This is a genomic window from Nocardia brasiliensis NBRC 14402 (assembly GCF_000308475.2).
Taxonomy (GTDB): Bacteria; Actinomycetota; Actinomycetes; order Mycobacteriales; family Mycobacteriaceae; genus Nocardia; species Nocardia brasiliensis.
In genome coordinates this window covers 1-115,343 of the sequence record NZ_BAFT02000065.1, presented here as the reverse complement: position 1 = coordinate 115,343, position 115,343 = coordinate 1, and the positions used below count along the sequence as shown (strand labels likewise).

Sequence of the window (115,343 nt, the reverse complement as noted above, 5' to 3'; positions counted from 1 at the left end):
CACGGCGAAACCCATGTCCGCCAGGAACGTGAAGATCGGATCCGCGCTGTGCAGCACGCCGAAGCCGGTGGCGCCGAAGATGATTCCCGCCACCACCTCGCCGAGCACCACCGGCAGGTGCCAGGCACTGCGCAGCGCGAGCAGCGGGCCGCACAGGCCGAGCGCGAGCACCAGCGCGAGGGTGGAGAAGGTCACGGCAGGGCGGCGATCTTCGCCGGTATGGCGATGTTCTCGTCGGCCCAGTGGATGGCGCACACCCGGTGGTAGCCGTCCGCGATCACCAACGGGGTGCCGGTGCGAAAGTCGCCCCGCACCAACAGGATCGGTGACAGCGACTTGCCGTTGTTGATCTTGATCAGATCCCGCCGCACGTGCGCATTCTCCGGCGGGAGCAGCTCCAACCGGGCGGCCCGCAGAATATCCTTGGCCTTCTTGTACGACAGGGGTGCGGCCCGCAGGTCGTCCACCACGGCGCGCACGATCTTCGGGCCGGCCAGCAACTCCAGGTAGTCGGCCGCGGCCGGATAGTCGTGCTCCTCGGGCTCGGCTTTCCACTGCACGGAAATCGTCTCGGTCGCCATGCCCTCATCTTGGCGGCCGGCGCCCCTGATCAGCGGGACCTCGGCGGTGTTTCGGCGCAGGTCAGATCATCGCGACGGGGTCGAGACGCCCGGCGAGGTAGCGCGCCCGGCACTCGCCGCGCCGCAGCTTGCCGCTGGTGGTCTTCGGTATGCGGCCCGGTTCGACCAGCAGCACCGCGCCCGGCAGCACCTCGTGCGCGGCCGCGACCGCCGCGCGGATCCGGCGGGCGAGCACCGAGAACTCGGTGGGTTCGACGGCTTCGACGGTGCTCAGCTCCGCGACCACCACGAGGTCCTCCCGGCGTCCGTCGTCGTGCCCGAACACCGTGACGTGTCCCGGCCTGACCTCCGGCGCGCACGCCTCCACCGTCGCCTCGATATCGGGCGGATAGTGATTGCGGCCGTCGACCACCACGACGTCCTTGCGGCGACCCGCGATATAGAGCTGGTCGTCGAACCAGAAACCCAGGTCGCCGGTGCGCAACCAGTGCACGTCGCTGCCGGCCAGGGCGGCGTGGAAGGTCTCGGCGGTGGCGTCGGGCCTGCCGAAGTAGCCGTCGCAGACGTTGGCGCCCGCCACCCAGATCTCCCCGACCCGGCCGGTCGGCAGCTCGACCTGGGTGAGCGGGTGCACGATCCGCACGTCCTGTCCTGCGGGCACACCGCAGCCGACCAGCGCCGCGCCGCCGAACGGTTCGTCCCCGGGCACCAGCGCGACCACCCGGCCCTCGGCCAGCGCGGCACGGTCGAAGCGCTGCGCCACCGGCTCTTCGTCCCGGGCGCAGACGGTGACCGTCAATGTGGCTTCGGCCAGCCCGAAGCCTGGCGTGTGCGCTTGCTGCCGAAAGCCGTAATCGAGGAAGGCCGTACTGAATTCGTCGAGCGCCTCGGCGCGCACCGGCTCGGAGCCGTTCAGCAGCAGATCGAGCCCGGACAGGTCCAAGCCCGCCCGCTCCTGCGGTGTCGTCGCCGAAACCGTCAGGGAAAGGCCGAAGTTCGGCCCGCCGGTGATGCCGACCCGATAATCGCTGACGGCGCGTAGCCAACGGATCGGGCGCTTCACGAATTCGGCGGGCGCCATCGTATAGCCGGGCACCCCGCAGTAGAGCGGTAGCGACAGCCCGAGGATCAGACCCATGTCGTGGAAGAACGGCAACCAGGTCAGGATGGGCTTGTCCGGTGTGGGAGCCAGCGCGTGGCACAGCTGCTCCAGGGCCGTGGCCATGTTGGCATGGGTGACCTGGACGCCGGTCGGCGCCTGCGTCGATCCGGAGGTGTACTGCAGATAGGCCAGCGTGCCGCGGACCGGGTCGATCACCGGCTCCGCCGAATTGCCCGGCGGCCCGGCGGGTGGCACGGACACGTCGGGTGGCAGCCGCACCACCTGGCCGAGCCCGGGTCCGAGCACCGCCGGACTGGTCACGTCGCTGTGCGAGAGCAGGGCGGCGGTGGGCCGTGCGTCGGCGAGGACGGCGTGCAATCGTTCCCGGTTCCGCGTGCCCGCGGCCGGAAACAGCGGTACCGCAATGCGATTGCTGTACAGGCAGGCGAGAAACGCGACGGCGTAGTCGAGTCCGTGCGCACAGAGGATGGCAACCCGATCCCCCGGCGCGCTCGCGCCGCGTAGTCGTGCGGCGAGTTCGCCTGCCGCGGTGTGCAAACGGGCGTAGGTGATCGAGTGCGGCAGGCGCTCGTGCATCCGGTACCGCAGTTCGGTGTACGCGATGACGTCCGGGTGCGACGCGGCCTGTTCGGCGACTCGCACGGCGAGACTGTTGCGCATCGGGTCGGTCGTCACGGGACCTCGCACGCCGGTACGGGAGCGACCTCGTCGGTCGTCAAAAGATAGGTGTCGCTGTAGCGCAGCACCTGGGTGAGCAGCCCCGCGCCGCGCCGGGCGGCACCGGTGCGGGGCAGCGCGGTGCCGCCCGGGTCCGCGATCGACCGGTCCCAGCCGATGCTGAGCACCCGGCGGCCGACGTGCACCGAGGCCAGCGCGTCCATCGCGGCGTTGGCCGCGGCGTCCGCCGCTCTGCCCGGCGCGCCGAGCGCACCGGTGGTGGTCGAGCACAGCAGGACGAAGTCGGTCGGGTCGGCGGCGGTCAGCTCGATCAGGTTGCGGGCCGCGTGCAGTTTGGGCGCGAACATCGTGGTCAGCTGGGCGGGGGTGACGGCCTCGAACGCCGCGTCGGTACCGTCGGCGGCCGCGTGCACGACGCCGCGGATGGTGGAACCGCACTCCCGGATGTCGTTGAGCGCGTTGGCGAGATCCGCACGGTCGGCGGCGTCGCAGCGCACGACCACGATCCGGTCCTCCCATCCGTCGAGCAGTGCGGGAATCGGGCGTGGCGCCCGGGTGAGCACCACGACATCGCGAGCACCGGAATCGAGCAGCCAGCGCACCGCGATCGAACCGAGTGTGCCCAAACCGCCGGTGACCACGTAGGTTCCGCCGATATCCACGGTGGCGGGCAGTGCGCGGCGGCGCGCGTGCGCGAACCGGCGCACGGCGAAAGTATCCGTGGACAACCGCAATTCGACCGGTACGCCCGGGGCATCGGTGACGAGCAGACGGCACAGCGCCGGCACGTCCGCGGTGTCGGTGTCGGCCCATACCAGCCGCACCGTCCGGTCGGACTCCCGTTGCAGCGACCGCACCAGCCCGGCGATCCCGAACGAGGTCGCGAGTTCGCCGAAACGCGGCCTTCCCGCGGCCGGGTCCCGCGGTGCCGGTAGCACGATCGTCACGATGCGCGGCTGCGGCGCCGCGAGTACCTGCTGGAGCAGCACCAGTACGTGGCCGACGGACGCTGCGCTGTCCGCCGCGCCGGTGTCGTCGAATTCCGCAGCGGCCGAATCGGTTTCGGGCCAGACCAGGACCAGTGCGGCCGGTCCGTGCGCGAGCGCCGCCGCGACCGGCGGCCGCGCCGCCTCGGGTCCGTGCGGCACTCGATCGGTGGGCACCACCGCGGCGAGTGCGGTGCTCAGCCGGTCGGCCAGAGCCGAGTCGCCGATGATCAAGGCGCGTTCGACGAGTGGGTCCTGGTCCAGGTCCGGGAGCTCCCCCGGCTGCCACGTCTCCTGCCGGAACGAGAACGGGCGCTCGACGGGCCGTGGTGCGTCGACGGCCGGGGTGTCCGGCGCCGCGAACCGGATCCGTACGCCGGAGAGGACCAGACACGGAACACCGTGCTGGTCGGTGCCGATCACGTCGCCGAGCAGGCCGGTCGTGCTCCGCGTGCGCAGGAACGCGTGCGCCTCCAGCACGGTCCGGCGGGGTTCGGCGGACAGCCAGGCCGATTCGATGCCGACCGGCAGCGGGATCGCGTCGGCCGGTGCGTCCTCGTACCCGGTCGCCGCGAGCAGTTGCAGACAGCCCTCGACCGTTGCGGTGCTGTGCAATTCGGCGGCGTCGAACAGGCCCACGGCCTGCTCCGAGCCGAGCGCGATGCCGCGCAGTACGCGCAGGCGCGGACCGTAAGCCAAACGCCGGCACTGCAACTCGTCGTAGAACGCCGCGGGCGCGACGACTCGCATCCGGTGCCGCCCGGCCCGGTTGGTATCGACCACCCGCATCCATGCGACGATATCCGCGGGTGTGGGGTCGCCGCCCGGCCGGGCCGAAGCCAGCGCTCCGCCGTCGGTGACCTCCGCCCGCAGACTTCCCTCGCTGTCGAGGACGCGGTAGCGGACCCGGGCCAGCATCGCGAACTCGGCCTGCTCGTGCACCACGAAATCGCTCAGCACGGTCGCCTCGGCGCCCGCGTGCCGGAGCAGGATCCGCAGCCAGAAGGACGCGGGCACGGTGGGCGTGCCGCACACCAGGTGATCGACGAGATCGTCCGCGGGCAGGGTCGGTTCGGCCGTCTGCGGGTCCGGCAGCGTGCGCGGCCTGCGCCAGATCCGGCGCGGCGCCGCGGCGAACGGACCCTGCGCGGACCACTCGATCGGCCGCCCGCCGAGGTGCAGCCGCGCCAGACAGGCGAGAAAATCACCGGCCTCGTCGGCGCGGGTCGCCACCGGGTACACCGCGTCGCGGAAATCGGGGTAGGCCCGGACCGCCGGGCTCAGCACGGGCTGCGGCGCGATCTCCACCACCGTGGTCACACCGTCCACCGCGGCGTGCGCCAGCGCGGCGGCGAGTTGTACGGTGCCCGAGGCGTTCTCGGCCCAATACCGGCCGTCCGCCGCCGGGCCGGTGAGCGCCGCGCCGTGCCGGACCGTCGAATACATGGGTGTATGCGGTGCGGCCGGACGCAGATCCGCGAGCGCGTCGAGAAAACCCGAGGGCACCGCACCGGTCCGGCCGTGCGGGTCGGCGTCGTCGGTGAGGCGCCGGGCGAACATGTTGCGGCGCTTGGCTCGTCGGATAACGGTCTCGATATAGCGGGCACTGCCCGTGACAAGCACCGCCCGCGGGCCGTTCACCGCCGCGAGGTGGACCTGTCCACGCAGCGGCTCGATCAACGTGGCCGCATCTTCCGGGGTGGCGGTCAGCAGGGCCGCCGCGGTACTACCCGGCGCGGGCAATCTGCTGTGCTGCACCACGACCCGCGCGGCGTCGGCGAGCGGCAGCGCACCACTGACCGCGGCCGCGGCCAGCTCACCGAGCCCGTGCCCGGCCACGGCATCGGGCCGAATCCCCCACGCCGACAGCAGTTCCGTCACCGCCACCTGGAAGGTGAACAGCGCGGGGACGACGAGCGCGCTCGGGTGCGCGCCGCTCGCGGCACTGCCGCCCGGCGCGGCGAGCGCGAAGCCGTGCTTCGGTGTCCAGCTGCGGGGGCCACCCGCCGCGACGATCGTCTCGGCGGTCTCGGCCAGCGCGGCGGCGAAGACACGGTGCCGGGCGGCGAGCGCGCGGCCCATCGCGACGTGGAGTGCGCTCTGCCCGGAGAACAAGAACAGCAGACGCCCCGGCCGTCGTGCCGAGGAGGGACCGAGTACCGCGGTGCTCGCCTCGCCGTGCGCCAGCGCGTGCAACTGCGTCATCGCGTCGTCCCGGTCCTGGGCCAGGACTACCGCACGCGTGCGCTCCGGTATCAATCGTGCTGTGGCCGCGGCGAACTCGCGCACCGTAGCGGCCGCGACGGCACCGGCGGCGCGCTCGAGGCGCATCGCGTAACGCTGCGCCTGCGCGCGGAGCTCGGCGTTGTCCCGGCCGGTCACCGGGATCAGCACCGGCGGCTCATAGCCGCGATCGGCACCGGTGGCCGGGCTGCGGTGCAACACCACCTCGGCGTAGGTGCTGCCGCCCGCGCGGACGCGCACCCGGACGAGTGCTGCGGCGGCCGTGGGTGTTTCGGCCGCATCGGGCTCTAGCGGGCGATCGCCGTGATAGACCCGGAGTGCGGCCTCGACCAGCTCGCCGACGGTCGCTGCCGCCGCGCTGCTCGCTCGCTCCGGCGCGGCTCCGACTCGGCCGTTCGAACCGAAGGCCACCTCGGTGATCTGCGCGTACTGCCGATTGCCGTCCCGGGCCGCGTCCGCGGTGCGTTGCAGGATCACCACCGCGCAGTGCTCGGGCTCGCTGCCGCTGGTTCGAACCTCGGTCGCCGACAAGGGATTCGGCGGCGACGCGATGACATCGCCGACGATGGCGAACGGTACCGCCGCGTCGTCGAGCAGCCGTACCGCCATGCCGAGGGCGGTCAGGAACGAGGCCTGCGCGCTGTCCAGCGTGAGGCTCGGCCCGCGCAGATCCAGCGCCGTGGACAACAGGTCGGCCGTGCCCGCGCCCGCTCCGAAGAGCACGGCGGCGCTGGAACCCGGTGCCCGGTAACCGATTCCGGCATCATCGAGCGCCTCGACCGCGACCGTCATGGCCAGCCGCTGCGCTGCGGCCATGGCCGCGTGCTCGCGCGCGGACAGGCCGAACCAGTCGTGGTCGAACGGCTCGATGCCCGCGACGGCGCCCGGTGGCCGGGCGTGCAGCATTCGCCAGTATTCGTCGGCGCTCGCGGCCCCGGAAATCCGGCAGCCGATGCCGACGATCGATACTCCCGCTGCCGTCATCGCATCGCGAGATACTCGACCAGTCGATCGATATCGGGGTGGTCGTAGATCGTCGCGAGCGAGACCTCGACCCCCATGGCGTCCTCTAATAGCGCCGTGAGCCGGGCCAGCTGGGTGGAGTTCAGACCGAGGTCGGCGAAGGGTGCGTCGGTGGCGACGGTGGTCGCGTCCACGCCGAGCAGTTCGGCCACCGCCGTGACCGCCGCGGTGGTGAGCGTCACACGCCGACTGTGCACCATTGAGCTCCGATCCATCCCAACACGCTCGACCCCCCGTTACGACGACTTCATGCCGGTCGCCCGGGCACCCCCAGCGATTATGCCGAGATATCGGACGGTGGAGAAGAGTCTTTTGCTCGACCTTCGCTCCGGACCCACGCATCGTCCGCACGACCCCGGCCGAGCGTGCGGTGCTCAGCCGGCGCGCAGTTCGATCCGCAGGCCGTCCTTGGTGCAGGCCGAGGGCGTGCGGGGGTCGGGTTGGGCGCGGCACTGCCAACCCTGGACGGTTTGCGCGTCGGTGTTGCTGACGGTCTGCGCGTATTCGGTTGCCACATTGATGGCTTCGGTGCAGCCGACCCGGCCGGCCGGCGTGCCCGGGGCGATGACGGTCCGGGTGCCGCCGCCGGCGTCGGTGACCGGGCCGCAGTTCACGTCCTCGACGATGGTGCCCGGGTCCGGGGTCACACTGGGATCGGCGGCATCCTTCGTCGTGGCCGCCGGTGTCGCGTGGGTGGCGGTGCGAGCCGGCGCGGCGGCAGCGGAGGTGGTGGCATGGGCGGAGTGGTCGGTGTCGTTCGTACCGCAGCCGGTCGCCGCGCCGACGACCGCGAACGCGGTGGCGGCGCAGGCCGCGAGGTGGGTGAGTTGCACAGTGCTGGCTCCTGATCTCGAGGCGACTACCGAGTTCCGTAGCCGTGGTGTTGCCGAGCCGGGCCAACGGTAAACCTGATGGTGCGGAGCCGCACAGGCCTCAGCGGCGCGCGAGCAACTCCAGCGCCCGCGCGGCGGTGAGCGAGCCCGCCGTGGTGAGTTCGAGGGCGGCCAGCGACGACTCGTGTGCCGCCGGGTCGGCCGCGGCCACACAGTCGACCACGGGATGCACGGTGAAGCCCAGATCGGTGCCGTGCCGTGCGGTTTGCTCCACGGTCAGGTTGGTCGCGACCCCGGTGAGGAACAACGTGTCGATGCCGCGATCGGCGCACCAGGCGGGCAGCTCGCTGCCGGCCAGTCCGGACAGCTTCTGATTGTCGAACACCGCGGACGGCTGCCCGGCCATTTCCGGGATGATCTGGCTACCAGGCGAATCCGGCCGGAATTCGGTCTGCGCCGCACCGACCGAACGCATGAAACCGGTGTTGCGCACCAGTTGACCCTCGCCCACCGGGACGGTGAAGCGGGTGAACAGCACCGGAACATCTTGGGCCGCAACCGCTTCGTGGAAGCGCACCGCCCGATCGAGGACGCCGGAGGCGGCCACCGGCGCGGCGAGCATCGGCCCGAAGAAGCCTTCGGGCTTGATCACGTTCACCTGCCAGTGCAGCGCGAGGACGGCCGCGCGGATACGAGGAATCGCCATCCGACCGACCGTACCTCAGCGCGGCGTGGTCAGGATGAATAATCCTTGCGCAGTTGTACTTTCACGACCTTGCCGCTGGCGTTGCGGGGCAGCTCCTGGACGACCACCAGATCCTTGGGGTGCTTGTACCGCGCGAGATTCTCGTTGAGGAAGCTCGTCAGTTCGTCGAGGGTGAGTTCGTCGTCGGGGCGGTGCAGCGCGACGACCGCGACCGGGACCTCGCCCCACTTCTCGTGCGTCCGGCCGATCACCGCGGCCTCGCGAATCTTGGGGTGGCCGAAGAGCACGTTCTCCACCTCGGCGCAGTAGATGTTCTCGCCGCCGGAGATGATCATGTCCTTCTTGCGGTCGACCACCCAGATGAAGCCCTCCTCGTCCTGGCGCACCAGGTCACCGGAGTGGAACCAGCCGCCCGCGAACGCCTCCGCCGTGGCTTCGGGCTTGTTCCAGTAGCCCTGCATGAGTGTCGGTCCGCGATAGACGATTTCGCCGATCTCGCCGGGGGCGACGTCGTTCATCTCGTCGTCGACGATGCGGGCCTGGATGGTCGGGATCGGCTTGCCCACCGAGCCGAGTTTGCGCAGCGCGTCCTTGCCCTCGAGCACGCAGGTGATCGGCGACATCTCGGTCTGCCCGAACACCGCGACGTTGAACGCGTTCGGAAAGCAGTCCGCCATCGCCCGCAGGACCGAGTCGGAGGCCGGAGCGGCGCCCCAGCTGAGCGATTCGAGCGCCAATTTTCGTTCGCGCACTGTCGGTTCGGCGCAGATCGCCTGCCACTGCGCGGGCACGCAGAACGCGCCGGTGGCCTGTTCGCGTTCCACGGCATCGAGGAATTCGGTGGCGTCGAAGGCGCCGAGCGGATGCAGCACGGTTTTCGCGCCGAGCACGAAATTGGCCGCGAGACTGCCGAGTCCGGCGATGTGGAACAGCGGCGAGGTGCAGAAGGCGATCGACTCGGAGGTGGCCGCCAGCGCCCGGATCACGGTGAACGCCTGCGCGTTCATGTTCGCGTAGGACAGGATCGCGCCCTTCGGGCTGCCGGTGGTGCCCGAGGTGTACATGATCAGCGCCGGAGTGTCCTCCGGGATGTCGAGCGGCTGGTGCGGCGCGCCGTCCTCGGCGAGCACGTCCTCGAAGCCCAGGACGCCGTCCGCGCTGGCGCCGCCGATCACGAAACATGTTTCCAGCGTGTCCGATTGGGCGAGCACCGCGCTGGCGAGCGGTTGCAGCAGGGTATCGGTGACGATCGCCTTCGCGCCGCTGTCGCTCACGATGTAGGCGACCTCGGGCGGGGTGAGCCGGAAATTGACCGGGACGGCGATCGCGCCGAGCGCGTTGATGCCGAACACGGTCTCGATGTACTCGGGGTAGTTCAACGCGAGGATCAGCACCCGGTCGCCGAAGCCGATGCCGCGGCGGGCCAGCGCGTCGGCGAATTTCGACGAGCGTTCGTGCAGCTGCCGCCAGGTGGTGTCGGCGCCGCGGAATCGCAGCGCGACCGCGTCGGGCCGCATCTGCGCGTGCCCGGCGATCTGGTTGTTCCAGTGATTGCGCCGCGACCGGAGGGGCTCGTCGAGCGCGGTGCTCACCCGCCCCGACTGCGATCCACCCTGCGCACCGATGGTCATGCCACGAACTCCTCTCGGACCGCCGGCCGCGTCCGCCACGATGGCCGACCGCGCCGACGGCTGAACGACCGCAGAATAGCAAGTAACTTATCGCACAGACAAGGCTTGCGGAGCGGAACCGCCGTTAATCCGGCAAAAGTGGTGCCGTATCGCAGAAAGTGCAACTGAGCTGGATATTTCCTGCTTAGCGGCTTGCTACGCGCCGCGCACGAGGGTTGCCGGAGATGGTGAGCAATGCGAATGACGGCTCACTTAGGAGTTGAATACGAGTGGATTCTCGTGTCACGATCGTCGCGTACGGGCGAACCGGACCGCCCGCGCGAGCAGAGGAGAGCGCAATGCTGCGGACCAGGTTCACCGAGACCTTCGGCGTGGAACACCCGATCGTGCAGGGCGGCATGATGTGGGTCGGCCGGGCCGAACTCGTCGCGGCCGTCGCGAACGCGGGCGGGCTCGGGTTCATCACCGCACTCACCCAGCCCACCCCCGAGGACCTGCGCCGCGAGATCGCGCGCACCCGGGAGCTGACCGATAAGCCGTTCGGCGTGAACGTCACGATTCTGCCCTCGATCAACCCGCCGCCGTACGCGGAATACGTGCAGGCGATCGTGGAAAGCGGCGTCAAGATCGTCGAGACGGCGGGCAGCAATCCCGAGCCGTTCCTGCCCTACTACAAGGACGCGGGCATCAAGGTGCTGCACAAGTGCACCAGCGTGCGGCATGCGCTCAAGGCGCAGCGGATCGGCGTGGACGGCGTCAGCATCGACGGGTTCGAATGCGCGGGTCACCCCGGCGAGGACGACGTCCCCGGCCTGATCCTGATCCCGGCCGCGGCCCGGGTGCTGGACATCCCGATGATCGCCTCGGGTGGTTTCGCCGATGCCAGCGGCCTGGTCGCGGCGCTGGCGCTCGGTGCGGACGGCATCAACATGGGCACCCGCTTCCTGTGCACCCAGGAGTCCGCCGTGCACCAGAAGGTGAAGGACCAGATCGTCGCGCACACCGAGCGGGACACCCAGCTGATCTTCCGCACCATGCACAACACCGCCCGCGTCGCGGACAACGAGATCAGCCGCAAGGTGGTCGAGATCGAAAAGGCGGGCGGCACTTTCGACGATGTTCGTGATCTCGTCGCGGGCGCCCGGGGCCGTCGCGTCTTCGAAGAGGGCGATCTGGACGCGGGCATCTGGAGCGCGGGACAGGTGCAGGGCCTGATCCACGACATCCCCACCTGCGCCGAGCTGATCACCCGGATCGTCGCCGAGGCCGAAGGGCTCATCACCGCCCGGCTCGCCGAAACCGTCGTGCGCGCTTGAGGTTTCGCCGTCAGGGCGTCAGAGCATGTCCTTCGCGGTCATCCAGCGCATGGTGAACCAGCCGCACAGCACCGGCAGCCAGCAGGTCAGCACGCGGTAGAGCAGCACCGAGGGCACCGCGACTTCCAGTGGCACGTCGAAGGTGCCGAGGCCGCCGATCAGCGCGGCCTCGACCGCGCCGACCCCGCCCGGGGTCGGCGCGGCGGAGGCCAGGGTGCCGCCGATCATCGTGACGATGGTGACGGTGACGAAGGTGGTGCCGCCGCCGAAGGCCTCCACGCTGGCCCACAGCGCGCCCGCCATGCCGAGGGTGATCGCGGCGCAGCCCAGGATGATCACCGAGAAACGTTTGGGATCGCGCGCCAGCTCGCCGAGTTCGCCGAGCACCTCCTGCAGCTGCGGGCGCACCGAATTGTTCAGCCAGCGGCGCAATTGCGGCACGAACATGAACGTGCCGATGATGCCGACGCCGACCCCGGCGATGAGGTACAGCACCGTGGCGTCCGGCACGAAGTGGGACAGGTCCGCCGAGGTGCCGGCCGCGATACTGAACACCACCAGCAAGCTGACATGCGTGATGACCTGCACCGCCTGCTGCAGCGCCACCGCCGCGGTGGCGCGCACCGCGCCGACCCCGCCCTTCGTCAGGAAGCGCACGCTGAGTGCGAGCCCGCCGACCCGGGCCGGGGTGGTGGTCGCCGCGAAGGTGTTCGCGATCTGCATGATCACCAGGTTCCGGAAACTCACCGCACCCGACGCGCAGGCCCACAGTGCCGCCGCCGCACCGATATACGTCAGGCACGAGACAGCGAGCCCGAGCAGCGCCCACCACCAGTTCGCGGTCTTCAACTGGGTGAAGAAGGTCGGCACCGCGCTGATGAACGGGTAGGCGACGTAGACGAGCCCGATCAGCAGCACCAGCTGGATGATCTGGTTGCGGGTGAACCGGGTGATCTGCTCGGCTTCGATCCGGTCCTGCCCGGTCTGCTTGCGCACCTCCTCGCGCGCCGCGGACAGCGCGCTCTTCCAGTCGGGCACCGACTTTCGCAGCCCGGCGGGCATGGCGGACTTGGTGAGCCGGCTCGCCGCCGCGAGCACCGACTGCCTGCCCAGCGAGTCCAGCGCCGTGCGTACCGCCGGTTCCTTGCCGAAGAGCGCGGTGGTCGAGACCAGCAGCTGCGCGATATCGGACTGCTGCTGTTTGGCCGAGGCGCCGAATTCGGAACTGGAGAAACCGCCGAACAGCGTGGTGCCGTCCTGGATCCGGATCTCGGTCGGGCGCAGGTCGCCGTGCGCGATCTGGCCGCCGTGCAGCGCGTCCAGCCCCTGCCACACGCTCGGTAACTGCTCGGCGGGCAGCTCGGTGATCGGCGCGCCCTTGGGCATAGTGTGCGCGTGCAGCATCCAGCCGCGATCGAGGGCCGCGACCGCGACCGGTGTGCTGCTGGCCAAGCCGAGTTCGTCGACCGCGATCGCCATCAGCGCCCGATGCTCGACGGCGCGATGCATCGAGCCGTGCATCGCCGCGGTTTCGCTGGCCCGGAAGGTGAGCCAGCGCCAGAGTTGGCGCAGCGCACCGAAACTGCGCTGATTCTTGCCGTACATCTCGACGACGAGTTCGCGTTCGGGCCCGTCGATCGCGGCGGCCAGCACCAGCGGGCCCCGCCCGGCCGGATGGACCACGGTGAATCCGGTGACCGTGTGCCCGCGTTTGGCCAGCACCCGCACCGCGGCGTCGAGGGGCACCTCGAGCGCGGGCGTGCCGACCACGAGCACGATGATCGCGCCGACCAGCCAGCCGACCGCGAGCCCGAACATCGCGCGGGCCGGCACGACGGTACTGACGACCAGGTGGATCGGCGCGAACGCGAGCAGCAGGAACCACAGGTAGCGGCGCGGCCGGGTGGGCAACCACGGACTCGACACCGTCAGCACGGCCGCGAGCATGGCGATCCAGCGCGGGTCGTCCAGGAACTGGGAGAGGAAGGTGTCGAGGCGGTCGGGTACCTGCAGATGCCATTTCGGCGCCGAGAGGCCGGTGCCGGTGATCGAGAGCAGCAGCCCGGCGGTCAGCCCCGCTGCCGCGTAGCCGGCCAGCAGCTTCCACTGCCTGCCGATGATCAGCTCGATCAGGATCGCGAACGGCAGCGCCAGAATGGCCATGCCGTAGACGAGGTACACCAGGTTGGACTGGTCGGGATTGAGGAAGCCGACGATATTGGAGACCGAGCGTTCCAGGGCGAGCCATTCCGGGCGGGTGATCACCGAGGCCGCGATCACGACCGCCACCCACAGCGCCGCGAGCACGACGCGGATGATGTCGCTGGTGCGCCGGATCATCGGCTGTAGCAGGTTGCCGGTGACCGGGATTTCCCGCCCGTCCACTCGCATGTGCTGGTCCGCCTCTCCGCGGCTCGTCCGCCTCTCCGTGCCTCAACGTACCGTCGCGGGCCTGCGGAGCACGGCATCGCCGAGTTCTGTGCGTCCCCGGCGAGTTACCGGGCCGCCCGCGACATCGGCTGTCGTGTCCGCCGGGCAAATGTACACACCGGGGCACGGTCGTCCGGGTAGGCAAAACCGTTCTGGGGCAGCGTAGGGCCCGGATTGTGCCCGATGTCACCCTTGTCGGAGTTGAAGCTGACATTGATGTCAGGTCCGACAATCGACGGCATGGACAACGACCTCTACGACTACAGCCCGATCGTCGACCGTGCCCCGATCCACTGGCCCGGCGGCGCGCGCGTCGCGTTCTACGTCGGCCTCAATATCGAGCACTACCAGGTGGATCGACCCTCGACGAGCATCTTTCCCGGCACCGCGAACCTGACGCCCGATCCGCTGAACTACGGCTGGCGCGACTACGGGCCCCGCGTGGGCTTCTGGCGGGTTGCCGCCGCGCTCGACCGGCACGGCGTCCGCGCCAGCGTGCTGCTGAATTCGGATGTGGTCGAACACAATCCGCAGCTCATCCGGGCGGGCGTGGACCGGGACTGGGTGTGGCTGGCACACGGGAAGAACAATTCGATCTTCCAGGCGGACATGACCGTCGACGAGGAGCGCGCCTATCTGACCGAGGTGGTCGAGACCATCGAACGCGGCACCGGTCGCAGGCCGCGCGGCTGGATGGGGCCCGCCCTCACCGAAACCTTCCATACCCCGGCACTATTGGCCGAACTCGGCCTGAACTATGTGCTGGACTGGACCAACGACGATCAGCCCTACCGGCTGAACGTCCCCGGGATGCTCAGCGTCCCTTATACGGTCGAGCTGAACGACAACTCGTTGTTCCTCGCCAAGGGCACCACCGGTCCCGACTTCGTGCGGATCGTCACCGATCAGCTCGACCAGCTCTACGCCGAATCCGCCGAGAGCGGCCGGGTGCTGGCGCTGGCGCTGCATCCCTTCGTGATCGGCCAGGCGTTCCGGGCCAAGTATCTGGACCAGGCGCTGGAGTACGTGGTGAACCATCCCGGCGTGTGGACGACCACCAGTGACGAGATCGCCGCGCACTATTCGAGCGCGTCGGCCCTTGCCGAATCCACCTAGGCCGAAGACGATCAGGTCGGACAACCGATGCCCAGGAGGCGGCTATGGCTGAAGCAGACCAGGATCTGACCGGCAAGACGGTGGTACTGACCGGCGCGAGTTCCGGCATCGGCGCCGTGGCGGCCGCGCGGCTGGCCGCCCGCGGCGCCACCGTCGCGGTGGTGGGCCGTTCCCCGGAACGGACGGCCGAGGTGGCGGCCGCGGCGGGCGCCGACCATTTCCTCGCCGATTTCGCCCGCTTCGACGAGGTGCGCAAACTCGCCGACCAACTGCTCGACCGATACCCGCGGATCGACGTGCTGGCCAACAACGCGGGCGGTTCATGGCCGAAGCGGACCGCTACCGCCGACGGCAACGAACTCACCTTCCAGGTCAATCATCTCTCGCCGTTCCTGTTGACCAGCCTGCTGCTCGACCGGCTGGTGCAGTCGTCGGCCAGGGTGATCAACACCTCCAGCGTGACCTACCGGATGGCCCGGCTGGATCTGGACAAGGTCAACGCCACCTCGGGCTCGTTCAACCAGATGGGCGCCTACGCCGCGTCCAAACTGGCGAATCTGCTGTTCACCCGGGAATTGGCGCGGCGCACCGAGGGCACCGGATTGCGTACCGCCGCTTTCCATCCCGGCGCGGTCGCCACCCATGTGTACGACAACGCCCCGCTCGGCCTCGGCGCGCTCATCCGCTCGCCGCTGTCGCGGCCGTTCTTCATCCGCCCGGAGCAGGGGGCGGAACCGTTGGAGCACTTGGCCACCACCGCCGAGTTCGGCAGCGGCGACTACTTCCACCGCTTCAAGCCGGAGCGGCCGAGCAACAAGCAGGCGGTGGATGCCGTACTCGCCCAGCAACTCTGGGAGCTGTCCGAGCGGGTCACCGGGACCGCCAAGGCCTAGGCTCCGTCACGGCAGGAGCTAGGCGTCGGCGAGCTCGGTGTTGATCCCGACCCCGAACACCCCGCCGGTGAGCGTGCTGCTTTGATCGAGTTCGATGATCGCCCGCGCCACCTGCTCGGTCGGTACCAGCGCCGGAAAGGTCGTGGGCGCAATGGCATTCGCGCGCACGCCGAATTCGGCGAACTCGGCCGCGATGTTGCGGGTGAGCTGGTTCAACGCTGCCTTCGACGCGGAATACAGCGTCTGCCCGGGATACACCTCCGAGCCGGAGATGCTGGAGACGTTGACGATATTGCGGTTGCGTGCGCGGTTCTCGGGCCCGGCGTGCATCCAGGCCCGCTGTCCGAGCCGGGCGCACAATCGAAGCGGCACCGCGACATTCAAGGTGAAGTGCGGCTCGAACTGTTCCAGCGCCGCCTCGCCGTCGACGATGCCGCGCGGCTGCAACTGCACGTGGGCGGCGTTGTTGACCAGCAGGTCGACCCCGTCGTACCGCGCCAGCGCGAGGTCGACCACCCGCTCCACCTCACCGGGCTGGGTGAGGTCGGCGCGGATCACGAACAGGCGCGAATCATTCTCCGGCACCGGCCTTTCCGGCTCCAGCGGATCGACGAACCACTCCAGCTGGGACGGGGCGGCCGGGGTGCGGGTGTGGCAGACCGCGACGATGTCGTAGTCGGTGTAGTAGGAGCGGCAGAACAGATCACCCAGGGTGCCGCTGGCCCCGGTGAGCAAGCAGACCCGGCGGTCACCAGTAGACAATGTTGTCTCCTCCCCAGCGCTGTATCGCGTCCTCCTTGGTGCGGTGCACCCACATGACCACGCTGCTGCGGTCGCGCCGGTTGTTGCCCGCGAAGGTGTGCCAGGTCCGCGGCGTGACCTCGAACAGGATCAGCGAATTGTCCAGCGGCGGAACCAGCGTCAGGTTCGGCATGGTCTCGCCCTCGGCGAGGTTGTCGTACAGCGCGGTCTCGCCGCCGTCGCCGGGCTGCCAGTCCGGGTTGCCGAAATAGAACAGCACGGCCACCGCCCGCACGTTCGCGCGCGCGGTCACGCCCGGCGGGTGTTCGCCGGTCTTGGTGTCCACCCCGTCGCCCGGCAGCCGCACCTCGTCCGGGCCGGGCGGATCGCCCGGGAACCAGGCGGGATTGAGGTCGTTGTGCGGCCAGCCGTACGGCGCGCCCGGGGCGTGGTGATGCACCGACCCCTCGACGTCGCCCGTCGCGGTGACGCCCGCGACCCCGGCGACCAGGTCGTGCCATTCCCGCGAGGTGAACACCCCGAACGGGCCGTCCCGCAGTTCGGCGAGCCCGAGCCCGTCCGCACTGTAGTTCGCGGCGACCTTGCCGAACCGGTCCACTTCCTCGCGCCGGACCCGGCTGAACTCCTCGGTGAGCCGCTGATAGAACTCCGGCACGAACACGTCCCGGGCGTACACGTGCGGAAACGGCTGGGTGCGGCGGATCCAGCGCCGATGGGCGAACAGGTCGGCGAACCACTGCGGCACCGCGGGCGCCGCCGCCGAGATCGACTCCGTTGTCACAGCACTCCCTCCCGAACGAACCTCTGGCGATCATATGCCCGGTTCCGGGCGGTGGTGCCGGGTGTTCGTTTTGTGCGGAGGGCCGAGACCGGTGCCTGCCGATACGGTTTCGGTTCCGGGAAACCCCTCGTGTTCCGGACGCCGCGACCGGGCGACTACGCGCTCGCGGCGACGGGCGTCCTGGTCTCCACCTGCGGGATGACCGCCGGCTGTCCCGTGGGACGCGCGCCCGCGAGCCGGGACGCGAGGAAGGCGAGATAGGCGATGAAGCCGACCGAGCCGATCGGCCTGCTCCGCCGGAAGGTGATCGCGAGACCGAGCGCCAACTCGGTGAACCCGTTGCGATATGTCCAGCGCCGGGTCGCGCGCGGGAACGCCCGCGCGGTCAGCGGGTCGAAGGCGCGCGGCGCAGTGAAGTGGGCCGCGCCCGTGCCGGCGAGACCGAGCCCGAAGGCGCGCGCCCGGACGCTGTCCGGTGGTCGCTGGATCCGTACCACCGGACGCGGTGCCGCTGTGCTCGCCGCGATCGCTGTGCGCCGTGTGCGACGGCCGAAGATTTTGCGGCGCATGTTTTCTCCTCTGGGTGCGAGCGCTGAGCCTGCGGGGTCTCTGTCGGTGTGCCGAGTACCGACCCTAACACTGTCCCAGACAGATTGACCAGGGCCTGCGCACGCCGAAAGGCCCGCCCCGAACCGGTGCGGGGCGTCCGAACGGAGAGTCAGCCGACCGACATCTGCCGGCCTGCCGCCTCGGCCCGGCGTGTACGGACGGCGGCCAGATCCACCGGCCGGTTCGGGTCGGGCGTCTCCATCGTCTCCAGCGCTTCGGCGAGCATCGGCAACCAGCGCAAGATCTCGTCGCGGAACGGTCCCTCGGTCTCCAGCTGACTCAGCACGCCGACGAGGGTGAGCATCGAGCGGGCGAACGGGGTGAAGTAGGCAGGCATCGTCATCTCGCGCACGACGTTCGTCAGCCGCGGATTCGTGGTGCGCAGCACCTGCTTGCGCAGCCACGGGGTGGTCATCCGGTAGGTCGAATGCTTGAGCGGTTCGCTGCACGGCGAGACCGCTTTGAACAGCGCCTCGCTGTCGAAGTTGCGTCCGGCGGCCACAAAGCCGTGGCGGCGGGTCGCGGCTTCCAGTTCCATCGGGCCACCATTGGCGAAGGCCTTGAAGTAGTCGATCGTGAGTTCCTCGAAACCCTCCGGTGGCCAGGCGCAGCAGGCGCCGAAATCGACCACGCCGAGTCTGCCGTCCGGCAGCACGCGGAAATTGCCGGGGTGCGGGTCGGCGTAGAGCAGCCCGTGCCGGCCCCAGCCGGAGGTGACGAAGCGCAGCATCAGCATGCCGACCCGGTCGCGCTCGGCCTGCGCGCCGGTGGCCACGATCCTGGTCACCGGGGTGCCCTCGACCCATTCGGTGATCAGCACGTCGCCGCGCTGGGCGACCACCTGCGGCACGTAGAAATCCGGATCGTCGGCGTAGGCGGCGGCGAAGGCGCGCTGGTATTCGGCCTCCGCCGCGTAGTCGAGTTCCTCGCGCACGCAATCGCAGATCGCCTCGGTGACCGCCTTGACGTCGGCGCCGGGCAGGAAGACGGTGGCCAGCAGCGAGATCCGCCGCAACTGTTCGAGGTCGCCCTCCACGGCCTGCCTGCCGCCGGGGTACATCACCTTGACCGCGACCGGTCTGCCGTCGTGCCAGACCGCCCGGTGCACCTGGCCGAGCGAGGCGGCCGCGGCCCGGCGATCGTCGAATTCCTGGAAATGCCACCGCCAGTTCTCGCCCATGCTCGCCGCGATGGCCGCGTGCACGGTCTTCGGGAGCATCGCGGGGGCCGAATCCTGCAGTTGGCTCAACGCGATCCGATACGGCTCGGCGATCTCCGGCGGCAGCGCCAGCTCGTAAATGGCAAGCAGCTGGCCGAGTTTCGCGGCACAGCCTTTCAGCTCCCCGAGCACCTCGAACATGTGTTGCGCGGTGCGCAATTGAATGTCTCGATTGACTTCTTCGGCCGATCTGCCGAGGGCGCGTTTGCCGACGCCGGCGGCCTGCCGCCCGGCGAAGGCCACCGGCAATGCGGCGAGCTTGGCATTGCGAACAGCGGCGCGAACTGGCGGTTTGCCATCGGACCTTGCTGTGAACAGGCGTGTACGCCGTTCCGTGGAACTCATGTCAGAACTGTCGCCGCTGCGCCGGATTGCCATGACTCACCTCACACTGTGCGCGGACCAGTGTCGCATACGTGCAGTCTGGCAGAGTAGGCCTTAGACTGTCTGGGACGTATTCGAACGTAGTCGAAAGGTGACTTCGATGGGAGCCCAGACGGTAGTCGCGGACGTTGCCGATGAGTTGGCACGCCGGGTTGCCGCGGGGGAGTATCAGCCGGGGGACCTGATGCCGTCGGTGCGGCAGGTGGCCGAGGAATTCGACATGAACCGGGCCACCGCGCAACTGACGCTGGGGCGGCTGGAGTCGAACGGCTTCGTCGAGGCGCGCCGTGGCAAGGGTTTCACCATCCGGGACGTCCGCGAGGCGGGCGGGGTGGATGTGTACCGGCAGCTGTTCCGTTTTTCCGTAGCCACGCCCGAGGTCGCGAGCGAGATGTTCCGCGACATCGTCGAGGTCGAGCGCGGCATCGTGATGGAGACGTTGCTGGCCTACACCGGCAGCGCTCAGGAGATCGATCCGGCACTGCTGAAGGCCGAGATCGACAAGCTCGAAACATTGGCCCGCCAGGACGTGCCGGACCTGCGCGAGATCCTCGCGATCGAGGTCGCCCTGGTGCGCAGGCTGCTCACCGCGCTCGGGCTGTCCATGCAGCGCGCGATCCTGAACTCGATCGGCGAGATGGTGCTCGAGGTGCCCGAAGCGGTCGAGGCGTTCTTCGCCGGCGCGCCGGACCTGCACGTGCTGGTCTGGCGGGCGCTCGCGGCGGTGTGGGATTCCGGGTCCGGACCGTCCGACGCGCAGGTCGCGTTGTTCGAGGACTTGTTCGGGATGTACCACGAGCGGGTGGTGCTGCGTTTCGACGAACTCGTCGGCGTGACCGACGGGCATTCCGGCGCGGACCACGCGGCCACCGCCTGAACAAACCTCGTTTCCGTGTGATTGACCCTCTGTCTCAGACAGAATAGGGTGAAGATCACGCAGCGAAGCGAGGTAACCATGGCAGGCAGCAGGCGTACGGGGTTGGCACGGTCGGCGAAACTGGCCAAGCTGCCCATGAGCATCATGGCCCGCCGGGTCACCGCGACCGGTCGCGCGATGATGACCGGCGCATCCCGTGGCGAACTCGACGACGAACTCATCGACAAAGCCGCCGATCAGGTGTTCGCTGTGCTCGGTGAACTCAAGGGCGGCGCGATGAAACTCGGTCAGGCGCTGAGCGTGGCCGAGGCCAGCATTCCGCCCCGGTTCGCCGATCGCTATCGCGAGGCGCTCACCCGGCTGCAATCACAAGCCCCGCCGATGCCGACGGCCGCGGTACACCGCATGCTCGCCGAGCAGCTCGGCACCCGTTGGCGGGAGCGATTCACCAGCTTCGACGACCAGCCGGTCGCGGCCGCCAGCATCGGGCAGGTGCACCGCGCGGTCTGGCGGGACGGACGCGACGTCGCGGTCAAGGTCCAGTACCCCGGCGCCGACACCGCCCTGCTGTCGGACCTCAAGATGCTCCAGATGTTCTCCGGCGCTTTCGGTCTCATGATGCCGGGTGCGGACACCAAAGCGCTGATCGCCGAGTTCATCGACCGCACGGCCGACGAACTCGACTACCGGATCGAGGCGGATCATCAGCGCCGCTTCGCCAAGGAGTTCGCCGACGACCCGCACTTCCGGGTGCCGCGGGTGATCGCGAGCGCGCCGAAAGTGCTCGTCTCGGAATGGCTGCAGGCCACCCCGCTGTCCGCGATCATCGCGAACGGCAGCAAGGCACAGCGTGATCGCGCGGGCGCACTGCTGGTGGAGTTCTCCCTCTCCGCGCCGGTGCGGGTCGGCTATCTGCACTGCGATCCCCATCCCGGCAACTTCCAGCTGCTCGACGACGGCCGCTTGGGCGTCATCGACTTCGGCGCGTCCATCGCGTTGCCCGCGGGCATCCCCGCGGTGATCGGCGAGCTGGGCCGCTGTGCCGTGCAGCAGGACTACGACCAGCTCGTACTGGTGATGCGGGACAACGGTTTCGTGCGTCCCGGGCACGAGCTCGAGCTCGGCCCGATCGAACGGCTGGTCGCGCCGATCGTCGCGCAGATCAACGGCGACAGCGTGCACATCAGCCGGGAGCTGTTGCAGGGGCACACCGCCCGCGCCCTCGACATGAAGAATGTGTCGCTGGTCAACACCCGGGCGGTGAAGGCGCCCACCGAGATTCCCGAACTGGCCATGCTGGGCCGGGTGTTCGCCGGGGTGGTAGGGGTCTGCGCGCAACTCGATGCCGAAGGGCCGTTCCTCGAGTCGGTCGCGCGCTGGTTGCCCGGTTTCGCGGCGGACGGTGCGGCGGCCTGACTGGTTCGGACGTGGTGGGGTACCCAGTTTTCCGGCGTGCGCCGGTGTTCCTCAGAGGTTCCGCGTGGAATTGTCTGGGACAATCAGTGCTAATTGGTCGATGTGATTCGGAGCCAGGTGAGTGTTCGCGCATTTCTGCGCGGACGTTGCGCTGGGCTGGTGGCAGTATTCTCCGTTGACTGCACGGTGTTTCGGTTGGTTGAAGTTGTGCGCGATCGAGGCGCGTTGCTCGAATAGTTGGTATCGAACATCTTTCGCGCGGCCGACCGCCACTGCCTGTGGATCGCGGTGGTGCAGCTCGGGACATCCATGACCGTCGGGTGCGTGGCCGACGGGCGGGAGATGTTGGCACTGAGCAAATCCGATGCTGTCGCGATGTCATCGAGTGCGATGGCACCGGCAGTCGTCGGTCGCGTTCGCGCGGACGAGATAGCGATCACCGAGAGCGAAACCGCGAGAAACTTCCAACCCAGACAGCATGCCGAGCCGGGCCCGCGGACCGCCGCAACCGACGCGCGGGCGGTCGGCGCAACGCTCAGCGATTGCCGACGGTGACCGCGGCGAGCACCAGCGCCGCCACGATCAAGACCGCGAGTACCGCCAGGATCAACAGGTTTCGGCCGGAGGGCGTGTCCGTGCGGACCAGGTTCGGGCATTCGATCGAGGGGTGTGCCGCATCGGCACAGCGACGATTGGCGCACGGGTACATGCCGAACCTCCGGAAGAAATCAGATCCGAGTGCTTAACCCACGCAGGCTCCAGCGCGCCACCGGACGGGCCAGTGGTACGAAGAGTTGCAGCGGCAACAGCGCGCCGAAGCGCGGCTGCACCGCGAGCGTCCACGTGAGAGTCGTGTCACCGGAACCGTTTCCGTGAAGCTCGTATTCCTCGGTGATCGACTTCATGACAAACGGTACCGAGGACTTCGTCGCGGTCAACGCGAGCCTATGGCCTTCCTCCCTGGCGATCACCTGCTCCTCCCCCGCGACCAGCAGCCCGTCGAACACGCGCGTGGTGCCGACGCCCCGGTTGTCGTCGCGATAGCGCATGCCGTTGACCAGCGGCAACCAGGAGAACAAGCCGTTGGTGTCCAGGGCCGCCCACACCCGGTCGCGCGGTGCGTCGAAGGTGTGCTCGGCGGTAACGACGAAAGCGGCTTTGTCATCGACGAAGCCGCGCAACGCCTTTGCGGACACCGGCTTGATCGGGTTGCCGCCGCCGGCGAGCAGCGCTTTGGTCCATCGGCGGGACACGATGAGCGCCACCAGCCCGGCGAGCGCGCCGACGACGAGCACGATGGCGACGATGGTGAAAAGCTTTGTCATCCGGACACTCCCAGTACTGTGCTGGCGAATACGGCGGACCGCCAGGCGCAAATCCCCTGCGCGCTTCGGCAGCGAGCGCGTGGCCCAGAGTATATACTGTCTCAGACAGTAGTGTGGCCGCAGCGTGAGCTGTCTGCTCCCATGTTGTGGCAACAGGCCCGGCGCGGTACTCGTACAGGCGTACCGTTTTTCTCATGACCGTCGCATTCGAGCCGCTGCCCGCGATCCCGCTGGAATCCTGGCGGCCGACCAAAGAGACCCTGCACCGGTTCGCCCAGGTCGTCGGCAAGGTGGCGCTGGCCGCGGGCATTCGGCGCAACCACTGGTGGCATATGACCTATCGGCTCACCGCGCGCGGCTGGACCACGGTGCCGCTGGGCTCCGCGCGCTCCGGGCCGGTGTTCACCTGCGCGTTCGACTTCTTCGATCACGTGCTGCGGATCGCGACCGATCAGGGCGCCGAAGCCGAGATCGACCTGGTCGACCAGTCCGTCGCCACCTTCTACGGCGCGGTGCGCCACGGCCTGCGCGACCTCGACGTGAACGTCGAACTGGCGCACCCCTACCCGTTCGACCTGCCGGACGCACGACGGCCGTTCGAGGACGACGACGAGCACCGCCACTACGACCCGGACAAGGTGCGGCACGCGTTCCGCGTGCAGAGTCAGGTGGGCCGGGTGCTGGAGGAGTTCAGCGCCACCTATTCGGGCAAGATCAGCCCGGTCCAGCTGTTCTGGCACACCTTCGACATCGCCGTGCAGCGGTTCTCGCCACGCCATGTCGAGCTGCCCGACTCGGTGGATTCGGTGACCCGCGAGGCGTATTCGCGCGAGGTGATCAGCTCCGGGTTCTGGTTCGGCGACGACAAGGTGCCCGAGCCGACCTTCTACAGCTACACCGCGCCCGAACCCGCCGGGCTGGCCGAGCGCTCGTTGACCCCGAACGGCGCCCGCTGGGTCGCCTCCGGTGCCGGGCACTCGGCCTACTACGCCTACGACGAAGCGCGCGCGGCCGCCGATCCGGTCGGCGCCGCGCTCGAGTTCTTCCAATCTGTCTACGCGAACGGGGCGGAGCTGGCCGGGTGGGACACCGACCAGCTCACCTGCTGGGGCGGCATCACCGACCCGGTGCTGCGCGAAAAGGGCTGGCCGGAATGGCCGGAATGATCAGCCGTTGAGTTTGCTGAGGCGATCGCACGCCTCGACGTACTCTTCGATCAGCCGGCCGACCACGTCGGCGGAGCGTTCGACCCGCTGCATCATGCCGACCACCTGGCCGACCGGATTGAAGTTCACGTCCTTGGCCGCCTCCGGGTAGCGGTGCCCGCGCTTGACGCCGTCCAGCGCCACCATCATCTGCAACGGCATGGGCAGCGGGTCGGGGGTGTCGGCCTGCTCCCAGGCGTCGGTCCAGTCGTTGCGCAGCATGCGGCACGGCTTGCCGGTCCACGACCGGGAACGCACGGTGTCGTGGCTGGTGGCGTCGATGTAGGTCTGCATCTGCGCGGGCGGCACATTGGCCTCCTCGACGGTGAGCCAGAGCGATCCGGTCCACGCGCCTTGCGCGCCCATCGCCAGCGCCGCCGCGACCTGGCGGCCGTTGCCGATGCCGCCCGCGGCCAGCACCGGCAGATCGCCGACGGCGTCGATCACCTGCGGCCACAACACCAGTGACGAGATCTCGCCGCAGTGCCCGCCGCCCTCGGTGCCCTGGCAGACCACGAAGTCCAGGCCCGCGTTCTTGTGGTTGAGCGCGTGCTTCACCGAGCCGCAGAGCGCCCCGATCAGCCTGCCCGAATCCTGCACCTGCTTGATCACGTCGTCCGGCGGTGTGCCGAGGGCGTTGGCGACCAGCTTGGCCTTCGGATGCCGCAGGATCACCTCCACCTGCGGGGCGGCGGTGGTCGCGGTCCAGCCGAGCAACTGGTTGTGCCGCTCGCCGTCGGGCAACTGCGGGACGCCGTGATCGGCGAGGATCTTCTCGGCGAAATCGCGATGACCGTGCGGCACCAACTCCGCGAGCTTGGCCTCGAGTTCCTCGGGGGTGAGGCCGTCGATGCCCTTGCCCTCGTATTTGCTCGGGATGACCAGGTCGACGCCGTACACGCCGTGCACGTGCTCGTCGAGCCAGGCCAGCTCGACCTCGAGTTCCTCGGCGGTGAAGCCGACCGCACCGAGCACGCCGAGCCCGCCGGCATTGCTGACCGCGGCCGCCACGTCGCGGCAGTGGGTGAACGCGAAGATCGGGAATTCGATCCCGAGCCGCTCGCAGATTTCGGTACGCATGGCGTGCTGGTCTCCCTCGCCGCGGCGTCGCGACGAACGACGCGCAGCTGTCCTAGAACGAGTTACATGATTGTCCGCAGTGGGTGCCGGTCCGTCGCCGGACTCCGACTCGCCGATTCGGCCGCGAGCCGCAGATATCGCCATGACGCGGCAGCGGCTTCCTCGACGGGTCGGTGCACCATCACTCGACAGTAACACGTTCTAGTTTTGCTCGGAATGGGTCTTTCAGACGGCGGCTTCCTCCAACTCGGTCAGCGCGTGCTCCAGGTGGTCGAGCAGGCGCGGGAGTTCCGGCACGGTGCGGCGGCAGCCCACCACGCCGAAGTCGAGGTGATCCGCGGTGGTGGTCAGGGTGAGGTTCACGGCCTGGCCGTCGAACGGGATCGACATCGGATAGGTCGCGTCCAGGCGCGCACCGTTCCAGTACATCGGTTCCCGCTGGCCGGGCACATTCGAGATCACGATGTTGAAGGCAGGCGTGGTCAGCGGAATGAGCCCGGGCAGCAGGCTGAGCGCGAGCGGGCTGAGCATCAGCGCGGACAGCGCCATGGTCTGCGTGCTGGACAGCGAACTGTAGACGTCCTTGCTTTTGCGCATGGATTCGCTCACCACGCGCAGTCGCTCCAGCGGGTCGGGGATATCGGTGGCGAGGTTGCACAGCACCGCGCCGACCTTCACGCCATTGGTCTCGGTGTCGTCGGCCGAGCGCAGCGACATCGGCACCATCGCGATCAACGGCTTGTCCGGCAACGCATCCCGCTCGGCGAGATAGGACCGCAGCGCGCCGGACGACATGGTCAGCACCACGTCGTTGACGGTCGACCCGGTCGCCTTCTTCACCTGTTTGATCCGTTCCAACGGCACCGACCGGACCGCGGTGCGGCGGGCGCCGCCGATCGGCACGTTGAACATCGTGCGGGGCGCCTCGAACGGCAACGTCAGCTGCTGCTGCACCAGGGCCTGCCGCGCCACCCGCACCATGGCGGCACCGGATCCCGCGGCGGACAACAGGTTTCGGGCCGCGCCGCGCAGTCCGCCGGCTGCACCGGTGCTCTCCCGCCGCGGACGCTGCGGCAGATTCCACGGCACCCGCGGCTGCGCGTCGGCCGGGTCGCTGGTCAGCGTGCGCTGCAGGACGCGCTGCGCGGAGACGCCATCGATCAAGGCGTGGTGCATCTTCGAGTACACCGCGAACCGGCCGTCCGCGAGACCCTCGATCAGATAGATCTCCCACAGCGGGCGATGCCGGTCGAGCAGCGTGCTGTGCAGCCCGGAGGCGAGTTCGACCAGTTGGTCGATCCGGCCCGGGCTCGGTAGCGCGAGCCTGCGCAGGTGGTATCCCAGTTCCACGTCCTCGGCCCGGCTCCAGGCCATTTGTGGCGCGCCGAACAGGGTGGCGGGGTGTTTGCGGAAGGTCGAGTCGATCTCCTTGGCCGCCAGCAACTTTTCGTGGGTGAGCCGGGCGAAATCGGGTCCGGCGTCCTCGGGCGCTTCGAAGAGCTGAAGCGAGCCGACGTGCATCGGGTGTTCCCGCGATTCGGCGAGCAAGAAGACGGCATCGACCGGTGCGATGAGTTCCATGGTTGGGTCGCCCCCTGACGACAGTGGTGTGGGTTGCAATCGAATCGACCACATTGTCGGGTGGGCCACGCGCAGCCATGAATCCTGCGCGACATCACCAAAATACCTGGTCCGGCTGATGCCTGCGCGGCTATTGGCGAAGCTTCACCGCCAGCAGGCAACCCTCCGGAAAGCGTTCGTCCGGATCCGGCTGCCGGATCAGCCGGGCGCGGACCTCGAACCCGGCATCGCGCAGCAACTCGGCCATCCGCTCGGGCGACCAGCGGTAGGCGCGAGCCACTTTGTGGTCGAACGCTGTTACGGCATCGGTTCCGTCGAACGCCTGGAAAGCCAACAGCGCGTGTCCTTCTGGTTCGAGTACCCGATAGAACTCGTTCAACACTCCCGGCACGCGTTCGGGTGGCACGTGGATGAGCGAATACCAGGCGAGGATGCCGCCGAGGGAGTCGTCGGCGAGCGCCAACCGCTCCATCGAGCCCACCTCGAAGGACAGCTGCGGGTATTGCCGCCGGGCGATGCGGATCATCTCCGGCGACAGATCGATGCCGCGGACGTCGACGCCGAGACCGGCCAGGTGCGTCGTCAATCGCCCTGGCCCGCAACCGATATCGGCGACGGGGCCGCGCACGAGTTCGGCGAAGACGCCCAGTATCGCGCGATCGAATGGTTTGCCCGCGAGATGGTTCCTGGCGAATTCGGTGTAGAGCTCGGCCATCTCGTCATAGGACGCGCGGGTGACGGCTACATCGGGTGCGTTCGGATGATCAACCACCGCCTCATCATTCACCCGCGCACCGACAGATCCGGCTGCTGATCCGGCGGGCGCTCCGGCAATTGCGCGGCGGCTTCGGGGGCGGCGGGCGAGCAGGTCAGCGCGTCCTCGTGGACTTCCCGGCTGCGCGCGGTACCGAGGATGGAGCCCAAGATCACCAGCGGGAAGCCGATCGCCATGCCCGCGGTCAGCGGTTCGCCGAGCGCGCTCACGCCGAGCACGATGGCCACCGCGGGGTTGATGTAGGTGATCACGGTCGCGCGGGCCGGGCCGACCTCCGAGATCAGCGCGAAGAACAGCAGGAACGCCGCGGCGGTGCACACCAGCGCGAGGCCGAGCACCGAGAGCGTGGCATCGGCGGGATAGCTTGCCGGCCTGCGCAATACCGCGAACGGCGCGTACACCACGGCGGCGATCAGCAGCGAGGCGGTCACCACGCCGAGCGGGGGCAGATCGGCCAGCGAGCGGTTGATCACGATCGGGCCGAGCGCATAACCGACGGTGGTCAGCGCGATCGCGCCGATGGCGGCCGGGTTGGACAGATCGATGTCGAGACCGACCAGCGCGGCCACGCCCGCGAATCCGACCATCAGCCCGGTGAGCCGGCGCCGGTCGAACCGGTCGTGGCCGAGCTTGGTCACGATCACCACCGCGATCAGCGGGACCGCGGCGATCAACAGGCCGACGGTCGAACTGTTCAGCGTGGTCTCGGCGAAGCCGATGAACAGCCACGGTCCGACGATCTCCACCACGGTGTACAGCAGCAGCGGGCGCCACCGCTTGAACACCGGGCCGAGGGCCTTGGTGTACCACGCGATCGGCAACAGGACCAGCGCGCCGATCAGGGTGCGGCCGAACGCCACCACCACCGGATCGAAATCGTCCACCGCGATCCGGATCATCGCGTACGGCACGCCCCAGATCACGCCCATCGCGAGGAACAGTGCCCACCCGCGCTGCGTCATCGCCCGGCCCCCGGTCGACACGGCACGTTCCGGCAGGTTCGAATTACTGGCATGCGGCACTCGCTTTCGATCGAACGCGAGCTTATACAGGAGATCGGATCATCCGACAGATCCACTTCGCGATGCGCAGACCAGGCCACTTGCCCCGAAATATCGGGGCATCGGCGTCTTTCGGCCACCCGTGTGCGGTGGTCCATGCCCGGTCGGCGCAGGCGGGGTCATAGTGGATTCCATTGCAGCACAGCGGTACCGGCTAAGGCGAACGGCGCCACCGGTGCTCCGGTGACGCCGTTCGCCTGGTGCGAGCCGAACTCAGTTGGCCGGTGCCACGGTGCTCGTGGTGGCCGGAGCCACGGTGCTCGTGGCGGTGGGCGCGGCGGATTCCGTGGTGCTGGTCGCCGACGGGGCCGACTTGGTGGTGTCGATCGGCGCGGCGATCTCGGACGGGGCCGAGGTGGTCGTCGTGACCGGCGGGGTCGTGGCCGGTGCCGGCGTGGTGGTCGGCGCCGTGGTGGACGGCGTCGTGCTGACCGTGGGCGCGGCGCTGGTACCGGTCGGCGCCGCGGTCGTGCTGGTCGGGGCGGCCTTGCTGGTGCTGGTGGCCGCGGCCGCCTTGTACACCGCTTCCACGTCCGCCTGTTCCGGCTTGGCGTTCTTGTCGATCTTCTTGCCCTCCTGCGCCTGTTTGGCCAGGTGGGTGATCCACGCCGCCGCGTATTCGGCGGAGGTCAGCGGCTTGCCGTTGGCGGGATCGGCGTCCTTCCAGTAGTCGAAGTGGTGGCCGGTGTGGTTCGGCCCGAGGGTGAGCTTGTACGGATCGCTCATCACCACCGGAATGGTGTTCTGGTTCGTCACGATGAGACCGATGATCTCGTTCAGGATCTTCTGCGGCAGGTACGCCAGCGGCGACATGTCGTCGGCCGCGATCGCATCGGCTTTCACCGGGGTCGTGGCCGGCGGCTGACCCGGCTTGTAGGCGGGATCGGACACCTTCAACAGCACCTGGAGGAAGGTCTCGTCGCTCTTCATCCAGTTCGGGTTGGCGGCGATATCGGCGAACGCGGTCATCGCGATCCGGCCGAGCACGACGGCGACATCCTGGCCGGTGGCCGGGGTCAGCCCGTCTCGTTCGAGCGCGTCGACATTGATCTGCCTGCCCACGTTGACCACCAGTTGCAACAGCGAAATGTTCTCCGGCGCAGAGCAAGTCAGGTCGCCGTCGGAGCAGAACGAGGCGATCTTGCCGTTCAATTTGCCGAAATCACCGCTGGTGCCGGGCAACGCGCCTTGGCCCGGTACGGGATTCTTGCCGTTCTGATACTTCTGGTCGAAGCCGTCGGGGTTGCCGAACGGATCCTTCGAGCCAGGGAAAGGTCCGTCGCCCGCGCTGCGTCCCGCGTCGGCGAGGATCACGACGCCGAGGACATCGTCGGGATCGACGATCCCGTACGCGCCGTCCTGGCCCGCCTCCTGATGGCCGATCTTCTGGGCGACGCGGCGCACGACATCGGCGCCCTCGCTGTAGCCCACGATCGAGAACTTGGTGTCCGGGCAGGCCTTCGAGATCTCGCGCATCACCTGTTCGGTGTTCGCGGCGCCGGCGTTGACCGCGTCCTCGTAGGTGGCCATGTTCGCCGGATAGGCGATGTAGACCGCGGCGTACGAGCCGGGCTCCACCTGTCCGTTCGGCGCGTTGACCACCGGATCGACCCACTCGCTGTTGTGGTCACCGGCCATCGCGGCGGGCAGTTCCTTGCCGTCCGCGCCGAGGAGCAGCTTCGTGGTTCCCGCCACCGGGGTGTCGTTGCGTCCGGCCACCGAGACCGTCACCATGTCATGACACTCGGTCACCGACGTCGTGAGCTGCGTATCCCTGGTCTGTGGTGACGACGTCAATGCGAACGTGGCGGCCACCGCCGCCGCCACGCCCAGCACCGCCGGCGCCGCGACCGCCGAGGCGATCCGATGTCGCGCGAAGAACTCGCGAAAAGCCATGTCCTTATCCCCAATCCATTACCGGCAAGGTGACGGACAAGGCCCCCCCGAGGGCCATGCGTCACCGAGGACGTCGTGGCCGGGGTGCCGAGTGTTACTGGGTGGAATGGTTGCGGGCAGTGTGGAATCGGACACGTCGGGCGCTATTCCCCTTGACAACCAATCTTGTTCGCTGGGGTCTAGCTGGCCTTATAGCCAATGGGCATGTCTGGTGGCCTGGTTCGTGATCTATCAATGCCCCTATAAATGAGGTATCCCCGGGTCGGTGCGGAATCATTTCTCGAAATGCGGCAGTAGTTCAGGTGTGGCTTCACTCGGTGCACCCGGAATTCGGCAGGCCGGATTTCGCGGACCGCATCAACTCTGCGCGCAGGTAATCGCGGTCAGTACCTCGCGGAGAGCCGATTCCGCGTCCGGCCGGGCCGCCCACCGGGCGCCGATATGCCCGTCGGGCCGGACGAGCAGCGCGCCGTCGGTTCCCAGCCCCCAGTGGTCGGCATGCGCCCCGGCAAGGGTCTCGATGCGCAGCGGCCATGGCAGCGCTGATTGCTTCCACTCGTCCGGCGCAGGCGTGAGCAGCGTGAACCAGGCGCCGAGCAGGTCCAGCGTGGACCGGCCGTTCGCGAGCCACAGATGCGGCATGCGATGGCCCGGCAGTGCGGTGGGCACGTACTCCGTGCCCATATCAGTGGATTCCGCCACGCTGTCGGTGGTGTGCACGGCGGCCGAGCGATAGCTGACGCCGAGTACCAGCCCCATCTGTGCGAAATACTGTTCGGACCAAGGCAGTTCGATCTTCGCCGGGGAGCTGTCGGGCCGCGGATCGGGGCGGCCGTGCTGCACCTGGAGCATGAGCCGGGTGTTCTCGACGGCCTGCCGCAGGGTCCGATGGGCCACCGGCAGGCGCTCGATCTCGTAGGTGTCCAACAGCTTCGGGCCCGCCCATCCGCGCAGTATCCCCGCCAGCTTCCAGCAGAGGTTGTGCACGTCGGCGACGCCGGTGTTCATGCCGAGGCCGCCGACGATCGGCAGTGCGTGCGCGGCGTCCCCGGCGAGCAGTATGCGCCCGGCCCGGAAGCGTTCGGCCACATGGGCGTTCATCTCCCAGTGCTGTACCCGAAGCACCTGGGCCGATACCTGCGGGCCGAGCGCGTGCGCGAGCAGGGCGGACCAGTCGGCGTCGGCCACGTCGTCGGGTGTCGGCACGAACCACAGCCAACCGCCCTCGGGGTAGAGCGGAGCGAACGATCCCTGCATGGTGAAGTAGACGCCCGCGGGCTGTTCGGCCCGCCAGCTCGGCAGGTCCGCGTCGAAGACCACCGAGGTGGCACGGCTCAGTACCCCGGGACCCGTGACGCCGATGGCAAGGCTTTGCCGGACACCGGAATTCGCGCCGTCGGCAGCGATCGCATAGCGGGCGCGGACCTCGGTCGTGGTCCCGTTGCTCCGATCGATCAGCGTCGCCACGACACCGTCGGCGGCTTCGGCCAGCTCGACGGCCTCGACCTCGAAGCGCACCGGGGTGCTCGCCGCCGCGAGCAGCGTCGGCTCCAATCGATCCTGCGAACTGACCACGCCGAGCACCGGACTCGCCGGGATCGGCGCGTCCACCCCGACCATCGCCGCCGAGGCGAAATCCTTGTCCAGCAACCGATCCCGGAAACGAATGCGCCCGTACTCCGGCGGGAAGGCCCGGGCGGTGATGGTCTCGGCGATGCCGAGCCCGCGAAAGATCTCCATCGTTCGGGCGTTGATCAACCGCGACCTGGGAAACGGGGAGAGTTCGCGGCGCTTCTCGACCACGAGTGTGCGCACTCCCCAGCGTTGCAGCAGAGCACGGGCCGTCAGCCCGACCGGCCCGCCGCCGACAATCAACACCTCGACCTCGAGCACTCCGCGCTCCTCCCGACTCGTCCGGCGTCTCCGCCACAGACCACTGTGCCGCAGTGCCGTCTCACGCCGGTTGCACCGAGGTTTCACCAGCTCGAGCGGGTGGTGACGGGCTGGTCGGACCGGCTTTCGCCGCAGGGGCCGCCCGGTGCCGAACTCGGCTGCGGTCGCCCTCGGCGGTGGTGTAGATTCGCACGGCCGACGGCATCCGATCTGCAGCGGATGCGCTTCGCCCCTGCCGGGGGCGTCGTCGGCTGCTCGCGCTTCAGGCGAAATTTGCCGGGTTTACGGAGTTACAAACGCGATACGCTCCAGTCACAGACAATAAGTATGGTCAGGTCATCACCTGACCGCGAACAGCGTTGTCCGAGTGCATGTTTAGTCGAGATAAGAAGACTGGGCGGTCGGCTTCTATTGCCGGGCGCTCCCTTGTGATGTGGTCCTCTGAGCGAGAGAGAAAGGCTGCGATCCATGAGAATCCAGCCACGGCGGCAGATTCTGAATGTATGGAGTTCCCTGCTGGCGGCCTGCTACCGAGACGATACCTGGGTGTGGGGCGGGCGGGACGGCTCGAACTCCATCAGTGACGCAGAACAACTGCTGTGCCTGCTCTACCCCGCCACCCAGATCGCCAGCTTCGCGCTGCACAATCCCGACCAGATCGCCGACGACGTGCGGGCCACGCTCAAACCGTTCGGCCGGGAACGCCGCATCGGTCTGAAGATCGTCGAGATCCTGGACGACTACCTGCGCCGCTACGAGCGCGACGAGGAGCCGGTCTTTTCCGCGGGCAGCTACCTGCGCGCGGGCGCGGGTGAGCAAGCATCCGAAAAGCAGCGAGAAGTCGACGTGGTCGACTCCTATTCCATGTCGCTGTCGCTCTGCCTGGCCGGACTGCAATACCTTCGCGCCCTGCGCGATCCGACCGGTGGCGGCGATCAGCCGCGGCTGGAGATCCTGATCAAGCCGGTCGAGGAACGGCTCAGGAAGCGGCTCACCGCCGCCATGATCGGCCTGGTGCGCAGTTTCGTCGTGCTGTCGGTGGATCCCGAGACCAAGCGTGGTCTCGCGATGCTCAGCATGTTCAATCAAACTGGCGCGGAACCGGATTCGGTGGTGAGCGGCGTCGCGAGGCGGCTCGAACGCGTCCGCGGCCGGCTGCTGCGCGATGTCACGCTGAACAAGACCCCGCAGGCCGACCTGGAAAGCCCCGCGCTGATGTTCGAGTGCGGCTGGAGCTGGGGCGTGGTCCAGGGCGCCGAGGTCATCGACTTCGTCGACGTACCGACCGCCAAATCGGACGGTTACGCGATCGGGCAGCCCTATCTCTACTTCACCATCACCGCCTTGGACGGCATCAACGACTTGACCCAGCCGCGCACCCGCGAGCTGGATCTGCTCGATGCCGACCAGCGGCGCCTGGCCGACGCGCTGCAACTGCGCTGGGATCTCGCGCAACGGTATTGGTCGGCCATGGCCCGGTACGGCGACGGCGACTGGCCGCTCGAGGACATTCCCTGGCGGACCTCCGACGGCGAGGAGTCCGACTACTTCAGTCTCTGCGTCTCCGGTCTGCTGATCCAGGACCTGATCGCCCGCGAGGCCGACGACGACGACCTCACCAGGGCCACCAAGATTTTCGACGAGCTGGCCCGCCGCGGCCGGATCACCCGCAGGCTCACCGAGCACGATCCCGCACGGGCCCTGCATATTCCGGGCGTGCTGCTGACCCTGCGGGGCATCGAGGCCATCGACAACGGACCGGTGCTGGCCTGGTCGGTCTCGGACTACGGCCCGATGCTGCTGAAGCGCATCCTGCAGGCGGCGCAGCTGTCGCGCACGCTGTCGACGCGCAGGCAACTGCTGGAACTGGCCCAGGCGACCATGGATCATCTGGAGCGGCGCGCTTTTCCGGCCGGGCCGGCCAAGGGCCTGTGGGACGACGCGGCGCGCGTGTTCGCCGAGCCGTCGCCGACCGGCGAGCCGGTCGAGCCCATCGCGGACCGGGTACAGGAACCCTCCTGGTACTTCACCGAACGCATCATCGAGTGCCTGGTCGTCGCCGAGGCGTCGTACCAGAATCCGCCGTTCCGGTCCCCCACCTCGGTGACGCGGGCGCTGGAACTGCTCGACGAAGCCGATCACCTGCTCAACCAGCGATTCCTCGACCTCAGCGAAAAGGACAACACGCCGAATCGCCGGGCACTGGAGAACATCGAGAAAAACCTTTTGCGCGCAAGCGTTTTGATCGACGAGCGGCCCGCGACGGCGTTCAGTCTCTGCGATCAGGCGTTGCGTGAGCTGGACGCGCTGGAAGTGGCCAGCCTCGATGCCAGGAGAGGTGAGTAGCTTGAGCGATTCCATCCTGGTTTTCTCGACCTCGGACAAAGGCGGCACCGGACGCTCGGTGACCAGCTGTAATCTCGCCTATCGGCTGAGCGCGAAGGATTACCGAGTCGCCTATCTCGATTTCGATTTCGGCTCGCCCACCTCGGGCGCGCTGTTCGAAATCGAGAAGATGGATCGCGGCGTGGTCGAGGGTAACGGCCTGCACCAGTATTTCACGGGCGCGGTGAACCCGCCGGTCCGCTACGATATCCGGTCGCAGACCAATCGTGAGAACCTGCGTGCCATAAGGCATCCGTACGAGCTCACGCTGTTTCCCGGTGACCGCGGGGGCGGTGAATTCGCGGTCACCGAGCAGGTGGTGAAGAAATGCATCGAGTTGATGGTGATCTGTCAGCAAGAATTCGATGTGATATTCGTGGACCTCAGCGCGGGCCGATCGGCGGCCCTGGAGATCGTGTTGCGCGCCACGGCCGCCGATCCGCTGCAGGCGGTCGAGTCGCGCTGGCTGGTCTTCCACCGGTGGACGCGCCAGCATATTCTGGCCGCGAACGGGCTGGTGCACGGCCCGAACGGCCTGTTGGAGACGGGTACGAGTTGCGGGCACGACGCGGGCAGGCTGCTGGACTCGGTCCGTTACGTCCGCACCGCGGTGCCGGACACGAACGAGGGTGAAGGCGACAAGGACCGCGGGCCCCAGTGGGCCTGGTTACGTGAACAGAACAAGGCCCTGGAATATCTGGCGCAAAGAAATCAGCTCGGCGAGAGTGTCACGCTGGGCACCACTCCGGTGGAACCTATGCTCCAGTGGCGCGAGCAGCTGATCCTCGATTCCGACGTCGACCGCAATATCGCGAACAAAGGCACGGTCGAGGCTTTCGAGGAACTGGCCGACGGCCTCATGAACGTCGCGACGTGGGAGAGGCTCTACTGACGATGAACGGTGTCACCGTCTACAGCGAGGCGACCGAGCAGGTTCCGGTGGCCGGCGTGAACTTCGCGCACCTCTCCATCGAAACCGGGCATTTCTATATGAAGAGCCTGGTGAACGGCGAGGACAAGATCCGCGCCCATTTTCGGCAGGTGGCCCGGCTGGTCGATCTGTACACCAGGGATGCCAAGGCGGAGTACGGCGAATCCGCGCGGGTGAGTACGTGTTTCCTGATCGACGACTACTTCGGCGCGAATACCAAACCGAGTGAGATCCTGCCGAAGGTGCTCGGTATCGCCGCGGACTGCGACCTGCGCATCGACTATCTCGCGCGCGAGGCGGGCTGCTGGGAAACACCGCTGTATGTCAACGGCAGGATGACCGGGCAGCAGATCGAGCTGGCCGAGATGATCGCGTCCTGGGTCGTCGCCGAGCCGTTGAAGCAGACGACGGGACGGCGCCCGCCGGATGTCGAGTCCGGTTGGTTGTGCAACGGACGTCGCTCCTCCGACCACGATTCGGCGCAGGCGATGCAGGTGGCGGAATACCGCACGCCCGAGGAGTTCGCGTCCCGCGAGCACACCATCTTCCTGGACATCGAGCTGTGGAACACCCAGATCAACAAGGACGGGGAAGAGCACACCAGGTGGTCGTGCCCGTTCCTGGCCGCGGTCTGGCAGCTCTTGCGTCTGGGCATGGTGCGCTACGAGGGCAAAGCGGTGGTCGAACCGCAGCCGCACGACGGGCCGTGGCCGGAGCGCTGGTGGGAAATGCCCTCGGTGGTCAAATTGAACCCGCAGGCGGCGGCGTTCGAGGCCTACCGCGCGCTGTCCATTCTGCCGCGGGAGTACGTGAAGATCGAACATGCGGTGCAGACCATTCTGGACCATATCGTCATCGATCAGGAAGTCCTGGCGAAGGCCGTCAAACGCGCTGCGGGCGAACGAATCACGATCCCGCGCGAGGTCACCGGCCGGTTGTCCCACATGTTCGTAGACGAGGTCGCCAAGCTTCCGCGCGCGGACGGAGCGTGAGATGAACGACGCCGTCGTGGCATCCGACGACCCACCGCTGGTCGTGCTCGGCGAGATCCACACCTGTCTGCTGCCGTCCCGGAACGCGCTGGACACGACCGCCGGGGTCGAGCTGCTGAGCGCGGTGCAACCCGGTATCGCGGTGACCGCCCGGGCGCGGCCGATGCCGCTGGTGGTGTCGCCGAACCGTTTCGAAGGCGTGGATTGCGATCTGATCCCGATGTCGGGCAAGCACATTCACGTGATCGGCACCGTCGCCTCGCGCACGGTGGTGATCGGCGGCCGGGTGTTACAGGGCTCGTCGCACACCAGGGTGATGCGGGCGCAGGACCGGCAACCGTGGTCGTACTACCTGAGCAGGCCGGGCACCGTCGACGCGGTGAGCGCGCTCGGCGCGCGGCCGGCCGGCCGGATCGCGGACGGCCACCTGCACGCGCAGGACACCGAGCAGCTCGACCTGACCTCGGTCAGTCAGCGCATGTCCACCTTCACCCGGGTCGACCCGCGACTCGACCAGAAGGTGCCGTTCCGCGCGGGCAGCACGCGACTGCGCTGGTCCGTCGAGGTGTCGCCGGAGCCGGACGGCCGACCCCACTTCGCGTTTCATCTGGCCGGCGACACGCTGCGCACCGTGCGACTCACCCTGGGGCCGCAGGATGCCGCTGTGGCACAGCGCTTCTGCGAGGACCTCGCGATCCACGACTGGCTGCTCACCACCATCGGCCAGGTAGCCGACCGCGGCGCCAGGGCCGACCACGAGACCGAGATGGTGCTGGAGCAGCTCGTGCCCGTGCTGGAACAGCTTGTGCCGCTCTGGATGCCGGGCGCGCACACCGCGCCGCAGTTGCGGCGGTTGTGGGAGGGGCTGGAAGCCGATCCCGGGTTCACCCGGCAGTGGACCGCGCGGGTCGGGCAGTTGCGCGACCGCATGACCACGGCGACCCTGCGGGCACTGCGCAATTCGAAGATCATCAGCCACGACTGGTGAGCACGCACGGCGGAAGCGACCGCCGCGCCGGGGACACTGTTGTTATCCCATAGGTGCAAGACCGCAGCTCGTTCGGCGTCTCACGCACTAGAATGACGGTGTGCCGTGGGATGCGGCAGTCGAAAAGGGGAGGCATATCGATGGCCGACGTGTTGTTCATCGTCACCGTCGATCCGCGGGAGGAACAGCGGCTCGATCAACTGGCCGACGAGCTGGCCGGGGAGCTGCGCGAGATCTCGGGCGTGGCGGTCGAGCCGGTGACCAAGGCCGGCCGTTCCGGGACGAAGTCCGGTACCGCGGTCGAGCTCGGTCAGTTGCTCGTGTCCGGGGGTGCGCTCAGTGCCGCGTCCTGGGCGGTCCGCGATATCGTCATCCGGTTTCTCGCGCGGAACCGGGCCGAATCCGTCACGGTCCGTAAGGGCAACCGTGGCGTCACGATCGTCCGGCCGACCGATGGGCAGGTCGACGGCGTCGTCGATCAGTTACGGAGTCTGTTCGGCGATGACTAGCCCCCGGGGCCGCCGGATCGCGCTGTTCGTCGCCAACGACACCTTTCATTCGACGTCGATCTCGCAGCTCTACGCACCGGTCTCGGACGCCCGCGAGCTGCGAAACCTGTTGCACGATCCCAGCATCGGCGCGTTCCAGCCCGCGGAGATCCTGGTCAACGAGTCGAAGACCGAGATCGAGCGCAGCATCGAACGATTGTTCCGCACCGCGCGTTCGGAAGATCTCGTGCTGTTCTATTACTCCGGGCACGGCTTTCGCACGAGTCGCAATCTGTATCTGGCCGCCTGCAATACGGATCCGACGCTGCCGAGTAGTTCCGCGGTGTCGTCCTCGTTCATCAAGGAGCTGATCCGTGAGTCCAGCGCCGCGGCCAAGGTCATCCTCCTGGACTGCTGCTACAGCGGAGCTTTCCTCGGCAGCGATGTGATCAAGGCGGCAGGCGGCATCGACGACGGGGTCGGCCAGCACCTCGTCGCGGGCGACGGTATCTGCGTGATGACCGCCTGCACCGGCGTGCAGATCGCCGAGGACGGAATCCGGCCCGCCACCGAGGATTCCGTGCCGCTGTCGATGTTCACCTCGGCCATCGTCAGCGGCATCACCACCGCGGGATTGGCGGGCAACGGCACCGGTCAGATCAGCACGCACGACCTGTGGACCTATGTCAGCGAGGAGGTGCGCCGCCGCACCGATCGCCAAACACCCAGTCACTACGGCTTTCTCAACGACGAGGTGTTCATCGCCCGCACCCGGCGCCGGACCCCCGGGGCCAGCGACAGCGGCGACCGGGTGCTGCTCGGCAGTCTGCTCGGCCGGTTGGAACAGGTGGACGAGGACGCCGGGTTGCGCGCGGAGAACTGGTGGGGCACTTCGCGATTGGCCGTGCCGATCGGCAGGCAGCGCCGGTCCGACGGTACGGCGGGCGATATCGTGCAGCTGGAGTTCGCCGGGGCGGACGACGGCCTGCTCATCGTCGGCCGGGCGGGTTCGGGCAAGAGCACGCTGCTGCGCACCCTGGTCGCCGCGCTGGTGCTGACCCACTCGGCGGACGAAGCGCGGATCCATGTCCTGGAATCGAGTAATCGCCTGGGCTCCATGCGTGACCTGCCACATGTCGCGGACGTGGTCGGTGACGACGAGCCCGAACAGGTGGACGCGTTGTTGCGGCGCATGCTCGAGCAGATCGGCAGCCGAAAGCGGCTGTACCGCAAGCACACCATCGACTCCCCCGCCAATCTGCGGGCGGTTCGCGCCACCCTGGCCGAGGGGCCGGTGCCGGACCTGTTCCTGATCCTGGACCGCTGGGACGATTTCGCGGAGCTGCCCCGGGTGCCGGAGATGGTGCGGCGGATCGCCGATGCCGGACCGGAGTTCGGCGTGCACGTCATTGCCACCGTCCGGGACTGGAACGACGTGCCGGACTGGATGGCCCGGCTGCTGACCGTGCAGATCGAACTACGCCTGCACCGTCCGGGCGACTCCCGGATCGACCCGGAGCGTGCGCTGCGCCTACCCGAAGGGCCGGGGTGGGCCCTGCACCAGCAGCAGCCCTTCCGGATCGCGGTGCCCGACATTCGCGAGCCACCCGCCGACCCCACGCTGGTCGACGACATGACCGATGGCGCAGCGGATCTGGTGGCCCGGCTGCGCGCCCGGCACAGCGCGGCGGGGGCCGGGGCCGGGCAGACCGGCGCCGATGTCGACGTCGATTTCGCCGCGCTGCACGGTATCGGCGATGTCGCGGTGCTCGATCTCACCCGCTGGTGGCAGGATCGGTCGCCGCGTGAGATGTTGCGGATTCCGATCGGCGCGACACGACCCGGCGAACCGGTGTTCATCGACCTCAAGCAGGTCGGCGACGGTGGCATGGGACCGCACGGGCTGGTGGTCGGTGCGACCGGCGCGGGCAAGTCCGAACTGCTGCGCACCATCGTGCTCGGGCTGGCCCTGCACCATCCCCCGGACCGGGTGAACTTCCTGCTCGTCGATTTCAAGGGCGGCGCGACCTTCCAGCCGCTGAGCTGCCTGCCGCATCTGGCCGGTCATGTCCGCGATGTGGAACAGGATCTCTATCTGCGGGAACGGCTGCAGCAGGTGCTCGCGGGCGAGATCGAGCGACGCCAGCAGTTGCTGCAGGACGCCGGGCCGTACGCCACGATCGGCGAATACGAGCAGGCCCGCGCCACCGGCAAGGCGCTGCCGCCGCTGCCCGAGCTCGTCATCGTGATCGAGGAGTTCGTGGAATTGCTCTCGGGGACTTCCACCTTCGTCGATGTGCTGGTGCGGATCGGCAGGCTGGGCCGTTCGCTCGGCATGCATCTGCTGCTCGGCACGCAACGCCCGGACGAGTGGCGGTTGCGCGCGCTGGACAGCTATCTTTCGTATCGCATTGCGCTGCGCACCTTTTCACCCGCCGAGTCCCGACTTGTGCTCGGTACCACCGATGCCTATCACCTGCCGCGGATCCCCGGATACGGCTACCTGCGGATCGGTGCGGGTACCGTCACCCGTTTCCGGGCGGCGTACGCGTCCGGCCCGGGCCCGGCGACCGCGGGCAGCGGCGGCGTCGACCGGCCGGTAGCGGAATCGCTGGCCGTCGCCCTCGGCCGCGACGGCCCCGTGGCGCACCAGATCTGGCCCGAACCGCTGGGCGATTCGACGACGGTGGGCATGCTGCTGCGGCAGTGGAACAGCGCCCGGTCGGCCGATCTGCCCGGCGCGCTGCGGCTGCCGATCGGGGTCGTCGATGTACCGCGCAAGCACCGCCGGGACGTGCTGGTCGCCGACTTGTCCAGTAGTTCGGGCCATATGGCGATCGTCGGCGGACCGCGCTCCGGCAAATCGACGGCGCTGCGGACCCTGATCGTGGCCGCCGCGGCCACGCACACCCCGGAGCAGGTGCAGTTCTACTGCTTGGATCTGGGCGGCGTGCTGGCCGGGCTCGCCGACATCCCGCACGTGGGATCGGTTGCCGGACGTCGTGATTCGGATCGGGTACGGCGCACCGTCGCCGAGGTCGCGGCGCTGGTCGGGCGCAGAGAACAGCGGTTCCGCGAGCTCGGGCTCACCTCGATGCACGAATTCCGGTCGCACAAAGCGCGTTTGGCGGAGTTGCCGCCGGGCCGGCGCGCCGCGGATCCGCTCTCCGCCGACGAGTACGGCGATGTCTTCCTGATCGTCGACGGACTCGATGTACTGCAGCAGGACTACCCCGCCCTGGAGCAGACGCTGGTCACCGTGGCGACGCAGGGACCGCCCTGCGGTATCCACCTCGTGGTCACGCTGCCGCCATGGACCCGCTCCCGGCTCGCCATGCCGGAAACGATCGGCACCCTGATCGAGCTGCGGCTCGGTGATCCCGCCGACTCTCAGCTGGACCGGCAGGCCGCGGGCACGGTGCCACCTGAGCATCCCGGTCGCGGGCTCTCCCCGGACAAGTTGCACCTGCTCATCGCGCTGCCGCGGCTGGACGCGGATACCGATCCGCAGCACCTGCCGGGTGGGATCGCGGCGGCCGCCCGGCAATTACGCACGATCTACGGTGCGCGCCGCGCGCCGGAGGTGCGCCTGCTGCCGCTCGATATCCCGCGCACCCACGTGCTCCGGTCGGCGCTGCACACCGGTGTCACCCAGGATGCCACGCACGTGGTGGTCGGCCTCGGCGAACGGGAATTATCGCCGCTCGCACTGGATTTCGAGGCGCAGCCGCACTTCATGGCCTTCGCCGACCAGGGCTACGGGAAAACCACCCTGCTGCACAACATCCTGCGCGGCATCGTGGAGAATTCCACACCCGAGCAGGCACAGATCCTGCTGATCGACTACCGGCGGACGCTGCTGCGCGCGGTGGACGAGAACCGCCTGACGGCCTATTGCGGTACTGCCGCAGCGGTTCCGGACGCCATCGACAAGCTGTGCCACCTGCTGGCGACCCGCATCCCGGGACCCGATATCGGCCCGCATCAACTGCACGAGCGCACCTGGTGGACCGGTCCCGAATGCTATGTCGTGGTGGACGACCACGACCTGGTCGTCACCGACGGCGACGACCCGCTGGAGCCGCTGCTGGAGTTCCTGTCGACCGCCTACGACGTCGGCCTGCACGTGGTGCTCACCCGCCGGGCGGCCGGGCTGGCCCGAGCCCTGCACGGCAGCCTGCTCGGCCGGCTGCGCGAGGTGTCCGCCGCCGCCCTGCTCATGAGCGCACCGGCCGACGAAGGAAACCTGTTCGGCGGCAACGTCCGCGCCACCTGCTTGCCCCCGGGCCGCGGCATCCTCGTCACCAGATCCCGGGAACCCGAACCGATTCAGATCGCCCACCTGCCGCCACCGCAGTAAACCTGCTCAGTCGCCGGGCGAACTCGCACGCAGCGCCTGCACAGCCGCGGTCGGCGGGTAGTCCTCGGGCACGCCCGGCCAACTGCCCGCCTTCACCTCGCGCTGCGCGGGTCGATTACCTCTCGGGTAATCGATTGGCGTACCAGGCGGTTACGGTGCCGCGACGGGTGTCAGGCAGCTGGCGGGCGGGTCGACCAGGATGCAGAGCGCCGGTGCCCGGGTCGGGCGGTAGTCATCGGGGACGCCGCCCGCGGCGACGAGCTGGGTGTAGGTGCCGACCGCGTCGGTGGGACGGCGGGTCAGGGGGGGATCGGTGCGCACGTCAACCGTATAAAGGCCGAATCGTGGTGTATAGCTGCCCCATTCGTAGTTGTCGGTGAGGCTCCAGTAGTTGTAGCCCATGACGTTCATGCCGTCGGCCTTTGCGCGCTGGATCCAGTACACGGTGTCGCGCAGGTGATCGCTGCGGGAGTAGCTGTCGGGCCGCGGGCCGCCGTTCTCGGTCGGCATGCCGTTCTCCACGATGTACAGCGGTTTACCCGGGAAACGCTGCGAATAGTGGCGCAGCGCATAGTAGATGCCCTCCGTACGCAGCGGCAGATCCCAGATGTTCATGCCCGGCGGGTTCGGCACGGCCGAACCGAGCGCCCTGGTGACCGAACCCAGCACCGACTGCGCGGGGTCGAACCCGAAGTAGTAGTCGACGCCGACATAGTCGAGCCGAGCCGCGACGCGGTCGACGAACGCCCCGTTCACTTCGGCCTCCGAGCCCGCGACGTAGCCGACGTTGCTGGTGACCTGGGCGCCGGGCTGCACCTGATGGATGTGGTCGTAGATGGCGTTGTGTGCCTGCGCGAGCCGATCCAGCATCTCGCCGGGATCGGCCTTGCCCCTGCGCACCTCGTGCGAGACATAGGCCGCGGGCTCGTTCACCGTGACCCACAGCGGATCGCGGCCGGCATAACGATCGACCACCGCGCGCATGTTCGCCAGCCAGTCCCCCACCATCCCGGGATTGCGCCAACCGCCGCGATCGACCGCCCACCCCGGATACACCCAGTGATCGAGGGTGATCATCGGCCGCATGCCCGCCTGCGCGATCTTTGCCAGCACCGCGTCGTAGAACCGGAAAGCGCCCTCGTCCCACACCCCCGGCGCGGGTTGCAGCCGGGCCCATTCGATCCCGATGCGGAACACCCGCACCCCGAGATCCGCCGCCAGATCGATGTCGGACGCGTAGCGGTCGTAGAAGTCGACCGAATCGTGCAGCGCGTCGTAATCAGGATGGGACGGAATGTAGCGCGTCCAATTGCTGTCGGGCGCATGCCCTTCGGACTGGAACCCGGAACTTGCCACACCCCAGAGGAAATCACCGCCGAGCGGCGCCGCGACCGGCTGGATCGGCGGTGCCGCCGCGGCATTCGTACACAGCAGCATCGTCGATGCGGCGGCAGCGAGTACGGCCAGGACATACCTTCGAACCGGGAATCGCATCACCTCAGGGTAACTGGATGTGCACCGAGGACCGCTGGATCAGGCGAATCCACTGGTAGGCGACCGTCGTTCGGGCGTGGCGGATCCGCCGTTCACCAGATGTCGGTCCACACCGGACGTTTGGGGACGTCGAACAGGGCGTAGTTCTTGCGGACCAGCAGAGGGGCGGTAGCGCCGACGCTCAACCGCTCGGCGAGGGCGCGTGCCTTGGCCTCGCGGAATTGCGGGTAGAGGAACTGCTTTCGGACGCGGAGATCCCGTCCGGAATCCGGGTGTGTGAACCGGGCTTCGACCTGCACCCGCCACAGATCCCAGCTGAGCGTGCCCGAACGGTATTTTCGCCGTAGCTCCGAATCGACCACCACCGCCGCGACTTCGACCCCGGCGCGCCGCAGGTAGCTGCGGCGCAACCGCCATGCGGCGGACAGTACGAGCAGCCATGCGCCGATGCCCGCGAATACGCTCACCGGCAGATACAGCGCCATCGCGAGCTGCGAATCGGTCCACCGGACTATCGCGGCGCCCAGTCGCAACGCACCCCCCATGAATGCCACGGCCGCGACCACGACACCCAGCGTCCACACCAGCGACATCAGGCCGATCAACCTGTCGGACCGGCTCACATCACTCTCCTCATGCGACTCGGCAGTGCGTCGCCGACTGTAACGGCACCGCGCGGTGCGCGGTCACGGTGTGCGCCGGCTCAGCTCCACGGCCGCCGCTCATCGGGATAGTCGTCGAAGTCGTCCGGCCAGTCGCTGGGACCGACCACGTTGTCGTCCGGGCGCGGCCGGCGGGTGGGCGTCCAGGTGACAGCCGAGGGCGGAGCCGGTTCGACCGGAGGCTCCGGGGACCACCGCCAGATGAACTCCGGCGAGCCTTTCATCTCGGCTACCTCCGGCGGCACCGGCCGGGCGAGGGTTTCGATATCGCTCCAACGACATTCACCACTCGCGACGCGTCCGGCGTACGCCTTCAGTGCCGCGGACGCGGTGTCCATCCCCGCGACCATCGAGATGAACTCCTCGGTCACCTCGGTGGCGCGCTCGAAGAGCTCGGCGGGGTCGATGCTGTCGAGGCGGATGGTGGCGGTGCGCAGGTTGTCGACCGCGTCCATGACCTGGCGGGCGAGCGCCTCCGCCGTGGGGTCGAGATCGGGCTCGCGCATGCTGCCCCACTGCGGCCGGGTCACTGGGCGTTCGCCCACGGTGTGGCGCCGGTGTCGTAGGCCTGCGTCGGCCGGTTCGTGGTGTCGCCGTAGTTGGCTATCTGCCCGATGTCCTTGGCGAGGGCCGCTTTACGGGTCGCATCGTCGATCTTGTTGGTGACCGGCGCGATCGCCTCGTCCAGCTTCTGCTTCGCCTTGTCCTGCAATTGACCCACCGGGTCCTTGATGAAGTCGAGGAGCTTCTTGAAGGCGTCGGCCAGCTCCTTGATCTTGGTGACCACGTCTATCGCGGCTTTGACGAGAAACCCGATGTCGGCGACCAGCTTGGCGATCCGTGCGGCGCCGAGACCCGGGACCGCCGTGGACAAGATATTGGCGACCGATTTGAGCGCGCCCTTGATGTCGTCGAAATCGCAGTACTTGTTGAGCATCCCCCACATCTTCTCGAGGATGGATTTGATGCCGTCCCGGATCATGTCGGACACCGCGCCCGCGCAATCGCTGACGATCCGGCCGACCGGCCCTTCCCACTTCATCGCCGCGATCTGTTTGGTCGCCCACGCGCTGAAGGCCACGGAGGCGGCGCCATCCCAATTCGGTTTGTTGTCGGTACTGCCGTCGATCCGCTTTACACCGGCTTCGAGGTTCTTGCCGCAGGCCTCCAGGCCGTTACCCGCCGCCTTGTACACCTCACCGAGCCTGCGGATTTCGGACCAGTTCCCGGGAATCGGTGCCAGACAGGTGACCAGCGGGTCGTATTCGGTGCCAGCCGCCCGGGTGATGCTCTTGATGGACTCGTTCACATTGCCGAGCACCGGGAAGACTTCGGCGATGAGCCCGGCGAGTTCTTCTTTGTTCGCCGCGGGCGCTTCGTATTTGACGGACTCCGGCTTCGAATAGCTGGCCGCACCGGCGTATTGCGCGGTCACGCCGGTCTCTTCGGTGTTGTCGTCCACCGGAAGATTCGACTCGGTATTCGCGTTCAGCGCGGCGTAGTTCTTTTGATCCTGGCTGTGATACATCCAGGCGGCCTTGTTGAGCTCGGTGCCGGTACCGAGGGTGGTGTTCGCGAGCACCGAGTGGCGTTGCGACATCCAGTCCGTGGCATCGTTGATCGGGGCGATCAGCGTGTCGATGATCGGCCCGTGCAGCCAATCGGCCGCCTTACCTTCCTTCGCCACGAAACTGGACGCCAGCAGAGCGTCTCCCGCTATCGAGGTGACGAGATTGCCCAGACCGGCAATCTCGCTGGGGTTCGCCGCGAAGGTCTCGGCCATCCGTATTACTCCCTGACTGTGTACTTTCACTCATTTCGGCGGACGCGGTGCGCGTCGGTACGGCCCGCCGCAAAGATGGCACTACTCGGTGCCGAGTGCTTCGCTGAAGGTTTCGGCGATCTGGCGGATCTGCTCACAGGGCGGCGGTACGGCGACCGGGCCGGGGGTGACGATCAGCCCGACCGTGAACGTCCCGTCGGCCGATTCGATCGACGCCCAGCAACCGTTGCCGACCTGGGGCGTCCGGTACAGCACTGCCGCCCGTCCGCGGATCGGATCCGCGTTGAATATCTCGTGCTCCGAACTCGTCCGGATGTTGTCGAGGGTGAGGTCGCTCGACGTCACGGACAACCCGCCGGTGGGATACTTCTCGCCATCGACGAGTGCCTCTCGCCAGAATTGGCAGCCGATCGTCGTGAGTAGCGAGGACACCCCTTCGCTCACCGCGCGCTCGCGAGTCGCCGGGTCGAACCCGGCCTTGCGCACCAGATCGTCGCCGACCCGCGCGCACGGGTCGAACCGCACCTGCTTCTCGCCGGTCTGCGCCGGTGCCGGCGGAAGACTCACCTGCACCGAAGGAAGCGCCGCGGTCGACGTCGCGGGAGGTCCCGCGTGCTCGGTGGCACCACCGGCGCAGGCGGACAGCACCGTAGCGCTCACCACCAGACAACCGGTGGCGAAGCCTTTGCTCATCATCGAAAGCCCTCCCCGGGTCAGCAACCCCTTGGCGATCAACGACGATACGATGCCGCCGCACCCTGGTCAAACGGCGCTGCCAGGTCTGTTCCGCCCTGGCACCCAGACTGCCAAATGCGGAAATCCAGGTTTAGCGCACTGCTCGGCGGGCAAGTGCACCGGGCAGCGACACCCGGGCTTCCGGGTGTCGCTGCCGTTGTACCGATCAGAGCTGGGCCAGGTCGATCGCGTCGGCCATGGCCCGGTAGCCCGCGGCGTTGGGATGCTTGTGATCGCCGGAATCGAAGGCGGGGGCGAGGTTTTCGGGATCGGCCGGGTCGCGGACGGCGGCATGGAAATCGATCACCGCGTCGTATTCACCACTGGTGCGCAGCCACTGGTTGAACTCGCGGATCTTCGCCGCAGACTTCTCGGTGTAGTACTCGGCGCCCTTCATCGGCAGCAGGGTGGCGCCGACGATCCGGACACCCGCGCGGTGCGCGGCGGCGATGAGCTGCCGATGACCGGCGATCAGCTGCGCCACCGAGACCTCCGGGTTCGGCTTGTAAGTGGGCAGGTCGACCTCGGAGAAGCCGAAATCGTTCAGGCCGCCGAGGACGATCACGCTGGAGACGTCGGGCTTGCTGAGCACATCCCGCTCGAACCGCCGCACGGCGGCCGCGCCGAACCAGGTGGAATCGTTGAGGATCAGGTTGCCGCCGATCCCGGCATTGAGCACCGGGCGCGGGGTGCCCGCCTCGACCAGTCGCTGCGCGAGCCGGTCCGGGTAGCGGGTGTTGGTGTCGTAGGTGGAGCCGAACCCGTCGGTGATCGAATCGCCGACCGTGACGATGGTGCCGCCGTCGTCTTCGGCGTCACCGGACACCTGCACGTCGGTCAGGTAGTACCAGGAGTGGGTGGCCTCGGTGAAGGCCGTGGCGTCCGGGTCGGCGACATGGTCGCCCGCGGCGCTATAGGTGCTGGCGTACGCCTGTGAATGGAACGTGGCGGGACCGGTCGGGCCGGCCAGGTACATGGTGACGCCGACCGAATCCATGGCGGCGAGGTTCAGCTCGGCGGCATCGCTGGTCAGGGTCTGCCCAGCCGGGATCTCGGCCGCGGCGCGACCGTCGAAGGTCAACTCCCGCAACGAGTCCGGATCCACGGTCGCGCCCGCGGCAGCACGGGCGATGGTGACGCGATCCACCCGCAACGAGGCGGCGCCGAACAGGTTGGACAGCGTGATCCTGGCCGCGGTGCCGCCGTCGGTCACCCGGACCACCTGGCGCACGGTCTGGTTGTCGAAGCCGTCCTGCGCCCAGTTCGGTTCGAAGCCGATACTGGGCGCCTGCGGGGCCGCCGACCAGCCGGTGCCCCAAATCGCGGCGGGTTCGGCGGCGGTGCCGACCGTGCTTCCGCCGAGCACGGCGAAGACGGCGACAGCGGCCGCGGCAAGCCGGACCCGCAAGGTGTTCTGCATCGTACTGTCCTCTCTGAACCCCACTAACGGATCTATGTTCCCGTTAGCGTTGGTGACAGTACTGCCTAACCGCGATTAATGAAACTTCATTCCCGTTAGCTGACCCGCTGGTCCTGACCGCAATGCGCTGTCAGAAGCGGAAACGCACGATTCGAGTGGACCGGCGCATGCCCGGTAGCCGGTTCAGGAGGCGGTACAACCGGCGAATATCCTTGGGCGCCTTGGCCATCAGCACCGGGGCGTCGTTCATCGGTGCCTCGTCGACGAATTCGAGTCGCGGCTGCCAGTCGGCGATCGCGGCCGGATCATCGAAACCGCAATGGAATTGGGTGCCGTACTTGCGCAGCACCGGATGCCACCTCGAGGTGCGCCACGCCCAGACCGCCACCGTGTCGAACTGGATCCCGCCGGTCGGGAAGGCGGCGACAACGGCGCCGAGCAGCTCGCGCAGCTCGGCTTCGGTGAGGTAGGGGACCAGTCCCTCGGCGATCAGCAGCACCGGCCGGCCGCGCGGGACCCGGTCCAGCCAGGACAGGTCCGTCACGCTGGAGCCGATCAGGGTGTAGTGCTCGCGCCGCGGCAGCAGTCGTTGCCGCAGTTCGATGATCGCCGGATAGTCCAGGTCGTACCAGTCGACGGTGGCCGGCGGATCGACCCGGTACACCCGGGCATCGAGGCCGCAGCCTAAGTGCAGCACCACCGCGTCGGGGTGCTCGGCGAGGAAGGCCCGAGCCCAGTCGTCGTGGGTCTTCGCGCGCACCACCGCACTGAGCCCGATCTGGCTCTTACCGACTCGACCCTTGTCATAGTCGGGTTCGAGCCGCCGCATCACCTGCTCGGCGTACCTGTCGCCGAGAATCGGATCCGGCAACAGATTGTCCAGGGCCTTGGCCCGCAGCACTGGGCTGAGGGTCTTCTGCACTCCGACCAGTTCGGTGTCCGGCACTCCACCCACGCTACTCCCGCCGGGCGCCTGCGAAAGCGTGCAGAGCGGCGGTCGCAAGCGTCTGCTGTGCGCCGAACGCCTCGAAGGTGCTGACGGGCCGGAACCCCAGGCGGGTAGCGAGTTTCAGCGAACGCTCGTTGGCGGTCTGGGTGACGATCAAGACCGGTTGGTTGGGAAGCTCGGCCGCGGCAGCATGCAACGCGCAAGTCGCTGCGTCGAACGCGTAACCCGAACTAACACGAGCCGCTCCGAGGTGATCTCCGAAACGGACAGTGTAGGCAGCTGAGTCATGCAAGCCATTCTGGGTCAGCCGCCGCCGAACCCCGCCAGGCTGTTCGGCAAACGGTGATCAGGCCGAGTCGCTGGGCCGTGTGTAGGGCGGCGATGCGATCGTGCACGCCGATCTTCCGGTAGATGTTCTCGGTGTGTTTCGTGGCGGTCGCGGGGGCGATGCCGAGCCTGCTCGCGATCGCGCGGGCGGTCCAGCCCTCGCAGAGCAGACCCAGCACCGCCAGTTCCCGCGGGGTCAGCCGGTAGTCCGCGGGGTCTGCCGGTCCGCGATGCCCGAAGGCCGCCGTCTCGTGGGCTTCCACCGCATCGAGCAATGATCGTGCGAGCGCTGCGTATTCGAGGTCGCGGCCGCTGAATCCGTGGCTGCTGCGACTCATGATGACGCCGCGGATTCGGCCGCGTCCCGCGGCCAGGGGCAGCGCCAGCTGCCGGTCGATACCGATCGCGTCCTTGCCCGCCCGGTACGCCTCGCCCTTCCACCAGCGATCGTCGGCGACTTCGTCCATGGTCAACGGCGTCGTGTCCCCGGTCCGGGCGTAATGCTGCAACAGCGGATGAGATCGCATGTGCGCGTGGATGAGTGCGTCGAGTGGTGCTTCGTGCAGCCAGTCCGGCGCACCGGTGAGGGCGTGTCCGGTGCCTGCGTCCCAGTCGAGATCGATCAGTACCGCGAGATCGCACGGTAGGTCGACGGTGAGCCGCTCCATGAGCAGCGGCCACACCCGCAGCGGCTCTCGTTCGGTGACGATCGCCAAGGCGAGATCGTGGATTTTCTGTGCGGTCGAGTCGGTCCCCCTCGTCACCGCTTCAGTATCTCCCGGACACGTTCCGCGAACAGGCCGAAGCGCAGAACACCATACGAAGTTGTTCGTATGGTCGGCGCGGCACCCGGGATCCTACGGTTGACATGCGCGAAATGCACTGCCGGATAGTCACTTTCGATCATGAAAGCATGGCGGTGACGACGCGCCGAGGCATGTCGAAAGGAAGCAAGCAATGTCGAGCCGAAACTCCCACCGCACCGCACGCTGGGCCACCCTGCTCATGGCCGCGACCGCCGCGCTCGGTCTCACCGCGGCGGCGCCCGCACAGGCCGGCAACCTCCCGATGATCTACCCGGGTTACGCACAATTCTGGGAGACCCCCAGCTTCGACAACGACGGTGTCACATTGGGTCTCGGCGCGCACGAACTATTGCGCGTCACCAGGGACTGCGTGTTCTTCTGCTGGAACGACTGGAACAACGTGCCGTCCTCCCTGAACGTCGGGCCCCACACGTGGCTCACGGTGTGGGACGGTGAAGGCCGCACCGGCGATTGCATCGCCTTCTGGGGCGGCGAACCGGTCGAGTACGGCGCAGGCCGTGCCTGGGACGATCTCACTCGAATCAACGCGGGCCCCGCATCAGGCGACTGGTCCAAACGGATCAGCTACATCACCGTGATCACGGTGTCGGCCTACGAAGACGACCGCATGACCAATTGCCCAGAGGCCGTGTGGCGGTGAGGCATTCAGCACCGCCGTCGCCAATGCCTTCGCTCCTAGGGCGCCAGGAAGTCGGTGAGCAGCGGGAGCAGTGCGGGTAGCCCGTCTACCGGAATGATGTGACCGCAGTCGGGGATCACTGCCTCGGTCAGATCGTCGGTGCAAGACCGCAACTGCCGGGCGAGAGCGTCGCCGACCGGATGCGCCCCGACGGCCAGCGTCGGCATCCGTAATCGCGTTGTGGCGGTTGCCTTCTCGATCTGGCGGCCGCTCTCAGGCAAGGCCCGATAGTGCGCGAAGGCGGCGCGCAACGCGTCCGAGCCGGTGTAGGCGATGACGAATGCGGTGCGCAGGTGCGCGGGGACACCGCGGCCACGCGTGCCCGCGCTCAAAAACCAGTCGATATAGGAGCCCTCGTGCCCGGCGAGCACCGACTCTGCCAGATCCGGGACGGCGTGGAAACCGAACCACCAGGGCGGTCCGTCGCGCAGGAAATCCTCGGCCCCGGGTAGCCGGCCTAGCAGCGCCTCCATGAGCACCAAGCGCCGGACCCGGTCCGGGTGCTGCATCGCGGTCAGGAACGCCGGGGCGGCGCCGAGATCGAAACCGACTACATCCGCGCGCGTTTCGCCGAGAGTATCCAGCACGGCAACCGCGTCCACAGCCAGATTCGCTGCGTCGTAACCGCTTTCCGGCCGGGTGGTCGCGCCCAACCCGCGCAGGTCGGGCGCGATCACCCGATGCGTCCCCGCGAGTTCGTCCAGCACATCCCGCCACACCTCCCAGGTGTGCGGGAACCCGTGCAGCAGCAGGACCGCGGGACCCGCTCCGGCGACCGCGACGTTCATCTCGATCCCGTTCGCCGTGACCCTGTGCAGCGCGATATCGGCGCTCATCTCCACCTCGAAGCTGGTAACCATCAGTGACCAACTCACGGTAGGTAACCTTGATGGATCGGCCAAGACGGCACTTTCGACTCAGGTGGTGAGCTTCAAGTGACTACCCGGCGTGGAGATCTGTTCGATCCCGCCTGTCCTACTCGGCAACTGCTGGACCGGATCGGCTCCAAATGGGTCTCCATGGTCATCAAAATCCTCGCGTCGGCAGACCCACCCGAGGTGCGCTTCGCCGACCTGCGCCGCCGCATCCCTGGCATCTCCCAAAAAATGCTCTCGGTAACCCTCGCCCAACTGGTCCGCGACAACCTCGTCGCCCGCCGCGTAAACCCCACCGTCCCACCCCAAGTCCACTACCGCCTAACCGACCTGGGCCTGTCCCTGGAAGTCCCCCTCGCCGCCTTACGAGAATGGGCCGAACAAAACATGTCCGCCATCGACGAGGCTGTAGGATCTCAGTCTCCGCTTCATATCTCACATCCGTGACCAGCAGATTTTCCTCTTGTCTTCAGACCCTTGATGTCCGACTCGTCTCACGATCCGCTTCATTTCCTACGGGAGCCACCGATAGTGCGGTACAGATCGGCGCGGCGCAGAACGCAGTCGAGCTCGCACTGGCGTGAGCCCGACTGCGGAACAGTGAGGTGGTGTCTCGGAGCCATCCGGGGATGTCGATGATTTAACTCGGTGGAGGGACCGCCGTTGAGCGCCTACGCCGGGTGGACGCCCACGGTGGTCGCGCGAGCTCTCGGGCTGCTATTCGTTTGCAGTTTCGGTATGCGCGTTGCCTGCACCCGTTGCTGCAGTGTTCACGAGGGCGGCCGCGTTCTCTGGTTTGTCGAGGCTGCAGTTCTATATTGCATCCTCTACAGCGTCCCTCTTCCGGATCTTTCTCCGTGTACGCCACCAGCGCGGCACGGTACTCCGGAACAGCCCATGCAACAGACAGATAACCTCCGAGCAGCCGTCGCTCTTGGGCCTCTGTCGATGGATTCGCATCTCGATACAGTTGGCGAGGATCGAACAGCAGGTAGTAGGCGGGCAATTGGCCTGCCATTTCGTACACAGCGTGAGCCAGGCGCTCACGTATGTCTCGGTCGGCCACACTGTCGGACAGGTCGTGGATCAGTTTCCGGCGGCGGGTCACTTGGCGTCCTCCTCGATCACACGTCGACGACGCGCCGAGCGTTGGGGCTTGGTTCGTGCGGCTCGGCGGCCGAACGCTGTTACGAATGCCTCGAGCACCTTGGGGATGTCTTCCTGTCGAGCCCTCCACAGAGCGGTGATAGCAACGATGATGACCGCCAACGTGAGGACTAGTACGGGCAACTGGAGCCAGAACACCGTCCATGCACCTCCGGCCCACGTCGCAGCCGCCAATTCGATCGACACAACCACCTCCAGAAATGACAAAAGCCCCCGGAGCGAGCACCGGAGGCTAGGACTTGTGGAAACAAAAAAGCTTCAGCCGATGGGGCTGAAGCTTAGGTTGGACACCCTGGTGCCCGACGTCGAAGACAGTAGAGCCCGAGCGCGGCCCCGTCAACTGGACGCTAAAGCCGCTGTTCGGTAGGCAAACCAGTATGGGCTGAGTGGGTTGTCGTGCACCGATTTCGTAACACGAGAGTCCACTGCCGATCGTGCGTTTCGAGTGCCAGTGGATACCAACCCACATGCCCGGAACGCATCGACACCGCACTGTCGTCCGGTTCGTCCCAGTTACTCCGGTGCGCTATAGGCAAAGAGTCCGGCGCGACGGTAGAGCTCGGCGGTGATGACCTCTCTCGATGCAGGAATGACGGTGGTGTCTGCGCCTACATCGATCAGGTAGCGGCCGGCGGCCGGGTGGTCGTCCGCGATGTCGATCCAGTTCAGGTAGACCGGGGGATGCGGGTGTCGGCTGTGTCGGCGCTGTTCGATGCAGAGGTGGCCTTCCGCTGTGCGGGGTGCGCGCAGCAGGGCGCGGATGCGTTCCTCTGGCGGTAGGTCGCCGTCGCTGGATACGAACCACGTGGTGGGCGGTTCGTCGCCACGGACGCGTGGGGTGTATCCGGTCATCGGTCCTGCCCGCCCTGGGGTCGCGGTGTGCATGGTCGCGGCGATGTGTTTGCCGAGGTTCTGGCTTCGTGTGACCACAACGCGGAGGGCTCCGCCGAATTCTGAAGTGGCACTGTACTTTTGGAAAAGTACCGCGCCAGCGTCTCCAGTTGCCACAGCTAGGGAGCGGAGCTTTCTGGTCGAATCGTGGATCTTGCCAGTGCAGATGATGCGTAGATCCGGGTCTGCCAGGAGGCGAAGCGCCGCAGTCAAGTCGGGATCCGCGTTGCGCGGGTACCGGGAGCTGATCTCGCGACGCAGTTGCGTGTATTCGTCTGCTGTGGAGGGGGTTTCGATGATGCTGATCGGGTAGGGGTATTCATCCTGTTCAGTTTCAGCCCATACCCATGCGAATTCGTCCGGAGTGAAGTCCCAGTGAGCTTGGGTTTTCACCGTGGGTTGCCCGAGTCTGGGGAGGGCGGGTTGTCCCAAGTGTCCATAACCGGTCCGGACAGGGTGAAGCTGCGCGTACTGGACTCGCCACTGCTCTCTCGGTCATCTGGGTCGGGCTGTGGTTGGGGCTGACCGCTCTCGGATGCGGGATCGCTTGGGGGCGTATCGGATTGAGCGACTGCGGTCACTGGACTTGCCGGGGATATAGCCACGTCACCACTGGTCGCTGTACTGCTGCTGCCCGAAGCTCCAGCCTCATCCAATGTCTTTGCAGGGTCAGCGGGCGACGGTGCGCTCGCTGATTGGGGCGGGTGAGTGTGCTCAGGCAGGGAAAGCGAACTTCCCGTGTGAGCGTCGGTGCTGACTGTGCCTGGCGCGCCTACATTCTCGGCCGCGGTCGTCACCTGATTGATGGGGTACGGATAGTCGATCGCATCACGCTCGGCAAATGAGTACTCGGAACCGATCGTTCCTGGCGGGACTGGTGGAAGGTCCGTCAGTTCGGACTGCTGACGTACTAGATAGTCAGGTATCCGACGGGTGTGCTCATCATCTTCTTGGCGACGTGCGCCGGTGCCTGGGCCAAGCCCCATCGGGCCAGCGGGGCGGGCAGATGATCCGGCGGGGCGCCCGCCCGCAGCTAGGGGCGAGGCGGCGCCTGGCATGCCGGGTGCGCCGGGATGCGATGTGCCGGGTCCTCCGGTTCTCGATTCAGCGTTCACGCCTGGGCCTGGCCCCAGACCTGAACGGTCGGGTGTGGATCTGGGACGATTCGATGGCACGGGTCCAGTCGTACTCGGAGAAGTCGTTGTTGTGCTGGCGGGCGTTGTGTTGGTCGTACCGAGCCCGGTTGGCGCGGGCGCGGAACCGTCTGGCTTGCCGAGCCCTGCTGAATTTGTTGCCGCGGGTGCCGTTTGATTCGTGTTCGTCAGCTGTGTGCTAGCTGGTTGGGTCTGTTCTTGGGGCGAGTCCGCTGAATCGGCTGTGCTGTCCGGCGTCCCAGCTTCTTGGTCGGCTCGCGAAGGAATCGCTGGATTATTTTTCGGGACAACAGGATTCGTGTTGTCGCCGTTGACGACGGGTGGCGGGTTGAACGCGGGTACGTTCTCGCCTGATGGAGGGAAGACCGGCAGGTAGATGTTCTTGACCGCCGCGATCGCCTGATTGCGAGCCTGGATCGCAGCTTCGCTGTCAGCTCGATCCTTCTCGCCACTGATCAGTCCGGGCAGGACCGACTCCGCAGGATTATCTGGATCTGGGCTGGTAGTAACTGTAGGGGGCGGCACCGCCGCAGCCAGCGCTTGCGCCGAGTAGAACAAGGCGTCTAATCGCATTCCGACCGACTGTGCGACGTGACCCACGTCCTCGCCGGCCTTGGCGAATTTGTGGGATGCTGCGCGGGCGGCATCTGCGCCTGCGCTTTCCCATTTGCCTTGCATCGCGCGGTCGACGCCGATCTTGTTGAACTGGAACAAGTTCGCTACCCGGGTCGAGGACTGTGCCCAGCCAGTGACCAGGTTCCACAGCGCCTGCTGATCGAGCGCTTGGGCGGCATCCCAAATCTGTTGGTGCGTCATCGTTTCCGGTGGCGGGTCCGGAGTCGTCACGTACGAAGGATCAACCTCACTGCGGCCGAGCTGCTCATCGTTCTTGCGCACCTGCTGCTGGGAGTTGGTGGCCCTTTGCTGCGCCAGTCCGCCCGGCACTCCGAGCAGATCTTCGATGAACGCATCACCGACCTTCGGGGGCGGCTGACCCTCGCCGCTCAACGTGGAACCCCGAGGCCGAGGATGCTGAGAATGCTTTGCAACGTCGTCCCCCTTCGTTCGCTGATCGGAGCCTAACATTTCGAGGTAACCGGCCTGGCTCGTCAGAAGTGGTTGTTGCCCGAAAGGTCGGCATCCATGCAGGTCAGAGTGTTTGATGGCGGCTGGCCGTAGCCGCAGAGACGTTGTGCTGTTGGCGCCGGTACGAGGCGCCGGTTTAAGGTTCTGAGGCAGGACCGGCCGAGGAAACGCTCGAATCCAGGGGGATCCACGTGGGATTGTTGAAGGCTGACATCGACCAGATGAACTCATTGGCGACAGTCCTTGGTGATGTAGGTCAGAAGATCGACGACATCGAGATCCGCGCTGCAGTCGGCGACATCAAGGCCGCGCTTCCGGGCTGCCCGATCCCTGATGCCTGCGCCAAGGCCGGTGAATCAACCGAGTACGCCTGGCTCAAGGTCGCTGACCGCTTCCGCTCGGTCGCGACCGCAGTCCAGAACACTGCCGCCGATATCAACGCCACAGACGAGTCGTTCAAGCGGCGGCTCGAGGCGATGTCGTTCCACGATAAGGACCGCTGATGCCGACCCGCAGAGAGGTCGAGGACTGGCGTACCTCGGCGCTATCGGATTGGGCAGGCCGCATCGAATCAGGCGACCAGGCGTACACAGCCCAGCTCGAGCGCGCGATCAACCATTTCAAGAACCTCAACGGAGCGTGGGCCGGGAAGGCCTACGACGCTGCCTACGACCGCATCGGGGAAGACCAGGACGAGGGACGCAAACTGTCCTTCGAAGTACGCGAGTTCATCACCGCCCTCCGCAGTGCTGACGGCAGGCTGTCCGACGAACGCCGCGTCCTGCTCGGAAAGGTCGTCGAGGCAGAACAAGACCACACTGAAGGTGCCTCTTTCACGGTCTTGGACCAGTGGGCGATTCAGGTCCAGTACCCCGATCCCATGCCCGAGGACAAGCTGACAACGATCCAGAATCGTGCCCGTGCGCTGCAAGACGCTATCAACTCGGCCTACTACAGCCTGAGCAGTGCGATCTCCGACGTCATGACAGCGATCAACACCAACGGGGAAGAAGTCCGCACCCGCGGGGACCAACTCGGCAGCGGGATCTTCGCCAAAGGCCCGGCGGACTGGACAACTCAGCGCGAACTATCCGGAGAACTCGGCCGCGAAGACGGCGAGAACATCTCCGATGGCAAACTGTCCGACGCCGAAGCCGCCCGTATCGCTGCTCGCCTAGCACAGGCCAATCTCACTCCCGAGCAACTCCAGGCGTTGGCCAACGGCCAGGACATCACCGTCCCAGCTTCCACGATGGACTACCTATCCGGCTTATATGACAAATCCGGGCGCGACGGCCTCCTTGCGGTGTCGGAGCAGCTGCGCGCCAACGGATCCCCGGAATCACAGCAACTACGCCAGTACCTCGCCAATGGCATGATGACCGTCTCCAACGAACACGTCGTGGCAAAGAACCCTCAAGGTGCCGCGACCGACCGCGGCAGTTGGAACAAACTCAACCCGGAAGTCCGCGAAATCATCGGCACCCGACCGAGATTCAGCACCGACGCACCGGACGCGAACACCCGCGAAGTGCCGGACGACTATCGCGCGGACTGGACTTCCTCGCACGGCCGTAACGGTACCCTGGAGGAGTACCTCCCTGACATGGCGAACTTCGCCGACTTCGTCAACAGCGCCGACGAGGGATACCAGCCCGGTCAACGACTCGGTGTCGAACTCACCCGCCAATCTGCCCATCAGGCATGGCTTTTGGAGAACGGTGCCTACACCCACTACGAAGGTCGTTCCGAGGACACCGCCAAGTTCTACAGACTGACTGAGACCAGTGCCCAGGACCTGCTCGACGCCGGGAGCCACAGCAAGGAAGCCAATCACGCCATTCTCACCGGCCAGGGTGGTGACGAGCTCTTCGGTAAGGGGGTGCCGGGACAGAGCTTCGACGGCTACCCACGCGACGATGTGATGAAGTCGCTCATGAAACACGACTGGCCCGACGACGGAAAGGTCGCTAGCCAACTGGTCTCCTGGATCGGCGACGACGCCACTTCGTCGAACCAGGACGTTTCAACCAGAGCGGGGCAAGCTGCTTCCGGCCTTGCGCAGTTCGTGTCGAGCCAATCCAAAGATCTGATGAACCTCGACGGTGCGGGCACGGCATCCGTTGGCGAAGTCAACCCGCGTGCCGTACAAGGTATTTCGACGGCGCTGAGTCCATATATAGCTAACTTGGCCGGCGTGCAGGAGCAGTATCTTCCGACGCACGGATTCACTCCGCCTGATTCAGAGGGCAGCCTGTCTCGAGATGCTGCCCAGAAGATTTTTGCGGTGGTCGACACTGACAAGCAGGCCGCGATCCAGTTCAACGGTGCCGCCCTCAGTACCTCGGGTGACCTCCAATCGGCATGGACACGATCTGTTCTTGAGGACCCCGCCAATCCGGCCCACGATTTGGCGGTGCGATCGGGCATCATCAACGGCCTGGTCGACCGCGGCTTGGATCTCGAAACTGCCGACCGGACCAAGGACGGCGTCATCCAGAAGGCGCATACCTTCGCCGACAAGGGTGAGGCTTACGACTCGTTCAAAACAGGGATATCGACTGGCATCAAGTACGTGCCGGTCGTCGGTACCTACGCCGGACCGCTGATCGATGCGACCAACACCGAGTTCAAGAACAACCTGATCGGAATCGCCACACCACCCGACCCCGCTACACCGAACCTCGATACGCACAACAGCCTGGCGGGAGCACGCCAGTACTACCAGGTAGCGCAGGTGCTCCAGGCTCAGGACAGCGTGCTGGCCCACGACCCCCGCTACAACTACCTGTTCGACAACGACGGCAAGCTCAAGGACTACGACGCTGTCGTTCGTCAACGACATGGTGATCAGGTGGGTGTGTACACAGCGTTGACCAACATCCTGAACAACTACCAAGGCGGCGTGCTACAAGATCCGCTGCAGGTGATGCAGCAAAGAGTCACGGAAGGCAGGAACCTCGTCCGGTGACGCGCATTCGATTCCTTCTCCTTCCCGCACTACTGGCAGCAGTTGTGTCCGGGTGTGGCAACTCGGAACGTGGTTCAGCTGCGTTGACTGCGGCCGAACGGCTCGTAGACCAGGCGTCGACCAATGGTGTAGTCGACAAGGGCGCGGTCCACGACGCGTTGAGAGGGGTCGGCTTGCCGCAAGGGGTGACGTCCGACGACTTGCTGGACCAGTTGATGAGTCATCGCTGGAACACCAAAGATTCGACAGTCGGCAACCTGTTCGTCTGGATCGGCTCGGACGCTGGCTCGTCTGACGCCGCGACGTCGACCCGCGCGGGCGAATCCGCAACGATGCTCGCCAGATACGTAGCCGATCACTCTTCAAAATTGCTGAATGTCGACGGTCCCCGTACCAGTGCGGTAGGCGAGGCCAATCCTGAGCTGGTGCAGAGTCTCGCGGTGGCTTTCACTCCTTACCTGCGTGACCTTGCTGGTGCCAGCCCGGAATTCGTCGCTTCGAGAGGGTTCACCGCGCCTGATCCTCTCGGTAACCTCCAGCGACCCAAGGCGCAGAACGTCTTTGCCGTAATCGACTCTGGTGCAACATCAGCACTCGACCTGAACAGACAAGCAGTCGAAACCATCGCCAAGCTGCAATCCGACTGGACCCGATCGTGGCTGGCGGATCCACAGAACCCAGAACTCCAACTTGCCTATTACGCAGGAACACTCAAAGGGCTCGTGACCCGAGGACTCGATACCGAGGCTGCGGACCGAGCCAAAGACCAAACGAAGGATCCCAAGGAAGTCGCCCCCCGGGTAGCGGTCAGCAACGATCTCGACCCTGCCCACACCGTCTACGAGATCGCACGCACGCTGCAAGACGCCGACGGCCTGCTCACACATGACCCGCGATACGACAACCTCTTCCAGCCGGACGGACGGCTCAAGGACTACCGTGCGCTGGTTGATTCAAAGAGTACGAGCACTCTGTATAGCGATCTACTCAACATCGTGAACACCTACCGCGGCGGCGCGATGAAGAACGCGGTCCAGGACCTGGAGGCATACATGCGTCAAGCCACCGAGGCTGTACTGCGCTGAGACGACCGGCAGCGAGTTGGGGATTGCCGAACGAACGTGATGCCTATGCGCGCGGCAAGCTCGGCTCGATGGACTCAGCAGTGCTCCGGATCAAATCGCAGGGCCGGTCCGCAGTCCGCGCCTTGTTGACGTCGAGTTGCAGTTGGAGCACCCCGTCAGTGGCCTTCATGGCCAAGAAGCACGTTGTATTGGTCGAGTCGCCCGGGAGCTGATATGTCACAGCCTCGCGGCCGGCAACCGACGTAGTTGCTGCGGAGCTCGCGTATCGATTTTTGTACTCATCGAGCGTCAGGTTCGACGACGAGGTGACCAAAGATCCCATCAACAGTCCCTGCTCTTTGCGAGTGAACTCACATCCGAGCGCGGAGTAGCCATCTGCGATGAAGTCCTTGCGCCTACGAGTCCGCGGATCGTATCCAGCTCGCTCGATCGTCACATCATCGAGCTTGAAGCAGGGATCGAAAGTCACATCCTTACGGCCCTGGTTTCGCTGGGCAGGAGCCGGCGGCACCGAAACGGCAAGTTTCAGCTGAGTTGACGACGGCGCTGCAGAGCTCTCCGCTGGATCGCCCCCCGACGTTTCGCTATCACACGCCGAGGCCAGCAGGACAGCGACGCCGCAACATGCTGCAGCAACAGAACGCTTCATGCCTTCAGTCCATTGGACTCGGCGACGAACCGCAACGCGGCAGCGTTCTTCTGGTCCCCCTCCTCGTACATCTGGCCTGCTCGCAGGTACGCCTCCTGCAGCCGGAGCGCGCCTTCGATGAACTGCGTCAGCACATCGAACAGCTGATTGGCTTTGTTCGAGAACCCGGTCGCCAGCTGCTGGGCTGAACCGAAGCCACCGAAACCCGCAAGGTTGAGGATGCTCTTGATGTTTTGCTGCTCAGCTACCAGTCCGTCAATGAGAAGGTCATAGGCCCGAACCGCCTCTCGAACTGCTTCTTTGTCGAACTGCAGTTGTCCGGTCCCCGCGGCCTGGTTGAACGCCTGGATCTCGGCTCTGCCGTAGTCGACTTGCATCGTGAACCCCCGTTCGAGTGCCTTTTCGCAGCTCAACAGTAGCTGAACGGCTGAGTGCAGGTTGGCGAGCAAGGCTCAAGCACGCCTCGCCGCTGAGGCCACCGCACCTAAGTGGGAATCCAGCGTGGCAGCGCGTTGACTGTCGTCAGCGTCCGGTCGTAGCGGATGAGTCTGAGGTACGCTCCTACGCCCGCAACACCACGTTCTCCGCTCGCCGGTTGAATACCCAAGTGGCCCAACACGGGTCAGACCGTTGTGCCTTGACCGGTCACCAGCTCCGCTGGGTGGTTGGCTATCTGTTGCACTTGTTCGGAATCGTCAGTTGAGCATGGCCCTGCCAGTAATGATGATCGGATGGGTAAGAATCCCGCGCAGCTGAACCAGAAGCAGGCCGATGTTCTCGGATGGATCATTGACGGGTGCCCCGATGGTGTCTTCAGCGATCCTGAGCACCGAATCACTGCGCGGGCCCTGGAACGTCGTGGGCTCGTCACAATCAGCGGGAAGGGAAGTACTTGGGCGGCTGTGATTACCGACATGGGTCGGAAGTGGCATGCGGAGCCGCCAGCGGCGGTGCTGCCGGATGAGGCGGACGCGGACCGACTGATCGCGCGGGTCCTGGAGGCAGGTGACTGCCTCGTTCTTCCGCAGGATCGCGAGGTCGAGGAATCTCACAGGCGCCTTGTTGCGCTGAGTTTGAAGTCCCAGTCGCGGCCCAGAGGTAAGAAACTGGAGATGGTCTCGACCGGGGCATGGGGGCAAGGTCCTAAAGCGATCGTGTTCACAGAGCATTTCGATGATCTAGTTGAGACTCGACCCGTTTCTGTTCCAGAGCGCATCGCGAAGTATCACCCGGCTGTGAAGGCATTCGTGGCCGACAAGGATTGGCAGTTCGTCAGCAGCGACCACGTCCCACGCGCTGCTCGGATTCTGCAGGCCATCGCCACTGCGGCTGCGGACCGCGGGATCGACGCAATGGCTCCGGTTGTCGCTGCGAAACGCCGATCACGCGACCTGGGCAGGTGCCACTTGGCGTTGGCGACCCCAGCCGGGGTCTACGGCCTCCAGATCAAGGAGATTGCTGCCCGGGGTGCGCCGAAGATAGAGCCGCGGCAGTGGAACCATCGCAAGATCCAGCCGTCGTGGATCCAATACCGTGGATGGGAGTTCATCAGTACCGGCAAGCTCGAACTGGTAGTCAAAGGGCCGGGAAGCAGCTACAACGGTGACCACTATCGCGACGCGAAGACCGTCACTGTCGAAGACAAGCTCCCCCAGGTCTTTCGAGCGTTCGAGATCCAAAAGCTCCGCGCTGACTGGCGGGAGCAGGAACGTGAGCGTGAGAAGGCCGACCGGCGCCGCCGCTGGGAAGCGGCGATGGCGGACGCAAAAGAGCGATACTTCGAGCATGCTCGGTGGGAGCACTTCAAGGATTGCTCCCACGAATGGCAGTCCGTCAACCAGTACCGAGGATTCCTCGCCGCGGCGAGAGAAGCTGCGGAACAATATGCCGGAACCGACCGTGACGCCATCCTTCGGCAGCTCGAAGAGGCAGCGCGAAGTGTCGACGCGCGGGACCCTATCCTGCAGCTGTCGCGCATAGTGCCGGGCCTGGCAGAACCAAAACCGGAGGATCTAAAACCATTCCTCCAGGGCTGGAGCCCGCATGGTCCAGATGGATCGGTTTGGTGACGAAGCCGATCCTGATCACGCGTGTGTCGTGATCGGTTGCTGCCGAAGACTGACTGCCTGGACATCATCGCACCTAGAACTTGGGTAGGTCGCTCGGCATCCGGCCGAGATACATCCCGTGATCCCCGCAACGTTGTCGGACCTAACAGCGATGATGTGTCCAGATAGTTGGCTGGCGCGGGAGCACTTATGACTTCGTCTCCTCTGGCGGATCTGTTCGAGTCGAACAAGACCTTGCAAGATGTCGCTGCCGTGCGACTGTTTGCAGCTAAGAACCTTGCCCCATACGTCACGCTGATGGAACGTCATCTGGACGGGAGCGCCAAGGTCGCTGAACCCGAGCTCGTTTTGTGCCTGGAGCGCGACCTGGAGGAGGTCGGCCTGGCCGAGCAGACCGGCTTGGGTCTGATTAAGACGTGGGCGAGTTCAGGCTGGTTGAACCGCGTCTCCGACGGCGCCGGGCAGGGCGCACAGAACGTGTGCTCACTGACCGAGGATGCCCGCAGTGCCTTAGCGTTCCTGCGGAAGCTGCGCCGCGGTGACACCGTCGCAACGGGTGGGTCGATCGTCCACATCGCCAGTGGTCTCAAACGGATCGCGTCCCAGCTCGACGAGGATCCGGCGCGGCTTCGTGTAGAGATTGAAGCTCAGATCGAGGACCTGTTCGGCCAGCTCACGGACCTGGACAAGGGGCACCGGCCTGAACCCAACCTGGTGGATCTCGCCGACGAGGCTCGGGCGATCGCCTACAACATGGAACAGGTCGTCACGGACATAGTCAGCTACGGCGGTATGCAGAACGACATCACCACTAAACTCATTGAGGGGGTTGAAGACTCCGACATCGAGTTCCGCGACCGCTCACGGCGAATGTTCACCGACTACGACGCCTTGTTCGTGTCCCGGGAGCGGGCCTCGTATGCCGCATTCACCCGCATGGTCCAGGACCCCGACCAGCGGGCGCGGCTGCGCTCGGACATCAACACCGTCGTGGAGCGTCTGCCTGATCTGGAGACCGGCTTACGCGATGTCATGGTGCACTTCTTCCAGCGGGTGTCAGCGCAGATCGGGGAAGTGGGCCGCGTCGAGCAGCGTTGTGCACTGCGGATCAAACGGTTCTTCGCCGCAGGCACCGCCGAACAGGCACGCGGCCTGGCTCGACAGATCAATGCGGCGCTGGCCACTGGGCATGCGCTGCTACGTGAAGCGGTGGTGGACTCACCCACCCGTGCCGAACTACCGATCAGCCCGTCTTCGGTGACCAGTGTCGGGGCGTTGGTGTTCGACATCCAGGACCCCTCGCCGCCCAAGCCAGCCAAGGAAGTGCCGCCGTCTGACGATCTCAGCGGCTTCAGCGGGCTCATCGCCCAGGTCGACATCCCTGCACTAACAGCGCTGGTCAATAGAGCGGTGTCCATGGGGCCGATTCCGTTGCCAGAGGTCATCGGCATGATTGACGACCCGTACTTGGGTGACGTGGTGGTGCTGTGGGCGTTGGCGGACAAGCAGGATCCGGGCACGGCGGTTACCGCGGATACTCGTCGGGTCCGATTCCGATCCGTCGACGGACGCCAGTGCCTGATCGAGGTGCCGTGTGTGGTGTTCCGCAGGCCGGTCGAGGCGGTGAGTGACCTGTGAGCACGCCACATTTGGGGGCCTTCAACTTTGACGATCTACCCGAGGTTGACCTGGCTGCTACCGCCGAGGCGACGACGTCTCCGCGGTTTGACGGGGACAGCAGCGGCCTGCCCAACCAGGCGTGTTGGGTGCTGCAGAATCTTCTCACCCGCCGCTATCTCACCAAGGACGACAAGCCTGACTTGTGGTCGTGGCTCATCGAGCACCGCAAGGTTCTGGCGTCACGCCTGTGCGAACTGGATCTGCGGTTGCGTATCCACGAGGACCTCGATGTGGCCTACGTCGAGCCTGCTCTGCTCGACAATCCGAATCCTCACAGCCGCAAGGTTCTTCGTCGAGAACCGCTCGGAACATACGCCTCCATAGTGGCTTTGCATCTGGCCAAGATTGCCCGCACGTCCCATGACGAACACGTCATCATCAGCCGCGCAGACATCCAAGACTTGTTCGGCAGTGTCCGCCACCGCGTAGATCGCGATGAGGCGATGCTGCGCAACCGTATCGACGAGGCGATCACCAAACTCAACAAAACCCAGATCCTGCTGCGCACTCGCGATGACGAGGACAGCTACGCCATCAGCCCGGTGATCCTGGCGATCATGAGCGGCCAGATGGTCGATGAACTGAGCAAGGAGTTCGACCAGTTGCTGCGCCGGGCCCAAGACGACGCCCCAGGCTCGTCCACGCTCGACAGCGACGACTACGGGGAGCGGGAACTCGGTGGCGACGACTAGCGCGATACAACGACAGGTGTGGTTGTCACGGCTGCAGGTGATCAACTGGGGCGTCTTCGACGGCTACCACGACATCCGGTTCAGCCGGGCGGGTACACTCATCACCGGCGCATCAGGAAGTGGCAAATCGTCGCTGCTAGACGCGGTGTCACTGGCTTTCCTATCGGCCAAACGCCGCAATTTCAACGCCTCCAGCGACAGCACGGCGATCGGCTCCAACCTCGGAAAGCGCACTGTCGACAAGTACATTCGTGGACTGTGGGGCGAGCGACAGCAGCCAGGTGAACGCCCCAAGCCGATGTTCCTCAGAGGAACCGGACCTGCCTGGTCAGCCGTCGCGGTGACCTACACCGGCAGCGACGACACGATCGTGACCGGCCTGGTCCTCAAATGGTTGGCTGCGGGCGCGGATACCGACGCCTCGAGTTCCTATCACCTCATCAAACAAGACGCCGACATCCTCGACCTGTGCAACACCTGGCGCGACAGAGGCTATGCGAAGGCGGTCTTCGAATCTGCCGGCTGGCAGGGTCGGCGCGATCACGAAAGCTGGTACCTCGACCGGCTTTACGCCGCCACTGGAATCCAGGGGCAGACCGCGGCATTGCAACTGCTCGGAAAAGCGAAGTCACTGAAAAGTGTTGGTGGACTTGAGCAGTTCGTGCGAGATTACATGCTCGACGTCCCGGAGTCGTTCACCTCGATCAAGGACGCAGTCAACCAGATCACTCCACTGGTCGATGCACGCAACGCCCTTGCCGTCGCCCAGAAGAAGCGCGGTGTTTTGGGCGATGTCGAAGACATACACGATCGTTACGTCACTGAAGGTGCTCAACTCGCCAGCATCGACATCATCGACCAACAGATGGTGCGCGACTGGGTCGACGAGCAGCGGCTGGCGCAGATTGAGCCCGAAGTCTTAGGACTCGACACCGAGATCGAACGGATCGGCGCCGAGCGCCAGGAGTTGTCCAACCAACGCGACATCCTGACCGCCAAACGCGACGTGCTCACCGCCAGGATCGCCTCCGCCGGTGGCGATCTGCCGTCTCTGCGCGCCGAATTAGCCCAGGCCAGTGACTATGCCGAGAAGGTTGGACGCCAACGTACCCGCTACGACGAACTACTTTTGGACATGGGCTACCCGCCGGTCGACAACGCCGCCGATTTCGCGTCCATGCGGTCGTACAGCCATGCGGAATCGACCAGGATCACCGCTGAGATCAAGGCATTGCAGCACAGATTGACCGACCAGGAAGGTCCTCGCCGGCGCGCGGCAGAGGACCAGATGAATTCCTCGCGCAAGGAACTCAAACGGGTCGAGCTTCTTCGAACGACAGTGCCCGCTAACGAGGATCGAATCCGCACCGAAATCGCCCAGGCGCTGGGCGTCTCGTCCAAACACCTTCCTTACGTGTGCGAGCTGATGGACCTCGAGCCGCAGTACGCGATGTGGCGCAAAGCAGTGGAGAAGGTACTACGCACTGCGGGCTTGGTACTCCTGGTTCCTGACCGACACCACCGCGCCGTGTTGCATTACGTCAACGACCACAACATGCGAGGGCTGATCCGGATCGAACACGTTCAAGGCGCCGACCGCCAGCCCAGCCAGCCACAGACAGGCACGCTTGCCGAATGCCTACAGGTGATCGACCGCGACCACGAATGTGCCAGGACCGCAGCGCAGGTGATCTCCAAGGCGGGCGATTACACCCGTGTCGGGGGTCCGGACGAGTTCCGCCGGCACCGTCGAGCCGTGACGATCGAGGGTCTGCGCCAAGAAAGTGAGCTCCGCGCCGTCAAGGACGACCGCAGAGAGATCCCCGCCTCGCAATACATTTACCAAGGCAACATCGAACACAAGATCGCTGCGCTGCGTGAGGAGCTGGGTCACGCCACAGCGGAGTTCGAGGCCAGTGACGAGGCGGTCACCGGCCTACACACCACAATCGAATCCCTCGGCGCCGAGAAAGAACGATGGGGGCGGCTCAGCGCCGGATTCGAGCACTACCGCGATGTCGACGCCGACAGTGCTGACGGTGAAGTGCAAAGGCTGCAGAACCAGCTCGACCAATTCGAAGCCGAGCACCCCGACCTGGCCAACCTTCAGAAGCAGGCCGGCGACTACCTGAAGGGCATCAACGCATTGTCGGGGCGAATCGTCATCCTCGATGAGCGAGAAATTACCCACGACGCTCGCCGCACCCAGTTGCTGGAACTTCAGGACACGCTGCATCCCGGTGTCGTAGGACCCCAAGCCCGCACCACGCTGCACGACTACCTGCCGCAACTATCCGTGTCGCTGGATGTTGTCGTCCCGGCGCCATATCGGCAGGCTCTCGTCGCGCTGATCGAGAAGGACCAGAGGCAACTGGGAGAAGCGGTGCGCAGATCGCTTGGTGAGCTGCAGCGTATCGTCAGCCAGTTCGACGCACAGTTCCCAGACGACATCCCAAACAGCAGCGACGATCTCGACGAGAAGATCCACGACTATGTCGCCCTGTGCCAGCGCATCGACAGCCGTGAGCTGCCCCAAGCTTATGACCGCATGCTCCGGTTGATCACCGAACAGGCTCCCACAGCAGCGCTACGGCTCTACCAGCTCGCAGAGGAAGAGACCCAGCGTATCGAGGATCAGGTCGCCAGGGTCAACCTCGGACTGGGCTCGGTGGAGTTCAACCGCGGCACACGGCTGACGCTGCACGCCGACATCAAGAAGCTGGCTGCTGTCACCGACCTCAACGATCGAGCTCGCCGAATCTCGGGTCGGGCCGCAGCGGTCTCGGCTGGAGATCAACACGCGATACACGACCAGTACCGCGACATCCTCGAACTACGCAACCTCCTGTCCGCCGAGACCCCAGAAGCCCGGCAATGGACCCGTGATGCCCTTGATGTTCGTAACAGGTTCACTCTCTACTGCGCCGAACGCGAAGCGACGACAAGTGATTTGATCCGCACCTACAGCAACGCCGGCGCCAACTCCGGAGGCGAGCAGGAGAAGCTGATGGCGTTCTGCCTGGCTGGAGCACTGAGCTTCAATCTCGCTGATCCCGAGACCGGGGACAACCGGCCAGTGTTTTCGCAGTTGATGCTTGATGAAGCATTCTCAAAGTCTGATCCGGTCTTCGCTCAGCAGGCATTGTCGGCTTTCCGGAAGTTCGGGTTTCAGCTGCTTATCGTCGCCACCGTCCAGAACACGACAATCATTCAGCCTTACATCGACAGCGTGGCGATGGTCTCCAAGCGAGACCAGCCTGGAAAGGATCCGGTCGCATCAGTCCGGACGGTGACCGTCACTGAGTTCGCCGATATAGGACACAGCCTGACAGCTGCGTCCAAGACCGGGGTGTCGACCAATGCTTACCGTTGAGGCTGCCGTTGCAGAGCTGCAACAACGCTGTCGGACACAGTGGTTGGTGTGGTTGCTCGGCAAACGGAGATGGCCGATGCGAATCGGCCTGGGCGCGCCCAAGGGTACAGAATTCGACAACGACGTCATCGGCGTAACGAACTGGGCTGGCACCTGGCAAGCGGCCATCGACAATGCGCGCATACCCGGCATCACTGCAACAGAGTCCCGCCGGGCGCGCGGGCTGGGCGCCCATTTTCTGCCCACTGTCTGGGAGATTGAAGGTCCAGAAGAGGCCCTTGTTGTTGCGCCCGATGTGGCGGCGAGCTACCGGATTGCCGAACAACGACTCCAGGAGGCCGTCAGTCTTGCGGGAGTGGTGTGGGACGACATCAGCATGATTCCCATCAAGAACGCTCGCACAATCGCCGCGTTCGACGGCAAGGACTGGACGAACGCGGTCGCAGTCGTGAACCACCTCACCACGATCGGAGTCGGCGAAGCCACGATGGTTCGGCAACTGGCCATCCCCGGTGTGCACAGCAAGTGGATCGAGAGGAACGCCACAGTGCTGGGCGCCATGCTCGGCGTGCCCAACGACCGTACGCTCGGTGACCCGCTAACTCGGCTCTTCAACCACATTGGTCTGAAGGGCAAAGACATCCCCCTGCGCGTGACCCTGGCATGCCCGCACCTCCGCACGAAGGCAGCGGGATTACTGCGGTTCGATGCAACCATTCCGATTCTCAACAGCAGCACCTTGTGCCCCTCCGCAGTACTCGTCGTAGAGAACCTCGAACTCGGCCACACCCTGCCCACTGAACTTCCCGGCGTGGCCATAATCTGCGGTCTCGGTTCAGGTGCACCGCTTCTCGCGGCGCTCGGCTGGGTTCATGCCGCGGCATGTGTCCTCTACTGGGGCGACATCGACCGCGCCGGACTGGCGATCCTCGCCACGGTTCGCCGTGCCGGCATTCGCGCTCACGCGGTGATGATGGACGGAACCACGCTCGACGCCTATCCATCTGCGCAGCATGAAACCGACACCCAAATGGATTCCGACGAGGTACCGATCGGACTTGAGGGTGGCGAGGTCGACCTCTACGTGAGGCTCAACAGATTCCACAACGAGACTGGTCGAGAGCTTCAGCTCGAACAGGAGCACATACCAGTAGCCCAGGCGCATCTCGCAATTACGGGCGCACTGCGGGAGTGTTCAACGTGGAGGGAGTCCTCGATGCCGCCCCGGTCCCGTTAGTTCCAGAGAAACAAGAGTCCGCTTCGTTACCTGGTCTTTATCTGGATCTGCTTCTTCTCGCACGATGGCTCGAACCTGTTGATCGAGAGCCTTCATTGATGCGTCGACCAGGTTGGTCGGCAGCGTGCCGCTGATGCGTTGGCCAGTAGGCGTCTGGAGGTCGAACCACGTTCGTACGCTGCTGGCGGTCTGCCAGAGGCCGTAGTAGGTAACCTCTGTAGCAGTCAGCGAGCGCTCTTTGATGAAGGTTTTCAACTGCGTTGCGTGCGGTGGAGCGAACGAGAACCGCTCGGCAGGCTCGGTTCGCGATGAGAAGTCGATCGTGAAGTCGGCATCAACACAGCGGCCAGCGAGACGAGCCAGCTTGCGCCAGCCGTCCGCCCCGATCTGGTCTGTGTGTTCGGACACGGTTGAAGGCCCGTTGGCAGACTGCCGTAGCACGCTGAGTACGCGGTTCAGGGCTTCGCCCGTGTGAGACTCAAGCCTCTCCAGTTCCGGCATGACTGCTTGACCAGGAGATTCCCCGGGGAGTTGCATCGCCTCATCGATGCCAGGCAGAGGGCAAACAAGGTCGATTTCGACCGAGCCAGCCAGTAGTGGGCGCATCAGCAGGCCAAAACGCTTCCGTACCGAATCGGTGATTGTTGAATACGGCCGGTCCAGCATCAAGTTTGCTACCGCAACCACCGCGTCGTTGAACTCATAAGCAGCTCGCAGTATTTGATATGCAGGCCCTGTATGCCCCGCAACGGCGCCGTCGTGGAACCGTGCGATCACTCCTCGGCGTCGGGGCATCCAGGCTTCGTGCACCATGTCACGGAGGCCGCGTGCCGAGTCACGGTTCGCTTGGGTCATCCAGTCGTCGGTTTCGGGGTGGCGCGCCGCGAACGCTGCAAGCCCACGGTCGAGCGCAAAAAGCTCGGAATCTATGTCCACCACGGCATCACCTCCACGTACCCCTTGCTTGTCGCTTCACCGGTTGCCCTGCATCGTTGCCAGAAGTCATCCCACTTGCCACGTAGCATGTGGTACACCCATGCTTCGGGGTGTTGATCAGGGAGTTTAACGACGGAGTACCCGTCCACAAGCAGAGTACGGCCGACATTCGGATGAGCCAGCGATTTCCACCTAGGACCGGGGTTCAGCCAGTCGCGTGCTGCGGGCGTGAACTGAGATGCTGAGCCATCCACGATGGCGGTGATGTCTATATCGCCCGGATTTAGCTTTGCAGTAGCGAAGCTTCCGTCTATCCAGTAGCTCATCACGACAAGCCCACACGCTTGCTGCTGCCGCCGATATTCGTCCAAGTCCTCGGTTAGCTGTTTACGGCGAGTGGAGTCCGGCAGGTTGTTGACGAACTGCTGCCTGAATTCGTCCCTTGTGCAGGTCCAGCGGCCGGGCGGCAGGACAGAGTAACCCTCTGCCCCTGCTACCAAATCAGGAAGAACCATGGCTCGTGCTATCTCGTGCTGTGTTCGACACTTCTATAGTCTCGCAACCTGCAGGTGGTAGCTAGCGTTCTCTCGACACGAGTCAGTCTCGGTCGGTGCATCACCAAACGCACAGACATCTACGTGTTAGTCGACCAGTTTGGGTATCGGTACGTTGCCAGGTGGGTCGGAGAGAAGACGCCGACGTCAGTTTGCGTCGGCCGACGGCACAGGCAGGCCGTCCATGAGTCTTCCTGGCGTCGTCCCCAGCCCGGTGGCGAACTTCACGATGTTCTCCACCCGCGGGCTGCGCCGGCCACGCTCGACCTGGCCTAGATAGGTCCAATGGACCCCGCACGCATGGGCGGCCACCTCCTGGCTCCACCCCAGCTCAGCGCGCCGCGCACGCACCCGCGCTCCGAACGCCGCAGCGGTCGGATTGAGCGGGGGCTTGCCTGGGCTGGACATATCGAGCCAAGCAAAAACGTCCCGCGCGTAATGATCCAGAGCGTAATCGTCCTAGGCGCTTCCATCCCATGCGTAAACGTCGTACTATGCTCGACTCGATCGCCACGTGCGGCCCTCTCGACCGGACCATTCCTCGGCCCGTGTAACCCGAGCTCGGCGCGTGGCAGCTCTGCCTTGCTCGCACCGAGTGAACGCCCACCTTCACACGAGATCGGAGCTCGAGCATTGTCCACAGTGATATTGAAAGGGCGCCATGACGGCGCCGACCCAGCAGCCGAATCGTGGCTGGCCGTGACCGAGTTGGCCGGAGACACGGACGCGCTCGTGCGGTTGTCGCGGGCCGTCGACCCGGACCGATACGGCTTTGCCAAGCGCGAGCCGCTGAACCTGTCTGAGTGCGTCGATGCGGTCGCCGAAACCGTGCTCGACTTACTCAGAGCTGGACAGGTACCTACCCCGGGCGCGCTCGCCGCAGCCAGGACCAACCCACCCAATGCGCACCCCCGGGAAACCCACGCGCAATCCATCGCAGAAATGAAACGGATCGAGTCGACCGTCCGCGCTCACCTGGACTCGCTGGGGGAAGTGCTGTCCTCGACGATCGCCATGCATTGGATCGCCAACCGGGTGGGACCGACATGGCAGGAAGCGTGGCAAGACGACAGGGTCGCGAGCTGGTGGACCGAAATCTGGGGCAGCGTGCCCGAATACCGGCTGGCCCGCAAACCCATGTTCTCGCTTCTCGAGCGTGCCGGATGGATCGCATCGAATCACACTCCGCGCTCGCTGATTCCGGGCCGGCGCTTCCACATCCACTTCTTCGGCGACCACGTCTCGCAAGAACCCGCCCATACCATCGGCTTCCTCGTGGCCAGATACATCGGCATCCACCGGCGCTTGCACAACGATCGCAGTCCGTCCTGGGCCGATATCGCGGCATCGGCAACCGATGCGAAAGGTATCCCGTTGTTCTTCAACACCTACGACGCTCGTGCCCAGCAAGAGTGGCTGGTAACCCAGGGCTGGATCCGTGTCGAGAATGACGAACTGCGACGCGGTGAGCGTGCCAAGAGCGAGACTCGCCGTCGCGCCGACCTCCGGAAAGACGCTGCAGGACTGCGCGCAGCCTGACCGAGTCTTGTTGCAGAGGCAGGATTTCAACGCTGGCGGTCGCGCCGCGACCGCCAGCGGGTTCACCGCAGTGCACACCTACACAGGCGAAGCTGGGATGAGATCGTTTTCGGCGCCACGGCCGCTCATCGGTGATCGCGGGCAGCGACCTCGATAGCCGCCAGCACTTCGTCTCCGAGCGATGTAGTCGTCATCGGCCGATTGCGTTCGGCGCGATTGAGCAGAGGCCCACCGAGGTCTTGTTCGAGTCGATTGATCTGGTTAATGAGGGTGAATGGGTTGATTCCGAGGGTTTGGCCAGCCACCGTGAGTGTGGGGTAGTCGACGGCGGCGGCGAAACGGCGTAGCCGTTCCCAGCCGCCGATTCCTGCCAGAGCTGGCTGCAGGTTGATCGGCGCTGCGGCTGCCTCCCGGCTCGCCCGGAGGCTCGCGGAGTGGCTGGGGCCTCCCCGCGGTCGAGTCGGGATGTTGTGGTGTTTGGCCCAGCGAGCCATGTTGGCGATGCTCATGCCGGTCTCATCGGCAAGTTCGGGCAGTGTCCTTCGCTGGTTGACATATTGGTCGTAGAGCCAGTCACGGTCGATTTGGATCTTCGCGAACTGCCGAGGCTCGCGCAGCGGGATCTGATAGTCGCGGGCAAGACCTGCGAGGACCTGGCGGCTTACGCCGACGCGAGCAGCGATGTCTCGCAAGCTGATTCGCTGACGTTGATAGAGGTCGGCGAATTGCTCCGGTGTGAGTGCGAGTCTGGCGGCCAACGAGGCCCGCCCTCGGGCCCGTGCCTCGTCAGCTGTCGCAGGTTGCTGTGCAGGCGCAGGATTGGTTTCCAAAAGATATCGGACAGTATCGAGCGTGGTTCCAATAGCGGCGGCAGCCTTGCCCAGTGAGAGATCTTCCTGACGGATCAGCTGATGCAGACGGGTGATGTCGACCGCGTCGGGATCAGGTCCGGGCAGACGTAGCCCGTTGAGGACACTGGTTGAGGGGTGCCAGATGACGGGTTCGCGGCGGATGCGTGGGTGTGCAAGGAATTCCGCGGCATGTTCATGCAGTGCTGCCCTCAACTCGGGTGTGAGAGTTCGAGCGAAGTCGGCAGTCTTGGTGCGAAAAGCGTTGGTACTCGGTGCGGATGGTGCGGTATCTGCCGGTAGTCCGCTGAGTTGGCCGAACAGAAAGCAGCGCGCGATCAGGGCTCGTGCTGCGGTCGGTCCGGGTGTGCCGGTATCGCGGCAGGCGGCCGCCCAGATGTGGTCGGGTAGCAGGTCTGTGTAGTCGATCTTCCGACGCCGCTGGTAGTCGATCGGGACTTCTATGTCGGCGAGATGATCAGATATCCGTGTGAGTGCCGCGCGAATATCAATCCACTCGGCATGGTTCGCCAATAGTTGCAGTACGCGCGACAGGGTGGGCCCGTCAATCTGGCCACCAAAGTACTCCGCTGCCTCTGGCAGCCGTAGACGGGTGCCGACAAGCAGAATCGCTGCCGACAGACACGACTGAAGGGTTCGTCGGTGGCACTGAGGTATCGCGAATCGCAGCGACCACGCCGGCCACAGTGTGGCCGGTATCCTGTGGACGAGCCGATCGACACGTGCGGACCTTTTGGGCGGGCGCTGGGGCATCGCTGCGCCTGTGCGGTAGCGCAATTGATCGCTGAGATCCAACAGCGGGGCGAGGGCCGCCAACTGTACTGCGGTCAGGGTGGGGCTCGTGCGACTGCCCCATCCGATGTTCGTCGCGCTGACGGCAAGGCCGCTGTCGCGAGCACTGGTGACAAGCCAGCGCATCGCCTGTCCAGCTGCGGCGATGTCAGGGGTCGAGAGAATTGTCATGGCCGCAGTCACACCAGTCGCGGCTATTGCGGCTTGGGCTGGTGCGGCGAGCCCAGGACGGCTCTCTGGATATGACGGCCCTGATCGGACAATGGATTTCGCGGCAGCATCCTGATGAGCGGCGAGTAGATCCTGTGGGACTACACGCGCAAGCTGGTCATCGGTTGCGTAGCCGAGTATGCGCCCCGCCACAGCACGGATGTCGGCCAGCACGGATACACGTGGGTGTGGGGCGATACCGTAGACCCCGAATGCTGCTGTGCGGGAGTCGATGACGGCGTTGACGATTCGTTGTGCTTCCAGAACGGGGTGGTTCTCACGGAACCGAGTGACTGCCGTGGTGGTCAAGTCGGCACCACAGCGGGCCGCCCCTCTGCCTAGCGCGTCGCTGGCAGGATTTGCGCAACGACCCGGCCGCGGGATCTGATCACCCGGGTGGGGACGGCGACGGGGAACTCCACCGCATTCAGGGCAGGCATCAGCAAGCAGGCAGCGGTGGTCCAAACAAGCAAATGACCAGCCCAGACGCCATGTGAGTTGCCATCGGCCGCCACTAAAGCCGAGGCAGTCCGGGCAGTATCGGGAGCCCCGTCCACGACCCCAAGGGAATGCGCGGTGGACGGCGCGATTCGCGGTATCGAGTCGCAGTGCGGCACCGTCGAATTTCGCGAGGGTCATGGCGTCGAGCACATCGGAATCAATGCCTGTCGCTGTGCGGATCCCCGTCGTTTCATCAGGATCGAGCTGTATGACCCATCCCGATCGTTGCGAGGTGTCCGGCCGCGCGAGACCGATCGCGATCAGAAGGTCGGCCAGCGTGGTGTCGAATCGAGATGCGAGGGCCTCTAGCCAGGAATCGAGCGCTTCGCCGGGTATCGGTGCAATGTGGATCGGCAGCGTGCGGATCTCGATCATCTGTCGGTGGCGACTCGGGTGGTGAGCCGACCGGAGCTGAATGCCATGTCGAGTTCTTTACGGGCCTGCTCCGACGCATTGTCGTTCTTCACCCGATCCATCAGCACACGATCGAGACGTTCGACGCCGCTGCGTATAGCGCGTTGGCAGCCTCGGTTGATCAAGGTCATCAGCGAGCCAATATGCCCAGTGGAGCGGGCAAAAAGATAGTCGGACAGGTCATCAGCGAGCATGCCGGGATGCTTGTCCGCAAGCACGATTCGCTTTTCGATGGCCAGCAGCATTCGGCGCCATTCGCGTCGGCCTTCGGTGGTGTCGATGGTGAACGCCCGGGTGTCCAGTTTCGTTGTGCGGCGCCCTGTCTGGGCGAGTACTGCGTCGTCGTAGGACGACCCTTCGGAGAAGAGCCCACGAGCCGCGAGGCCGACTCCGACGAAGATCAACGTAACCGGGAACTCATTGGCGATGTATTTGAAGTGGTTGCTGATCTCCACTCCAGAGGAGTTTCGCCACCGGAGAAAGTGCAGGTCGTCGACGATCAGGATGCGCGTCTCGCAGGCCAGGACACAATCCATCGCGCGATCTGCGAATTGAGCTGCGGTGCCACGAGAGTCACCTGGGTGGGCGAAGAATGACAACATCGCCCGGTTGAAGTCACGCATTCCAGTGTTTCCAGTCAGCCCCACCCGGCAGACTGGCCAACGCTCGTGTCCGGCAAGGGTTTTCGATCCTGCGCCTCTGATTTCGCGTCGGTGGTACTCCCTCGCGAATGCCAGTACCGACGTGGTTTTGCCGAGTCCGGGAAAGGCATCGATCGCGACGGCACCCTTGGCCTTGTCGCCGTGCTGGAGGTTGCTGTCGACGATGTCCCACAGGTCTTCGTGCAGCTCCGCCAGCTGCGGCGTCTTGATCGGTCCGAGGTTGGCGTGCCATATCCGGCGCTGTCGGTTGTAGTCCTCGAACGCGTCTTCCCCTAGTGCCTTCATTGCGCGGCGGGTCAAGGGTTCCGGCGGGACTCGGTCCGGGGTATCGACGAAGCTGCGCCAGCCCTCTTTCCGTGCCAGCGTGAGGTTGTCCAACTGGGCTTCAGTTGGGGTCTCATCAGATGTAGTCACACGTCGTCCAGTGCATCGGCGTAGAAATCGTTGTCGTTGAAATCGTCGGACCCCTCGTCGCCGTCGTCCTCAATGTCGTCATCTCCGCCCTCAGGATCCAGTTCCACCACCTCCGGTTCAGCCTCCTCGAGATCGACGGTTTCTGCGTTGAGACCAATGACTTTCGCCACCGACGGCAGGGCTATCACTTCGGTCTCAGGCAGCGCGGCGTCGATCATGGCGGCATCTCGGGACAATCGCAGTGCCATTCGACGTTCGACAACCGACGACCCGAGCCCGAGATTCCACCGTTGCAGCAGGTCCGCGACAGCCAAGCGATCGTCAGGGAAGGTATATTTCGCCGCCGCTAGGTGCCGGGCGAACTTCAGCGCGTCTTCGCTGAAGGGCATCTCCGATACCGGGGCGTGCTCCCAGCGCAGTACGTGCCATTTGCGGGTTTCGAGATCGCGGAAGTAGGCGCGTGTAATGTCGTCGGGGTCGTAGTGGATCGGCCAGGCGCCCTTGTGTTTCCCCCCATACGGGCTGGTGGTGTTGCGGTACGGGTCCAATGCAGAACCGTTGTAGCGGCGCCCACCGAACTCGACACCGTAGTGCTGAATGGTGCGCCACACGACTTTCAGGAAGTCATAGGCCAAGTCGGGGTCACGCGGCGCTTCGATGTAGCCGGCACGCGCCAGACCGTGCTCGAACATTGCTGCGGGCGACATCCTCAAACCTGGGACGCGTGGGTCGATCAATCCGTCGTGCGGACGATGATGGTAGACCACGGCAATCCATTCACGGATGATCTCCTCCAACTCGTCGAGGTAGAAGAACGCCTCCGATTCAGGGGCCAACCCGCGGGAATGAATGTCTGGGCCCTTGTAGCCCGGCAAGGCTTGGAGTAAGTCCTCTCGAATCGTTCGGAAGAACCGCTCGACCGGGCCTTTGTCACGGCCTGTTCGGAGCCGCGCAGGCTGGATCGAAATACCCATCTGCTGGCACACACTGGTCAGATGCTCAGAGATGTAGATCTTGCCGTGATCGATCACGATCGTTTCAGGCACGATCGCGGGGTTTGCCGCGCTCTTTATCGGACCGTCTACAGCTTCTATATCGACGAGCAGCGACCGGGGTATGCCGTGCTCAGGCCATGCTGCGTGCTTCGGCCAGTCTTTGCCGGCAGGTCGGGGTCGGAACGACTGATACAAGGTCGCGGCCGCATCCACCGATTTCGTTGATACTGGTGTGATTCGGATGCCGACTATGCAGCGCGTGTACCAGTCCATAGCGACTGTTAGCTCGGCTTGCAACCACCGCAACGTCACTGGATCTAACGCGAAAACGTCTAGCCGCGTCGTGTCCATCAACAAGTACTCGCCTGGTCGCGTAGGTCGGAGTCGTCCGTAAACGCCGCCAGGCCTCCCAGCTATGTCGCGATTCCGCTTCGCGCTCAACCGGAACACCGGGCTTCTACGTTCCAACTCTTCCAGCACGCGAAACGCTGTCGCTCGCGAAGGCTGCTCAACTATGCCGGGTCCGAAACGTCCGATCACCCGTGCGTTTGTCCGTTCGATTACCATCGTCCGCGATGGTTTCGACTGATTGGCATGTTCCGCCATTACTTCCGACGCCGTGTCTATCCATCGCTGGTCAACGGAGGTCCGAACAGCTTTGCGACCAGCATTCACTTGCGGAATCAGTCCAGCTTCACCGTCGGCTCGGTAAACCGACACCCATTGCTGGATTGTCCGGGCAGTCACTCCCAATTGAGCGGCTTTCGCCTTGTATCTACTGGTCAGAGACGATTGGGGATCGAACTCGGGCCTCGGTTCGCCGGGTGCCCCCAACTCGGCCGATCCTGACTGGAAGCCCGTCAAAACCTCACGAACGTGCGCGGCCCGGTCCGCAACGCTCGCGCGATCGACCTCCGATAGCATCGATAGCCGTACTGCCGCAGCGTCTTCTGACCCGTTGATCGTTGCGACAGGGCTGTCGGGCAGAAGGTGGGCAAGACCTGAATCAAGTAGCTCGCGAACCGAGACACGAACGATCGCTTGCGTGCGGTCCAGTCGTATCGTCACCATCGGTTGCGCTGCGACCGTGGCCATTTCAACGATCTCTCCTGCTTCTCCGTCATAGATGAAACGAGTGCCGACCCCGATCCGAACACCGATGCCCGTCATGTTCCTTCTCTCCTGACTAGAACCATCTGAGAGTTGAGTGGCTGGGTGACATCTACGCCGAAGTGCTGGACCCACATCAAGTGCAGAATTGCCGAACGCACCAGCGGCGCAGGCCAACTGGTCACCATCGAGCACGCTTCTCTGAACGGAACGTTGTCAACAATGCCGTTCCGCAACTCGGCCAGCAGCGCTGGCGCAAACAGCCACGGGCGTCGGTAACCAGCCAGAAATCGGACGTTCTCCACCATGACGGGAGCGGCTTCGTTGGCCACCTCGTAACGCCATCCCACAGACTCGACCAGCTCTCGCGTCCATGCGAATGTCGACTGAACGGCTGGCCGCGCCATTCGCGCACGAGGCTTTACGTCGACCACGACTGGGCCGTCGTCGGTGAGCAGCAGATAGTCGGGAATGTGCTTCCGTAACTTCCGGTCCACTGTTGCCCTTAGCAGAAACGGCTGAGCCACAATGTGTTTCACCGAGCGATCGAAATCTGCGATTAGCAGGCGCGACAGCTCGAGGCGCGACTCATAGATGACGTGGCTGGCTTCCGTCGCTGACCAGTAGGTACCCGAGTAGTGCTTCTGGCCGTGGCGCCACCGGAATGTTCGCCATGGTGCCGCACCGGCGAGAAGGTCAGCGGTAACCCTGGACCACAGATGCTCATCTATCTGATCTTTGTGCGGCCGACGCACAGCCATCATGGCGGAATTCCGCGCCACGGTCCCGCTCATCAACTGCCCTCGTCATCCGGCTGTGTGCTTCGCGAGAGCTTGTCACGTGCACCGTTGGCGTGTGGGTGGTTTCGTCGGATGTTGTTGTCTCACACCGGCTTCATATATGAAGTAGCGACGAAGTTGATCGTGAGATTATGAAGCGCGGCGTGAGACCCTACAGAGGCCCGCTAACCGCGGGCCATGTCCACGAAGCGGCTGAGGTGCAGTTGGTGGGCGACGGTGATGGTGGCGGTGGGGCCGTTTCGGTGTTTGCCGAGGATGAGGTCGGCTTCGCCGCCGCGCGGATCATCGCGCTCGAAGGCGTCTGGGCGGTGCAGCAGGATAACCATGTCGGCGTCCTGTTCCAGCGAGCCGGACTCGCGAAGGTCGGACACCATGGGGCGTTTGTCGGTGCGCTGTTCGGGGCCGCGGTTCAGCTGACTGATCGCGACCACGGGGACTTCGAGTTCCTTGGCGAGCAGCTTCAGGTTTCGCGAGAAGTCCGAGACTTCCTGCTGGCGGGATTCGACCTTTTTACCGGAGGTCATCAGCTGGAGGTAGTCCACCACCACTAGTTTCAGGTCGTGGCGTTGTTTGAGCCGTCGCGCCTTGGCCCGGATTTCCATCATGGTCAGGTTCGGTGAATCGTCGACGAACAGCGGCGCTTCGCTGATCTCGCTCATCCGCCGCGCGAGTTTGGTCCAGTCGTCGTCACTCATCCGCCCCGCGCGCATATCCCCGAGTTTGATCTTCGCCTCCGCCGACAGCAGACGCATCACGATCTCGGTCCGGCTCATCTCCAGCGAAAAAATAACGCTCGGCAACCCATGCTTGATCGAGCAACTCCGCATGAAATCCATGCCGAGCGTGGAATTGTGCGTCGGCACCATCGATCGGCCTGCCAGATACAGATGCTCGGCATTGTCGACCTCGACGCAGCGCACCGGCACGCTCTCGATCCGGCGGACATCCACGATGTATCGCGAGCCCGACCGTGCGGTGTTGCGCGCGGCCCGCCGCTCCTTGTGCAACAACGCTTTCCGATACAGGCCGAAGACTTCGTCGTCGGTGGCGAACGTCATCGTGTACGCGACCGACGAGCTCTCGGACCGGCCCCGAACCCGCTTCGTGGAGACGTGGCAGCGGTAGCCGAGGCTGACCACCAGTTCCTGCACGTCGCGGAACAGCCGCTCGCTGGTCACCGCGAACTGCACCGAGCCGCCGTGGGTGACGGTGCCGTCGGTGTCGAGCAGTCCGGCGAGGAGCGCACGCCGCTGCTGTTCGGATGCCCGCAGGTAGGCGACGGGGATGTGTTTGTCGCCGAGGACACCGATGGTGCGCAGTCGAGCCTGCACACTGCCGATCGCGTTGCGGCACGTCTGGCACAACCGCAGCCCGATCGACGGACCACCGCAGTGTGTGCAGGTGGGTGTGGGCACCGGAGCGGAGTGGAGCCGCGCCTTGCCGCCGCAAGACCGACCACAGGTGCGGACTTCGCTGGTGAACGGGACGAACTCGGCGCGGCACACCACGCACGCACGGGACGCGATCGGCTCGTCGGCGGGCAATTGCAGGCAGTAGCGCAAGCGCGCGGTAGCCGATGGAACGGCGACCAGACCTTCCGCTTCGATGCGCGCAACGATTTCGGGGTCCGCGGTGGTCAGCTGCGCGGTGGCCGAGGTGCCGTCGCCGAGCCAGGCACCGAGGGTGTAAGGCGGCACCAGGAGGTCGCGGGCGGGCAACTGCAGCGGTCGAGCGTTGGTCACCGAGTGGTTGATCCGGCGGTCGGCGGTGCTGCAGCGCAACGTCCGCGCAATCTCGCCGGTGGTACGGATCGCGGCGAAGGTGCGCTGGTTGTAGTTGCCGGAAGCAGCTTCGCGAGCCGACCTACGGGAAGCTCGCGTCTCGGTGAGCCACTGATGTTCCTCATCCGCGACGAGGACTGTCCCGTCGGAGAATTCGACCTCGTAGCAAGGGCGGTCGGTGAGGATCTCGGTGGCGGCTACCACTCGGGTGGGGCGGCCTGCGGCGCCGAGGAGTTCGTCGCCGACGCGGACCTCGCCCATGGTGGTCCAGCCGGTGGGGGTGGGGAGCGGGGTGTCGAGCGCGAGGGCTTTGCCCACGCCCGGGCGGGCGGCGACGATGATCATTTGGCCGGGGTGCAGGCCGTTGGTGAGTTCGTCCAGTTCGGTGAAGCCGGTGGGGACGCCGAGGGAGATGCCGCCGCGGCTGGCGATGGAGTCGATTTCGTCCATCGTGGGCTGCAGGAGTTCCTCGAGCGGGAGGAAGTCTTCGGTGGTGCGGCGTTCGGTGACCTCGTAGACCTCGGCTTGGGCGCGGTCGACGACCTCGGCGATGTCCTGGCCGTCGGCGCCGGCGTAGCCGTACTGGACGATGCGGGTGCCGGCTTCGACGAGGCGGCGCAGGATGGCCTTCTCGGCGACGATCTCGGCGTAGAAGCTGGCGTTGGCGGCGGTGGGCACGGTCTGGGTGAGCGTGACCAGGTAGGGCGGGCCGCCGATGCGTTTGAGTTCGCCGCGGCGGTCCAGGCCGGCCGCGACGGTCACGGGGTCGGCGGGTTCACCGCGCCCGTACAGGTCGAGGATGGTGTCGTAGACGGCCTGATGCGCGGGACGGTAGAAGTCGCCGGGGCGCATGACCTCGATGACGTCGGCGATGGCGTCCTTGCTCAGCAGCATGCCGCCGAGCACGGACTGTTCGGCCGCCATGTCGTGCGGTGGTTGCCTGCCGAAATCCTCGCCGGGGGGTTCGGGCGGGAAGTCCGCGTGTCCGCGGTCGTCGACGACTGCCATCCGGCTCGACCGTCCTTTCTCCACCTGGGCTCACCATATTGATGATTCGGTCCACTGTCCGGCTCCCACGCGGAGGTGGCAGCGCAGCGGGCCGGCGTCGGCGAATGCCGCCGCGGGTGCCAGCTACCGTCTTGACATCCACTGATTCCGGACATGGGGGACCGTTTGTACGGGCTGTAGCGACGAACCTAGGCGTCCAACAAGCGGCCATCAAACCAGAATGTGCACACAGCTGTGGATAAGTTGGGGACTGTTCACCCAACGGTGTGCACCCCCTGTGGACAACTTGGGGAAAACCCAGGTCATCGCGGGGGAAGCCGCAGATAGACCAGGATTTGCCAGCGTATCCACGTGTGGATGAACAAAGTCGCGGCGTGTCGGGGAAGTTGAACGGCCGGGCGTGTTGAGGTAACGGCCAGGGTGGCCGATATGAGCTGAATCACATTGCCACCGGTCGGTTTCTCCGGTCATCCACAGGGGAGCCGCTCGGCACCGCGATGACCAGCGATGATCGGCCAAGAATGTTCCGTCTGGCAGGACCGTGAGTGTAGCTAATAACTAGCTACCGACAAAAGTGGCCGACGTCGCACAACGAAGACCACCCCCGCGCCGAACGCGGGAGTGGTCTCCGGGACGTGCTCGAATCAGCTGGCAGCGACCTGCAGGTCGAACTTGGCCACCACATCGGGGTGCAGGTGCACCACGACGACATGCTTGCCGACCGTCTTGATGTGCGACTTCGGCAGCTCGATGCTGCGCTTGTCGACCACGGGGCCACCGGCCGACTTGATGGCCGCGGCGACGTCGGACTGGGTCACCGAGCCGAACAGCTTGCCGGTGCCGGCCGTCTTCACCGACAGCGAGACCGACTCCAGGCCCTCGATGGCCTGCTTCAGCTCGTTGGCGTGATCGAGGTCGCGCACCCGGCGGGCATCCTGCGCCCGGCGAATGCCCGCGACCTGCTTCTCGGCGCCACGGCTGGCCACGATGGCCAGGCCGCGGGGCAGCAGGAAATTGCGGCCGTAGCCGTCCTTGACCTCCACGGTGTCGCCGGGCGCACCGAGGTTGTCCACGTCTGCAGTCAGAATCAACTTCATTTGCGTGCCTCCCTTACTCAGCGAGCCGTCGACACGTAAGGCAGCAGAGCGACCTCACGCGAGTTCTTGACGGCAACCGCGATATCACGCTGGTGCTGCACGCAGTTGCCGGTGACGCGGCGGGCGCGGATCTTGCCGCGATCGCTGACGTACTTACGCAGCAGCGCCGTGTCCTTGTAGTCGATGTTGACGATTCCGGACTTGGCTTCTTTGCAGAACGCGCAAGCCTTCTTCTTGAGCACCTTTTCGCGCGCGGGCGCTTTAGGCATGGTCTTTACTCCGTTATCAGTGATGGTCCACGCGGGGTGGACCTATGAAAGCCGTTGTCAGAACGGCGGTTCGTCATCCATGCGGCCGCCCCCGAAGGAGCCTGCCGCGGGCGCACTGCCCCAAGGGTCGTCCTCGGCACCGCCGGAACGCCCACCGCCACCACCTGAGTTGGCCGGCGCGAAGTTGCCTCCGCCGCCGGAACCACTGCCGCCGCCGAAGCCGCCGCCCCCGCCGCCGCGGCTGGTCTTGTTGACCTTCGCGGTGGCGTAGCGCAGCGAGGGACCGACCTCGTCGACCTCGAGCTCGACGACCGTGCGCTTCTCACCCTCGCGGGTTTCGTAGGAGCGCTGCTTGAGCCGGCCGCTCACGATGACTCGGGAACCGCGGGTCAGGCTTTCGGCGACATTTTCGGCAGCTTCGCGCCAGATGTTGCAGCGCAGGAACAGCGCCTCGCCGTCTTTCCATTCGTTCGAATTACGGTCGAACACACGGGGTGTCGACGCGACGGTGAAGTTCGCCACCGCCGCTCCCGCGGGCGTGAATCGAAGCTCGGGGTCGGCCGTCAAGTTTCCGATGACGGTGATGACCGTGTCGCCTGCCATGTGGTTCCTCCTGCTCGGGTACGCAGTCCGCGTCTCGCTGTTGCGCTAGAGCCTAGAGACAGGCCCCGACGCAATCGAGGGTTGCGGGCCTACTTGTCGTGGCGCAGAACCTTGGTGCGCAGCACCGACTCGTTCAGGCCGAGCTGGCGGTCGAGTTCGCTCACGGTCGCGGGCTCCGCGGTCAGATCGACCACCGCGTAGATGCCTTCGGCCTGCTTGGCGATCTCGTAGGCGAGCCGGCGACGGCCCCAGATATCGACCTTGTCGACCTTGCCGCCCTCGGTACGAACCACGTTGAGCATCGTCTCGAGAGACGGACCAACGGTGCGCTCGTCCAGACTGGGATCGAGGATAACCATCACTTCGTAATGACGCACGGACCAATCACCTCCTGTGGACTAGGAAACGGCCACGGGCTCTCCGTGGCAGGAGGGTCGTTGCGTCAGCAACCCGACAAGGCTACATGAACAGCCCTTTCCCACTGAAATCGATCTCGTCGGCGAGGGAACGCGGGCACAGCGGTATCGATCCACTTAGGGTGGTGCTCATGCCGACCGGACTCGCCGTCAGCGACCTGATCGCGCGCCGGGTGCGCCGGCGCGCGGTGCTGGCGGCGTTCGTGCTCGTGCTGTGCGGGCTCACGCTGGCGCTCGCGTACGCGAACAAGGCGCGGTGCGCGGGCGCGCCGTTCCAGGCGGACGGCCGCAGCGCGGTCTTCGAGATCCGCAAGGATGCCGAGGTCTGTTATTCGGACATCCAGTTCCTCTGGCTCGGCCGCGATATCAACGAGCACGTCTTTCCCTATATCAACGGCGGTATCACCGACGACGGTGCGCTGGTCGGCGGCGCGGTGGAATATCCGGTGCTCAGCGGCACGGTGATCTGGCTCGGCGCGATCGGCGCGCACAACGACGCCGACTTCCTGCGGCATTCGGCGCTGCTGCTCGCACCGTTCGCGTTGCTGACCGCGTGGATGCTGGCCCGGCTCGCCGGGCGGGCGGCGCTGCTGTGGGCGGCGGGACCGCCGCTGGTGCTCTATGCCTTCCACAACTGGGAACTGCCGGTGGTCTGCACCGCGGTGGCGGCCGTCTACGTGATGGCGACGCTGACCCGATATTCGTTGCGCACCAGGGGAATTCTGGCCGCGATCCTGCTCGGGCTCGGCTTCTGTTTCAAGCTCTATCCGGGGATCTTCGTGCTGCCTCTGATGGCGTATGTGCTGACCGGCGGCGTCGAACGCGTCCGCGACGAGCCGTCGGACCGGACGCGCGGTCTGGACGTGCGCGGCGCGCTGCTGACCGCCGCCGCGGCCGTCGCCACCGTGGTCCTGGTGAACCTGCCGTTCGCCGTCGCCGGCTACGAGGGCTGGCGGGCGTCGATCACCTTCCAGCAGTTGCGGCAGGCCGACATCACCACGAATTCCATCTGGTACTGGGGACTTCGGCCCTTGTTCGAGCACGACACCGCCAGTGAGGCGGTGTTCCAGGAGGTCGTGTCGTTCGCGTCGCCGACCCTGGTGCTCGCCGCGTTCGCGCTGGCGATGTGGCTGGGCTGGAAGCGGTATCTCGGGACGGGCGTGTTCCCGTGGGTCGCGGTGAGCGGCGCGATGCTGTGCGCGTTCCTGCTGTTCCACAAGGTGCATTCGCCGCAGTACACGCTGTGGCTGGTGCCGTTCCTGGTGCTGCTAGAGGTGCCGTGGTCGCTGATCGGGGCGTACCTGGTGGCCGACGCGGCCGTTGGCGTCGGCGTGTTCCGATACTTCTACGCGCTGGGTTCGGGTCGTCCCTACGAGACGATGGAGAAGGTCGTCCAGTTCGGGGTGTGGGGCCGGGCCGTATTGCTCGTTGCGCTGTTCTTCCTGTTCCTGCGTGCGGTGCCCCGGGGTTTGCGTCCGGTTCAGCCGCCGGTGCCGCGGTTCGCGCCGGGTGAGTTGATCCCGGCCTGAGTGTTCGGGCGCAGTGTGCACTGCGAAGTGCGTCACCTGCCGGTTCGAGGCACCACCCGGCGGTGATCGTCCGGTGGTTGCCTGTGGGTTGCCGAATATCCAGCTCAGGTGGCGCGGGCCCGGTCTGAGCTGGTCGCGGACCGGTCCCACGGGCGCTGCGCACCCGCGAAATCGCCGCCAAGTGAAACAGTGCTGGTCCGCTTACTCTGGTCGGGTTGGTGGCGGAGCAGGACGGTGAAGTACGGATGGACCAGGTGGACACGGGCGCGCACCCGCCATCCGTCGTTCAGTTGACGCTGCTCAACGGAGTCGAAGCGCACCGCGGGGACCAAGTCCTGGCGCTGGGCCCGCCGCAGCGTCGGGCGGTGCTGAGTGTGCTCGCTTTCCGGCGTCGGCAATGGGTTTCGGCGGACAGCCTGCTCGCGGCGCTGTACGACGGCGTGCCCCCGGCCAGCGGCGTCGGCGTGATCCAGACCTATGTGTCCGCGCTGCGCCGCGTGCTCGAGCCCGATCGCCCGCCGCGCACCCCGCCGACCGTGCTGCTCTCCGGCCACGGCGGCTACCAGCTGCGGATCGATGACGAACAGGTCGACCTCGGTGTCTTCGACAAACTGGTCGGGGAGGCGAACCGGGCGCGCGAAGCGGGCGACCTGGTTCGCGCCGAAGATCGCTACACGCGCGCACTCGCGCTCTACGCCGGTGAGCCGCTGACCGGCCTGCCCGGCCCCTTCGCGCAGCGGCAGCGGGCGGCGCTCGCCGAGCGGTGGCTCGCCGTGGTGGAGGACAGCCTGGATATCGCTGTGGCACTGGGCCGTTCCGACGAGGTGATCGATCGGCTGCGCGTGTTGACGGCCGAACACCCGTTGCGCGAACGCCCGCGCGCCGTGCTGATGCGGGCACTGTACGCGCGTGGCAGCCAATCCGAAGCGCTGGATGTCTACCGGGAAACCCGCAACCTGCTGGTGGATCAACTCGGCGTCGAACCGGGGCCGGAGCTGCGCCGGCTGCATGAGCAAATCCTCTCCGGCAGAGGAACATCCGAACTCTCTCGGCCGCCCGCGACGGCCGCGGCCAACTCGCCGCGCCCCGGCACGACGGAGCGCCTCGGCATCGTCTCCACCCTGTGGCCGGAACCCACGGCACCGCCTGCCTCGCCGCCGGTGCATTCGGCCGGATCCCCAACTGTGGATTCGGCTGAGCGGGCAGCGAAGCCACCACGTTCAGCATCCGGAACCGAGCCCACCGGAGCGGAAACAGACACGGCCCCCGCCCGCGTTGATTCGGCCCACCTGACCGCAGATTGGGCGCGCCGACCGCTGGCTGCTCCGAAACCGTCAGGGCTGCCGGCGAATTCGTCCGCCACGTCGAGGAGGACGCCAGAGCAGCCCGCACACCGGCCTGCCGCGGCGATGGCGCCGACCACGGCTTCGGCGTATTCCGCCGTGGACTCGGCGGATACGAGTACGGACAACGTGCACCTGCTCGCGGGCTCGGCGCACCCGGTTGCGAGTGCATCGCATTCCGGTGGCGTGCCGGTGTATCCCACTGAGGGGTGGGCGCATTCGCCCGCTGATTCGGTCGACCCGACCGTCGGCGCGACGTACCCGACGCCGGGTGGCACGCAGCGTGGGCGGGCGGGGATCGATCCGGCGGCACCCGTGGTGTTCGAGCGGGCGTGGGAGCTGGCGCAGATCGGGGCGTGGGTCGAGCGGGCGGCGGCGGGTAGTGGTGGGCTGCTGGTGATCTCGGGGTTGCCCGGGTTCGGGAAGTCGCAGCTGCTCGATGAGGTGGCGCGACGGTCGGCCGGGGTGCGGCGGATCGATGTGACGCCGCCGTGGGACGTCGCGCCGCCGTTGGGGCTGATCGCCGAGCTGGCGGCGACCGCGCTCGAGCCCGCCGAGACCGATGCTCATGCGGCAGAAGTGTTGTGCGCCAGTCTGCTCGAAGCTTCCGGTGGCGCCGCACCGCTGGTCGTCGTGGTGGACGGCGCAGACCTGATGGACGAGCGATCCGCGCGCGTGCTGGCCGCGGCGGCACCCCGGTTGCGCCGCATGCCGGTGCTGCTGATTCTCGCGCTGGACGAACGTGCTTGGGAGCCGGCGGTTCTCGCACTGCACGGACGACTGGAGCCGCCCGCCGTCGCGATTCTGCGACTGAGTGGGCTGAGTGTCCCCGCGATCGAAGGCCTGTACGAACAGCGCACCGGCATGCTCTGCCCGCCGGGGTTGGCCGCCGAGATCCAGCGGGCGACGGCGGGCATCCCGCTGCTGGCGGGTGCGCTGATCGCGGATCTGCTGACCATGCGCGATCCCGGCCGGATCCCGGAGTTCCTGCCCGAAGGTTGTTATTCGCGGTCGATCAGCCGGCTGCTCGGCCGTTACGCGCCGCGCGGTGTGGTCATGCTGCGCGCGCTCGCCGTATTACAGGAGGTCGGGCCGAGTCTCGAGATCCTCGCCGCCGCGTGCGCCGAGCCGGTGAGCGAGGTGCGGCATCGCTGCGAATTGCTCGCCGCCACCGGCATTCTGGCGGCGGTGTCGCCGCCGGTGTTCCAGCATCCGTTGATCGGCAACACGATTCGCTGGCTGTGCCGCCGCGAGGATGCCGACCGGTTCCGGATCGCCGCGGCCGAACAGGCGCGCAGCGCCGGGTATTCGGCCCGGCAGGTGGCCGCCATCCTGCACGATCTGGTCGGCGCGAGGTATGCCCGCTGGACCGTGGTGCTGCTCGACGCCGCGGAGGAATGCCTGCGTCAGGGGCTGATTCCGGATGCGGTACGGCAATTGGCGGCCGCGTTGCGGATCACCCTGCCCGCCGACCGCGACGACATTCTGGTGCGCCTGGGCCAGTTGGAGCTGTGGACCAATCCGGCGGCGGCGCGCGCACACCTGGAGGAGGCGCTGCACAGTCAGCGTGCGCGCGGCGTCGCGCCGACCGCGCTCATCCCGCTGACCTGGACCATGTCGACCCGCTGGCAGGCTGCGGCTGCGATGACATTGCTCGGTACGGTGCTCGCCGAGACCGAACAGCGAGATCCGCCGGCGGCACAGGATATTCGCGCCGCCTCCTGGGCGGTCGCCGGGTTGACCGCCGCGAGCTGGCGTGGCTTCGTCGCGGAGCTGCGCGCGGCCGGAGCGACCGATCAGATCAGCACCGCCGTGCTCACCTGGGACGACGCCTTCGGTGTCCGGTATTCCGCGCGCGAAACGCTCGCCCGGTTCCACGCCACGGCGGATCCGGCTCGGGGCTGGGCGGCGTTGCCGCAGCAACTGGTGGGGTTGCTCGCGCACCTGTCGATGTGGTCGGGCGATCTGGCGCTGGCGAAGCAGCTCAGCGCGCAACCACGGGAACACCATTTCGGCACCATCGATGTCTATCGTCTGGTCCTGCACTCGGAAGTATTGCTGCGCTGCGGTGAGTACCGCCCGGCGCTGCGCGTGCTCGCGCCGGCCGTCGGGGTGCTCGACGACGAATCCATCCGGCCGCCACTGGCATTGGTCGCGCAGTACGCGCACGCGCTGCTGGGTCTCGGGCGGCTCGACGAGGCGCAACGTCGGCTCGACAGTGTCGCCGCGCAGGCGAATCCGGAGACCTGGGAGTGGACCGTCGTCCTCCATGTCAAGGGCATGCTCTGTGCGGCACAAGGAGATTCGCGCCAGGCGGTGGCGCACTACCTGGATTGCGGCCGCCGAGTCGGTGCGGTGGGCATCAGCAATCCGGCGCATATTCCGTGGCGCAGTTCGGCTGCGCTGGAGCTGGTAGGGCTCGGCGAGCAGGCCCGGGCCGCGGAACTCGCGGCCGCGGAATACGCACTCGCGCAACGGTGGAACACTCCCGGGACGCTGGGCCGGGCGCTGCGCGCGCTGGCCGCGGCGGCGCCGGGTGGCGTCGACGCGGCCCTGCTGAGCCGGGCGGTCGAGCAGTTGCGCCGCTACGACTCACCGGTCGAGTTGGTCCCGGCGCTGCTCGAACTCGCCGCGGCCCGGCCCGAAGCCGCTACCGAACTGCGCCGGGAAGCTCGCAACCTGGCTGAAAGAATGGGCGCGACAAGGTATCTCGCCCTGATCGACGCCCATGAACCCCCGTCGGCCGTCGACTGACCGGGGTACCCGATTCACCCGGCGGCGGCCCGCACGATGAGGTCGGCGATCGCGTCCGGCTGGGTGATCATCGAGGCGTGGCTGGTCGCCAGCGACACGATGTGGTCCTCGGTGGCCACCTGATAGGCCATCTTGGTCTCGAGGTCGGGGTGGATCATCTGGTCCAGCTCGGAGATCTGGTACCAGGTGTTGTGCCGCAGCGTCTGCCACGCGGGGGTCGCGGTGCCCGAACCGGCAAGGGACAGTACCGAAGTCGGCTTCTGCGTGGCGGCGAGCACGGCGGCCTCGCGCGGGTCGGCGTCGGCCGCGAAGTCGGCGTGGTAGCGGTCGCGGGCGATGATCAGGTCGGGCGTCTCGGCCGAACCGATGTTCACCAGGTCGGCGCCGCTGGCCAGGTCTTGGCCGAATTCCTGATTGAGCTGGAACGCGGACTGCCCGGCGTTCGGGGTGAAGGCGGCGACGAACACCAGGCCGCTGACATCCGAGCGTCCTGCGCCCGCTTGGCTGATCACGGCGCCGCCGTAGGAATGGCCGACCAGCAGCGTCGGCCCGGTCAGGGTGTCCAGGTCGCGGGTGACCGTGGCGACGTCCTCGGCGAAGCCGCGCAGCGGCAGCTGGCTGGCGAGCACGGTGCCCAGACCCCGGTCGTGCAGGCGCTCGATCACCTTGCTCCACGCGGAGCCGTCGGCCCAGGCGCCGTGCACGAGCAGCACATTCGGGGTGGTGGTCATTCGGTTTCCTCCAGTTCGCATCGGATCGCCGCTCCCGGCGGGCGCGACGGCTCCAGCGTCGCCGAGCCGAATCAACGTGAGCTGAATATCTGCCGAACGCGCTGCTCAGTGCCTCATTCCGGGGTGTGCCGCGCGCGGAAGGCGGCGCTTTTGGCGCGGTTGCCGCAGATGGTCATATCGCACCAGCGGCGGGTGCCGCCGCGGGAGGCGTCCACGTAGAGACGGGTGCACGCGTCGCGACCGCATTCCTTCACCGTGGCCGGGCTGCCGAGGAGTTCGATCGCGGCACGGGCGATCGCGGCGAGTGCGGTCGCGGGCGGGCCGGAGCGGCGCAGTGTGCCGTCGGGTCGCAGGTTGAGCATGGGGATTTCGCCTTTGGCGAGCTCGTTGACGAGCCGGCGGTCCGGGTCGGCGAAGGTTTCGCCGTGTGCTTTGGCCACGGCCATCCGGTACGCGGCCTCGCGCAACCGCACGGCCTGCTCGAAGGTGGCGGCGTCGCAATCGGATACCCGGTCGAGCAGTTCGGCGGCGCGGAACCAGTCGGCGAGGTCGGCCGGGGTGCGGAGGCCGTCGTCGAAGGCGGTGCTGCGGGCCTTGACCGTGCCCGCGAAGTCGAGGGCGAGGTTGCCGCTGACGAAGGTGAACACCCGCTCATAGTAACCGCCTTGACAGGTTATTCAACGAGCTGTCACGGTAGTAACCATCTAAGACGGTTAGCTCGGGAGGGTACGTGCGCACTCAATTCATGTCGGTGGCCGGGCAGCCGCTGTTCGTGGTGCTGTGGAGCAGCGCCTTCATCGCCGGCATCATCGGGGTCGGCGCGGCGCCGCCGATGACGGTGCTGTTCGCCCGCTTCGCCATCGCGGGCCTGCTGCTCGCGGCGTATGCCGTTGCGGTGCACGCCACCTGGCCGCGCGGCAGGCAGCTGCGCCATGTCGCCGTCGCCGGGCTGCTCATGCAGGCGGTGCAGTTCGGCGCCTTCTACACCGCGATGAACGAGCACGTGCCCGCCGCGGTCATCGCGCTGGTCCAGGGGTTGAATCCGGTGGTCATCGCCCTGTTCGCCGGGGTGCTCGGCGAAAGTGTCTCGGCGCGGCAATGGTTCGGCTTCGGGATCGGCGGGGTCGGCGTCGGGCTGGCCGTCTTCGACCAACCGACCTTCTCGCTGATCGGCCTGCTGCTGTGCGTGCTCGGCCTGCTCGGCTTGAGCATCGGCACGGTGTATCAGAAGCGATTCGTTCCCGAGGTCGATCCACGGGCGTCGACGGCGGTGCACGTGCTCGTGAGTGCGCCGATCGCCGGTGTGCTGGCCGTGCTGACCGGTCAGTTCGAGGTGTGGGATGTGCCCGGCTTCGCCGGGGCGCTCACCTGGATGGTGCTGGTCAATTCGATGGCCGCGTTCCTGCTGCTGAACGCGATGCTGCGGTACTGGGACGCCACCAGGGTCGGCCGGTTGTTCTTCGCGACGCCCGCGGTCACCGCGGTGCTCGCCTGGGTGCTGATCGATCAACCGGTGCGGCCGTTGACCTTTGCCGGCTTGGGCGTCGGGCTGCTCGGCCTGGTGTTCGCCTCGCGCAAACCCGCTGCGGCGCGGCCACCGGTGGCGCGCCCCGTGCTCGCGGCGCGCTGAGCTACTTGCTGGCTCGATGCCAGTTCATGCCCCAGCGGTAGGCCTCATCGATCTGCTGCTGGGCGCCGTTGATGTAGTGCACCTCGCGATGCACGGTGATGCCGCTGCCCTGGTTCTGCAGCAGAGCGATGGCGCACGAGCGGGCGCCGTCGACGGGGGAGTCGAGCCGGACCTCGATCTGCGGACCGGAGGTCGGGTACAGGGTCACCACGCCGTCGGCGGCGGCCCAGTTCGGCACGCCCTCGTAGATGAACGCGAAGATCAGAATGCGCCGGAACAGTTCGGGGCGAGCGAGATTGATGTGCATGTTCTCGCCGCCGGCGGCGGTGCCGCTGCGGTCGTCACCGTCGAGCTGGATGTAAGGCTCGGCGTCGAGCGAGCCGAAGTTGTTGCCGACCGCCTGCACGACGCCCTTGTTGCCATTGGCCAGTTCGTAGAGGCAGCCGAGGTCGAGGTCGACGGGCTTGGACCGGCGGAAGAAGCCTTTCGAGCCGGCCGACCAGTTCAGGTTCACCCGCATGGCGCCTTGCTGCTCACCGGGTTTGGTGAGGTTGATGCTGGGCGTGGCCTTGGACAGGGTCACCTTGGACAGGTTGACCCCGCCGGCGTTGCTGTCGGTCGCCATGGCGCGATCCCCCTCGGAAGAAATGGGAACGGCAGCGGTCCTCCCGCAGGAGGGGCCGCTGCCGCACGAGTCTTTCGGCTGCCTGCCGAAAATCAGCCTACCGGGGTCGGCTCTCGTTCGCTGTCGACTTCTTTGTCGTTCTCCCGCCGGTTGCGCAGCACGCTGCTGACGAACGCCGCACCGATGAACGCGATACCGACCATGCCGGTGATGAGTTCGTTGATGTGCACGCCGATGGAGACGAACAGGATGACCGCCAGCGCGCCGATCGCCCAGTGCGCACCGTGCTCCAGGTACACGTACTCGGCCAGCGTGCCCTTGCGCACCAGGTAGACGGTGATCGAGCGGACGAACATGGCACCGATCAGGCCGAGGCCGAGCGCGATGATGATCGGATCGGAGGTGATGGCGAACGCGCCGATCACGCCGTCGAAGGAGAACGACGCGTCGAGCACCTCGAGGTAGAGGAACAGGAAGAACCCGGCCTTACCGGTGGCCTTGACCAGTTCCGACGGACCGTCGCCGGTGTGCTCCTCGGTGTGGAACATCGAACCGAGCCCGTCCACCACGATGTAGGTGACCATGCCGAGCAGGCCGGCGAGCAGCACCGTGGACCGGTCGTCCTCGGCCGCGACCAATTCCGCGGTGAGGATGAGGCCGATGCTCGCGACGACCACCGAGAGCATGTCGAGCTTGCCGAGCTGGGCGAGCGGGCGCTCCAGCCAGGACAGCCAGGTGACGTCGCGCTTTTCGAAGATGAAGTTCAGGAACAGCAGCAGCAGGAACATGCCACCGAACGAGGCGATCTGCGGATGCGCGTCGGTGAGCAGGGTTTCGTAGCTGGGATCGCCGTTCGGGAAGTAGGCCGCGTCGTCCGCGGGCGGGTTCAGCGCCAGATCCAGGGCCTTCACCGGGTCCAGGCCGGCCGTGATCCACACGATCGCCAGCGGGAAGACCAGGCGCATGCCGAACACGGCGATCAGCACGCCGATGGTGAGGAAGATCCGTTGCCAGAACGCGCTCATCCGCTCGAGCACTGTCGCGTTGATGACAGCGTTGTCGAAGGAGAGCGACACTTCGAGGATGCCGAGGATCGCGGCGAGTGCCAGGGCCGTGGGTCCGCCGTACAGGAACGCCACGACGAGCGACAGCACCGTCACGATGATGGACATGCCGAAAATTCGCAGGACCACGCGGGGACCTTTCGTTTGCGTCGGCCGGACGTCTGCCGTCCGATCGCTTATCTGATGTAGCCGAGATGGCGCCGCCGGTACCAGCGTGGCCGGAGAACCCTCGCTTGTCCAACGGTGCTGCGCCCGTCAGCGTTCCCGACAAATCGGACAACCCCGAGCGCACGACGAGGGGGCCCGTCGCCGGGCCCCCTGCAACCGCGGATTATTCCTAGACGTTCACGCCGTAATCACGGGCGATGCCCGCGAGGCCGGAGGCGTAGCCCTGGCCGATGGCGCGGAACTTCCACTCCGCCCCGTTACGGTACAGCTCGCCGAACACCATGGCGGTCTCGGTCGAGGCGTCCTCGGTGAGGTCGTAGCGGGCGAGTTCGTTGTTGTTGCTGCGGTCGACGACGCGGATGTAGGCGTTGCGGACCTGACCGAACGACTGCTGCCGGGTCTCGGCGTCGTAGATCGAGACCGGGAAGAAGATGCTCTCGATGGTCGGCGGGGTGTTGGCCAGGTCGACGTTGATGACCTCGTCGTCGCCCTCGCCCTCACCGGTGGTGTTGTCGCCGGCGTGCTCGATGGCGCCCTCGGGCGACTTCAGGTTGTTGAAGAACACGAAGTGCTGGTCGGAAAGCACCTTCTTGTCCGCGCCGGTCGCGATCGCGCTGGCGTCGAGGTCGAAGTCGGTACCGGTGGTGGTCCGCACATCCCACCCTAGGCCGACTGCGACATTGGTGAGGTTAGGCGCCGCCTTGGTCAGCGAGACATTGCCGCCCTTGGACAAACTGACACCCATGCGGGATTCCCTTTCAATAGTCCGTCATTGGTTCCCAGCATGTCCGAATCGCCGGGTACGCCTTACGACAGTAGTAGGTTTCCGCGAACTTGCGTAGGAACCCGCAGAACCCCCGGTGAACAGAGGAGATCTCTAAGATCGGGGCGTGGTAGGCCGTAGGCGCGGATGGTTCCGCTCAGCCGGGAACAGCGAATGGATCGAGCAGGCGCGACAGTCGCTGGCGTCGGCGTTCCTCGACATGGACAGACGGCAGAGCGCGGCGGAGGCGGCGGTACACGCGTCCGAGCAGGTGTTCCCGGAGCGGCGCCTGGCCGCGCGCTGGGAGCCGGTGCGCAGCCGCTGCTATGACGCGTCGGGCGCGTATCTGACCCTGACCGAGCAGCTCGAGCAGGTCGAACGCGACGCGACCCCGATGCCGCAGGGGCAGACGCAGGCCGACACCGTGACCAGGCAGCTGGTCGAGGCCGCTCGTGCCGTCGACGAGTTCTATCGCGCCAACCAGGCACAACTCGAGCAAGCGGTCGGGGTGCTCGGCACGGTGCCGCAGCTGGCCCAGCAGGTGAAGATCAGCGCGGCGGGCGTGCGCAGGCAGGCGGCCGAGTCCGAGTTCGCTAACTATCCCTCGGTCCGTCAACGCGCCCAAGCCGTGGATGAGGCCCTCGTCACACTAGAAGCCGCAGGTCCGGGGGCTCCGGCCGGCACGGTGCGGGATGCCGCGAACCGGCTGGAGGCGACCACCAAGGCGTTGGCAGAAGCGTTGGCGCAGGCCCCATCTCGGGCCGCCGCGGCGAAAACCGCGGTCGCCTCGGTGACCACCCGGCTGGCCGCGGCCCGGACCAGGGCCGAAGGGCTCGGCCCGGCCTATTCGGCCCTGCTGCGCGAATTCAATGCTGCGAGTTCGGCGGACTTAGCTGACAATGAGCGGGAAAGCCAGCGAGCCATCGAGGCCGCGGACGATGCCCTGGCCCGGGCGCGTGCGGCAGCGGCGGAGAACAACCCGGAGATTGCACTTGATCTGACCACGTCCGCCCGCGGGTATCTCACGAAGGCCGAGCAGCAGGTCGACGCCGTCACGAAACGGCTGACTTTGCTGCGGGAAGTCCGGTCCAACCCGCAAGAGAAGGCCAAGGCCGTACGATTTCGGCTGCGGGACGCGCAAATGCTCGCGGTGAGTCGCGAGCTCGTCCCGGAATGGGGTTCTGTGCTCGACGCGCAGGCCGTACGGATCGATCGAATCAGCGAGAGCCTGTCGGGGCGGCACCCCGACTATTGGGCGTATGTGACGGAGCTGGATACCGTCATGGATTTCATAGCCGGGGTGGTAGATCGAATGAGAAAACAAGCAGGACCACGACGAGAATGAGGATGGACCAACGATGACCGCAGGCATCGCCGTCCAGCGGGAAGTTTCCCTGCGGAAGCGAATGCCGCTGCGCCACTTTCGGCAGCTGCATGGTCCGGACGCACGGAGTCTTTTCCATCGGGAGCCCGAGCCGTTCGGTGACGACCACACCGATCGGGAATTACTGGCGGTCGCGCTGGGCGCGACCCTTTACGCGCCGGCGACCCGGCCGGACCTCGCGCTGACCATCAGCAAACGCGCCGAACGCGGCGTGTGCTCGATGGTGATCGACCTCGAGGACGCGGTCGCCGATCACGAGGTCGAACTGGCCAAGTCGCAGACGGTTCGCACGCTGGACGCGCTGGCGCACAACGGGGATTCGAATCCGCTGCTGTTCGTCCGGGTGCGCGACGCGGACACCATCACCGAGATCGTCGAGCAGTTGGATGCCGGCGCCTCGGTGCTGACCGGATTCGTCTTCCCGAAGTTCGACAGCACGACGGGTCCGCGCTATCTGGAGGCGTTGAGCGCCGCGGTGCGGCGACTGGATCGGCCGATCTACGGGATGCCGGTGCTCGAATCGGCGGGCCTGGTGCACCGGCAGACCCGGGACCAGGAGCTGACCCGGATCGCGGAACTGCTCGGCGCGCATCGCGACCGGGTGCTGGCCGTGCGGGTCGGCGCCACCGATATGTGCTCGACCTTCGGCATCCGGCGCGACCGCGACCTGACCATCTACGACGTGCGAGTGGTCGCCGACGTGATCGGTGACATCGTGAACTATCTGGGCCGCGCGGACGGCACCGGTTTCGTCATCACCGGCCCGGTCTGGGAGTACTTCGCCGACCACGAGCGCATGTTCCGGCCGCTGTTGCGCACCGCGCCGTTCGAGGAATCCGACGCGGTGCCGTTCCGTCAGTACCTGGTCAGCCGGGACCTGGACGGTCTGCTGCGGGAGATCACGCTGGATCGGGCCAACGGCATCCAGGGCAAGACGGTGATCCATCCGTCGCATGTGGCGGCGGTGCACGCGCTGTCGGTGGTGACGCACGAGGAGTACTCCGACGCGCTGGACATCTTGCAGGTCGATGTCGGCGGGGTGGCGGCCTCGGGCTACCGGAACAAGATGAACGAGATGCGGCCGCATCGCAGCTGGGCCCGGCAGACCTTGCTGCGCGCACGGGTGTTCGGCGTGGCCAACAAGGGAGTGTCGTTCGTGGATCTGCTGACCGCATTGGTGAAGGTATGACCGGCACCGCCCTCGAGATAATCGAAACTCCCTGGGCTACAAAGAATCTCGGAATCCAACTGGAGCATGCGGAATCGTTCGGCACCGCCCCGGTCGGGGTGCTGCCCGCGGAGCTGGACATCGCCGCGCTGATCCAGCCCGGGTTGCGGCGCGGCAACAAGCGCCGCGCGCACCTGCTCGTCTCCACCGTGCTCGGGAAACACCTGCCCACCGACCCCCGCGTGGTGCTCGAGGGTGGTAACCGGCTGGGCGATGTCGTGCGGGAACTGCTCGGTGCGCGCGACGCGCTGGTGCTCGGATTCGCCGAGACCGCAACGGGACTCGGTCACTGTGTCGCGGCGCGGATCGGGGCCGTCGGTTATCTGCATTCGACCCGGCGTGATGTCGCCGAAGCCGACACGCTCACCGGTTTCGAAGAGGGGCATTCGCACGCCACCTCGCATCAACTGCAGCCGGTGCCCGCCGATATCTTTGTCAACGATCTGCCCCTGGTTCTGGTCGACGACGAAATATCCACGGGCGCTACGGCACTCGACGCGATTCGGGCACTGCACGCTTTTTCGCCGCGTGCGCACTATGTGCTCGCCTCGCTGGTGGATATGCGGGTCGAGGCCGACCGTGCCGCGTTCGAGAAGGCGGCCGCCGATATCGGCGTGCGGATCGACACCGTATGCCTGGCCTCGGGACAGACCCTGCTGCCCGCGGGGCTGGTGGACGCGGTCGCCGAACTTCCCGAAGCCACGCTCAATCCGATTGCCGCACAGCGCGGCTCGTTCACCAGGCTCGAATTGCCCTGGCCCGCAGCGGTGCCCGAGGGCGGTAGGCACGGCGTGCTGCGCGCCGACCTCGCGGCGTTCGACGCGGCCCTCGTGACGGCCACCGACCTGTTGCGTGCCCGGCTCGGCGCGCAGTTCCCGCAGCGGCCGGTCATCGTGCTCGGGCACGAGGAGCTGATGTATCTGCCGCTGCGACTGGCGGCGGAGCTCGCCGACGCGGGGACGCCGGTGCGGTATCAGACGACCACCCGTTCGCCCGCGTATGTGCTGGACGAGCCCGGGTATCCGCTCCGGCGCGGATTCCGCTTCACCGCACCGGAATCCGATCGGGAAGCGCCGCGCTATCTGTACAACGCGCAGTGGGACGGCGACACCGACGCCGATCCGGTGCTGCTGGTCGTCATCGATCCACCCGCCGATACCGACGAGCTGGTCGCCGACGGTGGTCTGGTGGATGTGCTGACCGCCTCCGGTGCCGACGTCCTGGTCGCGGTGCTGCCCGGCGCGGACCCGCGGGCGCTGGATGCGGCGCGAGCCGAATTGCGTACCGGCACTGCGGCCGAGGTCGCGTCCACCGGACTGCCGACGCCGCTGTACGGCCCGGAATTCGGTTCGTACGCGGCCGACGAGGTGTGCTGGCTGCTGAAAGACCTCTCCGCCGTCGACCTGGAAGCCGATGTGGTGGAACGGGAACGGCGGATCCAAGCCGGGGTGGCGCACTACGCGGAATCGCTGCCGATCGAATACCAGCCCGACGCGGCCTATCGCGCGCTGTTCGACGATGTGCTCGCCGGCAGCGCCGAGCGATTGGCGCTCGCGGTCGCGACGGTCGCCGAACTCGTGGTGGCCGAACGCGGCGATGACATCGTCCTGGTCTCGCTCGCGCGGGCGGGGACGCCGATCGGCATCCTGATGCGGCGCTGGCTGCGGTCCGGGCGGGCCGCCGGGCGGCCCTCCCTGACCGTGCCGCACTATGCCGTCTCGATCGTGCGCGGTCGCGGTATCGACGCGGTGGCACTGGATTATCTTGCGGCACAACATGATCCGTCGTCCATCGTGTTCGTGGACGGATGGACCGGCAAGGGTGCGATCACGCACGAGCTGACCGAAGCGCTGGACGCCTACCATGCGGCGGGCGGCGCGCGCTTCAACGACGAACTCGCCGTGCTCGCCGACCCGGGGCACTGTGTGCGCACCTACGGCACCCGTGACGATTTCCTCATCGCCTCCGCCTGTCTCAATTCGACTGTTTCCGGCCTGATCTCGCGCACCGTGCTGAACGACGAACTGATCGGGCCCGGCGAGTTCCACGGCGCCAAGTTCTATCGCGAACTGGCCGGCGACGACGTGTCGAACCGGTTGCTGGACACGGTGGCCGCCGCGTTCGACGCGGTCCGCGACCGTGTGCCCGGCGCCGTCGCCGCGGTTCGGGCCGGTGTGCGCACGCCCACCTGGACCGGGTGGGCGTCGGTCGAGCAGGTGCGGGCCGAATACGGCATCACCAGCGTCAATTTCGTGAAGCCGGGGGTGGGCGAGACCACCCGGGTGCTGCTGCGCCGGCTGCCGTGGCGGGTGCTGGTGCGCGAGGCCGACGCACCCGAACACGCGCACATCCGGTTGCTCGCCGCCGCGCGCGGGGTGCCGGTCGAGGTGGTGTCCGGCCTGGCGTACTCGTGCATGGGGCTGATCAAGGACGTGCAGTCGTGACCGAGCAGCTCAGATGATGATGGAACCGACTGGATAATGGAGCTGGGTGCATGATGGAGTTGGGTCGACTACGAAGACACACGCTGGTCGCCACCGACCTGGACCGGACGATGATTTACTCGCGCAACGCGTTCAGCGCGCACCCCGAGGTACCGACGGTCTGCGTGGAGCACCTCGAGGGCGCCCCGCTGTCGTTCATGACGACCGCCGCCGCCCTGCGCATGCAGACCCTCACGCAGCCGGCCGCGGTAGTGCCGACCACCACCCGCACCATCAAACAGTTCAATCGCATCCAATTGCCCGGCGCGCCATGGCGTTACGCCATCACCAGCAACGGCGGCAACATTCTGGTCGACGGTGTGCCCGATCTGCGCTGGCGCATCGATATCGACGCCAAGGTGCGCGCGGGCGGCGCGACCCTGTCCGAGATCACCACCGAACTCCGCGCCCGCATCGGTGATTCGTGGGTGTCGAAATTCCGCGTCGCCGACGATCTGTTCTGCTACCTCGTGGTTCGCCCCAAGGAGGTGCCCGAGGGATTCCTCGCGGAGTGGGACGAATGGTGCCGCCCCCGGGGCTGGTCCGCCTCGCAGCAGGGCCGCAAGATCTACACGATGCCGCAGGTGGTGTGCAAGAGCCGTGCGGTCGCCGAGGTGCGGCGCAGGTTGCTCGAATCAGGTGAACTGGCCACCGAGTCGAGAACTTTCGCCGCCGGAGACGGTGCGCTGGACGCTGAGATGCTGCGCGCCGCCGACTACGCCATCCGCCCGAGGCACGGCGAACTCGAACATCTCAACTGGACCCATCCGAACCTCACGATCACCCGGGCCACCGGCATCCTCGCGGGTGAGGAGATCATCAACTGGTTCATCAAAGGCTCACCGCAGCAGCAGGACTGAGTCAGGCTGCGCCGGAACGCCGTCGCGGGGTGCTCGATGATTTCCGCGTCCGGGCCGTGCGCGGGGCCGGATTCGCCAGGGTGCGTTTGAATTCCGGGCAGTCCACCAGCACCTCGTGCGTGCAGGTGGCGGCGTGGCGCAGACCGTCGCGCATGCGGATGAGTCGGGCGATGTCGTCCTCCAGCTCGACGGCCTTCTGCGCCATGTTCGTCCGGATATCGGTGTCGCCGGGGGTGGCGCGAGTGAATCGGGTGATCTCGGCGAGGGTGAAGCCCGCCTCGCGGGCGCAGATGATCATCGCGAGGCGGCCGAGCACGTCCGGATGGTAGGTCCGGCGCAGTCCGTTGCGTCCCGCGGACGCGATCAGGCCGCGTTGCTCGTAGAACCGCAGCGCCGAGGGTGCGAGGCCGCAGCGGTCTGCCACCTCGGCGATGTCCAGCAAAAAATCGGCCACGGTTCTCCTTGACTTGAAGCGCGCTTCAAGTTGAACACTACTCGCCATGAAGCTTCACCACCTCAATTGCGGATCGCTGCGGCAGATCGACGCGACCTACCCGGGACCGCAGCCCGCACCCGCCGTGAACCACTGCCTGCTGGTCGAAACCGATTCGGACGGGCTGGTTCTCGTCGAGACCGGGCTCGGGCTCGACAACGTCCGCGACCCGGAAGGCACACTCGGCGCGGACTGGGTAGCCATGGCCCAGCCGCTGCTCGATCCCGAAGAGACTGCGATCCGCCAGGTCGCCCGCCTCGGCTACGCGCCCACCGACGTCCGGCACATCATCCTCACCCACCTCGACGTCGACCACTGCGGTGGCCTGCCCGACTTCCCGCAGGCGAAGGTGCACGTGCTCGCCGCCGAACTGGCGGCCGCACAGGCGGAAGGTCCGAACTTCCGCTACCGCGAAGCACATTGGGCGCATGGTCCGGACTGGGTCACCTATCACCCGGACGGCGACGAAGACTGGTTCGGTTTCCGCGCAACGCCTTTGACGGGTTTGCCGTCGGACTTCAAGCTCATCCCGCTCGGCGGGCACACGGCGGGGCACACCGGAGTCGCCGTGCGCGAGGACGATCGATGGCTGCTGCATTGCGGCGATGCCTACTACTATCACCGCGAGTTGACCCAGCCCTATCATCCGCACCCCGTCATGGACGTCGTGCAGACCAGCTCGGAGGTGCATCACGACCTGCGCGTCGGCACCCGGGCGCGGCTGCGCGAACTCGTCCGCGAGCATGGAGACAAGGTGTCGGTGTTCAGTGCCCACGACCCGTGGGAGTTCAGCGGCTACAACTGACCGCCGCCGTCTCGACCTGGCACTATCCAGTGGTCGAGAGGAGAAGTGTGCGGGTTCTGGTGACGGGGGCGAACGGCTACCTGGGCGGGGCGGTGGTCGCCGCGTTGCGGTCCGGCGGGCACGAGGTGGTCGGGTTGGTCCGGCGCGAAGGCGCGGATGTGCCGCCGGGCGTGCCGGTTCGCCCCGCCGACCTGCGCGACACCGCCGCGCTCGGCGCGGCCGTCCGGGACATGGACATCGTCTGCCATCTGGCGGGGCGCACCCGGGTTCGCGAATCGTTCGCCGATCCGCTCGGCTACTTCGAGGTAAACGCGGGCGGTACCGTCGCGTTGCTGCGGGCGATGGGCGAGTGCGGAGCCCGCAAGCTGGTATTCGCCTCCACCGCTGCGATTTACGGGGCACCAGAGGTGCAGCCGATGCCCGAAGATCTGCCGGACCGCCCGTCCCATCCCTACGCGGCGAGCAAACACGCCGCCGAAGCGGTGATCGCCGCCCACGCCGCCACCGGTGCCCTGGACGCGATCATCCTGCGCCTGTTCAACATCGCGGGCGGCGACGATCGCGATCCGACCCGGATCATCCCGCGCATCCTCGCCACCGCCGCGGGGGAGAGTCCGGTGCTGACCGTCAACGGTGACGGCTCCGCCGTCCGCGACTACGTGCATATCCACGACGCCGCACAGGCTTTCGTCGCAGCGGTCGAGCGGGACGCACCGTTGCCCTGCCGGACATACAACATCGGCAGCGAAACCGGCACCAGCGTCAACGAATTGATCGCCGCGGCGCACGAGGCGACCGGTCGGCCCATCCCCGTCGAATACCGATCGGCGCAGCCGGAGCCACCCCGTCTGATCAGCGACTGCACCCGGGCCCACCGCGAACTCCGCTGGACCCCAACCCACTCCGCAATCCGGACCATCCTCCGCGACGCCTGGTCCTCCCGCCCCACCCCACCCTGAGCCGCGCCCCTCCGGCCAACCGCACCTCCTCCTGGTCGTGCGTGCGGCGTGTGGTCGTGCGTGCGGCGTGTGGTCGTGCTTGCGGCGTGTGGTCGTGCGTGCGGCGTGTGGTCGTGCTTGCGGCGTGTGGTCGTGCGTGCGGCGTGTGGTCGTGCTTGCGGCGTGTGGTCGTGCTTGCGGCGTGTGGTCGTGCGTGCGGCGTGTGGTCGTGCTTGCGGCGTGTGGTCGTGCTTGCCGCGTGTGGTCGTGCGTGCGGCGTGTGGTCGCGCGTGCCGCGTCTGCTCGTGCGTGCCGTGTTTGGTCGTGCGTGCCGTGTTTGGTCGCGCGTGCATGGCGTCTGGCCGCGCGCACCGATTCTGATCGCGCGCATCGCTGCTAACGCTGGGGCCGCTGCTGATCGCACGGACCGTTTCTGACTCTGCGGACCCATCGGGCGGCGCGGACTCCTTCTGACGGCACGTCGCTTCTGTCAGCACGCGGATCTTCTGGCCGCGCACCCCCTGGTGGCACGAACCTCGTCTGGCACCACGCACCACTTCTGACTTCGCGCACCCGCTCTGGCCTGCCGCAGCGGGTGCGAAAAGTCAGGCGGGGTGCGGGAATTCGGCACTAACTTACCGGCGGCGGGTGCGTAGCCAGTCGACGCCGTCGCGGAAGGTGGGGGAGTGGACGAGACGGGGTGCTGGCCCGCTCGGGTGTTCCTGCCGAATGTCGTCCGGTCCGGTCTGGTGATTCTCCGGCTCGGGATACGCCGGGAAGCGGTCGGGTCGGGTGTCGCCTGACCTCCGCGGGCGTTCCTGCCGAATGTCGTCCGGTCCGGATTGGTGATTCTCCGGCTCGGACGGGCGGCGGTACTGCGGGAAGCGATCAGACCACTGCTGTTGCTGGGGGCGACTCTCGCGCGGTTGGGCGGAGCCCGGGTGCCCGAGGTTGCGCAGGAAACGGTCGAGGGTCGGTGAGTTCCCTTGTGCGCCGGCGCTGTCGGACGACCCGCCGGTGGGCTTGGCGGGAGCGAAGGGGACGCCGCTGGCCAGCGCGCGCAGACCGAGGGTGAGCATCTCGCCGAGCATGCCGACGCCGATCGAGAGGGTGATCGGCCGGGCCTCCGGGTGCATGCCCATGACGCTGCCGAGCGCGCCGACGCCGAAACCCGCGACGGTCGAGACACCCCATACGGCAAGGGTTTTGACCGTGTACCGCTGCCACAGGTAGCCGTCGCGTTCGAACAGGACGGTGGTGGTGCCGCGCACCGCGCCGAACGCGATGCCGATCACCGCCCCGATCACCAGCCACCCGATATCGGTGCCGTCGAGCCCTTCGACATGGATGACGCTGTATCCGCCGATGCCCACCAGGATCAACGGTGTGAGGAAGGTGTCCCGCGCGTCCACCGGCTCCCCGGCGAAACGCTTCACGATCAGCACGAGCACGCCGACGAAGACGGCGATCAGCAACCCGACGCTCATGGTGGCCTCCCGGCAAGTAGTCCTGCCGGAAAACTAGTCGTGCGCCAGGGCGCCCCGGATCCTCCGAACGAACGACCCGGCGGAGGATCCGTCCTCCTCCGGGCCGCCTGCCGGTCAGTAGTGCTGCTGGTTGCCGAGTTGTTGCATGATGGTGGCTTGCAACCGTTGCAAGCCGGGCGGCGTGATACCGCTCTGGATCTGTCCCTCGATGGTGCGGACCAGCATTTCGTCGCTGAGCACCTTCTCGCTGGATTGGATCAGCACCGTGCCCGCGCCGGTGAAATCGAACTGGCGCTCCTCACCGGAGTTGACGCCGAACCGGGCCGCACCCGCGGCGAGGAAACTGCCGATCCAGCGCTGGTCGTAGTGATGACTGGGGGACGGGCAGTCGGCCCAGCCGACCAGGGATTCCGGGTCGACCCGCAACGGCGGCTCGGCGAACATGACCGGACCGTTGGAGGAGGCGAGGAACTTGCCGGTGCCGATCAACGTGAGGAAGCCGGGCACGATGGACTGGTTCAGCGACAGGCCGGGCTCGAACGCCAGCAGGTTGGCGGCGCGGATGGTGAGGTTGCCGTTGTCCTCGAGGTCGTAGGAATTGATGTCGTAGCCGCGGTCGCCGATGATCAGCTTGCCGTGGCCCTCGGCGACGACGTAGTCGCCGGTGAACAGCGGCGCGGAGAACTGCTGCGACACCATGTGCAGCAGCCCGCCCTGCAGGCCGTGGGTGAGCGTCTGGAAGCGCATGTCGCCGTAGTAGGCGATCATCGCGCCCTTGCGCATGAACCAGGGCTTGTTCAGGTCGATGCAGTACGCGTAGCTGTTGCCCGGAATGTTGTCGCTGTCCCCGAGATTCATCGGGTTCAAGATGTCAGCCATGGTCACAACTTCTCTTCGGAGGCCTGCACGTACACCACACCCTGTCCGACGCAGTGCAACTGCATCGCCTCGCCCGCGCCGCGGCCGACCGCGTCGCGCCAGCTGAGTGCCGTCTTCAGCTCGGTTTGCACATTGCCGTACGCGGCGACGAAGGCCTGCGGATCGACCACGATCGGATTCGGCCCGCCCACTTGCAATTCCAGGAAGCCGCCGTGGGCCAGCAGCACCGCCGAGCCCTGCCCGGAGAGCTGGGTGGTGAACATGCCCTGGCCGGTGAGCGCACCCGAGGCGGCGCCGCGCAGCGCGCCCATGAGTCCGCCGCCACCACCGCCTCCGCCCGAACTCATCACGGAGACAATCGAACTCTGCAATCCCGCGGTGTTCGCCAGCAGCCGCGAGGCCTCGACCCGCAGCGTCGCGCCCGGCTGCATGTGCACCACGTGGACCTCCAGCCCGGCATAGCCGTAGTGCACCTCGCCGTTGCCCTGCGCCAGCATGGTGCGTTCGTGCTCACCGGCCATCATGCGGCCCGCCATGCGCATCAGCCCGCCGCCGCCGCCCATCCCCTGACCGCCTGGAATCTGGTGCGGCGCAAAGGAAACGTCGCCGGTGTAGAACAGCATCGCGCCGGTGCGAGCGACCACGCCGCCCGACATCCCGACGTTGACCTTGACGACCTTGCCGTTGACTTTCTCGAACATGTACTCGCCCTTACCGTTCCGCCGGCTGGATCAACACCACGCCCTGGCCGTCCCAGCGCAGCGAGAACGTCTCGCCGGCGCCCTGGCCGACCGCGGTCCGCCACGAAATATCGGTGATGAACGACTGATTGAGGTTGCCGCGCGCCGCGACGAACGCGTCGGGGTCGACCACCAGGGGATACTGCGGCGACACCTCGAGGTGGATCAGCGGGCCGCCCGCCGACAACAGGGCGACCTGACCCTGACCGGTCACCGTGGTGGTGAACAGGCCGGCGCCGGTGGACGCGCCCCGCAGGCCGGCGAAGCGCACGTCGGTGCGCAGGTTTCCGGCGAACGCGAGCAGCTGCTGCGATTCCACCTGAAGGGTCTCGTTGTTCAGGTTCACCACGGTCACGTGCTGGCCGTTGACCGCGAAGAACACCCGCCCGTTGCCGGAGCACTCCATCAGTGAGAGCTTTTCGCCGGTGGCCCGGCGCTTGAGTCCGGCGATCACGCCGTCGCCGCCGCCGAAACCGGCCGCTTTGAACTGCACGTTGCCCTCGTAGGCGATCATCGAGCCGGATATCGCGCGGAGGCTGGTTCCGGCCAGGTGCGCCTCGATCACCTTCTTGGATTGTTCGAAAAGTTGCGCCATGTGGGTGTCTGCCCTGCTGTTCTTGTCAGTGAATATGGGGTAATCGCGCCACATTCCGCCCGCGTTTCGTCACCTTGATAGGCGCAGCGCGACGGATTCTATCCACAGATCCGGTCCATCCGGGGTGAATGCAGGCGGTATGCCCGCAGAACTGACGGGGCCGGGGCGGCGTTTACCTGAACCGTGTCCCGCACGTTTCTCGTAGAGTGGCATCGAACGCACCGACAAGCGAAGGGTCGAACTTGTCCGCAACACTCGCCAAGGGCCAAAACGGTCCGTTGGCCACGAACGACGTGGTGGTGTCCATCCAGCTCACGGCGCCGGCGGATCTGTCCGCGCTGCTGGTCACCGAAACGGGCAAGGTCCGCTCCGACGCGGACTTCGTCTTCTTCAACCAGCCGAGCGGCCCCGGGGTGAACCTGCAGCCCGCGCCGGCCGGACAGCCCGCCTCGCTCGCGGTGTCGTTGAACTCGGTGCCGCCGGACATCGATCAGATCCGCGCGGTGATCACGCTGGACGACGCGAACAGCAACTTCGGCCGGTTCCCCGCGCCGACCGCGATCGTGTCGGACTCGGCCGGTAATCGGTTGTACGAGTACCAGATCGACGGATTGAGCAGCGAGTCGATCGTGATCGCGCTCGAGCTCTACCGCAGGCAGGGCAGCTGGAAGGTGCGTGCCGTCGGCCAGGGCTACGCGGGCGGTTTCGCCGCGCTGGTCACCGACCACGGCGTGACGGTCGACGATTCGCCGTCGCAGCCCGCAGCCCAGGCCGCCCCGCCGCCGCCTCCGCCGCCCGCGTACCCGACGCAGCCGCCGCCCCCGCAGCAGCAGCCGAACTACCCGCCGCCCACCACACCCGCGTACCCGACGCAGCAGGACCCGCAGTTCGCGCAGGGCGGCTACCCGCCGCCCGGCCCGGGTTACCCGCCGCCGGGGCCCGGCTACCCGCCGCCGCCCGGTCCGGGTGGTCAGTACCCGCCGCCGGGCCAGCCACAGGGCTTCCAGCAGCCGGGGCAACCGGTCGCGCCGCCCCCGCAGCAGCCGCCGGCCGAGGTCAGCCTCAGCAAGGACCGCCCGGTCAGCCTGACCAAGGGCCAGCGGGTCACCCTGCGCAAGGAGGGCGGCACCGCCCTGACCTTCGTCAAGATGGGCCTCGGCTGGGATCCGGTGAAGAGCCGCGGCATGTTCGGCAACCGCACCGTGGACGTCGACCTCGACGCGTCGGTGGTGTTGTTCGCCGATACGAACCCGGTGGACGTCGCCTACTACGGGCAGCTGACCTCCAAGGACGGCTCGATCCGGCACCAAGGCGACAACCTCACCGGTGAGGGCGAGGGCGACGACGAGGTGATCCTGGTCGACCTCACCCGCATCCCGGCGCACGTGAGCACGCTGGTGTTCATCGTGACCTCGTACAAGGGCCACACCTTCGAGCAGATCCAGAATGCCTTCTGCCGCTTGGTCGACGGCTCCAACAACGCCGAATTGGCCCGGTACACGATGGCGGGCGGGATGCCGTTCACCGCGATGGCGATGGCCAAGGTCTTCCGGGTCGGCAACGACTGGAAGATGCAGGCGCTCGGTGAAGGCTTCGCGGCCAAGCATCCGGGCGAGGCGATGCCGCACCTCGGCCGGTTCCTGCAGCACGGTTGAGTTCGGCAGCGCGGACAGCAAGGCAGACAACGTGATTCAACTCAAAGCCGGTCAGAACATGCCGCTGACCGGCGATATCGTCCGGTTCGGCGCGCACGCCGAAGCGGCACTGGATGTTTCGGCGCTGGTGGTGGCCGAGAACCTGAAGGTGTTCTCCTCGGACGATTTCGTCTTCTACAACCAGCCCGGCACCGCGGGTGTGGCGCTGACCGAGGCGGAGGTGACCGTCACGCTCGCCGAGGTCCGCGCCGACGCCAAGGCGGTGCTGCTGGTGGTCAGCGCCGACCCGGCGGTCCCCGCGCGGCCGGGCGGGCTCGGCGCGGTGACCGCGACGCTGTCCGAGAATGGTTCGGCGGCAGCGGAATTCGTGGTGACCCCGGCGGCCGGTGAGGCGGCGCTGATCTGCCTGGAGGTGTACCGGCGCGGGCCCGAGTGGCGGTTGCGCGCGGTCGGCCAGGGGTATGCGGGCGGGCTCGCGGTGCTGCTGACCGCGCACGGCGTCGACGTCGAGGACGAGCCCGCCGACCCGGCCGCGCAGACCGGTTCGGCCGCGCAGACCGGCGGCGTGCCCCAGCCGGCGGACGTATCCCGCTCCGGCCCGGTCGCGCACACCATGGCCGGGCCGATGGCGAGCGAGGTGCGCTCGGTCACCGCCACACCGACGGAGGTCGGACACGGCCTGGAACGGCTGTGGATGATCTTCGAGGACGCTGCGCGGTCGGCCGCGGCGTTGGTCTCCGCGCGAGACTACGCGGCCAAACGGCTCGATCACGAATTGTCCGCCGCTGTCTCGGATCCCGCGACCAGGAACACTCCGGCCGCCGACGCGGCGCGCCGCGCCGCCCAGCAGCGCAACGACGACTTGATCGCCACCGCCGAACGAAATCATCAGCGCGACAGCGAACAGCTCATCCGCGAGCTCGCCGATGCCGACCTGATGTTGCCGCCCGCGCTGGCGTCCTGGGACGCACCGGCGTGGGACAAGCCGGTGGCGCCCAGCGACGGCATCCGGCTCGGCGAGCTGTACGCGCAAGAACGCGGTTCGCTGCGGGTGCCGTATTGCGTTCCGGTGCCGCTGAATCGGCCGCTGTGGATCGACACCGAGTCGTCGCAGGCGGTCGCGCCGGTGGTCGGCGCGCTGCTCGCCCGGCTGCTCACCGCGGCGCCGGAGCGGCGTACCGTGGTCGACATCATCGATCTGACCGGCGCCTTCACCAGCTTCACCGAGCCGCTCGCACCGGTGCTGAACGGCCCGCCGATCACCGACCACACGGAGATCTCCGCGCGGCTACAGGAACTGGTCCAGGCCGCCGAACTGGCCGAGCTCGCGTTCACCAGCGGTATGGCCGGCCCGCCGAGCGAACACCGGATCCTGATCGCGGCCGACTTCCCGCACGGTTACCAGAGTTCGGACGCGCAACGGATCGGCTCGCTGATCATGCGCGGCGACCTGATCGGGTTGTCCACGGTGATCGTCGGCAGCGACGAATCCGACTCCACCGACACCACGGTCGCGATGCTCTCGCAGTCGTGCCGGCACCTGCCGACCGTGGCCGGGACGCCGCTGTTCGATCCGTGGACCGGCAGCCCGTGGCAGCTCGATCTGGATCTGCTCATCCAGGAACCGGAGCGGCTGGCGCGCTACCTGCGCACCCACTGAGCGGACGCGTCCACCTGCGGCTGCCATGCGCGGGTGGGCGCCACCCGGGGGCGCAGTACCTCGGGCAGCCACGGCAGCAGCGGATCGGGCGCACGGTCGACGATGCCGCCGATCGGGTCGTCCACGTAGTCGCGGCGCACCAGGTCTTCGCCGGGGCGATAGATCTGCCGAACGATCAAGGCGCACAAGGCGATCACCGCGAGGTCACGCAGCACGACGGTGCCGGTGAACCACTGCTCGGGCAGGCCCTTCTTGTCCAGGCCGAGGTAGTAGAACATGCGTGGCGCCCAGACCAGGGCGTCGATGGTCATCCAGGCGAGCAGGATGCGGCGGTGCGGCAGCGCGAGCACGGCCAGCGGCACCAGCCACAGCGAATACTGCGGGCTCCACACTTTGTTCGTCAGCAGGAACGCCGCCACCACCAGGAAGCAGAGCTGCGCGAGCCGGGGGCGCTGCGGCGCGGTGAGCGCGAGGTAGCCGATCGCCACGCAGGCCGCGATGAACGCGAGCAGCGATACCGCGTTCAGGATCACCGGCGGTTCGCCGTGCGCGAGTTGCCCGTCGAAACCGGCCCAGCCGGTGAACGAGGTGATCACGTTGTAGATCGAGTCCGGGTCGGCGTGCCGGGAGGTGTTCAGCCGGAAGAACTCTCGCCATCCGGTGGGGTACAGCGCGGCGATCGGCAGGTTCACCACGAGCCAGGTGCCGAGCGCGGCCGTGACGGTGACCGCCGCGGCGCCGAGCGGGCGCGCACCGAGCAGGTGCACGCGGTAGGGCGTTTCGCGTACCCAGTCCAGTGCGGTCGCGACGCTGTCGATATCGCGCAGCCGCAGGCCGGCCTGGGTGCTCGGCATGCGCTGCATCGGGTCGGTGCGTAGGCACAGCAGCACGATCGGGCCGAGCAACAGCAGCGGATACAGTTTGGCGGCGCCGCCGAGCCCGAGCAGCAATCCGGCCAGTGCGGGTCGCCTGCGGGCCCAGGCCAGCAGGCCGGTCGCGGCCAAAGCCGTTGCCAGCGCGTCGAAATTGGTGAAGATGTGCACGATCACCAGCGGTGAACAGGCGACCAGCGCCGTGTCCCACACCCGGCGCCCGGCCAGTTGCGCGGTCGCCCACACCGTGACCAGCCAGGCGAGCGCGAGGCCGAGCGCGACGACGTTGAAGTAGATCACCACCTGCAACGCGCCCGGCAGCGGCGTCATGTCCCAGGCCTTGGCGATCCGCATCGACAGGTACTGGTAGAGACCGGACAGCACCGGATACTCCATGTACCGGGTCTCGCGGCCGCCGTCGGGGGTCTGCTCGATCCAGAACTTCTTGTAGGGGAACGCACCCTCGTTCAACCGCTCGGCCCCGTACAGCGGCACGGTGTCCGAATAGCACATCGCGACATACTGGCGGCCGTTGTTCCAATCGAGGGTGAGCGCGCCGTCGGCGGTGGTGGTCTGCTGGATGCAGCCCGCCTTGCCGAACCAGCCGAACGCCAGGAACACGACCGTGAAGGCCAGCAGCACGCGCATCGGCGTCCAGAACCGGGCCCGGCCGATCAGCGCGTGCTCACCGACCGGACCGCCGATCACCGTGGACAGCTGCGCGGTCAGCGAGTCGTTGCGACTGGGCCGATCGCGGGCGTCGGCCGAGCGCAGGTCCGGCGCGAGCGGGCCGGGGGCGACGTAATACGCCGTGCCGGAAGGCACCTCACTCGCGTGCGGTCCGCTCCCGTTCGCCCGCTGATCCACCAGCTGCTGATCAGTCACGGCACCCGAGGCTACCGGGCGATCACCGTCGGGTGCGTCGCGCACCTGTTCCCCCCTGGTCACCCGACCAGACCTACCTGCTGCGCGTGGTCGGGGGAGCTCCGTTCGTATCGCCCTGCCCGTTGGTGCCCGGGCGCGGCGCACCGGTGGCGGTCGGCGACGATCCGTCCGAGGGAGCCACCGGCTGGCCCGGGAGCGGACCGGCGTCCGGCTTCTCGGGTTGCTCGTTGCGCGGCTGCTGCTGTTGCTGCTGTTGCGGTCGCGGCTGGCCGCCGGGCAGCGGGATCGGGCCGAACGGGGTGTCGATCGTCGGCGGGATGTAGATCGGCGGCAGGATCGACGGCGCCTCGGTGGTCGACGGCGGGGTGTACGGGGCCGACCACTCCGGCACGCCCGCCTGGCCCTTGATCGGGGCGGGCTTCGGGAAGGTCTCGTTCTGCGTGCCCTGCAGGGCGCCGTCCATCGTGGCCTTCCAGATATCGGAGGGCAGGCCGGAACCATAGATCATGCCGCCGCCGTAGTTGCGCAGCGGCGAATCGTCCACGCTGCCCACCCAGACCGCGGTGGACAGCGACGGGGTGTAGCCGACCATCCAGGCGTCCTTGTTCTCCCCGGTGTCGCCGAGCTGGGCGGTACCGGTCTTGCTGGCCGACTCCCGGCCACCGGCCAGGTTGTGGTTGCGCGACCAGGCCGCGATCGGCTTCATCGCGGCGGTGACGTTGTCGGCCACCGCGGCCGAGACGCGCGGTTCGCCCGCGACCTCACCGCGATCGAGCAGCACCTGACCGTCGGCGGTGACGACCTTCTGCACGAAGTGCGGCTTGTGATAGGTGCCCGACGCGGCCAAAGTGGCGTAGGCCGAAGCCATGTCGAGCGCGCGCACCTGGTACTGGCCGAGCACGATGCCGTTGTTCGGGCCGGAGCCGTCCGGTTCGGTCAGCGTCTTCGGCACGCCGGGAATGGCTTCCGGGATGCCGAGCTTGTGCGCCATGTCCGCGATCTTCTTCGGGCCGTTGCCCATATCGATCTGCATCCGGTAGAAGCTGGTGTTCAGCGAGCGCTTCAGCGCCTCGGCGATGGTGCACATACCGCACTGCTCGCCTTCCACGTTGGTGATCTTGATGCCGTTCACCGTGAGCGGGGAGCTGTCGTACAGCTGCGACAGCGGCACGCCCTGCTCCAGGTTCGCCGCCAGACCGAACACCTTGAACGACGAGCCCGGCTGCAGGCCCGCGTTGGCGAAGTCCCAGCCCTGGCCGTCCTCGCCGCCGTAGTACGCGCGCACCGCGCCGGTCTTCGGGTCCACCGAAACGACCGCGGTGCGCAGCTGCTCCGGCTCGCCCTGCATCTTCTTCTGCGCCGCGTCGACCGCGGCCTTCTGCGCCTTCGGGTCGATCGTCGTGGTGATCGACAGGCCCGCGGTGTTGAGCTGCTGCTCGCTGATGCCTTCCGCGGTCAGCTCTTTGAGCACCTGCGACTTGATCAGGCCCTCCGGGCCGGTGTCGAGGGTCTTGTCCTTGGTCGTCGCGACCGGGACCACCTGCGGGTACTGCATCGCCTGCCGGTCGGCGGCGGAGAGGTTGCCGCCGGAGACCATGCCGTCGAGCACGTAGTTCCAGCGGGTCTTCGCGCCCTCCGGGTTCTTCTCCGGGTCCAGGCCGGACGGCTGCTGGATGGTGGCGGCGAGCACCGCGCCCTCGGCGGGCGTGAGGTCCTGCACCGGCTTGCCGAAGTAGGCCTTGGCCGCGGCGTCGATGCCGTATGCGCCGCGACCGAAGTAGATGGTGTTCAGGTACGCGGCGAGGATCTCGTCCTTGCTCCACTGGCGCGCCATCTTGGCCGAGATGACCAGCTCGCGCATCTTGCGGGTGAGCGAGCGTTCGTCGCCGACCAGTGCGTTCTTCACGTACTGCTGGGTGATCGTCGAACCACCGCCCGCGCTCTCCCGGCCGAGCACGTTGTCCCGGGCCGCGCGCGCGAAACCGGAGATCGAGAAGCCCGGGTTGGAGTAGAAGTCCCGGTCCTCGGCGGCCATCACCGCGTACCGCACGTGCGGCGGGATCTTGTCGATCGTGACGTCGGTCCGGTTGCCTTCCGGTGGAACGACTTTGCTGATCACCGACTCGCCGTCGGCGGCGAGGATGGTCGCCACCTGATTGGTTTTGAGATCCTGCGGCTGGGGTACCGACACTGTCGTGTACGCGATCAAGAAGACGCCGCTGGGGATCAGGATCATCATCGCGATCAGCACGTAGATGACGCGCCGCACGATCCGCCACGGTGATTTCTTCTTCTGCCCCGGACGCTTGCCGGAGCCACCGCCGGAACCGTCACCGGAGCCGCCGTTGCGCCGCGGCGGCGGGCCGGAGGGCGGTCCGCCCGCGGTCTTGCGACGTTCGCCGGTGCCGTTGGCCGGGTCGCCGACGCGG

At 66.6% G+C, this 115,343-nt stretch carries 93 protein-coding genes (1 of these 93 running past the window's edge); 35 read left to right on the top strand and 58 right to left on the bottom strand.

Going from position 1 to position 115,343, the window contains the following annotated elements:
* The 8 genes from TY25_RS23165 to fadD5 form a co-directional block, all read right to left on the bottom strand.
* Positions 1-195, bottom strand: partial view of a cation:proton antiporter gene (locus TY25_RS23165; protein ID WP_042259134.1) — the 5' portion only. Its footprint begins 957 nt before the window's first position; only the first 195 of its 1,152 coding nucleotides appear in the window; it begins with the start codon at positions 193-195; the stop codon falls past the left edge of the window.
* The gene (locus tag TY25_RS23160) at positions 192-581 is read right to left on the bottom strand and encodes a hypothetical protein (protein ID WP_042259132.1); all 390 of its coding nucleotides are present in this window, start codon (positions 579-581) and stop codon (positions 192-194) included. Before TY25_RS23160 ends, TY25_RS23165 begins: the two co-directional genes overlap by 4 nt.
* 61 nt (positions 582-642) lie before the next feature.
* Positions 643-2,379: a fatty acyl-AMP ligase gene (locus tag TY25_RS23155; RefSeq protein WP_052383134.1), complete on the bottom strand. Its 1,737-nt coding sequence runs from the start codon at positions 2,377-2,379 to the stop codon at positions 643-645.
* Complete coding sequence (locus TY25_RS23150) at positions 2,376-6,596, bottom strand: KR domain-containing protein (protein ID WP_042259130.1); 4,221 nt, start codon at positions 6,594-6,596, stop codon at positions 2,376-2,378. The genes TY25_RS23155 and TY25_RS23150 overlap by 4 nt, the downstream gene beginning before the upstream one ends.
* A complete protein-coding gene (locus tag TY25_RS23145) occupies positions 6,593-6,817 on the bottom strand; it encodes an acyl carrier protein (protein WP_226887114.1) in 225 nt (74 codons plus the stop codon). The genes TY25_RS23150 and TY25_RS23145 overlap by 4 nt, the downstream gene beginning before the upstream one ends.
* Before the next feature lie 192 nt (positions 6,818-7,009).
* The gene (locus tag TY25_RS40705; RefSeq protein ID WP_052383133.1) at positions 7,010-7,468 is read right to left on the bottom strand and encodes a hypothetical protein; all 459 of its coding nucleotides are present in this window, start codon (positions 7,466-7,468) and stop codon (positions 7,010-7,012) included.
* A 100-nt stretch (positions 7,469-7,568) separates the two neighbouring features.
* Positions 7,569-8,174 (bottom strand): cysteine hydrolase family protein, encoded by a 606-nt coding sequence (locus TY25_RS23135; RefSeq protein ID WP_042259128.1) that lies wholly within the window; start codon positions 8,172-8,174, stop codon positions 7,569-7,571.
* A 29-nt stretch (positions 8,175-8,203) separates the two neighbouring features.
* Positions 8,204-9,805: a fatty-acid--CoA ligase FadD5 gene (gene fadD5, locus TY25_RS23130; protein WP_042259126.1), complete on the bottom strand. Its 1,602-nt coding sequence runs from the start codon at positions 9,803-9,805 to the stop codon at positions 8,204-8,206.
* Between the two features lie 338 nt (positions 9,806-10,143).
* Here fadD5 and TY25_RS23125 point away from each other — a divergent pair, with 338 nt between their 5' ends.
* Positions 10,144-11,121, top strand: a complete 978-nt coding sequence (locus TY25_RS23125; protein ID WP_042259125.1) for an NAD(P)H-dependent flavin oxidoreductase — start codon at positions 10,144-10,146, stop codon at positions 11,119-11,121.
* Between the two features lie 18 nt (positions 11,122-11,139).
* Here the strand turns inward: TY25_RS23125 and TY25_RS23120 are convergent, their stop codons facing one another.
* Entirely contained in the window at positions 11,140-13,512 is a 2,373-nt protein-coding gene (locus TY25_RS23120; RefSeq protein WP_042259124.1) for a lysylphosphatidylglycerol synthase transmembrane domain-containing protein, read from the bottom strand.
* Between the two features lie 255 nt (positions 13,513-13,767).
* Between TY25_RS23120 and TY25_RS23115 the strand changes: the two genes are divergently transcribed.
* Positions 13,768-14,667 carry a polysaccharide deacetylase family protein gene (locus TY25_RS23115; protein WP_226887115.1) on the top strand — a complete coding sequence of 300 codons (900 nt, stop codon included), beginning with the start codon at positions 13,768-13,770 and terminating at the stop codon, positions 14,665-14,667.
* A 44-nt stretch (positions 14,668-14,711) separates the two neighbouring features.
* Positions 14,712-15,560 carry an SDR family NAD(P)-dependent oxidoreductase gene (locus TY25_RS23110; RefSeq protein ID WP_226887116.1) on the top strand — a complete coding sequence of 283 codons (849 nt, stop codon included), beginning with the start codon at positions 14,712-14,714 and terminating at the stop codon, positions 15,558-15,560.
* Between the two features lie 18 nt (positions 15,561-15,578).
* On the opposite strand, the gene TY25_RS23105 is transcribed toward TY25_RS23110, so the two are convergent.
* The 4 genes from TY25_RS23105 to TY25_RS23090 form a co-directional block, all read right to left on the bottom strand.
* Entirely contained in the window at positions 15,579-16,322 is a 744-nt protein-coding gene (locus tag TY25_RS23105) for an SDR family NAD(P)-dependent oxidoreductase (RefSeq protein WP_042259121.1), read from the bottom strand.
* Positions 16,309-17,103: a 2OG-Fe(II) oxygenase family protein gene (locus TY25_RS23100; protein ID WP_081869041.1), complete on the bottom strand. Its 795-nt coding sequence runs from the start codon at positions 17,101-17,103 to the stop codon at positions 16,309-16,311. Before TY25_RS23100 ends, TY25_RS23105 begins: the two co-directional genes overlap by 14 nt.
* A 155-nt stretch (positions 17,104-17,258) precedes the next feature.
* A complete protein-coding gene (locus TY25_RS23095) occupies positions 17,259-17,672 on the bottom strand; it encodes a DoxX-related protein (RefSeq protein ID WP_052383132.1) in 414 nt (137 codons plus the stop codon).
* A 149-nt stretch (positions 17,673-17,821) separates the two neighbouring features.
* Positions 17,822-19,276 carry an ABC1 kinase family protein gene (locus tag TY25_RS23090; RefSeq protein WP_226887117.1) on the bottom strand — a complete coding sequence of 485 codons (1,455 nt, stop codon included), beginning with the start codon at positions 19,274-19,276 and terminating at the stop codon, positions 17,822-17,824.
* Between the two features lie 139 nt (positions 19,277-19,415).
* Between TY25_RS23090 and TY25_RS23085 the strand changes: the two genes are divergently transcribed.
* Positions 19,416-20,192: a GntR family transcriptional regulator gene (locus TY25_RS23085; RefSeq protein ID WP_042259120.1), complete on the top strand. Its 777-nt coding sequence runs from the start codon at positions 19,416-19,418 to the stop codon at positions 20,190-20,192.
* A gap of 78 nt (positions 20,193-20,270) precedes the next feature.
* The gene (locus TY25_RS23080) at positions 20,271-21,608 is read left to right on the top strand and encodes an ABC1 kinase family protein (RefSeq protein WP_042259119.1); all 1,338 of its coding nucleotides are present in this window, start codon (positions 20,271-20,273) and stop codon (positions 21,606-21,608) included.
* Between the two features lie 535 nt (positions 21,609-22,143).
* Here the strand turns inward: TY25_RS23080 and TY25_RS42830 are convergent.
* Positions 22,144-22,317 (bottom strand): hypothetical protein, encoded by a 174-nt coding sequence (locus TY25_RS42830; RefSeq protein WP_156055125.1) that lies wholly within the window; start codon positions 22,315-22,317, stop codon positions 22,144-22,146.
* A 19-nt stretch (positions 22,318-22,336) separates the two neighbouring features.
* Positions 22,337-22,903, bottom strand: a complete 567-nt coding sequence (locus tag TY25_RS23070; protein WP_226887118.1) for an SRPBCC family protein — start codon at positions 22,901-22,903, stop codon at positions 22,337-22,339.
* A gap of 224 nt (positions 22,904-23,127) precedes the next feature.
* On the opposite strand from TY25_RS23070, the gene TY25_RS23065 reads away from it, so the two are divergent.
* Positions 23,128-24,099, top strand: coding sequence for a DUF5996 family protein (locus TY25_RS23065; protein ID WP_042259116.1), 972 nt, complete (start codon positions 23,128-23,130; stop codon positions 24,097-24,099).
* On the opposite strand, the gene TY25_RS23060 is transcribed toward TY25_RS23065, so the two are convergent.
* The 6 genes from TY25_RS23060 to TY25_RS23035 all read right to left on the bottom strand — a co-directional run bounded on the left by TY25_RS23060 (position 24,100) and on the right by TY25_RS23035 (position 32,424).
* Positions 24,100-25,218, bottom strand: coding sequence for an NAD(P)H-dependent flavin oxidoreductase (locus TY25_RS23060; protein ID WP_042259115.1), 1,119 nt, complete (start codon positions 25,216-25,218; stop codon positions 24,100-24,102).
* A gap of 225 nt (positions 25,219-25,443) precedes the next feature.
* On the bottom strand, positions 25,444-26,799 hold the full coding sequence (locus TY25_RS23055) for a WS/DGAT/MGAT family O-acyltransferase (RefSeq protein WP_042259113.1): 1,356 nt from the start codon (positions 26,797-26,799) through the stop codon (positions 25,444-25,446).
* A gap of 130 nt (positions 26,800-26,929) precedes the next feature.
* Positions 26,930-27,571, bottom strand: coding sequence for a class I SAM-dependent methyltransferase (locus tag TY25_RS23050; RefSeq protein WP_042259216.1), 642 nt, complete (start codon positions 27,569-27,571; stop codon positions 26,930-26,932).
* Between the two features lie 11 nt (positions 27,572-27,582).
* Positions 27,583-28,536, bottom strand: a complete 954-nt coding sequence (locus TY25_RS23045; RefSeq protein WP_042259215.1) for a DMT family transporter — start codon at positions 28,534-28,536, stop codon at positions 27,583-27,585.
* Positions 28,537-28,848: 312 nt separating this feature from the next.
* Positions 28,849-30,531 carry a cutinase family protein gene (locus TY25_RS23040; RefSeq protein WP_042259112.1) on the bottom strand — a complete coding sequence of 561 codons (1,683 nt, stop codon included), beginning with the start codon at positions 30,529-30,531 and terminating at the stop codon, positions 28,849-28,851.
* 357 nt (positions 30,532-30,888) lie between these two features.
* A complete protein-coding gene (locus tag TY25_RS23035) occupies positions 30,889-32,424 on the bottom strand; it encodes an FAD-dependent monooxygenase (protein ID WP_042259111.1) in 1,536 nt (511 codons plus the stop codon).
* Positions 32,425-32,892: 468 nt separating this feature from the next.
* Here TY25_RS23035 and TY25_RS23030 point away from each other — a divergent pair, with 468 nt between their 5' ends.
* The 6 genes from TY25_RS23030 to eccCb all read left to right on the top strand — a co-directional run bounded on the left by TY25_RS23030 (position 32,893) and on the right by eccCb (position 42,568).
* Positions 32,893-34,770 carry an SCO2524 family protein gene (locus TY25_RS23030; RefSeq protein WP_042259110.1) on the top strand — a complete coding sequence of 626 codons (1,878 nt, stop codon included), beginning with the start codon at positions 32,893-32,895 and terminating at the stop codon, positions 34,768-34,770.
* Positions 34,718-35,701 carry an SCO2523 family variant P-loop protein gene (locus TY25_RS23025; protein ID WP_226887119.1) on the top strand — a complete coding sequence of 328 codons (984 nt, stop codon included), beginning with the start codon at positions 34,718-34,720 and terminating at the stop codon, positions 35,699-35,701. Before TY25_RS23030 ends, TY25_RS23025 begins: the two co-directional genes overlap by 53 nt.
* Entirely contained in the window at positions 35,683-36,732 is a 1,050-nt protein-coding gene (locus tag TY25_RS23020; protein WP_226887120.1) for an SCO2522 family protein, read from the top strand. Before TY25_RS23025 ends, TY25_RS23020 begins: the two co-directional genes overlap by 19 nt.
* Before the next feature lies 1 nt (position 36,733).
* Positions 36,734-37,720: an SCO2521 family protein gene (locus tag TY25_RS23015; protein WP_042259109.1), complete on the top strand. Its 987-nt coding sequence runs from the start codon at positions 36,734-36,736 to the stop codon at positions 37,718-37,720.
* 140 nt (positions 37,721-37,860) lie between these two features.
* Entirely contained in the window at positions 37,861-38,229 is a 369-nt protein-coding gene (locus TY25_RS23010) for a hypothetical protein (protein ID WP_042259108.1), read from the top strand.
* Positions 38,222-42,568, top strand: coding sequence for a type VII secretion protein EccCb (gene eccCb / locus TY25_RS23005; protein WP_042259107.1), 4,347 nt, complete (start codon positions 38,222-38,224; stop codon positions 42,566-42,568). The genes TY25_RS23010 and eccCb overlap by 8 nt, the downstream gene beginning before the upstream one ends.
* A gap of 150 nt (positions 42,569-42,718) precedes the next feature.
* On the opposite strand, the gene TY25_RS23000 is transcribed toward eccCb, so the two are convergent.
* From TY25_RS23000 to TY25_RS22960, 9 genes are all read right to left on the bottom strand, one after another.
* A complete protein-coding gene (locus TY25_RS23000) occupies positions 42,719-44,062 on the bottom strand; it encodes a family 1 glycosylhydrolase (RefSeq protein WP_042259106.1) in 1,344 nt (447 codons plus the stop codon).
* Between the two features lie 92 nt (positions 44,063-44,154).
* The gene (locus tag TY25_RS22995; RefSeq protein ID WP_042259105.1) at positions 44,155-44,685 is read right to left on the bottom strand and encodes a hypothetical protein; all 531 of its coding nucleotides are present in this window, start codon (positions 44,683-44,685) and stop codon (positions 44,155-44,157) included.
* 80 nt (positions 44,686-44,765) lie between these two features.
* The gene (locus TY25_RS22990) at positions 44,766-45,269 is read right to left on the bottom strand and encodes a hypothetical protein (RefSeq protein WP_226887121.1); all 504 of its coding nucleotides are present in this window, start codon (positions 45,267-45,269) and stop codon (positions 44,766-44,768) included.
* Positions 45,251-46,507, bottom strand: coding sequence for a hypothetical protein (locus tag TY25_RS22985; RefSeq protein WP_042259104.1), 1,257 nt, complete (start codon positions 46,505-46,507; stop codon positions 45,251-45,253). The genes TY25_RS22990 and TY25_RS22985 overlap by 19 nt, the downstream gene beginning before the upstream one ends.
* A gap of 81 nt (positions 46,508-46,588) precedes the next feature.
* Complete coding sequence (locus tag TY25_RS22980) at positions 46,589-47,203, bottom strand: DUF3558 domain-containing protein (RefSeq protein WP_081869037.1); 615 nt, start codon at positions 47,201-47,203, stop codon at positions 46,589-46,591.
* A gap of 205 nt (positions 47,204-47,408) precedes the next feature.
* Positions 47,409-48,662 (bottom strand): SGNH/GDSL hydrolase family protein, encoded by a 1,254-nt coding sequence (locus TY25_RS22975; RefSeq protein ID WP_081869036.1) that lies wholly within the window; start codon positions 48,660-48,662, stop codon positions 47,409-47,411.
* 130 nt (positions 48,663-48,792) lie between these two features.
* Positions 48,793-49,608: a class I SAM-dependent methyltransferase gene (locus TY25_RS22970; RefSeq protein ID WP_042259102.1), complete on the bottom strand. Its 816-nt coding sequence runs from the start codon at positions 49,606-49,608 to the stop codon at positions 48,793-48,795.
* Positions 49,609-49,618: 10 nt separating this feature from the next.
* A complete protein-coding gene (locus TY25_RS44200; RefSeq protein WP_226887122.1) occupies positions 49,619-49,903 on the bottom strand; it encodes a GNAT family N-acetyltransferase in 285 nt (94 codons plus the stop codon).
* Positions 49,896-50,702, bottom strand: a complete 807-nt coding sequence (locus TY25_RS22960; RefSeq protein WP_042259101.1) for a helix-turn-helix transcriptional regulator — start codon at positions 50,700-50,702, stop codon at positions 49,896-49,898. The genes TY25_RS44200 and TY25_RS22960 overlap by 8 nt, the downstream gene beginning before the upstream one ends.
* Positions 50,703-50,895: 193 nt before the next feature.
* On the opposite strand from TY25_RS22960, the gene TY25_RS22955 reads away from it, so the two are divergent.
* Positions 50,896-51,405 carry a hypothetical protein gene (locus tag TY25_RS22955; RefSeq protein ID WP_042259100.1) on the top strand — a complete coding sequence of 170 codons (510 nt, stop codon included), beginning with the start codon at positions 50,896-50,898 and terminating at the stop codon, positions 51,403-51,405.
* 35 nt (positions 51,406-51,440) lie between these two features.
* Here the strand turns inward: TY25_RS22955 and TY25_RS22950 are convergent, their stop codons facing one another.
* Entirely contained in the window at positions 51,441-52,319 is an 879-nt protein-coding gene (locus TY25_RS22950) for an alpha/beta fold hydrolase (RefSeq protein ID WP_226887123.1), read from the bottom strand.
* Between the two features lie 60 nt (positions 52,320-52,379).
* Here TY25_RS22950 and TY25_RS41830 point away from each other — a divergent pair, with 60 nt between their 5' ends.
* A complete protein-coding gene (locus tag TY25_RS41830) occupies positions 52,380-52,766 on the top strand; it encodes a winged helix-turn-helix transcriptional regulator (protein WP_081869035.1) in 387 nt (128 codons plus the stop codon).
* Positions 52,767-53,999: 1,233 nt separating this feature from the next.
* On the opposite strand, the gene TY25_RS41235 is transcribed toward TY25_RS41830, so the two are convergent.
* Positions 54,000-54,770: an ESX secretion-associated protein EspG gene (locus TY25_RS41235; RefSeq protein WP_042259097.1), complete on the bottom strand. Its 771-nt coding sequence runs from the start codon at positions 54,768-54,770 to the stop codon at positions 54,000-54,002.
* A gap of 1,352 nt (positions 54,771-56,122) precedes the next feature.
* On the opposite strand from TY25_RS41235, the gene TY25_RS22930 reads away from it, so the two are divergent.
* From TY25_RS22930 to TY25_RS22915, 4 genes are all read left to right on the top strand, one after another.
* A complete protein-coding gene (locus TY25_RS22930) occupies positions 56,123-56,614 on the top strand; it encodes a hypothetical protein (protein ID WP_042259096.1) in 492 nt (163 codons plus the stop codon).
* Positions 56,615-56,808: 194 nt separating this feature from the next.
* Positions 56,809-57,120, top strand: a complete 312-nt coding sequence (locus TY25_RS22925) for a hypothetical protein (protein ID WP_042259095.1) — start codon at positions 56,809-56,811, stop codon at positions 57,118-57,120.
* Positions 57,120-59,588 (top strand): TPR repeat domain-containing protein, encoded by a 2,469-nt coding sequence (locus TY25_RS22920; protein ID WP_042259094.1) that lies wholly within the window; start codon positions 57,120-57,122, stop codon positions 59,586-59,588. Before TY25_RS22925 ends, TY25_RS22920 begins: the two co-directional genes overlap by 1 nt.
* The gene (locus TY25_RS22915) at positions 59,585-60,673 is read left to right on the top strand and encodes a hypothetical protein (protein WP_146154111.1); all 1,089 of its coding nucleotides are present in this window, start codon (positions 59,585-59,587) and stop codon (positions 60,671-60,673) included. The genes TY25_RS22920 and TY25_RS22915 overlap by 4 nt, the downstream gene beginning before the upstream one ends.
* Before the next feature lie 43 nt (positions 60,674-60,716).
* Here TY25_RS22915 and TY25_RS22910 read toward each other — a convergent pair whose 3' ends face one another.
* Positions 60,717-61,322 (bottom strand): DUF3558 domain-containing protein, encoded by a 606-nt coding sequence (locus TY25_RS22910; protein ID WP_081869033.1) that lies wholly within the window; start codon positions 61,320-61,322, stop codon positions 60,717-60,719.
* On the bottom strand, positions 61,319-61,771 hold the full coding sequence (locus tag TY25_RS22905; RefSeq protein WP_052383127.1) for a hypothetical protein: 453 nt from the start codon (positions 61,769-61,771) through the stop codon (positions 61,319-61,321). Before TY25_RS22905 ends, TY25_RS22910 begins: the two co-directional genes overlap by 4 nt.
* A gap of 282 nt (positions 61,772-62,053) precedes the next feature.
* Between TY25_RS22905 and TY25_RS22900 the strand changes: the two genes are divergently transcribed.
* The 5 genes from TY25_RS22900 (at position 62,054) to TY25_RS22880 (ending at position 70,373) form a co-directional block, all read left to right on the top strand.
* Complete coding sequence (locus tag TY25_RS22900; RefSeq protein WP_042259091.1) at positions 62,054-63,391, top strand: hypothetical protein; 1,338 nt, start codon at positions 62,054-62,056, stop codon at positions 63,389-63,391.
* A 189-nt stretch (positions 63,392-63,580) separates the two neighbouring features.
* Positions 63,581-65,029, top strand: a complete 1,449-nt coding sequence (locus tag TY25_RS22895) for a DUF3375 family protein (RefSeq protein ID WP_042259090.1) — start codon at positions 63,581-63,583, stop codon at positions 65,027-65,029.
* Positions 65,026-65,763 (top strand): DUF4194 domain-containing protein, encoded by a 738-nt coding sequence (locus TY25_RS22890; RefSeq protein ID WP_052383126.1) that lies wholly within the window; start codon positions 65,026-65,028, stop codon positions 65,761-65,763. Before TY25_RS22895 ends, TY25_RS22890 begins: the two co-directional genes overlap by 4 nt.
* Positions 65,750-69,136, top strand: a complete 3,387-nt coding sequence (locus tag TY25_RS22885; RefSeq protein WP_042259089.1) for an ATP-binding protein — start codon at positions 65,750-65,752, stop codon at positions 69,134-69,136. Before TY25_RS22890 ends, TY25_RS22885 begins: the two co-directional genes overlap by 14 nt.
* Positions 69,123-70,373: a Wadjet anti-phage system protein JetD domain-containing protein gene (locus TY25_RS22880; RefSeq protein WP_081869032.1), complete on the top strand. Its 1,251-nt coding sequence runs from the start codon at positions 69,123-69,125 to the stop codon at positions 70,371-70,373. Before TY25_RS22885 ends, TY25_RS22880 begins: the two co-directional genes overlap by 14 nt.
* Here the strand turns inward: TY25_RS22880 and TY25_RS42820 are convergent.
* From TY25_RS42820 to TY25_RS22875, 3 genes are all read right to left on the bottom strand, one after another.
* Positions 70,332-71,312 carry a hypothetical protein gene (locus tag TY25_RS42820; protein ID WP_146154112.1) on the bottom strand — a complete coding sequence of 327 codons (981 nt, stop codon included), beginning with the start codon at positions 71,310-71,312 and terminating at the stop codon, positions 70,332-70,334. The two genes, TY25_RS22880 and TY25_RS42820, sit on opposite strands and share 42 nt — an antisense overlap.
* Positions 71,300-71,824 carry a DUF6932 family protein gene (locus TY25_RS41825; RefSeq protein ID WP_081869031.1) on the bottom strand — a complete coding sequence of 175 codons (525 nt, stop codon included), beginning with the start codon at positions 71,822-71,824 and terminating at the stop codon, positions 71,300-71,302. Before TY25_RS41825 ends, TY25_RS42820 begins: the two co-directional genes overlap by 13 nt.
* A gap of 186 nt (positions 71,825-72,010) precedes the next feature.
* Positions 72,011-72,271 carry a helix-turn-helix domain-containing protein gene (locus TY25_RS22875; protein ID WP_042259087.1) on the bottom strand — a complete coding sequence of 87 codons (261 nt, stop codon included), beginning with the start codon at positions 72,269-72,271 and terminating at the stop codon, positions 72,011-72,013.
* Positions 72,272-72,562: 291 nt separating this feature from the next.
* Here TY25_RS22875 and TY25_RS22870 point away from each other — a divergent pair, with 291 nt between their 5' ends.
* Positions 72,563-73,402 (top strand): hypothetical protein, encoded by an 840-nt coding sequence (locus tag TY25_RS22870; RefSeq protein WP_042259086.1) that lies wholly within the window; start codon positions 72,563-72,565, stop codon positions 73,400-73,402.
* 125 nt (positions 73,403-73,527) lie between these two features.
* On the opposite strand, the gene TY25_RS41820 is transcribed toward TY25_RS22870, so the two are convergent.
* From TY25_RS41820 to rpsF, 9 genes are all read right to left on the bottom strand, one after another.
* Complete coding sequence (locus TY25_RS41820; RefSeq protein ID WP_081869030.1) at positions 73,528-76,149, bottom strand: TniQ family protein; 2,622 nt, start codon at positions 76,147-76,149, stop codon at positions 73,528-73,530.
* Positions 76,146-77,228, bottom strand: a complete 1,083-nt coding sequence (locus TY25_RS22850; protein WP_226887124.1) for an ATP-binding protein — start codon at positions 77,226-77,228, stop codon at positions 76,146-76,148. Before TY25_RS22850 ends, TY25_RS41820 begins: the two co-directional genes overlap by 4 nt.
* 32 nt (positions 77,229-77,260) lie before the next feature.
* On the bottom strand, positions 77,261-79,429 hold the full coding sequence (locus TY25_RS22845) for a TnsB C-terminal domain-containing protein (RefSeq protein ID WP_042259078.1): 2,169 nt from the start codon (positions 79,427-79,429) through the stop codon (positions 77,261-77,263).
* Positions 79,426-80,163: a TnsA-like heteromeric transposase endonuclease subunit gene (locus tag TY25_RS22840; protein ID WP_226887125.1), complete on the bottom strand. Its 738-nt coding sequence runs from the start codon at positions 80,161-80,163 to the stop codon at positions 79,426-79,428. Before TY25_RS22840 ends, TY25_RS22845 begins: the two co-directional genes overlap by 4 nt.
* 170 nt (positions 80,164-80,333) lie before the next feature.
* Positions 80,334-82,958 (bottom strand): replicative DNA helicase, encoded by a 2,625-nt coding sequence (gene dnaB / locus TY25_RS22835; protein ID WP_042259076.1) that lies wholly within the window; start codon positions 82,956-82,958, stop codon positions 80,334-80,336.
* Positions 82,959-83,602: 644 nt separating this feature from the next.
* Positions 83,603-84,055, bottom strand: a complete 453-nt coding sequence (gene rplI, locus TY25_RS22830; RefSeq protein ID WP_042259075.1) for a 50S ribosomal protein L9 — start codon at positions 84,053-84,055, stop codon at positions 83,603-83,605.
* Between the two features lie 17 nt (positions 84,056-84,072).
* Entirely contained in the window at positions 84,073-84,324 is a 252-nt protein-coding gene (rpsR, locus tag TY25_RS22825; RefSeq protein ID WP_014989074.1) for a 30S ribosomal protein S18, read from the bottom strand.
* Positions 84,325-84,381: 57 nt separating this feature from the next.
* Positions 84,382-84,927: a single-stranded DNA-binding protein gene (locus tag TY25_RS22820; protein ID WP_014989073.1), complete on the bottom strand. Its 546-nt coding sequence runs from the start codon at positions 84,925-84,927 to the stop codon at positions 84,382-84,384.
* Positions 84,928-85,016: 89 nt separating this feature from the next.
* Positions 85,017-85,304 (bottom strand): 30S ribosomal protein S6, encoded by a 288-nt coding sequence (gene rpsF, locus TY25_RS22815; protein WP_014989072.1) that lies wholly within the window; start codon positions 85,302-85,304, stop codon positions 85,017-85,019.
* A gap of 170 nt (positions 85,305-85,474) precedes the next feature.
* Between rpsF and TY25_RS22810 the strand changes: the two genes are divergently transcribed.
* The gene (locus tag TY25_RS22810) at positions 85,475-86,872 is read left to right on the top strand and encodes a glycosyltransferase family 87 protein (protein WP_042259194.1); all 1,398 of its coding nucleotides are present in this window, start codon (positions 85,475-85,477) and stop codon (positions 86,870-86,872) included.
* 218 nt (positions 86,873-87,090) lie between these two features.
* Positions 87,091-90,969 (top strand): AfsR/SARP family transcriptional regulator, encoded by a 3,879-nt coding sequence (locus TY25_RS40695; RefSeq protein WP_052383125.1) that lies wholly within the window; start codon positions 87,091-87,093, stop codon positions 90,967-90,969.
* 14 nt (positions 90,970-90,983) lie between these two features.
* Here TY25_RS40695 and TY25_RS22800 read toward each other — a convergent pair whose 3' ends face one another.
* Together TY25_RS22800 and TY25_RS22795 are read right to left on the bottom strand one after the other, a co-directional pair.
* Positions 90,984-91,700 carry an alpha/beta fold hydrolase gene (locus TY25_RS22800; protein ID WP_042259073.1) on the bottom strand — a complete coding sequence of 239 codons (717 nt, stop codon included), beginning with the start codon at positions 91,698-91,700 and terminating at the stop codon, positions 90,984-90,986.
* Positions 91,701-91,813: 113 nt separating this feature from the next.
* Positions 91,814-92,347 carry a CGNR zinc finger domain-containing protein gene (locus tag TY25_RS22795; protein ID WP_042259071.1) on the bottom strand — a complete coding sequence of 178 codons (534 nt, stop codon included), beginning with the start codon at positions 92,345-92,347 and terminating at the stop codon, positions 91,814-91,816.
* A gap of 83 nt (positions 92,348-92,430) precedes the next feature.
* Here TY25_RS22795 and TY25_RS22790 point away from each other — a divergent pair, with 83 nt between their 5' ends.
* On the top strand, positions 92,431-93,330 hold the full coding sequence (locus TY25_RS22790) for a DMT family transporter (RefSeq protein ID WP_226887126.1): 900 nt from the start codon (positions 92,431-92,433) through the stop codon (positions 93,328-93,330).
* A gap of 1 nt (position 93,331) precedes the next feature.
* Here the strand turns inward: TY25_RS22790 and TY25_RS22785 are convergent, their stop codons facing one another.
* From TY25_RS22785 to TY25_RS22775, 3 genes are all read right to left on the bottom strand, one after another.
* Complete coding sequence (locus TY25_RS22785) at positions 93,332-93,955, bottom strand: TerD family protein (protein ID WP_029900858.1); 624 nt, start codon at positions 93,953-93,955, stop codon at positions 93,332-93,334.
* Positions 93,956-94,047: 92 nt separating this feature from the next.
* A complete protein-coding gene (locus tag TY25_RS22780; protein WP_042259068.1) occupies positions 94,048-95,148 on the bottom strand; it encodes a DUF475 domain-containing protein in 1,101 nt (366 codons plus the stop codon).
* Between the two features lie 208 nt (positions 95,149-95,356).
* Positions 95,357-95,932 (bottom strand): TerD family protein, encoded by a 576-nt coding sequence (locus TY25_RS22775; protein WP_029900856.1) that lies wholly within the window; start codon positions 95,930-95,932, stop codon positions 95,357-95,359.
* A 145-nt stretch (positions 95,933-96,077) separates the two neighbouring features.
* Here TY25_RS22775 and TY25_RS22770 point away from each other — a divergent pair, with 145 nt between their 5' ends.
* Genes TY25_RS22770 through TY25_RS22755 form a run of 4 tightly spaced genes read left to right on the top strand, consistent with a single transcriptional unit; the run spans position 96,078 to position 101,905 of the window.
* Positions 96,078-97,295, top strand: coding sequence for a hypothetical protein (locus TY25_RS22770; RefSeq protein ID WP_081869028.1), 1,218 nt, complete (start codon positions 96,078-96,080; stop codon positions 97,293-97,295).
* Positions 97,296-97,308: 13 nt separating this feature from the next.
* Positions 97,309-98,523 carry an HpcH/HpaI aldolase/citrate lyase family protein gene (locus TY25_RS22765; RefSeq protein ID WP_014989062.1) on the top strand — a complete coding sequence of 405 codons (1,215 nt, stop codon included), beginning with the start codon at positions 97,309-97,311 and terminating at the stop codon, positions 98,521-98,523.
* The gene (locus TY25_RS22760) at positions 98,520-101,006 is read left to right on the top strand and encodes a phosphoribosyltransferase (protein WP_081869027.1); all 2,487 of its coding nucleotides are present in this window, start codon (positions 98,520-98,522) and stop codon (positions 101,004-101,006) included. Before TY25_RS22765 ends, TY25_RS22760 begins: the two co-directional genes overlap by 4 nt.
* 50 nt (positions 101,007-101,056) lie before the next feature.
* Complete coding sequence (locus TY25_RS22755) at positions 101,057-101,905, top strand: haloacid dehalogenase (protein WP_042259062.1); 849 nt, start codon at positions 101,057-101,059, stop codon at positions 101,903-101,905.
* A gap of 1 nt (position 101,906) precedes the next feature.
* Here TY25_RS22755 and TY25_RS22750 read toward each other — a convergent pair whose 3' ends face one another.
* Positions 101,907-102,359: a MerR family transcriptional regulator gene (locus TY25_RS22750; protein ID WP_042259061.1), complete on the bottom strand. Its 453-nt coding sequence runs from the start codon at positions 102,357-102,359 to the stop codon at positions 101,907-101,909.
* A 46-nt stretch (positions 102,360-102,405) separates the two neighbouring features.
* Here TY25_RS22750 and TY25_RS22745 point away from each other — a divergent pair, with 46 nt between their 5' ends.
* Together TY25_RS22745 and TY25_RS22740 are read left to right on the top strand one after the other, a co-directional pair.
* The gene (locus TY25_RS22745; RefSeq protein ID WP_042259060.1) at positions 102,406-103,203 is read left to right on the top strand and encodes an MBL fold metallo-hydrolase; all 798 of its coding nucleotides are present in this window, start codon (positions 102,406-102,408) and stop codon (positions 103,201-103,203) included.
* 47 nt (positions 103,204-103,250) lie between these two features.
* Positions 103,251-104,162 carry an NAD-dependent epimerase/dehydratase family protein gene (locus tag TY25_RS22740; RefSeq protein WP_042259058.1) on the top strand — a complete coding sequence of 304 codons (912 nt, stop codon included), beginning with the start codon at positions 103,251-103,253 and terminating at the stop codon, positions 104,160-104,162.
* Positions 104,163-104,776: 614 nt separating this feature from the next.
* Here TY25_RS22740 and TY25_RS43675 read toward each other — a convergent pair.
* The 4 genes from TY25_RS43675 to TY25_RS22720 form a co-directional block, all read right to left on the bottom strand.
* Complete coding sequence (locus tag TY25_RS43675; protein ID WP_063602749.1) at positions 104,777-105,628, bottom strand: hypothetical protein; 852 nt, start codon at positions 105,626-105,628, stop codon at positions 104,777-104,779.
* Between the two features lie 114 nt (positions 105,629-105,742).
* Positions 105,743-106,507, bottom strand: coding sequence for an AIM24 family protein (locus tag TY25_RS22730; protein WP_014989055.1), 765 nt, complete (start codon positions 106,505-106,507; stop codon positions 105,743-105,745).
* 2 nt (positions 106,508-106,509) lie between these two features.
* The gene (locus TY25_RS22725) at positions 106,510-107,208 is read right to left on the bottom strand and encodes an AIM24 family protein (protein WP_029900847.1); all 699 of its coding nucleotides are present in this window, start codon (positions 107,206-107,208) and stop codon (positions 106,510-106,512) included.
* 10 nt (positions 107,209-107,218) lie between these two features.
* The gene (locus TY25_RS22720) at positions 107,219-107,842 is read right to left on the bottom strand and encodes an AIM24 family protein (protein WP_029900846.1); all 624 of its coding nucleotides are present in this window, start codon (positions 107,840-107,842) and stop codon (positions 107,219-107,221) included.
* A 242-nt stretch (positions 107,843-108,084) separates the two neighbouring features.
* Here TY25_RS22720 and TY25_RS22715 point away from each other — a divergent pair, with 242 nt between their 5' ends.
* Together TY25_RS22715 and TY25_RS22710 are read left to right on the top strand one after the other, a co-directional pair.
* Complete coding sequence (locus TY25_RS22715; protein ID WP_042259057.1) at positions 108,085-109,497, top strand: TerD family protein; 1,413 nt, start codon at positions 108,085-108,087, stop codon at positions 109,495-109,497.
* A gap of 31 nt (positions 109,498-109,528) precedes the next feature.
* Entirely contained in the window at positions 109,529-111,157 is a 1,629-nt protein-coding gene (locus TY25_RS22710) for a TerD family protein (protein ID WP_052383124.1), read from the top strand.
* Here TY25_RS22710 and TY25_RS22705 read toward each other — a convergent pair.
* Together TY25_RS22705 and TY25_RS22700 are read right to left on the bottom strand one after the other, a co-directional pair.
* Positions 111,139-112,854, bottom strand: a complete 1,716-nt coding sequence (locus TY25_RS22705; RefSeq protein WP_042259184.1) for a glycosyltransferase family 87 protein — start codon at positions 112,852-112,854, stop codon at positions 111,139-111,141. The genes TY25_RS22710 and TY25_RS22705 overlap by 19 nt on opposite strands.
* A 133-nt stretch (positions 112,855-112,987) precedes the next feature.
* A partial coding sequence (locus TY25_RS22700; RefSeq protein WP_042259056.1) for a transglycosylase domain-containing protein occupies positions 112,988-115,343 on the bottom strand: 2,356 nt, incomplete at its 5' end.

Bases quoted from the DNA above. Each gene is read 5' to 3' on its own strand.
- TY25_RS22760 (WP_081869027.1), top strand. From the start codon at position 98,520: ATGACCGGCACCGCCCTCGAGATAATCGAAACTCCCTGGGCTACAAAG.
- TY25_RS23045 (WP_042259215.1), bottom strand. From the start codon at position 28,536: ATGACGCAGCGCGGGTGGGCACTGTTCCTCGCGATGGGCGTGATCTGG.
- TY25_RS22720 (WP_029900846.1), bottom strand. From the start codon at position 107,842: ATGGCGCAACTTTTCGAACAATCCAAGAAGGTGATCGAGGCGCACCTG.
- TY25_RS42830 (WP_156055125.1), bottom strand. From the start codon at position 22,317: ATGTACCCGTGCGCCAATCGTCGCTGTGCCGATGCGGCACACCCCTCG.
- TY25_RS23090 (WP_226887117.1), bottom strand. From the start codon at position 19,276: ATGAGTTCCACGGAACGGCGTACACGCCTGTTCACAGCAAGGTCCGAT.
- TY25_RS23120 (WP_042259124.1), bottom strand. From the start codon at position 13,512: ATGCGAGTGGACGGGCGGGAAATCCCGGTCACCGGCAACCTGCTACAG.
- TY25_RS22845 (WP_042259078.1), bottom strand. From the start codon at position 79,429: ATGACGGGCATCGGTGTTCGGATCGGGGTCGGCACTCGTTTCATCTAT.
- TY25_RS22725 (WP_029900847.1), bottom strand. From the start codon at position 107,208: ATGTTCGAGAAAGTCAACGGCAAGGTCGTCAAGGTCAACGTCGGGATG.
- eccCb (WP_042259107.1), top strand. From the start codon at position 38,222: ATGACTAGCCCCCGGGGCCGCCGGATCGCGCTGTTCGTCGCCAACGAC.
- TY25_RS22820 (WP_014989073.1), bottom strand. From the start codon at position 84,927: ATGGCAGGCGACACGGTCATCACCGTCATCGGAAACTTGACGGCCGAC.
- TY25_RS22800 (WP_042259073.1), bottom strand. From the start codon at position 91,700: ATGACCACCACCCCGAATGTGCTGCTCGTGCACGGCGCCTGGGCCGAC.
- TY25_RS22980 (WP_081869037.1), bottom strand. From the start codon at position 47,203: ATGATGAGCAAAGGCTTCGCCACCGGTTGTCTGGTGGTGAGCGCTACG.
- TY25_RS22900 (WP_042259091.1), top strand. From the start codon at position 62,054: ATGGGTAAGAATCCCGCGCAGCTGAACCAGAAGCAGGCCGATGTTCTC.
- TY25_RS23010 (WP_042259108.1), top strand. From the start codon at position 37,861: ATGGCCGACGTGTTGTTCATCGTCACCGTCGATCCGCGGGAGGAACAG.
- TY25_RS23060 (WP_042259115.1), bottom strand. From the start codon at position 25,218: ATGCGTACCGAAATCTGCGAGCGGCTCGGGATCGAATTCCCGATCTTC.
- TY25_RS22875 (WP_042259087.1), bottom strand. From the start codon at position 72,271: ATGTCCAGCCCAGGCAAGCCCCCGCTCAATCCGACCGCTGCGGCGTTC.
- TY25_RS23055 (WP_042259113.1), bottom strand. From the start codon at position 26,799: ATGGAACTCATCGCACCGGTCGATGCCGTCTTCTTGCTCGCCGAATCG.
- TY25_RS22840 (WP_226887125.1), bottom strand. From the start codon at position 80,163: ATGAGCGGGACCGTGGCGCGGAATTCCGCCATGATGGCTGTGCGTCGG.
- TY25_RS23080 (WP_042259119.1), top strand. From the start codon at position 20,271: ATGGCAGGCAGCAGGCGTACGGGGTTGGCACGGTCGGCGAAACTGGCC.
- TY25_RS22730 (WP_014989055.1), bottom strand. From the start codon at position 106,507: ATGGCTGACATCTTGAACCCGATGAATCTCGGGGACAGCGACAACATT.
- TY25_RS23085 (WP_042259120.1), top strand. From the start codon at position 19,416: ATGGGAGCCCAGACGGTAGTCGCGGACGTTGCCGATGAGTTGGCACGC.
- TY25_RS22895 (WP_042259090.1), top strand. From the start codon at position 63,581: ATGACTTCGTCTCCTCTGGCGGATCTGTTCGAGTCGAACAAGACCTTG.
- TY25_RS22785 (WP_029900858.1), bottom strand. From the start codon at position 93,955: ATGGCGACCGACAGCAACGCCGGCGGGGTCAACCTGTCCAAGGTGACC.
- TY25_RS22985 (WP_042259104.1), bottom strand. From the start codon at position 46,507: ATGGCCGAGACCTTCGCGGCGAACCCCAGCGAGATTGCCGGTCTGGGC.
- TY25_RS22880 (WP_081869032.1), top strand. From the start codon at position 69,123: ATGCTTACCGTTGAGGCTGCCGTTGCAGAGCTGCAACAACGCTGTCGG.
- TY25_RS23115 (WP_226887115.1), top strand. From the start codon at position 13,768: ATGTCAGGTCCGACAATCGACGGCATGGACAACGACCTCTACGACTAC.
- TY25_RS23040 (WP_042259112.1), bottom strand. From the start codon at position 30,531: ATGGCTTTTCGCGAGTTCTTCGCGCGACATCGGATCGCCTCGGCGGTC.
- rpsR (WP_014989074.1), bottom strand. From the start codon at position 84,324: ATGCCTAAAGCGCCCGCGCGCGAAAAGGTGCTCAAGAAGAAGGCTTGC.
- TY25_RS22810 (WP_042259194.1), top strand. From the start codon at position 85,475: ATGCCGACCGGACTCGCCGTCAGCGACCTGATCGCGCGCCGGGTGCGC.
- TY25_RS23160 (WP_042259132.1), bottom strand. From the start codon at position 581: ATGGCGACCGAGACGATTTCCGTGCAGTGGAAAGCCGAGCCCGAGGAG.
- TY25_RS22975 (WP_081869036.1), bottom strand. From the start codon at position 48,662: ATGCAGAACACCTTGCGGGTCCGGCTTGCCGCGGCCGCTGTCGCCGTC.
- rplI (WP_042259075.1), bottom strand. From the start codon at position 84,055: ATGAAGTTGATTCTGACTGCAGACGTGGACAACCTCGGTGCGCCCGGC.
- TY25_RS43675 (WP_063602749.1), bottom strand. From the start codon at position 105,628: ATGAGCGTCGGGTTGCTGATCGCCGTCTTCGTCGGCGTGCTCGTGCTG.
- TY25_RS22955 (WP_042259100.1), top strand. From the start codon at position 50,896: ATGTCGAGCCGAAACTCCCACCGCACCGCACGCTGGGCCACCCTGCTC.
- TY25_RS22765 (WP_014989062.1), top strand. From the start codon at position 97,309: ATGACCGCAGGCATCGCCGTCCAGCGGGAAGTTTCCCTGCGGAAGCGA.
- TY25_RS23015 (WP_042259109.1), top strand. From the start codon at position 36,734: ATGAACGACGCCGTCGTGGCATCCGACGACCCACCGCTGGTCGTGCTC.
- TY25_RS22755 (WP_042259062.1), top strand. From the start codon at position 101,057: ATGATGGAGTTGGGTCGACTACGAAGACACACGCTGGTCGCCACCGAC.
- TY25_RS22775 (WP_029900856.1), bottom strand. From the start codon at position 95,932: ATGGGTGTCAGTTTGTCCAAGGGCGGCAATGTCTCGCTGACCAAGGCG.
- TY25_RS22910 (WP_081869033.1), bottom strand. From the start codon at position 61,322: ATGAAGCGTTCTGTTGCTGCAGCATGTTGCGGCGTCGCTGTCCTGCTG.
- TY25_RS23095 (WP_052383132.1), bottom strand. From the start codon at position 17,672: ATGCGCCGCAAAATCTTCGGCCGTCGCACACGGCGCACAGCGATCGCG.
- fadD5 (WP_042259126.1), bottom strand. From the start codon at position 9,805: ATGACCATCGGTGCGCAGGGTGGATCGCAGTCGGGGCGGGTGAGCACC.
- TY25_RS23110 (WP_226887116.1), top strand. From the start codon at position 14,712: ATGGCTGAAGCAGACCAGGATCTGACCGGCAAGACGGTGGTACTGACC.
- TY25_RS23150 (WP_042259130.1), bottom strand. From the start codon at position 6,596: ATGACGGCAGCGGGAGTATCGATCGTCGGCATCGGCTGCCGGATTTCC.
- dnaB (WP_042259076.1), bottom strand. From the start codon at position 82,958: ATGGCAGTCGTCGACGACCGCGGACACGCGGACTTCCCGCCCGAACCC.
- TY25_RS41825 (WP_081869031.1), bottom strand. From the start codon at position 71,824: ATGGTTCTTCCTGATTTGGTAGCAGGGGCAGAGGGTTACTCTGTCCTG.
- TY25_RS23125 (WP_042259125.1), top strand. From the start codon at position 10,144: ATGCTGCGGACCAGGTTCACCGAGACCTTCGGCGTGGAACACCCGATC.
- TY25_RS22920 (WP_042259094.1), top strand. From the start codon at position 57,120: ATGCCGACCCGCAGAGAGGTCGAGGACTGGCGTACCTCGGCGCTATCG.
- TY25_RS23135 (WP_042259128.1), bottom strand. From the start codon at position 8,174: ATGGCGATTCCTCGTATCCGCGCGGCCGTCCTCGCGCTGCACTGGCAG.
- TY25_RS22745 (WP_042259060.1), top strand. From the start codon at position 102,406: ATGAAGCTTCACCACCTCAATTGCGGATCGCTGCGGCAGATCGACGCG.
- TY25_RS23065 (WP_042259116.1), top strand. From the start codon at position 23,128: ATGACCGTCGCATTCGAGCCGCTGCCCGCGATCCCGCTGGAATCCTGG.
- TY25_RS23000 (WP_042259106.1), bottom strand. From the start codon at position 44,062: ATGCGATTCCCGGTTCGAAGGTATGTCCTGGCCGTACTCGCTGCCGCC.
- TY25_RS41820 (WP_081869030.1), bottom strand. From the start codon at position 76,149: ATGATCGAGATCCGCACGCTGCCGATCCACATTGCACCGATACCCGGC.
- TY25_RS23030 (WP_042259110.1), top strand. From the start codon at position 32,893: ATGAGAATCCAGCCACGGCGGCAGATTCTGAATGTATGGAGTTCCCTG.